The organism is Pseudomonas sp. FP1762 (assembly GCF_030687105.1).
Lineage (GTDB): Bacteria > Pseudomonadota > Gammaproteobacteria > Pseudomonadales > Pseudomonadaceae > Aquipseudomonas > Aquipseudomonas siliginis.
The window spans coordinates 1888545-2003887 of record NZ_CP117458.1 but is presented as its reverse complement, the minus strand read 5'-3'; the positions used below and the strand labels follow the sequence as shown (position 1 = coordinate 2003887).

The following is a 115343-nucleotide window of genomic DNA, read 5'->3' as shown; positions in this document are numbered from 1 at the left end:
TCCACTGGCGCTGGAGCTACCCGATTGCGTTTAGATACCTCTAGCGTGACGTAGTTTTGCAAAATTGAATAATGCGATATATGATTTGAAAGTGCCGTAGCGCTTACGCTATTAAAATAACTCATGAAGGCGACTATTATCACTCCAACAGTTGTAATTCCGACAAGTAGACTCAAAGTTGCCGACAGTATCAGAAACGGCTGATCAAATAGCTCTAAAAATTTTTTACACAACCATTAGTTAAGCAAAAAGCTCGAGATAACTCTCCTGAGATTCCAGTAATCAAAAATATTGACACGCTAACCGCCAGACAGACCACTGCAATAAACAAAAGCCCAGCAGCCAAAACATTTAAATATGGATAATTATTCCATGCGCTCTTAAGCTTATTAAGCATAGTCAGGCTGCAATCCCTTCAAGGACTTTCTAATTTCCTTAGTAGTTGCCGGAAACGATCTTTTCAAAACAATCAGCCTTTCCTGAAGTTTGTAGTATCGCTTGGCATACCAATATGTACTTCGCTTAGTACTGCAATCTTGCATTAAACGCTCAAGCATCGCACTCGCACGCTCAATATCTTTATTTGAGGGTAGCGGAAATATTTTTTTATCCTACCAAGTAATGACTCATATCGGTTATGTCCAACTCTTACCAGTTTATTAACTCGCCCCATACAACGATTGAAGTCATGACGGTAAGCATGTGTCGTTCTGTAGCCACGCTCAGAAGCCAAGTTTTCTATATTCTTTAGTGCTGCCCGAATTCTTGAAACCTCTCCGGATGGTAGGCGAGGTTCGTGAAAGGCTACTCTTAAACCATGAACGGTCAGTGGCTCAGTGGAGACAGAGATCGAGCGAGTCTTGGCTATATTTAAGGGTAACTCTTTACTTGTTAGCATGGCTCGAACAATATCTAATGAATAGGAAAAGTCATAGTTCGATATCTTCGAAGACACTATAATGTCATCCACAAGGCGTGTGTAAACAAGCCCTTTCCTCATAAGCCGCTCAACAACAGCGCCTTCCACATCATAAAGACACAAACTGGCAAGATAGCTAGAGGTTAAAGCTCCTCGTATCACATAGGACTGAAAACAGCATATTTCCGCAAGCAGCGCCGAAGTCTCACGATCAAACTTCATGAAATTTTCAAAAATATTGAAAACGATATCTTTGTGGATATTATCAAAAAAATTTTTCACATCAACTTTCAACAAGCTCTTTGCACCACAGTGCTTGGCGGCACACGAGACATAATCTTTGTTGATCATCCTTTGGTTTTTTGGATCTCGCTGATTAGGTACTGAACCAAAGAGATGATCAGGCCACTGAATAATACTTAAGCGAGAGAATATCCGCTTATTGATTCGCCTTTGAATTTTACGAAGCAAATAATGTGGATTGTAGACTAACCTGACACTACCGTCGCCCTTAGGTGTTTGAGAAACAGTGTATTCTTCCTCATCAGAGAGAGAGAGAGAGAGAGAGAGAGAGCCCCATAAATTTCCTGAAGAGAAACTGAAAAGGCGCTGCAGAGATTTTCAATGCTAGAAATTGAACCTTTAAAAACCTTTTTCGGATTCAGTTGGACCATTTTCAAATCCTTTTAAAAATAGACTTGGCCAACCCATACTCAAGGGTGCAGTGAAGGATGATGCGTTCATCGATCAGATCGCTGGCAGCTGCCATCCTTCACATGGCCAAACCTACCGTACCTGTCTCCTCCAGGTTCTTGGGAGGTGATCGGAGGTGCGAGTCTCCGGACAAGCCAAAAGTGAAAACTTAAGGCGCTCGTAAGAGCAAAATCCAGGATCTAAAAACAATCGACTGCGGCACATAAGCGGTACGCTCACGCACACTAATGTACATACACTAAAAAACAATAGCAATGTATCGCTGTAAGCGATTGATTTTGAGGAAATTCATTTTAGACCGGCATTCAAGATTATTAGCGAAAGCTGCCCCCCACCTAAACGTCACCTTTTGTTGATGTAACGCGCTGCGCTCCCGGGGCTTGGTAGAAACGCAATAAACTAGGGGCACCCTTATGCAATTACCACTTGCATCTGAGGGCGATCTTGGTCGTTAAGCGGTCGTTCGCGAACGTCCGCTTATGGCCGAAAGCTGACGGCCAGTGCTGCCCGCTTCTGACGGGAGTGACTGCTTACACACGTACGCTCCTGGCCGGTTGCCGCCCGTCAAAAAAAATGCAATCGGCCAACGGGAGACCACAAATTGCGGATTGACATTTCAGAAAGAGCAACCAAAATAATTGTACAAAGGTTTGTTTTTGTATAGATATTCCGGTGTCTCAATGTCAATCTCCGAATTGCTCGTCTCGTGGAATGAAAAATGGGCTTTAAATAAGGGAATGGTCGTCTGCAAGGCATGCAGAGCTGTCCAACCAGAGGCAGATGCGGCTGCCAATTTTGCACATATGCCCGAATGCCCCAGCGCACATAGAGGAGTTAAGCCTTGGAATGATCTACGTGCTGCTATAGGTAGCCGCTCCGAGGAAAGCCAACTCCCTATCCGTACGTCAGAATTCTGAAAGCCTTCTACGGCCGCAAGCAGTTTTTAGGCTTACCACGAATGGCAATGAAGCGGGGCATAAATGGCAGCTAATGGCCGGCAGCGGCAGCGGCCGCTTCCCGATGTCCGCTTATGACCGAAAGCAGCCGCTTACGGACGTCCGCCCTTGGCCGACAGCGGACTGCGTAGGCAATTTAGGAGTGCCGTATCCGCATAATCGCATCTGTGATCGCTTTCGCATTTGCGCCTAGGGTCTTCACTGCCATCTGCAACAACCTCGACGTCATTGGCTGAAAGTCAAACGGTGACCGCCTCAATGGCCGAGGTCAATGCGTACTAACTGTGCAAAAGCAATGTCAGAACGTCAGCAGTGTATGCATCCGGCGAAATCACCTCCGAATCCCAACATAGGGGCGATCGTATCCGCGTATTTTTAAGCGGTCGCGATCAACCTTATTGCCAGGATTTCCATGCGCCAACGAAGCTCTTATCCGAAGCCTTACAAAGCCCAAGTTGTTCAGGAATGCCTGCACCTGGCGCGACGGTGGCCGAAATCTTTACTCCACTCAACGTGTGGTGTCATGTCGAAATTGGCCTCTGCTATCTTGCTGCTCCCGCCGAGAGTCACTTGAACTATTTGGGAGATAAACCACGAGGAGGTCTGGAGCGGAGCTCAAAGTCATCCCATTGCTCTGGTAGTCGCTGTTCTCCGCAAAAAACGTAAACATAAACATCGCTAAACAACCCTAGGTAATACCCCTTCCTGATATATGGATGGGTGCACCTTTTCATCTTTTTTTTCGGATCAGTTGCGAGCTTCATCAGCGCACCACCTTCTTTCCAACATATCTATAAGGATGAGCGACTCGTGCGGATGGGTTAAAAAAGCCCGTACTGTGTACGGGCAACAGGAGGAGTTACCTGAGCAGCCTGCGATGCCGTGGCAGGCCTATATGTAGGAAGGCGTCGAGTGGAGGACGTTTCATTTATTTCGACCTTACGGTTGTGCGTCAGACAGACGGTTTCTGTGGAACTCAGAGGGTTGTGAGCTTTGGGGGTGACGTGATGCACTGGTTTGGTCTACCGTTCGCTATCTCCACGTGACGACCTTACAGAAGCCCTCGCCCCGCTCTCTTCGCAGCGACTGGTGAACTTAGAGCGGGAGCAGACGGGTGAGAACTTGCGCGGCGATCATTTGAATCGGCCACTGAGAAAATCGCATGAGCTCTCAGTTACTATGCTTTGGACAGATCGGCAAACTTGGACGCCAAACGAGCCACGGCGCTACCTTACTTGTCGTATCGAACCGCTGACGAATTGGAGCTGAGGCGTCGCTCCGTCCTGATAATTGGAAATTTCTGAACTGTTCTGCCATCAAAGCCGTCCACTTCATTACACCCATGATGGAGGTAACGAACATGGCTACGCGACAAGAAAATCTACTCGACTGGCTGCGCGACGCGCACGCGATGGAGCAACAGGCTGAACACATGCTCAAGGCTCAGTCTAAGCGGTTGGAGCACTACCCTGAACTAAAAGCTCGGATCGACCAGCACATCGAAGAAACCCTTGGCCAACAGAAATTGATCGACGAGTGCCTCTCACGTCTTGGTGGTAACTCTTCAACTATCAAAGACATGACGGGCAAGATCATGGCATTTGGACAAGCAGCCGGCGGCTCGTTGATGAGCGATGAAGTGGTTAAGGGGGCAATGGCTGGCTACGTCTTTGAAAACGTAGAAATAGCGACTTACACGGTACTGATAGCAGCTGCACAAGCGGCGGGTGACGTTGAAACTCAAGCTGCATGCGAGCAGATCCTTCCCCAAGAGGTTGCGATGGCCGAATGGTTACTTGAACATTTACCACAAATCACGGAAGCATTTCTGGTTCGCTCAGAGGATCCTAACCTGGAAGCAAAAAAATAAACTGACTGCGCAGTCACCAGAACTGCGCACTCGGTTCAATTTTTATTGAACTCTCGAGCTTATACCGTTGGTCTTGAATAGCAGCACCAAAAAGTAATTTCTACGTTCGCTACACCTCACAACTTATGCACGCGCTATCGCCCGCAGTGGCGAGCGCGCCTAAAGCCGAGTCTGAGGAAATTCAAAATGTTCTTACATAACAAGCGACTTCAGTACACTGTTCGTGTGGCAGAGCCTAATCCGGGCCTGGCCAACTTGCTTCTTGAGCAATTCGGCGGCGCTAACGGCGAACTTGCTGCGGCGGCGCGATATTTCACCCAAGCGTTGGCGGAAGAAGATCCGGGTCGTAAAGACCTTTTGATGGATATTGCGACAGAAGAATTAAGCCACCTCGAAATTGTGGGCTCGATCATTGTCATGCTCAATCGAGGCGCCAAAGGTCAGCTTGCGGAGGGCGTGCAAGAGGAAGGTGAGCTGTATCGTGCCATCAACGGTAACGGCAACGACTCGCACATCACCAGTCTGCTGTACGGCGCTGGTGCTCCCCTTGTGAACTCTGCGGGTGTGCCGTGGACGGCGGCGTACGTCGATTCAATCACAGAGCCTACCGCCGATTTCCGTTCTAACATTGCGGCGGAAGCGCGCGCAAAAATCTTATACGAGCGCCTGATTAACGTCACCGACGATCCGGGCGTTAAAGAAGCACTAGGCTTTCTTATGACGCGAGAAATCGCCCATCAACAATCGTTCGAGAAAGCGCTGCATTCGATCCAGCCGAACTTTCCGCAAGGCAAACTTCCGGGCATGCCCGAATTCACCAACAAGTATTTCAACATGTCGGGCGAGCCGAACGTACGCGGCCCATGGAACGAGGGCGGTGCTTGGGAATACGTGGAAAATCCTGAGCCGGCGGTCGACGGAGGCGATGGGCTGGCGACGGTCAGTCTGCCTGCCGAGGATGTAGAAGTCTTGGAAGCGATGAAGGCCCGCACGGTCTCTGATCCGCTCAGTGAACCCGTCACGGGCGCCGACCTTGGGTCGGGGTATGTTCAAGGCAAAGACGCCTAACTCAGTACAGCGGCCCCACATCGGGGCCGCCACAACCTCAGATGACCAAACTGAAAAACGTTAAAGTAACTTCGCTTACCACTGACCTTTTTAAAAATTTGATGGAAGCAGCCTCCGCTGGCTTTGAACACGATTGCCGACAGGCCTGTAGAGGTTTAAGGGTGAGCATGGCAGTTAATGCGTTCGGGATGGGAAAGCTGATTCCTAATAACCTAGCGAGCGAGAGCGGCCCTGAAACCAGTTCACGATTATAATTACCGAGACCGTACTTGCAATGACAGCAACTGTTACCCGTCTAACGGCGGTGAGGACAACCTATTGGGTGGGACTGACTATCCACAGCGAGGAGAGGTGAAAAATGCGGTTTACAAGGAATGCGGGATTTCACGCCGGAATCATAAATGCTCATAGATTTACATTCCTGTTCGGTAGCGCAATTTTCTGTGTCGGCACGCTCATCATCTTTTCCAAGTTCGTAAGCAGATTGTTTTAAATCAACGACCCGGCGTGCCACCCGAGTACGCCAAGAAGTCTTGCTGTACAGAGGTGGAACTGGATCTCACAGTAAACATTCTAACTTTCTACTCGATTGCGTCCTTTTGACTTCGCGGCGTAAAGTAAACGGTCAGCCTTGAGCAGAAAATCCTTGTAATTCTCCTCCCCTGTTTTGCAAGTCGAGACCACACCTGAGCTTATTGTGACAACGCCTAATGGGCTCACTGAATGTTGAACTTTTGCGTTAAAAAGCGAAATTCTAATATTTTCTGCAACCATGACCGCACCTGCAAGTTCAGTGTCCGGAAGTAGAATTACAAATTCTTCCCCACCGTAGCGAGCTGCGATATCACTTGGCCTATTGACGCTGGCTGCAAGAACGTTCGATACGCGCACAAGGCAATCATCGCCGCCTTGATGGCCATAATGGTCATTATATTGTTTAAACAGATCTATATCCAGAAGAATCAAGGATATGCATGTCTGATTCCTCGTGGCACGCTTCCATTCTTTATCCAATGCCAAATCAAAACTTCTTCTATTGGCTAGGGAAGTGAGACCATCTGTATGGGCTATTACCTCTAGCTCTTTTCGGATTACTTTGAGCTCGCGCTCTGCGATTATCAGCTGTTGGATCTGCCGATATAGCAAGCTACCTAAAAACGCTAATGCCAATATGATGGAGCCTACCAGTGCAACCGATTGGTAAACATATGACCACCATGGCGCAAATACATGCTCATACGAAACTCCGGCTGCTGCGACGATAGGCAGCCCAGCCAAGCGACGATAGGCGTAGATGCGTTCAATATCATCTACAATGGACTTGATTATTGCAGTACCGCTATCGCTCTGAGGTAGGTACCGGCTAAAAATTTCACCTTTTGAAAGATTGGTCGTCATCAATGCTGCGACGGTCGGGCGTCGTGCGAGGAGCTCGCCGTTATCGAGTGCTAGGAAAATAACCCCTTCGTCGTCAACGGCCATACGTTTGAAAAAGCTTTGAAAATATGAAACCGGAACCGTGGCTAACGCAACCCCTGCAAAGGCTCCATCGGCTGTTTCGATACGCCGGCTTATAGGGATCACCATATCCCCTGTCGTTCGACTTTCCACTATCGAGCCAACGTGGATGGACTGGTCATCGTGCTCACGGTGATATCGAAAGTAAGCTCTGTCGCCGTTGTTTTTGTTTTGCAAACCTTCGGAAAACGAATTGGCCATCCAATTGCCTTGCGCATCGAAGATGAACAGCCCCTGAACACCTTCAATGTTGTTCACCTGTCGGGCCATCAGCTTTGCCAACCGCTCCTGTTGATCAGGGCCGCTTCCATCGTGCGCTACACGCTCTGCCAGATCTCGCAAGGTATTATCAGCCTGCAGCATCGTGTCACGGGCCTGCTGTTCAGCGGCAAGTACAATGTTCGAAACAGTTATTTTGGCCGCGTCTACTCGCTCACCGGACGACTGCACAATCTGCCAAGCAGTAGCAAGGATTAACGATAAACAAACAAGAAGAATGAAACCTATCAGCGAAAGGGACAGCGCTTTAGGTGTCAGCCTTGCATGGATCGGTAAGGAGAGCGTCATATATACGTCTTCAAATTGGCGGTGGGCTTAAGCGAGCAATTTTTATACCGGCATCGAAATAAAAGTGCTTCACCCGCAGCTCTGGAATCCCCGAAATCTGCGCGAATAGGCGTTGCTCTTCGCATATCCCACCGCAGTTTGACACCTACACGACTGGATGCTGCACAGACTCATGAATGAAGACCGCGAAGGCAACGACTCCCACTTTCTTCATCGTAGAAGGATTCCCGTCCTGGTTACCGTAGACCCACGAATGGGCATGATGGCAGGAATCGTTCCGGGCTTCAGCGCGGTTCACTGCCACCCTATCCTAGAAATGATCTCGCGCCGGTAAGGCGTATCGATCTGCGACGGCACTTGTTTGATGTAGTCGCGCGCGCTCTCAAGTGTTTCTCCGCTTAAGCCGGCGAGATAGGCAATAGCGTCCTCGGTTGCGGGGACGAGCCCCTCAACGCCTCCGAATCTTGGTGGCAGTCCTGTCCAAACTACCGCATCCAATCGGCGGGCAATCGCCCATTCAGCGATGATTCCCGCTGCGTTCGTACCGACCACGAAACTACCGATGCCTTCCTCCCGGTCTTGAGGAGCTCCCTCCCGAATTCTAAGAGCCTCGCGTGCCTCATCAAGGTTGTCCAAATCCAATACCGCCCAAAGCACCTTGCACCCAGGTGCGTTTGCGCAGATGGCTGTCGTAAGATCTCCGTTATCACTGCCCCGCGCGAACTCGATGGGCAACACTGGGCCGTCCATAAACCACTCGCTCGCAAGCGGTAAGGTGCCTGGTTTCCAGATCAACGATCCCCATCCTAGACATGCAATTACCATGGTCAGCACCTGTGTTTGAGACGAAGTTCACTCGCAATGCCTCCAGTCCTATAGTCAACCGCGTCCACTGCAGTCCGGTGCAATGGGCACCGCCCCTCCTTGGGCAATTAGGCCGTTCAGCCTTTGGTTTTTCTAGGATCTGCTGACCGAGGAAATGTACGTTCCTCTTGGATCGTGCCATCCTCTTTGTGGATTTTGAGAGAAGCTGTCTTGCCCTGAAGAAATTCGCTCGCTATCTCGGTAATCTCTGCTTTGGTAGATGCGGTCCTGGAGGCGCGTTGCGCGCCCTCTTTGACGAGCTCCCAAAGTGTTTCCGTTTTTTTGATGTGATAGTAATCCATTGGCTCACCTCTGATATGACAATCAATACCTGTCAGGTTGACCATAGGAGAACCGAAGAGTTTGAACGCATTGGCGGCATTCTGGATGCTTACGGAGATCCCCTTAATTTTTCTCGGGACGTGGGGCAAATGCCAGAAGCATGGGGCTGTAGCCGCTATACAGCAGTAAGAGTTTTAGCATGGCAAAGCCTAAACAGTCTTAGCTCGCTGCAAGCGTTGCTTACCAGCGCGGTTAGCGATCTCCGGCGCTGAGCCTTCACCGTTCTGCTGCCGGCAAAGAAATTCCCGTATCAAAACAGCAGTTCGCCTGGCACTGGTCACTACGAAAAAATGCCCCTCGCCCTTGAGCACGCGTAGTTCAGCTTGTGGAATTGAGCGTCGCAGGATATGCGCGTTATAAGGCTGAACCAGGGTGTCACGGTCGCCGATCAGAATAAGCGTGCGCGAGTGCAGACGGATTAACCGTAGTAGACTTGTCCAGCCTACCAAAGCGGCTAGCTGGTGATGATAGGTTCGCAGGCGTACGGTTAGCATTCGCTTTACAACACCGAAACGCAGCAGCGCCTGTGTCGAATTGACTGAACCAACTCGTTTCCGCTGTTTGGCGCCTGCGCTCCCTCTAAAGAACTCCAGGATGTCGGCGGGCTTTACCAGTAGCACCGGGCCCGCAGAGGTCGCCGCCAGGATAAGCCTGCGTACCATCGTGGGATGACGAAGAGCCAGCTCTTGCGCCAAGGCACCGCCCCAACTCACGCCGAATACATCAACATGGTCAAAACCCAGTTGCTTGAGCATTTCGGCGATCAGATCGGCATGACTCGGCAAACGCATAGGCCAGCGGGGCATCTGCGACTTGCCGACACCAGGTACGTCCAACGTGATCGTTGTGTAGTCGCCTAGTTCGTTGCGCAGAGCATCGAAGGTTTTGATCAAACCTCCCAGACCGTTGAGTAGGAGTAGCGGAGGGCCTAGGCCGGTGATTGAGACATTCACCTGCAAGTCTTTAACGGTCATCATTCGGCTCGGCATCGACACCTCCTCCGTCATTGGTGAAGCAGTGTAGACGAGCAGTTATGTGGCGTTCGACCACCGCCTGTCCTCCTAACATCTCGGTATTTTTGTCTATGCCCCAACCATTCTGATAAAGGTTTTCAGTGGCTTGGTGATCACGCAATTCAGGGCCACGATCTTAGGTAGAGGAACCCTCATCCGGGACGGGCGCCTAACAGTTGAACCCCTCAGCTTGAGAAAGACAGAATGCATATGTCCGAGGCAACGCATATCATGGAAGCGCTTTCGACCAATGAAGTAAACGTTAAGCTCGCTGAGGGTTGGTCACTAATATCTATTGTTGTGACAACACATCCTGATGGTCAGCTCCATCCCCTGCTACGTTCTCGGCAAATCGAAACCCCTATCCGACGATGAGAAGCCTCACTGATCAGCCTGGCATCCAAACAGCACTCCGGCTCACGAATGTATTGAGAGGATAATTTGTCTTATTGGGATTGGATTCAGTGGCCAGCGATGGTCGTCACCGTACTGGCCGCGTGGCTCATCGGATCGCAGCGACCAAAAAGGCGAATGACAGGGTTTGTGCGCTTCAGCGTGAGCAACGTGCTGTGGGTCATCTGGGGCGCCTACGCAGGAGCATATGCGTTGATCGTATTGCAGGTTTTCCTTGTTCTGATGAAACTTCGTGGATTAAGGAAAAATTCGAAGGGCAGAGAAGATCAGAGGATTCAATAATGACGGTGCCCGTCGAAGTTTTTTTTAAAACCTCGGGCATTCATTCCCAACAGTGCGCACTCAAGAATAATCAGAGCATACGCCTCAGCATGAAGTCCCCAGGCCACCCAAAGCGTATTGCTTAGGATGAACCCCCAAAAAGCGATCATCCGGCGGTACGCTCGTTGCGAGCCGATGAACCAGGCTGAGATGACTGTTACAGCCATCGCTGGCCACTGAATCAGATCGATGTAATACATGTGCGCTCCGCATTTTGAGGTGCATCTTTGCTTCTAGCATGTTCTGCATTCATCTATCCGAAACGATCCCAAGGCTGATGTTCTCGAAGGGTTGCTACACAAGGTTGTCCAGGCTCGCGCATACCAATGCCCAACGCTGAAATCGACGTGTTCAAGGCTTCATTGACGATCAACCCGAAGCGTTACTCTTGTCCGGCGCACCGTGCTTCCGAGATCTACCTGAACCCGATTTGTCGCAATCGATTTCGAATCGGAATGATTCGAAATGCGCCTACTCGGCACAGGTTGTTTTGATAGATACCTCGGGGTGAAGGTTCAAAAATTGCGTAATGTTTGATCTAGATCAAGGGATTGCTAAGCAGCACCCATAGCCCTAAGCGCACAATTGGTTCTGAACTCGATGCTCTTGCGGGGCGACTAGAAAAGCGAGGCGCCACGCTCCTCAAATACGCTGCGAGGACATCTGCAAGGGACATATCGTGAGTCGAGAATCCCGCGTGCTCCAAGCGCTTTCAAGGCACACGCGATATTTTCGCTTACACTCATGCAAACCGTTCCGCCCGTTCGGTCGGTTTCTCGGATTAGAGGAGGAATGTTTGAACGTAAACTGGGAAGGATTGCTGCCGATTCGCGGTGAGGTCATCGTCATTGAGGACGACCCAACTTTACAGTTGCTCATGACCGATATCATGGATGAGATTGGCGCGAAGACTGTCCCGTTCGCGACGGCGGATGATGCGTTGACCTATCTGCTCGAAGCACATTGTGAATGCGCCTTAGTGATCGCCGATCACGGCGTTCCCGGACAAGTCCAAGGCATTGAATTCATAGAGATGGTTAAAGGCAGGTGGCCTCACATCGCTGCGATACTTACCTCGGGATATCTGATCGAGAGCACCGCAGTGCCAGCTCGTACCATTTACCTGCACAAACCCTGGTCACTCGATGAATTGGTGACAGCAGTTGCGGAGCTTTTGCAGCCCGGTAAACCGATTAGCAAACGCTAAGCTTGGCTTCGAAATGGTAAGACCAGGCAGGCCACGGTTGGTGCTGAGCCTGTAGGCCTGCAACACTACTGCTCATGAAACCAGTCCGGTGCTGAAGTCCCTGATTTTTTGAATTTTTCCGCGCCAGATGACTCCGTTAGATCAGAACAGACGGAGTTAGTTATGGAAAATCATCTATTCGTCATCAACTACAAGCTTCATGGGGTGCCGAAGTTCTTCATCATCCGTAGCAATGCGATGCAAAACGCTGATGCCTGGCACTGGGCTAGTTGCGATGCGGGTGTAGCGCCCATTCCCAGGCCTGGTCGCCCGCCACTGAAAATGGTGTCCAAACCTCAAGCCGAAAAATATGGCATTACCGATGTCACCTGGCGAGCCAGCTCAACGTAGCAGTGCATGGTAGGGCGCGGGCTAATGATGAATGCGCTTCATGTCGTAACCGCCCGCAAAGTCCGATTACCCGCTAAATATTCCGAAATCAGCTTTTGAACCCAACGCTGATTCGATCCGTCGTCCACTTTGAAAATAAATTGAGGTCACGATGTCGCCTTTCGATATCCAGCGGATGCTGATAGACGAATTTCCCTTAGCGTTTTTGCTGGAGGTAGGTTTTAGGGCCACCTTCGCGTTTCTCGCCGTGTTTCTTTTTTTGAAATCCAGCGGTAGGCGAGGGATCAGACAGCTTTCACTTTTTGAGCTGGTGGTGATTTTGACATTGGGCTCCGCCGCAGGAGACGTGTCCTTCTACCACGATGTTCCGCTGCTGCCGGTCGCCGTAGTATTTCTCATGCTTCTGCTTCTCTACCGCCTCACCGTCCTGATAATGACGAAGAGTAAAAAATTTGAAGCTTGGATGGATGGGCTCCCGGTAACCGTGATCCGTGACGGTCTCTATGAGCTCAAGTCTTTGGAAACGCTGAACATCTCATCTAACGAATTGTTGATGGAGTTACGACAGCAAGGGGTTGAACATCTCGGACAAGTAAGGCTCGGGCTGGTTGAGACCGACGGCGACGTCAGCCTTTATTTTTTCGAACAGAAAGATCTGCGCCCTGGGCTGTCCGTCCTGCCATTAGAGCATCGTGCCGAGTTTAAAACTGCGCCTGCCTCGGGTTTGTACTGCTGTGTAAATTGCGGGTTCTCCCAGCATATCGTGGAAGCCCAAAGAGCAGACTGCCCTCGGTGCAACCACGATATTTGGTCAACTGCACTCAGTAGACCACGCTGTCGGTGACGCCCTGCCGCAATATCGTTCGCCCTAACAGCGCGCGCAACGCTGCGACTCCCCGCCCGACGAAAAAAGAGCCCCGTAGGGCTCTTTTATCTCAACGTACAATCATTTGGTCAGCCATGACTCAACGGTTTCAGAACCGTGCTCAGCCTTCCAGTCTTTCAGACCGCGATGGTTGCCGCCCTTGGTTTCGATCACTTCACCAGTGTGCGGATTTTTATAGGTCTTGACTTGCCGTGCCTTACGACGTCCAAGATTCGATTGGACAGCGGGTTCGCGGCGACCAGCTCGTGGGTCAAGCACGTTAATTACGTCTTTCAGGCTATAACCGTATTTCGCAAGGAGATCACGCAGCTTAGTCTCAAACTCAATTTCTTTTTTAAGATCAGCGTCGCCCTTAAGCGCTTCCAGCGCCTTGAGTTGTTCTGCGAGATGTCTTTCTAATTGGCGGTATTCTGCGAGCTTGGACATGGACATTCTCTTTGGACGGTTGATGAAGGTTTGTGTGAAATAATATCTCAGATTTATCTATGGATAATCTAGCTATGACCGTCACTCCGAGCTGAATCGACCTTAATCTGGCCCGATTCACCTCACGTGCGGTATTGCTCACGAAGTTTCCTAAGTTCACTCGACCCCATTTGTTCTAAGCCCAGCGTGGCATTCTGCGCTTCGTGAGGAGCTCGTATAAGCTCATCGATCTTCAAATGTAGGATGTCGTTGTCCCGGTTCTGAGTGTTTTGAATCAGAAACACCATTAGGAAAGTAATGATCGTGGTCGACGTATTAATGATGAGCTGCCATGTGTCGTTGTAGTGGAAGTATGGGCCGGTCGCCGCCCAAGCGATGATCAACAAAATCGCGCTCAAAAACGTCTTCGGGCTGCCAGCCCTATTGGATAGCGCTTGGCAGAAAAGGGAAAATCTCATAACGCACACTCTGAATGAACACAGTCTGTTGACCGCATAGAAGCCAGAAATACTTTATTGCATTTTAACCGTCTGTCGGGTTCGAGTTGCCCGCACGTCTTCCTTCAGCACTAACAAAATTTGAACGCCTGATTTCAACGACTGGTCACCCTGTTTATCCACGAACTTTCCGACATTTACAGCGCTGAGAAACATATCACTCGCGCCCTCCCCCGCATGGCACGTGCGGCCACCAATCCTCTCTTGGCTGAAGCTTTCAACGCGCACCTGGAGGAAACCCAAGGACAGATTGAGCGGATTGATCAGCTCGTCGAATTGACTGGCTTAAAACTCAAGCGCATGAAGTGCGTAGCGATGGAAGGACTGGTCGAAGAATCGAAAGAGCTTCTGGAGGAAATTGAGAAAGGTGCCGTTCTGGATGCGGGACTTATCGGCGCCGCGCAAAAGGTGGAGCACTACGAGATTGCCAGTTACGGCACCCTGATCGCCATGGCCAAACATTTGAATCTGACGGATGCTGCCAAGCTCCTCAGCGCAACGCTTGCGGAGGAGAAGGCTACGGACGACAAATTGTCGAAGATTGCCGAGCAAGGCGGCAATCAAGCGGCCACGATGGAGTCTAAGTAAGGTCTAAGCTACGACTGGGCGACGCTAATCGGACGACGTCGCCCTTCTTACGATCCGTTTCGAATTCAGGGTTTAGCGCCGCCTCATTTCACGCGCGCATTCTCCTCGACTCATTTGGAGTGCTTGCGTGGCACGGTGAAACGAGCCGTTCCTTCGCTGACGGCTGGAATTACGCCAACGCATATCGCGTCAACTATGAGCTGTCGGGTAGCCTCTACGTCTAGCGTCTTCCCCAAATTCTCTTGCATGAATTGCCTGCTAATAAAATAGCGTCCGCAAGCGGAGCAATCGATGACCTGCCACTCCTCTACTTCGTTTTGAAGCTTTGCATCTTCCCAACAAATTCAGCACATACATTTCATAAATTGCCCTCCGTGACAATGGATTGCTCCAGAAAAAGCCTGGTTCAATTCAGTGCCGTGACTGGAATAACCATCGGTCGGTTTCAAGCGGCAGAATGTACATATGACCGTTCATGACCTGTTACGGCTTTTAGCCACCTGTGAATCCAATCGGCCCGAAGTTTTCAGCCAGAGCGAGGGCTTTTTTTTGCGACGCTGGAAATCACGTATACGGGGGCCGGTTTACCAATCCCATAACGCTTTGGCATCCGGCCAAGCCGTTCTAACGTGATTAGGAAAAAGCTTATGTCTTGCGCCTATGAAGGCTTGGCAACCGTTGGCGTGTTAGCCCTATACCTGGAGCAGTCTCCAAACAAGTGACCACCTACGAATTGAACGTGCGCGTTCTCAACGTCGGCCCGCAGCGTTTTCGCCTTGAATTTGACCGCTACTTGCAAGCCCCATGCAAGCCACTGCCATTCAGGTGATCTTGCCCAGCGGTCTGGTGCTGCAAGGCCCGATTGTCGACGGCAGCAACGAGCCGGCCGGCGGATAGTTACTAAACGATGTTGAGCAGTACGAACTGCCGCTTGAGCCACCGGCCAACCTCAACGGCTGGACATGGGAGTGAGCATGAAAGATGCATTGACTGCATCGACCTGCCGCCAGCGATTCGGGTAACGCTTACTCCGATAAGCAGCTCCGTGTTTCGAGTTAGATCCAACGAGCGCATTGGCTCGATTGCCGTCGCCGCGAACAAACCCGCTGATGTCCTATCTGCAGGTAGTCATAGGATGGTCTCGCGCACGCTAAAGTTTTGAGGACTTCCCGCAACTGTCGATTGAGTTATTTCCCAGCGTACGGTATCGGCAGTAATCACCGGCCTATGGTGGTGCCCCAGCCTCTGCCTAACGAGCCACAGCCTTGTCGCCTGGACGGCCACTATCTTTCTTCTTTTTGAGAACGTCGGCGCTTACAACGTAGCCACCGCACTCAAAGCAATCAACCATCACACTTTGGAAGTTGGTTTCCAGCACCCGAGCCGACGCCCCACAAATTGGACAGCTCATACGTCACTCCCTGCAGTTGTTGAACTGTAGCCGAACGCTGGTCACTCTCCACCTGTCACGGAGGGCTCATGACGATTCTTGCCAACAAAAGCTGTTTCGCCTCGGCATCGAGGCACAGATGGAGATTCTGAAGATCTTCGAGCGTTGGATGCTACTTAGCGGTAGAGCTGTTCCCTTCTACCGGACGACCATCAAGGACAGGCAGCGGATCGGTTTGAATTCCCGTCAAGATGGAGGCCCAAGCTGCGTACGCTTGCTTGTGACGAGACACAGCTTCATCCCAGCGGCTCCCTTTCACTTCGTGCGAGACGACAAGCATCATTAGATTATTTGTGGCCGCATCCAGATCAACCAGGAGGTGATGGGCGTTGAACCGGAAATCGTCGGATGAAGGCATGATGGCACGCATATTGTAATTAAGTGGTAAGAGCATCGGCGCTTCCCACATGGCATCATTATGACATTGTTAGCTATTGTTGGTTCGGATGCGTAGACGACCGGTATCTAGAGCGCTTGGCATCCAGATGAGGCTGTTGAAATCGACCTATTGCGATGGCGCGGCGAACTGCGGAGACAGAAAGAACCAGCTAGTCAGCTATCTGAGAACGTCCGCTTTCAAGGGACACTTGGCAACCGACTTACAGCCGTTATCGGGGCAAATTACACCATGTGGACTAGCCAAACGCTCATGTCGCCAGCGACCTGACCTCCCGGAGCCAAGTTGCTCGCATCGTCATGAATCAGTCATCGACGTCTGATGGGAGAGTAGTGGGCTCAATTAGATGAGGGCCCTGACTACGTACATTGCCCACTTCTTTGCCGACCTTGTACCAATGAAAATCCGTAGCAGGCCTGCAGTGCTCCAGTGCTAGTTCGCGAGCTCTTTCCGGTGAGGTGTCGGGGTCTATCCACTCGCGGGCGTGCTCAGGCGATAAGACCAAGGGCTTGCGATCGTGAATATCGACCATGCCTTCATCACTCGCGGCGGTAATGATGACAAAGCCGTCGCGATCATTCGGCTCCATACCCTCATGCACCTCGGCCAACCCCGCGAAGAACATCGGAATTTGCTCTTTCGTAACGAAATACGGCTGTTTTTTCTTCGGTTCCTCTTCGTCCTTGACCCACTCGAACCAGCCGTTCGCAGGCGCGAGTACGCGTCCGTTTGGCCAGAGCTGATTGAAAAACTTGCCGGTGATGACGGTCTCGACTCTCGCGTTAATCGGGTCAGGACGCTTCCCCTTCGCCCAGAAAGGCGCCCATCCCCATCTGACCTTATCAATGCTCAAGCTCTCTCGACCCGGCCGGATGATTTCTACCCGCGTCGACGGTACGACGTTGTACCGCTCAACGGGCCAGAGGTCATAGCCATTGATCACCAACAGCCTTGGCGCAAGCTCCTTAAAATAGTGATCCATCGATTCGTAGATCGAGTAGCGTCCGCACATGCTGTCACCCGTCGTATCGTCGTGCCTATGAAATTGACCGCAAGCGAACCAAATCGCTAACTGTATGCATGTACAGTTTACCTTCTAAGGCTTGCATCATGAGCATCACCATTCTCGGCTCACTTGCTTCTGACGGTAGGAAGCTGCCCCTCTATTCATCCAGGGTGCCGGCAGGGTTTCCCCTCCCCCGCAGCTGACCATATCGAGAAGCACATTTCCCTGGATGAACTGTTCGATATCCGGGCGCCGCACGTGTACCTGGTGCGGATTGACGGGGACAGCATGCAAGGCGCGGGTATTTACTCCGGGGATATGGTGATAGTCGATCGGAGCATCGAAGCGGTCAGTGGCGATATCGTTATCGCCGCGCTGAATTCGGAGCCCTTCTGCAAGCGTCTGCTTCTGCGCGAGAGCGCGGTGATGCTTTTGTCGGAGAATCCAAAATACCCGGCGAGACATGTCATGGAAGGTGATGAGCTGGTGATCTGGGGTGTCGTGAAATACAGCGTCCGTGATCATGACCATGCGTGAACCGGTCTTCGCACTCATCGATTGCAACCTCGTTTTACGCGAGTTGCGAGCGCGCCTTCAGGCCCGACCTGGCAAAGACACCTAAGCGGTATCGCCCATGAGGCGTTCCGGCTTGATGTCGAATTGCGCTTCAACGCGATCGATCACGGTCTTGGTGCTCTCGACCTCCGCTGTGCGATGAACTGGTGTGGGTTCCACATTCACAATGACGCCGTGCTCGGTATCGATCAGATAATTCGTGGAATAAACGTAGAACGCCGGGCAGCCTGGAGCAGCGGTCCAGTGAGCCTGAGGATCAGTCAGTGACAAACGCTTCGGCAGCGTTTCGGCCAAAGCATCTTCATCAAGTGCCTCAAGGTATTCACGTACAGCGCGGCTGCTCAAAGACGGATCGCTCCAGTTAACCGGTTCGTCACCCGGTAGGCCGCGCTGCCGACTCGCATCCGCCTTGATGATGCTAGCGTCCACCGCAAACCCTTCGCCCTTGACCAAACCTGCGTCCATGCAGCGACGCAGCACCTCATTGAACAACCAGCGAAACAAATCGCTGTCCCGAAAACGGCCGTGTCGATTCTTGGAAAAGGTCGAGTGGTTGGGGACTTCATCTTCAAGGCTCAACCGGCAGAACCAGTGATACGCCAGGTTTAGATGGGCCTCTTCGCACAACCGCCGCTCTGAGCGAATGCCGTAGCAATAGCCCACGATCAGCATGCGAATCATTAGTTCGGAATCAATCGACGGACGCCCAACGGGGTATAGAAATCGGCGAGGTAATGGCGCAGGTCGCTCAGGTCGAGACACTGATCAATGCTGCGCAGAAGGTGATTGGCTGAGATGTAATCTTCAAGGTTGAACGAGTAAAACAGTCGCTCCTGCCCACTCGATAACTGTCCCATCATGCTGCGTGATCCCCCTCCGACCAATGCAGAGATTTTGCCGGAGGTCGGCCAGAGGAGCTACTCTTTCAACAGAATCGGCCGATAGCTGTCTGTGACGGGAGGCGCCATTGTTTTGCTGTGTCTGGTCGTTCAACGGCCAATGTCTGCCTCTGTTTTAGAGTTTTCACCCAGCCGCCCGTCAATGTTCTTCTCATCGTTCGACAGGTACTGATCTTTATCGCTGCGCAACCGCGATCAATGCGGTAGATGGAATGGGCAAGACAGGATTATTGCCTGCCATTTCCCTGACGTGCGCAATCACTGCTGCCTTTTCTGTATCGGTCAGGCTCGTCCAGTCGGGCGACATTCCAAACAGTGTGTCAGGGTTATCGAGCGACTTCACATCCAGCTGATAGGCATGTGTCACGCTCTCGATGACAGGATCCCGGAACCCGGCGGCGATCAGTTCGCGGGCGAAATCCAGTGTGTTGCTCAACGCTTTTAATGCTTCGGGCATCGCCATGCCATCGCGGTCCGGGAAAAGCTTTCGCCTGACATTTCCCAATAAAAGAAACGTCGCCGCACCCATTTCTTGCCACGTTGCGACAATGCCATATCCCCCGATGGCGGTAACGCGTTGCATTTCGGCCAGGCCCTTGCGCCAGTCAGGAAACATGATCACACCGAAGATCGAGAACGTCGCGTCGAAGCTTGCATCTGGCAGATCGAGCGATTGGCCGTCCATGACCCGGGCCTCCACATTGGGAAGTCCTGCGTTCTTCACACAAGCCACCATGCCGGGGGAAAAGTCCGTTGCCAGCACCTGTGCGCCGGTTCGTGCGGCTGCCAATGCGAGGGCTCCGGTGCCAGTGGCGACATCCAGCACGCGGCTTTCCGGCGTTAAGGAGATCCGTGCGAGCGCCGCCTCTGCGAAATGTGCAGTGAAGGGGTGCGCCGTTTTCTGATAGTGCTTTGCTGCAACGTCCCAGTGATCAGGATTCTCAAATTCGCGCATCGTGCTGTCCTCGTAAGTCATGTAACTTTACAAGTATCATGAGTTTGTGCTTTCTGCCAAGTATCAGAAACAAAGGAGCAAACGATGCGTTACGACAGCCGTCTTTCGCGAATGCTACATATCTTGGTGCACATGGCGCGGCACGGTGGGCCAGTAACGTCGGAACGGATAGCCGCAATGCTCGGAACGAACCCAGTCGTTGTTCGTAGAACGATGTCTGGCTTGCGGGATGCAGGCTACGTTCGTTCGGAGAAAGGGCATGGCGGAGGCTGGGTGATCACCTGTGATCTTGAGCAAGTCATGCTACTGGACATCTATAAAGCGGTGGGGCAGCCCTCGCTGTTCGCCATAGGCAATGAGCGTTCCAACCCCGACTGTATGATCGAGCAGGTGGTCAATCTTGCGGTCGACGACGCATTACGGGAAGCGGAGTCGGTCCTGGTGGAGCGGTTTCGCACCATTAGCCTGGGTGAACTTAATCGCTTGTTTGATGCACGTCGTGCTGCTGGCCATGACGATTCCATTTCATAGTGAGGCAGCCTGAAGGGTAGCCGCGCAGGCTGAGTTGTGAGGGACAGACGTACCCGGCCTTGCTGTAATCCCGACGGCTTGTCTCAATCAGTGTGTACCAAGCGAGCCAGCCGATTCTGTCGCTCATCTCAGTGACCGCATTCGGACCGATTCTGTTGAAAAAGTCGGCTTCGGTTTCCACGCCAAGAAAGTTCGCGCCCGAGATTGAAATCTGTGCTTTGGGCAGAAGGTTCACGATTCGTGATTTCACGTAGCAGCACGCAAAAGAGGTGTTTTTACCCATCAATATTTGTGCGTTTTAGGCAAGCCGACTTTTTCAACAGAATCGGTCGAAAACGGCCACTCACGAATGCTGCTTTCGGCCAATTGTTGTCGCTCGCACTCTTCTAATCAGGAACTCGCCAGCCTCTCGTAATCGGAAAAAGGCTTAAGCGCGTGTACTGCACGTGTAGCAGATTCCCTTTGACGTAAGGCAGCGCCTCGATGTAATCACGCGCCTCTTCGAAGGTGGCGGATTCCAGTTCAAACGCGGCACCGGGACCAGCGGCCAGCCTATGAACTGCGCGCACAATACCGCCAGCGAAGCCTTGCCAAACGTGCAATACCTCCGGTTTCGCCAGCCGCTTGAAGTCTTCTGCCGCTCCATCAGCACGGCGAGTCAGAATCACGAAGGTTTTCATGTCACCTCCTCCGTTTTCAGCTGCTTGCGCTGGATTGTTTCACCATACGCAACGTACGCCATTATGCCGCTCTGGCCCAAGGCTACATGCGGTTTAAGCTCATTGCGGGGAGTGTAGTCCCCACCGTTTTGGGGCCGGAAAGGTATTGGCGCATCTGTGAACAAATCCTCGAGTCGGGTGCGCCAAGCCGCTTTGGCTGCGACGGCATCTGCGGCGGTCAAGTTGCCAGTGCCGTATATGCGAACGTCGGCAGCACATCTAACCCAGGAAAGTAGAGCGAGCCGTGCGGGATCGGAAACAGCAATTGCTCGAGTGGTCCGTTGATGCCGCGCGGCGAGTAGTCTTCTGCGGGGCCACCGACAGCCACTGACAACATGGCCCGCTTGCCTTTGAAAGCGCCGTCACCATAGCGGTAGGCGTTGCGAGCGTCCTTGTAGCCGTGGGCGAGTCCGGCTGCCCAGACGCGATCTATCCATCCCTTCATGATGGCCGGCATGCCGTACCAACAAAGCGGAAACTGGAAGATGACAACGTCTGCCGCTAGAACCTTGTCTTGCTCCGCCGCCACGTCAGAGCTTTGATGCCGGCGGCAGAGCTAGCCGGCAAAATTGTCATTGACACCAATGACTATATGATCTGGCGAGACGGCCACTATCCGATGATCGACTCGAACGAAAAAACCGCTCACCATTGCATCAGGAGCAGCTTCCCGCTTCCAAGGTGGTAAAGGCTTTCACGCATATACGGGCTTCGCGCATCACGCTCTGGAACCGCGCAAAGGGCTCACCAGAGCGTCTCGCCCTAGCGCTATCCAGTGACTTTCCAGAAGCTGCGGAACGGGTGGCGCAACTATATGATCAGTTTGGTTTTGACGCCGTCGATCACAGCCCATTGAGCGAGTCGTGGCGTAATGCGCCAGGTCAACCGGCTTGGCGGCAAGAGCGACAAACTCAGGACGAACTGAAAGCCAATCTAGCCAAGGCAGACCCTGCACTTACCTCCAATGGCGGTTGACCCTCATTCCTTGATGTCTCTTAGGCCTTGTACTGCGAACGCGCCGATATTTAGCAAATAAGCATCCGCGCAGGTTGGCTATAAATGTTTGCCACCCAACATCATCTGAGATGCGATTAGCCGGGCCCCTTCACGTTGGATTCGCAATTCAGAACCCGCTTTCGACGCTTCAATCTCTTCAGAGATGACTATCTATTGCTGATAGAAAATTCGGCCAAACGCAAGTTGAGCCTGCCTATGTATCTCGCAAGGTGATTACCACTTTTTCAAGCCGGTGGCTACGTAAAGACCAGCGATTAAGCTGCCCCAACGACGAGCAGCTTTGTCGCACTCCCCACCTCCACTATTGCTGCAAAAGAATACTTTTTCAAATAGCTGCAACTAATCCCGCTGCACTTGCAGTTCAATCACTTCCCCACCCTCCTTCCTGAATCTTTCCAGATACGCACACGCCTCGATTAGCTGATAAGGAAAATAGAGACCCGCCGGAGTGGGCGGCGCGCCGTCAAGCCCTAGCAATCGCTCCAGCAACATCGCCACACTTAGCCCTGTGAGCGCTGCTGCTCCCGATGGGTGCACGAGGGCATGGCGAGTGTGAAGCGGGCGGTTTTCGTGGTCCTCACCAATCATTTCGATAAGTATTTCAGTCGACATCGGAAGGCCAGCGCGACGGGAAGAACTCACCCCGCTACCGAGATTAAACTGCACATTAGGCGCTTCAGTAGCAGCCGCCAAACCAGCAACATCGATTGAGGAAAACCCCGTTGCCTGCATCGGTGTACCATCCAGCGCAAGAAACGTTACTTTTGCATCGTCGCCTTCTCGCCATATAAAATTGTGGTCGCGCCGAGTCAGTGCGAATGGCAACATTTTATTCAAATGTTCGAAATCCTTGGCCACTGTAGGCCCGCCGCCATCCTGTTCGTCGACCAATGCGTCAATACGGATGTGGCTTATTCGGGCAAACGCATTAGCAATATGCAGCGTTCCAACAGTGGTTGCCCCCACAAGCCACTCATAACCCAACACCACGGGCGCAGCGCCAGGGTTATGAATGAACCTCGCGATCTGAGGCGCGATTTCGAAGACGCCGGACGAAATACTGAGGTGTGGCACTCTGCGCCTCTGCGCAAATCGTAGTCCATCGAGGGCATGATCCATATAGAAAATCGCCACCGCGCTGACTTGGCAATCGCCTAATCCCAGGTCATCAGCAGCAAAATCTATAACCACTCCCCGTGCGCCGCCAATCTCTTGCGCAGCTCGCTGAGCTTTTGTCAGATTTCGGCCACCTATCAGTAAAGGAATGTCGGGATAAACTGCACGCAAAGCTTTAGCTGAGCGATGACCAATGGCTCCAGAGCCACCGAGGAACAAAATTGGATGAAGCGACATAGGTATTCCTCCTGAGCTTTTTAGGCTGCGACATAGTATTGGTAAGCGCCTCGTCGCGATGGTTCCGAGTTGTTGCCTAAGCCCTAGAGCGCGGCAGCTATTTTTTTCATAAAGATTTCTCTTGTTATTAGCAAGCGAACCGATCTCAATCGACGGACTGTGAGTTTCACAGGTGTCATATCTGCCTAAGGCTCCTGTCTCTCAACCAAACCGTCCGAGGCTGCGGGTGAGCAGGCACCTCGGAATGAGCACGGTCCAGTCCTTTCCATTCTGAGTTCAACTGCACTCGAATCAGCTCTCAAGCAATTGTGCTCGCAGCATCCACCAAAAGTAGATCGACTAATTTAAGCAAATTCAGTTAAACGACTCATTCGAGACAATCACCTGCCCCCTCAATTCATTTTTATGACGGAGAACACAATTCGGTAATGAAAGCGCTTGCCGGCTTACCAGGCATCAGCGAAGATCCTCGCTCAACAGAAAATTGCGGGGTAAAATACCCATACTATACAAACGCACATCACTCGAATGAAATCAGTCTGTTGGATTACAGAAGCTAATATATTTTGCGACGTAATGGACGCACACTCTTTTTTTATTTAGCAGAAACGTATGCCTGAAATAGATTTAACTATAATTACAATATGCTCATTGACCATTAGTGCTTTGGCAGCAGGCTATATGCTTCTGCTGACTAAATTAGGCATAAGGCACCCCGCACTTTTACACTGGATTGGCTCATGCGTTATTTTTGTTTTTGCAAGCCTGCTTGCGGCATCTCGCCTGTATCAAGTCACTCCCTTAATCAGCGTCTGGCTTGCTCACTGTTTATTAGCATTACCGCCCGTTCTGATCGCGACCGGGCTATTGCGCTTTTTTCATGGCACTGAAAGATCCTTGCCGACACATTTGGTCGGCACCGCTATGGCAGCCTACTCTACGCTGCTTTTTTTTACATATGAGTTATCCCATAGCGCGCCGATTTTAACGGCGGTATTCATAGCATTAGCATGCTTTTGGTGTATTGCACTGCTAGCTTCAAATTCAACTCAGCGCTTAACATGCGGCCTGTTGCAAAGTATCTTGACCATGCATGCGCTAACTATGTGCGCCGAAGTTTTTCTGTACACTTATCAATGGCAAACAATGCCACAAGGGCACGAAAAGGTTTATTTGAAGCTCGCACTAGTCAGCCACCTACTGCTAACGACAATAGCCAGCATGCTGCTACCGCTGCTGTTATTTATGGATCGAGAAAGATACCTCATGTTGCAGGCGGACAGAGATGACCTGACACAGCTACCTAATCGCCGCCATTTTTTACGTGAATCTGCAGCCGGCATTGACAATAACGACGGGATGTTACCGACAACAATTATGATGCTTGATTTAGACAACTTTAAATCCATTAATGATACTTTTGGTCACGCCATTGGTGATGCCGCGCTAAAGAAGGTTGCAAGCATACTTAAAATTGAACTAAGCCAAGCTGATTTTATCGGTCGCTTAGGCGGCGAGGAGTTTGCCATAGTGATGATCGGCCTCGATGAAGCGGGAGCTCGTACAACTGCTGAACGCTTGCGTCAGAAGATTGAACTTCATGCTCGCATCATTGAGGGCAAACAGCTTAATCTTACGATCAGCATCGGTGCAACTTTCTCTTACGCCCGTGACAGCTCAGTTTTCCAAGCTTTGATGAAAACAGCAGATGACGCTTTGTTTGAAGCAAAACGCCGCGGTCGCAATCGCGTAATTTTTGACTCTAGTAAAGCCAACGTACGGATCGGCTGACTTACTATGCACAGCACATTTCTGCTTTCGATACCTCGGTTTTAATGATCCGCGCCAATCCATTACCTATCCAGACCCTGCGGTAAAACATAAATCGATGAAATTCAACACTCAATAATGCGCTGAAATATGGATCAACATCGCACTTGCGTCTAAAACGCCTGTCGCATTGTGAAAAAATTTACAAATCGATTTGAGACTCAATTAAGCAGGCGCAAGGAAAAACCATCAATTAAAATATTGACTGACTACAACTTTTTTCGTGATCACTGTAGGTTTTTAAGAACAGCGTCATGATTTGTTGTATAACTACTCCATAGGATGCGCAACGCATAAAGATCTGCCGACAAATCTCAGACTTAACGTAGCAGCGCGCACTTAAAGTCTTGCGTAGCGTTTTTACGCAGCCTGGTTCGATAGCAGTCACCTGTGAAAAGATTGCATTCGACCAAAAACGATTGCTCGCTGGCTCCATTAAGCTAGCTGAACAAGCCTTTCCAGATACCGGAAAAGCTAACCGCTAATTAGCGAACCGAGTTATGGATTTAGCCTGAATGTTGATAGGTGGCTCTGGGACTGATCGGACACGATTTCACTATTTTACATTGCTTTCCTCTCCTATCTGAAACGGAACATCAGCCTTTACATCGTCGTTCCCAGTCTTAACGTCCACATTGTTATAGCGTTTTCCATCCCAGCAGCAAAAGATTCTCCCCAGCTGAAGGTTGGGCCCAAGGCTACCTATGAGTCTGCTGTCGGCGCCTGCGGTTAACATGCAGTTTTTCCCGACGGTCAGCTTGCAGCGTTCCCCAACCATCAACACGAAATCGTCGCCAGCGGTCAATTTGCCATTGAAAATTAAGAAGTCGCTTTACGCAAAATTTTCAACGCAGTGCTATTGCAAGGGCGAGAACTTGGTACGGTCAAGCAGATGGCATTTCTGACTGAGGCCTAGAAATAGCATAGTATAAAGGGAGGTATGTAAATGCCACGCAGAGGTATCTAACAGCCCATTGCGCCTATGAATGGCAGGGATTCGAATTAGTCGGCCATCAAAATTACCAGCGAGTTGTTCTTTAAGGGTGGTAGGTATGCGGATTGTGCATTGCTATTTTCGCAAGCACACTCGGCTCCACAGAATTTCTAGTTTATGAATTACGGTTTTGCAGCCAGCTCAAAAATCCGCCTTTCTTAATTTGCACCGGCTTCGCCAGCAACGCCAACCGGCCGTTCTGTTGGCGGACCGCTTGCAGCTTGTTCAAAGCTCGACCTACATCCACGCGCTTTTCCATGTATTCACGGGTCAGGGATTTGTCGATTCGGTAGATGATGCAGGAGGTCAACGCGGTAAACGTGGCTTGGGACGGTTCATCGTTGAGAATGCTCTGTTCACCCATCAGTTCGCTCGGGCCCATTCGCCCAACTTCGGTTTGCAATGCGCCATCTAGTACCGTTGCGCTCACCACCCCGGTTGCGATCACCATCAAACTGTCAGGCACTTCCCCCACTTCCAGCACCAACTGGCCCGCAGCATACTGTTGCGCCACCATCGATTGCGCCATTTGATCTCGCTCATCCTCGCTCAGAGAGCGAAACACTTTCACCTCATTCAGAAGCGTACGCGCGCGAGTTGTGGGTTCAATCACACCATCGAGCTGGCGGGAAATACCGGCCGCTTCGAGGTGTCGGTGTGCCAGGTCGAACAGTTGATTGCGCACTTGGCTTTTCTTGCCAAGTTCTGCAACGAAACCGCTGGCCACGTATTCGGACATGGTTTCCCCGGCTTCTTTCAACACCGCTTTCGGCGCAGGGCTTAGCAGCAATTGGCTGCTGCCTTGAAGTGTGCGCTCCAGGGCATCCAACACCCGACGCGGACGAACATAATTGGGTACCTTTAAGCTGATCGACACGCCATGCACATTATTAGGCCGGCTCAGGTTGACGATTTTAGCCTTGGCCGCCACTGAGTTTGGCACCACCGCGGTGCTGCCGGCGCTGGTTAGCAGGTGCGTCGCGCGCCAGTCGATGTCAAGGACCTTGCCCTCGACGCCGTCTATCACGATCCAGTCATCCACTTGATAGGGCTTAGTAGTGTTGAGCACAATCCCAGAAAACACGTCGCTCAAAGTGCTTTGCAACGCCAGGCCTACGACGATGGCCACAACCCCTGAGGTCGCTAGCAGGCCCTTAACGGGTAACTCGAGCACATAACCCGCCGCCGCGACGCTGGCAACCAAAAACACCAGTGCGCCGAAAACGTCCTGGAGCAACCGGCCGCTGTGCCCGATGCGACGCATCAGCAACAGGCCGATGACTTCGGTGAGGACCCGCGCCGCGTAAAGCCACCAGAGAATGCCCAAGGCAGTAGCGCCCAATTGCGCGACTCGATCCTCGGCCAACAGCGGAGCCTGAAGCGGGCTGACGCCGGCGTTGATGATCAGCGTACTAAATACTAAAAACAGCCCCAAACGCACCCCCACCCGCGTCACGCGATGGCTAAAGGGCGCGACGTGCCAGAGCAAGGCGTCGATCAGCAGCAGCAAGGCACTCCATGCCAAAAGGTGGGCGTAGAAGAAGGACATGGGTTACTCCGGGGGGGGGCTGGTTGACGCTATCGACGTCACATAAGCCCAGCGACTGTTTGATAAGTGTATAGACGATAATCCGTTTAGATGAGAACTAACAGCCTGGAAGCTCCCGAAATATGAAGACCGATGTCCTCGCTTTCAGGTTAAGTGGTTGGGCTTGCTCGGCTTCTCACTGCCCGCTGAAATCATCAACCCAGGCCCAAATTACAAACAAGTTAGCTTCATAAGAGGTGCGCCGATTGGCGCGATTCAGCTTGATGTCAGGATTGTATCTTCGATGCGATAAAAACTCTTTATCAGACGGTTTTTATGTCTTGACCCATGTTAACTACCGACGACGCCAGCTCCTGATCATTCTTGGTGTGGGTCAATACCACATCCGTTTGACAGGGTGAACGCGAATGGCTGGAGATAAGTGGTGTTGCATTGAATTGGGATTCCTATTGCAAACGGAGAGTAGTAGCTGAATGATAGCCTCATGGCCTTATCAACGACACGCTCTACAACGTTTTCGGACATTTACTTAGTAACTTTCATTAATCAAAATAGCTAGCACGTACTGATTCTACGGCAACAATGTCATCACGTCCATCTTTAAAGTTTGGGTTTATAAAATAATATCATATATCCGTCACACTAGAACAATAGTGCGGTGAGCCTAAGCAGTCTAGCAACTGACTGGAGATTACCCTTCAAGATTAGTCCACACTTAGGCCGTAGGCAACCATTCCAACCTGACCGTCCATCCGCATCAAACTTAACCAACCTCCCTCGCAATCAGACACAGCACTTAAAGCGCAAAATAAATAATGAAAACTTCACAATCACTCCCTTGCATGTGATGAAACGCAAGCGAAATAAAACATATTTGCTCCAAATAAACACATTCGAAATTTCTGGCCGGTGCGCGAGCGGTTGTGGTGGTAAGGAATTTGGACTTGCTGCCGGGAAATGTGAGGGTGTTTATTGCGATTTTGGTGCCGCGCACCAGTGCGACCTTAGTACGTCCAACTAGAGGCGGATACATAACTCAGAAGTTGAGCAACCAATTTTTAAAATTCGGAAATTGACCTATTTGAATGCCTTTCGCAGGTCATCAATGACTTGAATGACCGGAGGGCCTTGGATAGCGGATGGACCAGAGCCCTCTCCAAACTCGCGCCAGATGAAGAGTGTCAGCTCTGCCCCATCGGTCAGCGTTTGCGCATTTTCCTTCGACCCAAAGGTATTTAAAATCCGGTAACGGGCGTCTTTCCAAAACAGCTCTTCAACCCAGTGATATACCGGAATGAAGTGAAAGTGGATCGGGTAGCTGGGATCGTGACCGAACCGGCTTATGTACAGCCATTTCGGATTCATCTGCAACTGGATGGTGTTCTGAACAGTTGCTAGTAGTCCGCCCAACTCGATTAGCGCGTCGCTGGGTAGGTCGCCCAAGGAATGCACGTACGCTTTAGACCCGAGCACCAAGTAACCGGGAAGAGTGGATGACATGTGGTGATTGACGATCCAGTGGGTCGTTTCATGAATGATAAATTGAGATGGAATTTTCATGCGTTGATGCCTTTCGTTCGACGGACGCGCAGTACGCGGAGATTTGTTCAATTGGGTTAGGGAGACCAAAAGGTTGCGGTCTATCCTACAAAGCTCGCGGCCGCGCAGAAGCCAAGCTAAACAGCCTTGAGGAGAAATTTTAACACCCCCAAAAACGCTCTCGATAGTACATTTGTGCTCTTCATAACGCATAAGTGCACTCTAGAATTGCTTTGAGCGATTGACGCGACGAACATCATCATTAGTTACAAATCATATCTAACTTTTTCCACCTTTAGGTGGGTATTTCTAGCAGTCGCTGGTCACCATTAACGTGATGCGCCTGCGGTGGAGTACCAAAAAATCGGCGATGACGCAGATGCGACGAACGCAACTATGCGAGAACTCCGGGCACAGTTGCGATCACCATTGCTGATCCGCAAGTTGAGAATGGCTTGAGACCAGAAGACGAATTTATCTACGTTCAATCAACCGGGCACGGATGTCAGCGACCGCAGCCTGAATCTCCATAACTTTTTCCACGCTCATGCCCACTGCCGACTGAATGCAATCTGGAACCTTGAGTGCATCAGACTTCAATGCTCTGCCCTTGTCCGTCAGTTTGACCCGCACCTGGCGCTCATCTTTCGGATCGCGGGAACGGTTCATGAACCCTGCACTTTCCAGACGCTTAACCAATGGCGTTAGGGTGCTTGACTCCAAAAATAGCTTGCTACCCAGATCCTTGATGATCTGATCATCCTTTGCCCAAAGCGCAACCATTAGCAAATATTGCGGATACGTTAGGCCTAATGCCTCCAATATCGGACGGTAGAACTGCGTGAAAGCATGTCCTGTTGAGTAGATCGTGAAGCACAAAAACTCATTCAATGGTGCGAAGTCGTCTTCCGAAATTTCCAGTTTATTCACCTGCCTCTCCTAAGCTTCGTGGGATACCAAACTATTACGCGCGCGATTCAATCGCAAGCTATTGACAAAATATTTTACTTGCCTCACGATTAGTACCAGCACGATTATTTTGCGCGCAATATTTATTAGCAGTTTCCACCTCACAGGAAGATATCTACATGAAAAAGATTGCCTCAGGTTTGGCTCTCGCAGGTGCAATCACTGCCGCAAGCTTTGCGCAGGCCGCTGACGTTAAGCCGACCGTGATTCTTGTACACGGTGCTTTCGCTGATTCTTCTAGCTGGAATGGTGTTGTGAAGATTCTGGAAAAGGACGGCTACCCTATTATCGCAGCGGCGAATCCTCTGCGTGGTGTGACAAGTGACGCCCAATCTGTTTCAAGCATCATTAAAGGCATCAAGACGCCCGTGGTGCTGGTGGGTCACTCCTACGGCGGGTCTGTAATCTCTGAAGCAGCACATGGCAACCAAAATGTGAAGGGCTTGGTGTTCGTTGCTGCATTTGCGCCAGAAGCTGGCGAAACGGCAGCCGAATTGTCTGGGCGTTTCCCAGGCGGCACACTTGCATCTGCTCTAGCGGCACCGGTTGATCTTACTGATGGCGGGAAAGATCTCTACATCCAGCAAAATAAATTCCATGAACAATTTGCTGCCGATGTATCTGGAGCCGATGCTCGGCTGATGGCTGCTGGTCAACGTCCTGTGACTGTCGCGGCATTAAATGAAGCAGCTACCCAGCCGGCTTGGAAGACCATCCCCTCGTGGTTTGTTTACGGCGACAAGGATAAGAATATTCCACCTCAGGCATTGGCTTTTATGGCTGAGCGTGCGCATTCCAAGCAAACCATTGTAGTAAAAGGTGGCTCACACGTTGTGATGGTATCTAATCCCAAAGTCGTAGCCGATCTGATTGAGAAGGCGGCAGAATAAGGTTGAAATTCTGCCGCCAGGTACATTGATTAGCAGTGATCTGATATTGGGGAATTTCAGATCCTTTTGACTCACAGAATTTTCGCAACACGCATCCGATTGGGCTGACTTTCGCTCCTTCTGAATCCGTTAGCCCGCGCTCCCATGCGGGCTTTTTGCCTGAACACTCGAGCATGGTATGCCGCGAGGCTATCGCCTGATGTCACTATTGCTTCCGCCATACTCAAATTTTACAAGGCAAGCTATGCGCCCGTTTCTGATAGCCGAACTTCCTCACTAAGCGTTGCGGCCCCCACCATTGCCGCCGTTTTTAACAGGGACCATCTCACCCGCGCGACCACTTCCAACAGCAAAGGATGATGCACCGGCGAGAGCCCCGGTTAGCTAGGTACGATGAGCTTGGCTGTTTGCAAAAATTGGCAACCGGCCTTACCCATTTCAACAAGATCGCCGAAGGTGCGCGCAGCATTCCAGGGACAGACGTTGTGGTAAAGCGGGTTCCTGAAACGATGAGCCCAGAGGCCTTCGCTGCAGCAGGCGGCAAGACCAATCAGAGTGCGCCAGAGGCACAGCCATCGGAACTGGCCAATTTCGATGCAATCATCTTTGGCACTCCGACTCGCTTCGGCAACATGTCCGGACAAATGCGCAACTTCCTCGACCGAACAGGCGGCCTTTGGGCCCAGGGCGCTCTAGCTGGAAAGGTCGCTAGCGTGTTCACCTCAACCGGAACGGGCGGTGGCCAGGAAATGACTATTGCCTCCACCTGGACCACACTTGCTCATCACGGAATGATCATCGTGCCGATCGGCTATACATCCCCAGCAATGTTCGATGTCTCGAAAGGAGGAGGTACGCCTTATGGCGCGTCTACCATCGCTGGTGGCGATGGTTCTCGTCAGCCAGATGACCGTGAGCTGGAAATCGCTCGCTATCAGGGCGAACACGTCGCTCGTATCGCATTGAAGCTTCAAGCCTAAACCCTGCTCATTCCTGCCAAGAGCTTCCTGATCGAAGCTCATCAGCAACGCTTCAACGAGCGCGCGATCCTTATGTGCGCCAACCAAAAGCATTCGACTAAATGGTCAACTCGATACGCGATACGGTCTGGTACACAGAGTTGTGAGGCGAGTTATGCCACCGCTGCTCAAGCACCGGACGCCTGCTGCCAATCGACACGATCCATCAGTGCTAAAACGCCGACGAATCTGAGAGTGGAATGTAGTCAGAAGAGCTCTAAATACCGTCGATCGATTTTCGTATTGACATATCGATAATTCTAGATATGATGGCGCCATGGAACTGATCGAAGTCTTCAAAGCCCTCTCCAATCCTACTCGCCTGAAGATCTTGCAAGGCTTGAAGGATCCGGTAAAGAGTTTCCCTCCGCAGGATGAGGGTGACGTCTTCACCGTAGGAGTCTGCGTCAGCAGCATTCAAGAAGGCATTGGATTGTCGCAGTCGACGGTGTCTGGCTATCTTGCAACGCTGCAACGAGTAGGCTTAGTCGAGGTCAGGCGCATCGGGCAGTGGACCTACTACAAGCGTAGTGAAGCAGCCATCAAAGCGTTGGCTGAGGCAGTGAGAAAAGAGTTGTAATTTTTTAACAACATATATCGAGATATCTCGATATCCAGCTTTTACGATACAAGGATAAAATCATGAAACTCCAATTACTGTTTAGCGTGTCTTTTTCTCTGCTGACCAGCAGTGCTTTCGCCCTGCCAGCCACCGACCAAGCTACCCCACAAGTGAAGGCAAATCACTCAGTGTTCGGCCAGACAGTTGCGGCTGACGGCTCCGACCGTACCCCACAAGGCCAGATCTTGGCCGAAGGTGGTAACGATCGCCTGAAAGAAAAGGGCCTGATCACTCAACATGCCTCGGTTCGCTCCCCACAGCGCCAAACCCTGACTGCTGACGGGTCCGATCGCACTTCACAAGGTCGGAAACTAGCTGAAGGTGGTGGTGACCGCGTGATCAAACGCAATAGCGCTTTGAGCTAGCCCCTTGCTGCATACAAAAGCTCAAGGCAGTCGCATTGGACAGTGAAATCCCTGCAAGTGCTCTGCAGTCGCCATCAGGACATTGGCCTAGGCGACAGAAAAGTTGTTAATTTTTTTAACTTATAATATCGACATATCTCGATATCCGACTTTTACGATACAAGGATAAAATCATGAAACTCCAATTACTGTTTAGCGTGTCTTTTTCTCTGCTGGCCAGCAGTGCTTTCGCTCTGCCAGCCACCGACCAAGCTACCCCACAAGTGAAGGCAAATCACTCAGTGTTCGGCCAGACAGTTGCGGCTGATGGCTCCGACAGTACCCCACAAGGCCAGATCTTGGCCGAAGGTGGTAACGATCGCCTGAAAGAAAAGGGCCTGATCACTCAACATCCCTCGGATCGCTCCCCACAGCGCCAAACCCTGGCTGCTGACGGGTCCGATCGCACTTCACAAGGTCGGAAACTAGCTGAAGGTGGTGGTGACCGCACTCCACAAGGTCGGAAACTAGCGGCTGACGGTTCCGACCGCACCCCACAAGGTCGGAAACTAGCTGAAGGTGGTGGTGACCGCGTGATCAAACGCAACAGCGCTTTGAGCTAGCTCCTTGATGCATACAAAAGCTCAAGGCAGTCGCATTGGACAGTGAAATCCCTGCAAGTGCGCTGTAGTCGCCATCAGGACATTGGCCTAGGCGACAGAAAAGTTGTTAATTTTTTTAACTTATGATATCGACATATCTCGATATCCGACTTTTTACGATACAAGGATAAAATCATGAAACTCCAATTACTGTTTAGCGTGTCTTTTTCTCTGCTGGCCAGCAGTGCTTTCGCTCTGCCAGCCACCGACCAAGCTACCCCACAAGTGAAGGCAAATCACTCAGTGTTCGGCCAGACAGTTGCGGCTGACGGCTCCGACCGAACCCCACAAGGCCAGATCTTGGCCGAAGGTGGTAACGATCGCCTGAAAGAAAAGGGCCTGATCACTCAACACGGCTCGGATCCAGCCCTATCTTGCCAAATTCCTGGCTGCTTACGGGTTTGATCGCACTTCTCTAGGTCGGGAATTGGCTGAAGGTGGTGGCCACAACGTACACAAATGCAACAGTGCTTTGAGCTAGTTGATGGTGCCGTGGAGAAAGCTCAATACACGGATTGAGCTTTTGAAATTATTAGTTCTCACACTTTCTCCCGCGCCATTCCCAAAAATCTCTAAACAACAGCAAAGCCGATTTAATAGAGCGCATCGATGTTCTGTCGAGAATAAGAATCTACAAATAAAAGTTATTTATCAAGCTTTCTCCTGCTGTATTAACAGTAAAGCGTTTCCGACAACCAGCTTTATGGCCTAGTAGCCGGTTGTCTATAATCATAGTCATAAAATAGTCAGAACCAAGCAATGGCAGACATTAAAATCTCCTTTAGCATGAAGATAGAGAAAATCAATTTCCACTCCAATTAGTATTATTACTGCAGCGGGCACTTTTACGGAGAGATCATGAATATATTCACTGAGTCCCGGGCAAATATAAAAGTGGAAAGTTTCCGCTTTCCAAGTTCCTATATGTGGCTATCAATAATGGTTTTGCTTTGGGGAGCTAGTTGGCCTGTCACTAAAAATGCGCTACTGCACACTTCTCCTCTTTGGCTCGCATCGATCCGTTTTTCTAGCGCTGGACTCTGCCTGTTTTGCTACCTAGCGGTTCGGGGTCAATTGAAATTGCCAGTAGCGAAAGATCTTCCAATAATTGCAAGCGTCGGTTTATTGCAAATGATGGCTTTCACCGGTTTAGTCATGGTGGCTATGGTGCATATCGACGCTAGTCGCGCGGTACTTCTGGCCTATACAACCCCTCTGTGGTGCGCTGTGGCCGCCTTTGTAATATTTCGGGAAGCACCTTCTAAAGCGCAGGTTGTTGCATTAATTATCGGTCTCGTAGGCGTGGGGGTTGTCTGTTCCCCTTTTGAACTGGATTGGGCATCTAAAGGAACAGTGGTGGGTGCAATATTTCTTTTATTAGCAGGCATAAGTTGGGCGTTTGTGATTCTTCACGTCAAGAAACATAACTGGGTGTCGTCTCCAGTAGCGCTTGCACCATGGCAGATGTTACACGCCGCCATTCCGCTGTCATTGGCAGCGTACGTCATGGAGGACTCGCCGACCCAGATTCCACTCAACGCGGAGAGGCTGGGGGAGATTTTCTTCATCGGCCCTGCAGCAACGTCTGTTTGTTTCGTAATCTCTGCGGAGTATGGAAGAAGAATTTCAGCGTTTGGGATGTCGAATTTTACAATGGGGGTGCCTTTAATTGGCATCTTATTTTCCTACAGCTGCTTAGATGCACCTGTTTCAAGTGTATTTTTATTGGGCTTTTTCTCATCATGTTTGCGTTCATCCTGCCCGCCCTAGTTGTACGCCGCGGCAAATAGAGCATCGCTTTCACAGTGGTCGCAGCCTGCCGATTAAATATTTTTTGACGGAAATTTTTGAAATTACTACGCCGCTGGCATTGTTAAATTACCGCAGGATTCGTGCCTATTATAAAATAGTTAATGCTCAACCAAATGCGTATTGGAAATATTCACGAGCCTCCCAAAGCACTGAGTCGACAGATCACGTATTTGGCATTCACTCTAGCAACGCGCGACATATCCCGTATAGCACGTCTGGTATTTCATCCGCCCCATCATCAGCATAATCGCCGGTGCGGTGAGCTACCTCTTCTTGAAAGCAGGCTTGTTGGTACTGAGGTCGACCGTGAACGCCGGAGCAAGCAAAATTGGATTTTTCGCGCTGGCATTCATATCCGGTTTCGACGTCGACAAGTTCGTGGGGAAAATCGAGGAAGTCGCGAAGGCGGTGTGAGGCATTGATAAAACACGGAGTGAACGGACTCGCGCTTGTGAGGCGGAGCTTGCCAAACCGTCAACCCCAACCTCCCCTCAAGTCCGAATTAGGTTCTTGTTAGGCAGTTCGATGCGGCAAGCTCACTGCCTACCACTTGATTTGGAGGTGGGTGTTCGTCACTGCCGCCTGTCCTGCGGTTGTGCCGCTCCGAAACTCAGGTAAGTATGGGCACCAGTATTTTCAGTTATAGGAAAATAAACCAGGCGAAGTAGCCGCCGCTGGCGAAGAACACGCTGATGAGATTGAGCCCGCGCAACACCAATTCGCTCTCTTTGCCCACCTTGGGCATTTCCGCCTCGCTCTCATTCATGACACTCAAGTGGACGTTACGCAGAGGCGCATTACGTGCGCACGTTCTAAGCCCCGGCATGAATTTTTGGAATTCATTCGGCTTGAACTCCTGTCGCCAGATCGCTGACGACGTCAGTTGGGCGTACTCATGAAGTGCATATTCGATACGTGCGGATGCGAACTCACCAAAGCCGCCATAGACCGGAATTTCACTATGCCGAGTGATGACAAGCGCAAGCTGGTATTTATAGGGCTTTGGTTCAATTCTGCCCACATCCAGGTCATAAGGTTTAACGCTCCACCAGCGTCGCAACTCATCATCAATAAGCGCGAGCAGCAAGCGCCGCCCCACAATAACAAGGTACTCATTCTCCTCAGCAAGTGTGCGCTTAAGCAGAACCGGGTATTTACAGCCGAACCAGATCACCGCTAACAAGTAAAAGCACCAGCCCATCGGCAACTAGCTCAAGGGTGCCACTGCCGCGCGCCTTTCAACTCGGGAGAGGCCTGAAGGAACGCGGCGACCAAGCCCCCACTGCTGCGAGCTTGATACCGGCGCCTGACTTCATCTGAGACCAGAACTACCAACTCGTCATTTGTCGAAACCGGTGATACGCCATTTCCTGGCGCGCGTTGCGTCGCTCAGCCAAGCCAGGCCTGTAGATTTCTAAACTCGGGAACTCATCGAAAAATCAGGAAATCCAGCTGAACTCAAACCGCATCGCCGAACGCTTGTTACGACGGTGCACTTTTTCCGATTCCGCTGTCCGGCGGCGCATCTCGTGGGTTAAAAAGAACGCCTTTTTAGGCTTTTCGCTTTAGTCGGATTGGTCGTTTTGACTTTCGGACTTTGTTGGTCAGTGTTCCTTTAGAAATGTATTAATGCTTCTTTTTTGCTACCTCGGCTGGCAAAGCAATCGGCTCATAGCATGTATATTAATGCACCAGAGACTTCGGGGTAATCGACAAGGCACTCAACGTTATGAATAGATATTGGATGTCGATCAGCTTCGATTCTTAATAACTTGAAATCCGGCTTTTTTGACAAAACAGCTAATTGCTGCCAATCAAGGCTGACAGGCAAAGGCGCTGCCAACCTTGATGAATTTGTCTGAACAAAGAATTACTACGTTAGGACCATCATACGCTCAAACACATGTATTTGATTTCTAAGTAATCCTCGATTCCGTATTTGGAGCCTTCCCGGCCTAGGCCCGACGCCTTGATACCGCCGAACGGCGCGACTTCGTTGGAGATCAGACCGGTGTTGACGCCGACCATGCCGTACTCCAGAGCTTCTGCCACTCGGAACACACGACCCAGGTCGCGAGCATAGAAGTACGAGGCCAGACCGAACTCAGTGTCGTTGGACATCGCGATTACTTCGGCTTCGTCTTTGAAACGGAACAGTGGCGCCAGCGGCCCGAAGGTCTCTTCCTTGGCCACGGCTGCGTTTTTCGGCACGTTAATCAGAATGGTCGGCTCGAAGAAGTTGCCTTCCATAGATTTACCGCCAGACAGCACGGTCGCTCCTTTGCTGACCGCATCGGCAATGTGCTCCTGAACCTTGGCCACGGCTTTTTCATCGATCAGCGGACCGGTGGTGGTGCCCTCTTCCAGACCATTGCCGATCTTGAGCTTTGACACTGCGCCTTTCAGCTTCTCGGCGAACGTGTCGTAGACCGAATCCTGAATGTAAAAACGGTTAGCGCAGACGCAGGTCTGGCCGTTGTTGCGATACTTAGAGATGATCGCTCCTTCGACGGCCTTATCCAGATCTGCGTCCTCGAACACGATGAACGGCGCGTTGCCGCCCAATTCAAGCGAGACTTTCTTGATGTCCTTGGCGCATTCCGACATTAGTTGACGACCGATTTCGGTCGAGCCGGTGAAGGACAGCTTGCGCACGATCGGGTTGCTGGTCAGCTCGCTGCCAATGTCGCCGGCGCTACCGGACACCACGTTAAACACACCGGCAGGAATGCCGGCACGCTGTGCCAGCTCAGCCAGCGCGAACGCCGAGAATGGCGTTTGCGATGCAGGCTTGAGCACCATGGTGCAACCGGCGGCCAGCGCTGGGCCGGCTTTGCGGGTGATCATTGCTGCCGGGAAGTTCCATGGTGTGATGGCAGCGGTCACGCCGATAGGTTGCTTGATCACGATCAGACGCTTATCCGGCTGGTGGCCAGGGATGACATCACCGTAAATGCGCTTGGCCTCTTCGGCGAACCATTCGATGAAGGCGCCCGCGTGGACGACTTCTCCCTTAGCTTCGGCCAGCGGCTTACCCTGCTCGAGGGTCATCAGGAGGGCGAGGTCGTCTTGGTTCTCAATCAACAGTTCAAACCAGCGACGCAGCTTGCCTGCTCGTTCTTTGGCAGTCAGTGCGCGCCAAGCCGGCAGTGCATTATTAGCGGCTTCAATCGCACGGCGGGTTTCAGCGGCGCCCATCTTCGGCACGGTACCCAGAATTTCCCCCGTTGCCGGGTTGTTGACCTCGATCGTCTGACTGTTGTCCGCATCAACCCATGTGCCATTAATCAAGGCTTGCTGGCGAAACAGTCGAGTGTCTTTGAGTTGCATTAGGAACTCCGATTTCAGTACGAAAAGGCTGGCGGCACCGCAATGCCGCCATTAAGACAACGAGTATCGCGAGATCAGACCAGAGCACTTCTTCTCCTGAGCTCACTATTGAGAATGAAGTCATTTTCCGAATAATCCACGGGACAATCGATCACGTGCACGCCCGGCTCGCTCAAGCAATGCTGCAAAAGTGGCAGGAAGCCGTTGGCGCTTTCCACTCGATGCCCTTTGGCGCCATAGCTTTGCGCATACATAACGAAGTCCGGGTTTCCGTAGTCCAGACCAAAATCGGTGAACCCCATGTTCGACTGCTTCCAGCGAATCATGCCGTAACCGCCGTCGCGCAAGATGATAACCGTCAGATTCATCTTCAGCCGAACCGCCGTCTCTAATTCCTGACTGTTCATCATGAAACCACCGTCACCACACACTGCGACCACCGGCCGATCCGGATAAACCAGATGCGCAGCCATCGCCGACGGCAAACCCGCGCCCATGGTTGCAAGTGCATTGTCCAACAACACCGTGTTAGGTTTGTGAGCCTTGTAGTTGCGCGCAAACCAGATTTTGTAGATGCCGTTGTCCAGCGCGACGATGCCTTCCGACGGCAAGGCACTACGAACATCGGCGACGAAGCGCTGGGGGTAAATCGGAAAGCGATTGTCGTCCGCGCCCTCGATAATCTGTTCTTCATTGGCGTTTCGGATGGCCATCAGTCGACTGAAGTCCCAATGCTCCTGAATTTTCAGTGCTTCGCCGATCTGCCATACGGCATTGGCGATGTCCCCCACCACTTCGATCTGGGGGAAATACACAGGGTCGACTTCTGCCGAGCGGAAATTGATATGGATCACTTCGGTTCCGCCACGGACCATAAAAAACGGGGGCTTTTCGATGACATCGTGGCCGATGTTGACGATGAGATCGGCGGCCTCAACGGCGCGATGAACGTAGTCGCCAGAGGACAGCGCGGTATTGCCGAGAAAGCGCGAATGACGCTCATCAACCACACCTTTGCCCATTTGCGTGGTCACAAACGGGATACCGGTATCGTCTATCAGTTTCTTGAGGACCTTAGCCGTCATCTTGCGATTAGCACCGGCGCCAATCACAAGGATCGGACTTCGCGCGTCCTGGAGTTTTTGCACGGCCGCGTCTATCGCCTTGTGCTCTGCCAAGGGACGACGATGAAGACTTGGTGCGACTGGCAAACTGTCAGTCTGTTCGGCAGCGATGTCTTCAGGTAGCTCCAGATGCACAGCGCCGGGCTTTTCCTCTTCAGCTAGGCGAAAGGCTTCACGGACCCGCCAAGGAATGCTGTCTGCGGACGCCAACTGGTGGGAGTACTTGGTTAGCGGTTGCATCATGCCGACAACATCGAGAATCTGGAACCGACCCTGTTTGGACTTCTTAATCGGTTTCTGACCAGTAATCATCAGCATCGGCATGCCGCCCAGATACGCGTACGCACCCGCAGTTACCAGATTAGTTGCGCCAGGCCCCAAGGTAGCCAGGCTGACGCCGGTTCTGCCGGTCAGTCGGCCATAGGTGGCAGCCATGAAACCTGCAGACTGTTCATGGCGAGTCAACACTAGCTTGATACTGGACCGGCGTAACGACTCCAACAGGTCCAAGTTTTCTTCACCAGGAATACCGAAAACATATTCCACACGCTCATTTTCTAGACATTTCACGACGACATCTGCGGCCTTGGCCATTTCTCCACCTCAATATCGGTAAGCGCTTACGCGCAAAAAAACATAAGCGGCAGCGATCATTCACATCGTTGGCGCTAGGATAGCGTGCGCCTGACTGCTGTAATTTCTACTAAGCGACTATGAACTCTTCAGTTCTGGTACATTCGATTTTGGCAACCTGTAAGGCACGACCGCGTGACGTAGCGAAAACTTGTCGCACAGAGGTAAATTCGCTCGCTATAACTCAATAACAGAATTGTCTTCAGAGAAAAGTGTATGAGGTTATCGAGCGTCCGCAGTCGCATCGAAAGCTCGGTCACCAACTTAAGGTCATCCGCGAATTTGCACATATACGAGTCGCGCTTATTTCAACGCTCGAGTGAAAAATAAGTAATAGACTACGTCATTGCCGACCGCTGTTCAGCGTTAAACAAAAAAATCAACCGTTTCGCAGGTTGAATCGGTGGCGGCAATGTTTCGAAGATCATCACTCAAGTCTTGCTTAACTCGGCCTATATCCCTCACCTCAGTTAAATGTAAAAATCTCGATTACTACAAATTAGCGATATTTATCCCGATTATTGCTGATGACAAACCATCGGTTAAAAGCGAACCCTAGCAGGGCATTACAAAGCTGCGGTCGTGCTCGGAGCTTCATATTCTCCATTAAAAAAATTCGCTCCTTCAATATGATAGACCTGCGGCTCTTCGGAAAAATATTCCTCTAAGCCCATCATGAATTCCTGATGGTCGTCGCTCGCTTCGAAGCCCGGTGTGTGATCCTCGAGCGATTGCCAGCGCACGATCAGGTTGAATTGTTCCGGGGTTTCGATCCCTTGGGCCAGCATATGCCCGCAATAACCTTTTGCGCGGGTGAGCAAAGGCACGACCTTGGCAAATGCTTGTCTGAACGCTTCAGTGCGATCTTTGTGAACGGGTAGCAGAGCGATTTCATAAATCATGGCATTCCTCCAAAAAACTCAGTGGGTTTAAAGTGCACATTCACGGTATGAGCGATGGCTCGACCGCAATCACGATTTTGCCCTGAAGGCCGTTGTTGGGGCTTTCCAGCCGTGCATGGGCGAGCCCAATGTCGGCCAACGAATAGACCGCGCCAACGTGCGGGCGCAGTTGACCGCGCTCTACCAATGCACTTAGCTCATCCAGTTTGCCGCGGTTTTGGCGGGTGAAAACGAAGTGATAACTGGCGTTCTTGCCCCAGGCCTGCACGAGGTTTTGTGGCTTTGCAATGTCCACAATCGAGACCACACGGCCCAATTGGGCGAGCACGTCGGGACTGCGTGTCAGGGTGTCGCCACCGATAGTGTCGAACACCACATCCACGCCGTGGCCGCTGGTTTCCCGCATGATGGCGTCAACGTAATCTTCTTTTTCGTAGTCGATGAGTACATCGGCCCCCATGTCTCGTGCGAACTCAAAGTTTGCTTCGCGCACCGTCGTGAACACCCGGGCGCCAATGGCTTTGGCCACCTGGATCGCCACGTGACCGACGCCGCCAGCGCCACCATGTACAAGAATACTTTCTCCCACTCTGAGGGCCGCACGCACGGTCAACGCTTCCCACACTGTCCCGCCCACCAAGGTCAGACTTGCCGCCTCAAGGTGGCTCAGCGATGGTGGCTTCTTCCCGATAATGCTTTCGTCCGCGACGTGGTATTCGGCGTAACTGCCTGGACCGTCGAAGATTTGCGGGGTGTACCAGACTTCGTCACCGGGGGCGAAGCTCTTCACACCCGATCCGACTTCTTCGACAACGCCCGATACGTCGTGCCCGGTAATGGCCGGCAGTGGCACGTAGTCGACGTAATCGCCGCGTCGGACCTGATAATCCAAAGGATTGATGGAGGTGGCGTGAACCCGCACCAAGACTTGTCCTGCACCCGGTACTGGCTTGGGCACGTCGCTCAACTCGAACGATTCCGGGCCGCCAAATGATTCAAGTACCATCGCTTTCATCGTAGATCCTCCTATCATTTAAAATGAATGTCGAGGTACTGCACAAGACGCTCACCTTCGACAAGTAAGCTAATTACTGATACGCCCGATACTGTCGCAAAACGCCGCCGTTTATAATTGGATGACTGTCTGAGGATGGGATGATCTTGTGATATGCGGGTTTTTGGATGATTACTGGTACTCGTGATAATTATGCATAGGAGCGCCTGTCTGCGACTGCGAAAATATTTGGAATTTCCACCTCCCCCAAATCCCTTGACATGGAGTTCATTAAGCCCACTGAGCTTTGACCAGCCGCGCTATTGTGATAGCCGACACAGTCTTAGCTGTTGTGAATCTCCTATGGCAAGCTTCGCTCTTACGGACTGTTCGCATAATGCGCAATGCCCCTATTCTGCTCGCTCACCGTTGACTTTGAATGTCGATCTCGCATCGGGTAGGAAGCAGCAAGGGTTTGCCAATCTGCTCGATACCCCTTCCGTGATGGAGTGCGTCAAAAGAATCGCCGGATACACCGTTCAGACAACGCTTTATATTCAGCACCATTTGGTCTCTGTACACGAGGTTCGAATGCATTAAAAATCTTCATCCTTGATGCCATAAAGCGGATCTGCGCCTCCCCGAAAACTGGCGCTCAAACCCCAAACACGAGGCATTAACCTACGGAAGAAAAATTCTGCGGTCGCCATCTTGGCACTATAAAATGCGGGTTCATCAGACTCGTGCCTTGCCGCAATAGTCGCCATCTTCGACCACATCCACCCATAGATCACGTAGCCAACCAGGTGCAAAAACTCCACCGAGCATGCACCTACCTCCCGTGGCTCCCGTGTACCGTGCTCAACGACCCACTCCAAGTCAGCCTTGAGCAGCAGCGTCACTTCTCGAAGTGCACCAGCATGCGCAACGCCCGGAACGTCGGCTTCCCGAAGGATTTCGTCGATTAACCCTAATAAAACCTTGCCGCCATCGCCGACAACTTTACGGCCGACGAGGTCTAGAGCTTGAATGCCATTGGTGCCTTCGTATATCTGGGCAATACGTACATCACGCACCAACTGCTCCTGCCCCCATTCCCGCACGTAACCGTGACCGCCAAGCACCTGTTGCCCAAGTACCGTGCTGTCGAAGCCCATGTCGGTGAAAAACGCCTTGGCGATTGGCGTTAACAACGCCACTTTCTGCTCAGCATGAAGCTGCTGCTCCGGCTCGGCGGTATGTTTAGCGATATCCATCTGCTGCCCAATGTAAGTCGCCAGTGCTCGGCCACCTTCCGTCAGTGCACGCATGGAAAGCAGCATCCGGCGCACATCGGGATGGGTAATTATGGAAGCGCTCGTTTGCCTACTATCAGACCGACCTTGCTTACGTTCACGCGCATAAGCGACCGCTGTCTGATAGGAGGTCTCAGCACACCCTAATCCCTGAATGCCGATCGATAGCCGTTCAAAATTCATCATGGTAAACATGGCGCTGAGGCCTTGGTGCAAATTGCCAATCAACCACCCTGTCGCACTATCAAAATTCAGCACGCACGTGGCAGACGCATTGATGCCCATCTTGTGTTCAATGGAGCCGCAGCTCACCGCATTGCGCTCCCCAAGTGTCCCGTCATCTTTGAGCAAAATCTTTGGAACCAAAAAAAGTGACAGCCCTTTAGCTCCATCAGGCGCGTCCGGGGTTTTGGCGAGTACTAGATGGATAATATTCTCGGTTAGGTCATGCTCGCCGCCCGTGATGAATATCTTGCTGCCGCTGAGGGCATAGCTGCCATCAGAATTCGGTAGCGCGCGCGTTCTAATCAAGCCAAGATCACTGCCTGCGTTCGACTCTGTCAGGCACATGGTGCCTGACCATCGCCCGTCATACATTGCCGGCAGATACCGCTGTTTCAATATCTGATCACCATGTGCATCGAGTGCTAGGCAAGCACCGCTGCTAAGCGCCAAATACAATGCAAAACTACAGTTGGCGGCGTACAGCATTTCATCAAGATGGACTGTCAGCATTTTCGGCATCCCTTGCCCGCCGAAATTGGGGTTACCGGCGATACCGACCCAGCCACCTTCGACATAGGTCTTATAGGCCTGCTTGAAACCATTCGGGGTTGTTACCTGCCCATCTCGCCAACTAACACCCTCTTCGTCACCACTGTGATTGAGTGGAGCTACTACTTGCGAACTCAGACGAGCCGCTTCCTCCAACACCGCTGAAGCAATCTCAGCATCCATTGTATCTGCAAAAAATGGCAGTTCCGACCAAGTGCGCGAAGCAGCGAACACGTCATGCAACAGAAAACGAATATCACGTAACGGGGCTCGGTACTGCGTCATAGCATTTTCTCCGACTAAATGAATGCAAGGAGGTGGCTGGAATGCACACTCTGGCAACGGTATGAGCCACGTAGCGATGCCACGACTGACGCCACGGGCATCAGCCAACACACCACGAGGAAGTTGGGTCAGTTTTGCCGCCAAGCAGCCCGGTTTGGGCTACCCATAAAAGCAACCGTGCGGTACTTAAGTCGATGCGTGTGTGCAGTACGGTTAACCTATCTTCGATTTACACTGTTTCATCGCATACGCTGCATTGAAGCAAGGCAACTGGTGAACAGCGTTTATGTAAACAACCGGGGCCGAGGCACCGATGAGTGACCAAAGCTAAAGGTGAATTGTTTCAACGGGTCTCCGGGAGAATTTGGAGCAAGAGGACTACGCAGGCCTATTGAGCGAAGTCTCACTTGGCCCCGATCAAGCACATATCCGCGACCTTCAATCCAGCTCGCTAATCCGGGAAGTGACGCGTATCGGACGATGCCTCATCAACCAACCCTCAACCCCCGACGTACGCATAAGAACTACACACGCCGGTGGCCGAGTGTTGTCACAGTGCTCTGGCCCAGTCTCGCAACAAATATTTCTGAATCTTGCCCGTCGAAGTTTTCGGTAACTCACGGAACACCACGGTTTTAGGTAACTTGTAACTGGCCAATTGCTCTCGACAAAACTCAATGATGTCGGCCTCCAGAGTGACCACACAGCCGTCTTTAAGTGTAATGAACGCACACGGTGTTTCTCCCCACTTCTCATCCGGTCGGGCTACTACCGCAGCTTCCAGGACTGCCGGATGACGGTAGAGAGCATCCTCGACCTCGATGGTGGAAATATTCTCGCCACCGGAAATGATAATGTCTTTCAGTCGGTCCTTAATTTCGATATAGCCATCCGGATGACGCACCGCTAGATCGCCAGTGTGAAACCAACCTCCAGCGAAAGCCTCGCGGGTCGCATCTGGGTTTTTCAGGTATCCCTTCATCACCGTGTTGCCGCGCATGAAGGTTTCGCCAATAGTGATCCCGTCGTTCGGTACCGGTTTCAACGTTTGCGGATCGGCCACCATCAGACCTTCGAGCGTGGCATACCGCACCCCCTGACGCGATTTGAGTCTGGCGCGTACTTCTAATGGTTTTTCATCCCACTCGTCATTCCACGCGCACACTGTCACGGGACCGTACACTTCGGTGAGCCCGTAAACGTGGGTGACCTTGATGCCCATTTCCTCAACCGCACCGATAACCTTCGCCGGCGGCGCTGCTCCGGCCACCATCGCATCAACTGGATGCTCGATGAGCACCTTGTCTGCATCCGGCAGATTGACCAGAGCGTTAAGTACGATGGGCGCACCACATAAATGGGTGACCTTGTGTTCATTGATCAAGCCCAAAATTTTCTGCGGCTCAACGCGACGTAAAAACACATGGGTGCCCGCCAGCGCCGTTACCGTCCAGGGGTAGCACCAGCCATTGCAATGGAACATCGGTAAAGTCCAAAGGTATACCGGGTGATTGCCCATCGCCCAAGTCATCTGATTGCCCAGCGAATTCAGGTAGGCACCGCGATGGTGATAGACAACCCCTTTGGGATTGCCGGTGGTGCCAGAGGTGTAATTAAGCGAAATCGCTTGCCACTCATCTTCAGGCCATTGCCAAGCAAATTGCGGGTCACCTTCGGCGAGGAACGACTCATAATCCAGCGCACTCACAGCGCGACCTTCGCCATACTCCGGGTCGTCTACATCGACCACAAGTGGCGGATCGGTCAGCAAACCCAACGCCTCATTAATAACGGCGTGAAACTCATGGTCGGTGAACAGTACTTTCGCTTCGCCATGCTCCAACATGAAAGCAATGGCTTGAGCATCGAGCCGCACGTTTAAAGTGTTGAGAACCGCGCCAATCATCGGTACTCCAAAATGCACTTCTAGCATCGCCGGAATATTCGGCAGCATCACAGCCACCGTATCGCCCTTGCCGATCCCGCGCCGGCTGAGCGAACTGGCTAGGCGCCGGCAACGTTCGTAGGTGTCTTGCCAATTGCGCCTGATCGATCCGTGAATCACAGCGGGAGACTGCCCATAAACAGAAGCGGTGCGCTCAATGAAACTCAGCGGTGTGAGGGCAATATGGTTGACTGCCGAGGGCGCCAGGCCCGTTTCGAAAATCGACATGACGTTTTCCTGTAAGAAGGCCACCAGCCACATTGCTGCGCTGGAAACCTCCGGTTGCTAATTGTTAGCTCTGACCAAGCTTTGAACGGTGCCGCCATGCACGTTTTGATGATGCATGAGCGGCCCTCCAGTAGTAGTCGTTAATGAGGTGTTTCTTCGGTTTTCTGGATGGCCGCGAACTCTTCCTCGGGAGTACCGGACACCAAGTGGTGCCGGCTGTATAACGCAAAGTAGGCAATGAACAGGCCGTAGATTGCCGCCGTACCCAACATGACTTTCGGATCGACCAGGAAGCCGGCGACTAAAGCAACCGCGGCCAGTACCAAGGCGAATGAGGAAGTGACGATGCCACCTGGTGTGCGATACGGGCGCTGCATGTCCGGGCGACGTATGCGAAGGGAAATATGCGCAGCCATCATGAGCACGTAGGACAACGTCGCGCCGAACACCGCTACCAGGATCAGCAGGTCACCTTGCTCCGTCAGCGACAAACCGAATCCGATGATTCCCGGTACGACCAGCGCGTAGACCGGAGCCTTGTTGCGGTTGGTAACCGACAGTTTGCGCGGCAGGTAGCCCGCTCTTGACAACGCGAAGATTTGCCGAGAATAGGCATAGATCACCGAGAAGAAGCTGGCAATCAGGCCTGCCAGGCCAACTAAATTGACAAGCTGGCTCATCCAGGTCCTCCCCCCATACACCGCCTCCAGCGCTGCCACCAGCGGGTTTCCGGAATCCAGCAGTGCCTTGGCACCCGAGGCCCCTGGACCTACCGTCAGAATGAGCGCGGCAAAGATGAGCAGCACCAGCATTGAGCCAATCAAACCTCGTGGCAGATCGCGTGTGGGATCCTTGGTTTCCTCTGCGGCTAGAGCGACACCCTCTACGGCGAGGAAGAGCCACATCGCATAAGGAATTGCCGCCCAGATCCCGACATACCCAAACGGCAGGAAGCTACTGGCTCCCTTCGCCTCGGTCACCGGGATGTCGAATAGGTTGGCAACTTCAAAGTGAGGAATCATCGCTACAATAAACAGGCCAAGTGCAAGGGCCGCCACCGCTGTAATGACGAACATCAGCTTCAATGCCTCTCCCGCGCCGAGCACATGGATACCGATGAAAACCGTGTAGAACGCCAAATAGATCGGCCAGCCGCCAATGCCGAACAGTGATTCACAGTAAGCACCGATGAAGCAGGCAATTGCTGCTGGAGCGATGGCGTACTCAAGGAGGATCGCCGCCCCGGTGAAGAATCCACCCCAAGGTCCGAAGGCTGTACGGACGAAGCCGTAACCGCCACCTGCGGTCGGAATCATCGAAGACAGCTCCGCCATGGAGAAGCACATGCACGTGTACATGGCAGCCATCAGCAAAGTGGCGAGAAACATCCCACCCCACCCGCCTTGGGCCAAGCCAAAATTCCAACCTGCAAAGTCTCCGGAGATGACATAGGCAACACCGAGGCCGATAAGCAACACCCATCCTGCTGCGCCTTGTTTTAACTGTCGATTCTGAAAGTATTGCGCGTTAACACTCTCAGTCCCGACCCCGTGTGCGAGGCTCACCGTATTGTTTTTTTGAGTGGACATAATCAAGGTCCTCTTCTTGATGGTGACCGCCGTGAACTTCGACGGCGGCGTGCGGCGAATAATGAAGTGGCTATTGCTGTGCTTAGAAAAATCCCAGCGGGTTGATGTCATAGCTGATCAGCAAATTTTTTGTCTGCTGATAGTGATCAAGCATCATCTTGTGAGTCTCGCGACCCACACCGGACTTCTTGTACCCACCAAACGCAGCGTGCGCCGGGTACAGGTGGTAGCAGTTGGTCCAAACACGCCCGGCCTTGATCGCACGACCCATGCGGTAGGCGCGATTGATATCGCGGGTCCACAGGCCTGCGCCGAGGCCGAACTCAGTGTCGTTGGCGATGGCCAATGCTTCTGCCTCGTCCTTGAAAGTAGTGACTCCGACCACCGGGCCGAAAACTTCTTCCTGGAACACGCGCATCTTGTTGTTGCCCTTAAGCAGGGTCGGCTGGATGTAATAACCGTTGGCCAAGTCGCCCTGCAGGCGCTCGACGGAGCCGCCTGTGAGTAGCTCGGCCCCTTCCTGTTGGGCGATCTCCAGGTAGCTGAGAATTTTGTCGTACTGCTGCTCGGAAGCCTGGGCGCCAACCATGGTCTCGGTGTCCAAGGGATCACCGCGCTTGATCTGCTTGATCTTCTTCATCACCTCGACCATGAAGGTGTCGTAGATCGATTCTTGTACCAGCGCACGGGATGGGCAAGAGCACACCTCGCCTTGGTTGAAGAAAGCCAACACCAAACCTTCGGCGGCTTTTTCGATAAAGGCCGGCTCGGCGCTCATGACGTCTTCGAAGAAAATGTTTGGCGACTTGCCGCCCAGTTCGACGGTCGATGGAATGATGTTCTCGGCGGCGCACCTGAGAATGTGCGATCCCACCGGGGTGGAGCCGGTGAACGCAATCTTGGAGATACGTTTGCTGGTGGCCAAGGCCTCACCGGCTTCGCGGCCAAAGCCTTGGACCACGTTGAGCACGCCCGGTGGCAGCAGGTCGCCAATCAACTCCATCAACAGGGTAATCGACAGCGGCGTCTGTTCGGCCGGCTTCAAAATCACGCAGTTACCCGCCGCCAGGGCTGGAGCAAGCTTCCACGCAGCCATCAACAACGGGAAGTTCCACGGGATGATCTGGCCGACCACACCCAGTGGCTCGTGAAAGTGATAGGCGGCGGTGTGTTCATCGATCTCTGCAGCGCTGCCTTCTTGGGCGCGGATGCAGCCGGCATAGTAACGAAAATGGTCTGCTGCCAAGGGGATATCAGCATTCAGGGTTTCGCGTATGGCTTTACCGTTGTCCCAAGTTTCGGCCACAGCCAGTAGTTCGAGGTTGGCTTCGAGGCGGTCGGCAATTTTCAGGAGCACCAAGGCGCGTTTTTGCACAGACGTCTTGCCCCAGGCGTCGGCGGCGGCATGGGCGGCATCCAGTGCCAGTTCGATATCTTCGGCACTTGAGCGGGGGAACTCTCCTATCACCGAAGCATCGACTGGGCTGGTGTTGGAGAAGTACATACCTTTGACCGGCTCAATGAATTTGCCACCGATGTAGTTACCGTACCGTGGCTTCAGTTTAAAAATCGCGTCGGGTGTTCCGGGTTTTGCGTAGATCATGGCTTTCTCCGTGACATTATTCTTGTGATTGTCGAGCGCAGTAGGGCTGCGCCGGTCAGAGTCGTTCGAGCACTCGCTCAAGGCTGTTGAGGAGTATCTCTGCGTGCTCACGCTGGAATACCAACGGTGGCCTGATTTTGAGAGTATTAACATGTGGTCCGGCGGCGCCGATCAGCACTTTTTCCTCTCGTAGGCAGTTGACCACTCTTGCCGCGGTCGCAGCATCCGGGGTGCCGTCCGGGCTCGTGAAGTCGACGCCGGCATACAGCCCCATGCCGCGAACATCTCCGATGACTGTGTGGCGCGCGGCTAGGCTCTTGAGCCCTTCGAGCAAAAACTTGCCGGACTCATGGGCATTCGCGATGAGGTTTTCCTTCTCGATCACCTCTAATACCGCCAGCCCCACCGCGGACGACACTGGGTTGCCGGCGAAGGTGTTGAAATAGCCGGACTCGCTGGCGAAACGCTCAAGGATTTCCGGCTTGACGGTGAGACCAGCCGTTGGATGACCGTTGCCCATCGGCTTGCCCAGGGTGACGATGTCCGGGATCAGGTCATGACATTGGAATCCCCACATGTGGCGACCTGAACGACCAAAGCCGGGCTGAACTTCGTCGGCGATATACAGCCCACCGGCCTCTCGCACAGCCCCAACGGCCTCGCGCAAAAAACCTGCCGGTTCGAAAAAGCCACCGTCACTGGTAAAGAAGGTATCGAGTAGCAGGGCCGCTGGTTTGATACCGTGCCGGCGCATATCGGCCAAGGCCGCACGCACGTCGGCGGCAAATCGACGGCCAACTTCTTCGGGGTTCGTCGGATTATGAATCGGCGCAGCAACCGTGCGTGCATCAGGGCTCGCTGCGATCTGCGGAAACTGCGAGGAAGACAATTCCGCAATGCTGGCGGTCAGCCCGTGATAAGCGTACTTCGTGATGATCACGCCGGTACCGCCGGTGTAGTCACGGGCGATACGTACGGCTAAGTCGTTGGCCTCGCTGCCCGTGCAGGTGAACATCGCCTGACTCAGTTCGCCAGGCATGGTTCCCAGCAGTTTTTCGGCAAAATCCAGCACGTTATCGTGCAGGTAACGAGTGTGCGTGTTGAGTAGGCGAGCCTGGCGACACAGGGCATCGACCACACGTGGATGGCAATGTCCGACTGACGGCACGTTGTTATAGACGTCCAAATAGCGCTGACCGTCGATATCGTAAACCCATACACCTTCACCACGAATCAGGTGCAGCGGGTTTTGATAGAACAGTTGATAACCTGGGCCGAGCAAACGACGACGACGCTCGATCATCTGGCGGGTGCGTGTCGAGAGTGTGTGACTGTTTTCTTGCGAAAAAGCGTTGGTTTTCAACATGGTGGACCGAGCCTCGCTAGACATGCAAAGAGTGCGATACGCGCCATCCGCGTTTCAGAGCTTCCTAGAGAGAGATGGTGCCCATGGTTTCTTCACAGGACTTGACCTTGAGAGATTTGTTATCTGCGCTGAGGTCAATTTTTAGCTCGCGATATTGGTATTTGTCCTCTGTAGTCAAAATCGCTCAACCCAAAGTCAAGCACGTCCAAGACAGTCTCTCCATCCTGACTCTGACTTTTAATCAGAACGCTCTGGAGCTGACGTATGACCACGGCACAACAAGAAGAACTTGGTATTCAGGCCCTGCACGAAGCGGCTACCCGCACGCTCGCCAGTTGCTACCCCCCCCATGTGCAAGGGCAAGTAACTTTATTATGTCGTTCAGAGAATGCCACCTATCGCATCGATACCCCGAGTGGGCAACGTTACGCCTTGCGCGTTCATAAATTGGGTTATCACCAAAAGGCCGATATCGAGAACGAACTGGTTTGGTTGGATGCTTTGCGGTCTTCAGGTATTCAAGTCCCGAACCCCATCGCTGGCTTGGATGGGCACCATGTGCAGAATGCTCAGTTGGGGGACGAAAAAGAACTTAATCTGGTGCTATTCCACTGGGTAACCGGGGTTGAGCCCACAACAGATGTAGACCTGAGTGCCTTTAATAGGTTAGGCGCCATCACCGCAAAGCTACATAAGCATAGTCAGGAATGGCAGCGCCCAGCTGATTTTCGCCGGATCGTCTGGGATCACCGGAGTATGGTCGGGCCCCAGGGACATTGGGGAAACTGGCGAGATGCGGTCAATTTGAACAGCAGCGCTTTGGGTTTGATAGAGGACACATTGCACCGCGTGAGTCGCGAATTGACAAGCTATGGTCAGGACGAAAAGCGTTACGGATTAATCCATGCGGATCTGCGTCTGGCTAATCTGCTGGTCAATCATGAGCAAACACATGTGATTGATTTTGATGACTGTGGTTTCGGTTGGTACATGCATGATCTAGCTGCCGCCCTGAGTTTTTACGAAAATCACGAGCGGCTTGATGAATGGGTTGAACATTGGCTCACCGGCTATACGAGCATTACCCCTTTGAGCGCTCACGACATAGGCATGATTCCGACTTTCATCATTCAGCGGAGAATTCAGCTTTTGGCCTGGATCGGATCCCACGCTGATACCTTGCAAGCGCGTAGCCTGGGAATTAACTGGGCGCAGCAAAGTGTTGAACTATGCCGGAGATATTTAAATAACGAGCTTGCTCAAGTCGCGGCTAGATGAAGCTTTCGCGTGTGAGCCTATCACTCTGAAAACAACAGTAATCAAAGAAAATTCATCCGGAGGTGCGCCGTGAAAACGCTGTCTGAAATGTATTCTTTCGTCGCCGTAGTGGACGCGGGTAGTATTTCCGAAGCTGCTCGTCGTATGGGTACAGCCAGTCGGTGGTTTCCCACAGAATTCAAAACCTGGAAAAGCGGTTGTGCGGCTCTTTGCTAGATCTGGGCAGGCATACAAGACAGACCGAGCCGGGCGAACTATTTTATCGCCCTGCATAGACATACTGGCTGATATTGAGGACTGAAAACGCCGTTCAGATTTCTCAGGCTACCGTCCGGGGGACGCTTGGGTGTGGCAGCGCCCATGGTTTTTGGTGCGTGCTACCTCGACCTCGCTCCGATCTTGTACTTTGTCAGGCATTACCCCGAGTTTCAGTTAGATGTTGAGTACGATGATCGTCGGGTTAACTTGCAGGAGGAGGGGGTCGATGTGGCCGTACGTATTGGTTAGCTGCAAGACTCTTCGCTAGTGGCCAGAGCCATCAGGCACAACCGCCACGTCATCTGCGCCAGCCAAGATTATATGAGTGTCCACGTATACAGTTGACCCCACAAGAATTGACCAAACATTTTGCTATGCATTACGTGAATCGTGAGCCCCATGCCATGTGGTCGTTGCCGGTTAACAACACTTTGACGTCATTTCGCGTTCGATGTCGCAGCGTACCAGTTGTGGTCACCAGCTTATGGATGCAGCTAAGGCTGGCTTGGGGATGGCTATATTGCCCACTTTCCTAGCCGCGCAGCCCATAGTGGAGGGGGAACTCATAGAGGTACTGGGACCTTATACCCCGCGAGGGTGCAATATCTCTGTGGTGTATCGCCAGTCGCAGAAAATCTCATCCAAACAGCTTGCGCTAGGTGGTTTTCTCGGTGAGAAGATCGGTGATCCTCCAATATGGGATCAGATACTGGAGGCCCATTTGCATCTATCGGGTTGATTCGCTCGATAAAAGCGGAACACTGGTTCATTTTGTCCCGACTAATATTCGCTTTAGCCCTGATCCATCCTTTTCCCAACAAAGGTATCACCTGTATCTGAAATGAATAGAAAAGGGCGGATGACAATTTTCGCCAACAGCCTCGTTAGAAAGCCTCAGACCGCAACACCCGTACTCACTCGCCCGACGTACACTCTCATTTGTTTAAAATCAACATAAACCTAACCGTCTTGGGGCTTCACATACGCCCTACCCCATGCCTCGGCATTGCTCGATCTGCGAATGATCAATGCAATAAATCGCCGGCAGCTTACTTAATACCGATAGGGAGAACGTATTTCAGTCGGACTTACGACACTGTTTTGGACTGGCTCCATGCCACCGCCGGAAAGCACGCGAGAAAGCACTGGTCTCCGAATATCCAAGCAAAAGTGCAAGTTCGGAGATTGATAAACGTGTCTGAGTCAAATAATACCGAGCCAGCTCTTGACGCACCTTATCAACTAAGCCAGAAAAATTTAACCCTTTCTCTCCAAGCCGACGTTGCAAGCTCCAACTTGTAATCTTAAGTAGCTCTGCGACTTGATCAAGGCTAGGCTCACCATTAGCGAACTGAAGTCGGATTTGCGCTTGAACATCATTAATGATGTCATGCCCCCCTTGTCTTTCACCCCATTGCCGCGCTAACAGCACCATACTTTCCATGACGATAGATAATAGGCGACTATCGCGGCCGGGCATAATTTTATCCAGTGCACTCCTCCTGAACACTAGTGAATTACAAGGCTGGCCGAAGAAAACAGGAGCATCGAAGGCTTTACAATGTTCGTGCCAAGCCTGTGGCTGAGGATGCTCGAAATGCACCCGCTCAGGTGCCCACTTTTGCCCGATAGAGTGACGAATCAAGTTGGTGAACATCCCCATAGACAATTCAGCATCCTGGCGCTTGCGAAAGATTGCGCCGTACTGAACCTGATAATCAAGCCGACACCATTCGCCCTCCACCTCAAATCGCAGCAGACTACCTTGCTGATGTATTGGAAATACCTTCACCACGTTGCGCAACGCATCTCCTAGGGTTTCCGAGCAAAGGCCGACGTATCCGAGCATGCCTAGGCCGTCTGGTTTGAATTGACTGCCGTAACGCAATCCGAAATTATCATCGTGCGTCTGGCGCGCAGCCTCCTCGAAAACTGCGCAATACTGTTTGAGATCCAGACTCAATGTAGGATGCTGCAGATGCTCCGGATTGAACCCCGCGTGACCGAAAATTCGATCTGCATCTCCCCCCTTCTGCTGGATAAACTCGATCAGACCTGTTGCGGCCGAACTGAGCACGCCGATTGATTGAAGCTCATCGGCGTATCGCCGCGAAGTGTCAAGTTGCATGGCAACCTCTCAAAAAGTTGCTAATAAGGACGCTAAAACGGTTTTAGAATCATAACAACAAGAACAAGGCAAATCCCATGCCGCTCCAATTATGTGCGCGCTGAATACTTTGCGAAACGATCCGCTACCTGATAGCTCTTCTCTATGATTGAACGGCTTGAAAACCTTAATTGTGATGTACAGGAGCTCCAGCGCTGACGCAAGGTTATGAAATACCAGTAGAAGCCGTGATAATCCATGTCGCTCATGCGAGTTTGCCCTCCATCATTAGATTCTCTATAAGCGGGTCCACCTCTACCAAGCTGAAAAGCGATGCTTGTTACTGAAATCCAAAGGCATTTCTCCATACCTGCAACGAACAGCTCGATCAACGACCAATTGACTCTCCGCAGTTGCCGCACATGTTTCCAATTACCCCAATGGATGTTACTGCCGACCACACCTTGAATGGTCACACATCAAGCGCTGAATATCTGGAGGGACGACCAGTATGAGCAGAGCTTTGCAAAGCTACCACCAGCCCTTGGGGTTAACGATAGCGGCGTCTATATCGGGGTTCCGATGACCCCAAAAGTGCCAACTGACGTGGGTCAACGCTTGAAACCCGTAAGCCGGTCTTTGATAGGCGAGCACATAACAAAAATTTTTTGCAATTGATTTGACGCCAGAGGACAAAAAATGTGCTCGACGGTCAAGCCGCGCGCGAAGGTTTAACTCACTATCCAGCCACTCTCAAATGATTGGAGCCGCGCACATGTTCACGTCTTTAAGTGGCAAGAGTGTCTTAGTCACCGGCGGCAGCAGTGGTATAGGCCTAGGGATCGCCAGGCAATTTGGTATTCAAGGCGCGAAAGTATTTATTACCGCCCGCAACGCAGACAAGATTGAAGCGGTCGCTGCCGCTATGCGCGCTGAGGGTTTGCACGTGGAGGGGCTAGCCGCCGATGTGGCTAATGCCGCTTCTGTCGAGGCTCTCATGCACACCGTTGAGGAGATGCATGGCGGCCTGGACGTGCTGTGCTGCAATGCTGGCATTTTCCCAAGTTCAACATTGGAAGGCCTGACTGAGGCAGATTGGGATCGGGTGATGGCCACCAATGCCAAAGGCACATTCCTATGCGTGCAAGCCGCTCTGCCTCTTCTGCGGTTCGCCGAATACGGTCGCGTGATTCTCACCTCATCAATCACCGGCCCAGTCACTGGGTCTCCAGGCTGGGTTCATTACGGCGCGAGTAAGGCGGCGCAGTTGGGATTCATGCGAACTGCGGCAATTGAGTTGGCAAAAGACCGTATCACCGTCAATGCGATACTGCCCGGCAACATCATTACTGAGGGCTTCCTTGATGTGGCCGCCGATTATCAAGCAGGCGTGGCAGCTTCCATCCCTCTCAAGCGGCTGGGCACTTCCGAGGATGTTGCTAGCGCAGCTTTGTTCTTTGCCAGCCGCGAAGCCAGCTACATCACCGGCCAGAGCTTGATCATCGACGGCGGCCAGGTCTTGCCTGAATCACTTCAAGCCCTTGTTTAAAAAACATCCTGAACAAGGAATATGCTCGTGAACACAATTATCAGTGATGCTTCACCGGGGCACTCAGCACCTGCAGATATTCAGCGGTTGCGCAAAAACGCCGTCGGCTTAGTTGGCGTATTATTCATGACGGTCGCGACGGCGGCGCCGATCACCGCAATGCTGGGTAATGTGCCAATTGCCGTGGGTAGCGGTAATGGACAATTTGCCCCCGCCGGTTACCTGGTGGCTACGGTAATCTTGGCTTTGTTCGCGCTGGGGTATTCGCAGATGGCCAAATACATCACCGCGACTGGAGCCTTTTACGGCTTTATCTCCCATGGGCTGGGCCGGGTTGTAGGCATGTCATCGGGCATTACCGTCACCATGACCTACATTGTATTTGAAGCCACGCTGGTGGGAATTTTTGCTTTTTTTTGCCAGGAATTCGTGCACAGCGTACTTGGTTTACATGTCCATTGGCTGCTATTCGCGCTGTTGATGCTCGCGGCAAATGGCATCCTTTGTTATTTCGACCTGAGTCTGGCAGCCAAACTGCTGGGCGGCTGCCTGATCCTCGAGATTCTCATGTTGGGGGTGACTGCGTTCGCAGTGTTGTTACATGGCGGTGATGCGCATGGCTTGCACGTGGAGTCGATCAATCCTCTCAACGCATTCAAACCGGCCGAGGGCGTTGTCGGCGCTAGCGCGGGTCTTGGATTGTTTTTCGCTTTTTGGTCATGGGTCGGATTTGAGTCCACCGCTATGTATGGCGAAGAGTCCCGAGATCCCAAGCGCATCATTCCTCTGGCCACAATGATGGCGGTGATCGGCGTGGGAGTGTTCTATGTCTTTGTCTCTTGGATGGCCATCGCTGGAACAGGCCCGGCCAACGCAATTCAACTGGCCCAGAATCCAGCAACTGCTGCCGAATTGTTTTACGGTCCGGCCCGTACTTATCTAGGAGAGTGGGCAGTAACCTTGTTCAAAGTGTTGGTAATCACCGGGTCCTTTGCCTGCGCCATGGCTTTTCACAATTGCGCGTCGCGCTACCTGTACGCAATCGGACGAGAAAATCTGTTTGAATGCCTAGGCCGTAGTATTGGTCGTACTCACCCGCAACACGGCTCTCCGCACGTGGCGTCTACTGTCCAGACGGTGATCGCCACGCTGATCGTTTTGGCATTCTGGCAGCAGGGCAAAGATCCCTATGCGGACATGTTCACCTTGCTAGCCATCCTTGGCACCATGGGCATCATGATCGTCCAAGCGCTCTGTGCTTTCGCAGTCATCGCCTGGTTCCATTTCGATCCAGAGAATCGCCATAAAGCGAACTGGTTCAAGACCTTTTGGGCACCGCTCATTGGCGGTCTGGGGATGCTGTACGTGGTCTACTTGCTGTGGATCAATATGGGCTTTGCTGCCGGTAATGCCGTCAGCTCGCTGCTCTACCAACTCATTCCCTACATCGTGCTGGCGAGCTTTCTAGTCGGTGCTGGTATCGCCCTATATTTCAAATACTTCGATACCCACAAATATCAGATCATCGGCCGTATTGTCATCGACGAGCAGCGTCACATTTGAGAAAATCGTGGTTGTGAAATACTAATCTGTACGATCATAAATGAAGGTGATGTAGAAGCCAAAAGCTCGGATGGCGCGCTTCGCCAGTGTCTGCCGGAGCATGAGAAAAGCCAATGAGCGGCGTACATGAAAACTTCACATCCTCTCCCTTCAGAAGGCCTGCAATGTGAGAGCGACTGGAATCGGATCAGCTCCAAATACCGTCGATCAATTTCCGTATTGACATATCGATAATTCTAGATATGATGGCGCCATGGAACTGATCGAAGTCTTCAAAGCCCTCTCCAACCCTACTCGCCTGAAGATCTTGCAAGGCTTGAAGGATCCGGTAAAGAGTTTCCCTCCGCAGGATGAGGGTGACGTCTTCACCGTAGGGGTCTGCGTCAGCAGCATTCAAGAAGGCATTGGATTGTCGCAGTCGACGGTGTCTGGCTATCTTGCAACGCTGCAACGAGTAGGGTTAGTCGAGGTCAGGCGCATCGGGCAGTGGACCTACTACAAGCGTAATGAAGCAGCCATCAAAGCGTTGGCTGAGGCAGTAAGAAAAGAGTTGTAATTTTTTAATATATTATATCGATATTTCTCGATATCCCTTTTTATAGATGCGGAGTTCAAACATGCAAGCGATGATACTTAAAGCATTTGGCGGCCCGGAATCGTTCGAGTTGAGCGACGTGCCCAAGCCAGTACCGGGTGCAGGACAAGTCTTGGTGCGGGTTCACGCCACCTCCATCAATCCTTTGGATTATCAGGTCCGACGCGGCGATTACGTCGACTACGTGCCACTGCCGGCCATTACCGGGCACGACGTATCGGGCGTTGTCGAAGAAGTCGGATCGGGTGTGAAGAGCTTCGCCCCCGGTGACGAAGTCTGGTACACCCCGCAAATCTTCGACGGTCCAGGCAGTTACGCCGAATACCACGTCGCGGACGAAAGCATTATCGGGAAGAAGCCACCATCGCTGAGCCACCTTGAGGCGGCAAGTCTGACCTTGGTGGGCGGGACAGTGTGGGAAGCGTTGACCGTGCGTGCGGCCCTCAGAGTGGGAGAAAGTATTCTTGTACATGGTGGCGCTGGCGGCGTCGGTCACGTGGCGATCCAGGTGGCCAAAGCCATTGGCGCCCGGGTGTTCACGACGGTGCGCGAAGCAAACTTTGAGTTCGCACGAGACATGGGGGCCGATGTACTCATCGACTACGAAAAAGAAGATTACGTTGACGCCATCATGCGGGAAACCGGCGGCCACGGCGTGGATGTGGTGTTCGACACTATCGGTGGCGACACCCTGACACGCAGTCCCGACGTGCTCGCCCAATTGGGCCGTGTGGTCTCGATTGTGGACATTGCAAAGCCACAAAACCTCGTGCAGGCCTGGGGCAAGAACGCCAGTTATCACTTCGTTTTCACCCGCCAAAACCGCGGCAAACTGGATGAGCTAAGTGCACTGGTAGAGCGCGGTCAACTGCGCCCGCACGTTGGCGCGGTCTATTCGTTGGCCGACATTGGGCTCGCCCATGCACGGCTGGAAAGCCCCAACAACGGCCTTCAGGGCAAAATCGTGATTGCGGTCGAGCCATCGCTCATCCCGTAAATGTGCACTTTAAACCCACTGAGTTTTTTGGAGGAACGCCATGATTTATGAAATCACTCTGCTCTCTGTACACAAAGATCGCACTGAGGTGTTCAGACAAGCATTTTCCAAGGTCGCGCCTTTGCTCACCCGCGCAAAAGGTTACTGCGGGCATATGCTGTCCCAAGGGATCGAAACACCGGAGCAATTCGACCTGATCGTGCGGTGACAATTGCTCGATGAGCACACGCCAGTCTCTGAAGATATACGATTTTTTAGATAACTTAATTTTTTCAGGGCATTATTTCGATGCGATGCAGCTACATAGGCACAAAGTGAAGATGTAGCAACTAACCAGTACTTAGGTACCCGAGCGTCCCATGTCTTTTGCTCCGCTGCAACTAACACTCAAAGAATGAACTTAAAAAGCCTTAGCAATAATTCGACTTTACGGAGTGAGATATGACCAGCAAGAAACTGAGACAATTAGCAACAGCGATTGCTGCCAGCTTTAGCTTAATTTTATCCTCTAGCGTACTCGCTGAAAGCGACCCAACAACATATGAATATGGAATGAAGCTTGACATTGCGAAGATTATATCTATATCAACAACAAGAAGCCGCACTTGCGAGCCAGTTGACCGCATGTTGAAATATATAGATTCATCTGGAAAAACCGAAACTCTGAAATATCGGGTTCTTTCGGATGCTTGCGACAAAAGGCACTTACATCACAGTAACGGCATCTAACAGGCTCCCTAAATTTATCAGAACCCAAAATTTAAAACGTTCAATTAAGGCTCAACAATATTTTGACTACCCCTGAGGCATACGTATACTCCGTGATCGTCAAAGCATTTTTCCGTATTTAAATTCGCGCATTAAATAGTACTGGACTGTCGCGTCGTTTAGCCCAGCTCATTAACGCGTTTAACATTGATTCAATGCATCCAGCAGTCTTATGAAACAAAGAGCGCATAGCGTCATTTCATCTGTTCGGCACAGTGCGTATTAACTCGTAAAAAGGACAATAAAATGTTGAATAAGCGAATCAGTTTGATCGCTCTGGGGATGATGAGCGCAACGCAGGTCATGGCTAACGACCAGGCCGAGTCCAAGGGCTTTGTTGAAGACAGCAGCCTCAATGTGCTGCTGCGCAACGCTTACATTAGTCGTGACTACAAGGACGGTCGTGAAGATAAAGCTGAGTGGGGCCAGTCGGCAATCGGTACGTTCTCGTCTGGTTTCAGCCAAGGCACAGTCGGCGTGGGCGTGGACGCTTTTGGTCTCTACGCTCTACGTCTGGATGGCGGGAAAGGTCGTACAGGTGCACAAGGTATCGACTTCTTCAAAGAAGGCGACAGCGGCAGCGCGGCTGACGACCTGTCGAAGGGCGGCGCGGCGGTTAAATTCCGGCTCTCTAGTACTACATTGACCTACGGCGACCAGATGCCGGCCCTGCCGGTGTTGAGTTACCACAACGTGCGCCTGCTGCCGGAAAGCTATACCGGCACGCTGATCACCTCGAAAGAGATCAACGGTCTGGAACTGAATGCAGGTCGTTTCACCGCCCAATCGCGCAAAAGTGCGGAGGGCCGTGACAGTGGTGGCTTGAATTCGATCAGCGTCTTGGGTGGTAGCTACCAGTTCACTGAACAATTCAAGGCAGCGGTCTACGCGTCCGATGTTGAAGATGTGTTGAAAAAGCAATATGTCAACGCCAACTACTTATTACCGATCGACAAGGATCAGTCCCTCACCCTGGACTTCAACGGCTATCGCACCAAGCTGGATGATGGCTACGTTCGCCAAAAAGGCGCTAGTGGCGACGACAACAAAATCTGGAGTCTGGCCGCCACATTCAAAAATGGCCCGCACTCGTTCACTATCGCTCATCAGCGCAGTACAGGCGACAGCAATCTTGGCTACGCATTTGGCGGCTACCAGAAAGGCCAAGGTCGAGTCGGCGACGGCGGCAACACCATTTACTTGGCAAACTCCTACTGGTCCGATTTCAACGCTGAAGACGAACGCAGTTGGCAACTGGGGTACGGTCTGGACTTTAGCACCTTCGGCATCCCTGGCCTAAGCTACAATGTAGCCTACGTGCGCGGCGATAACATCACCACGTCTACTAGCGAAGGGGGGACAGAGCGCGAAATTTTCAATCAGTTCAAATTTATCGTACAGAGCGGTCCGGCCAAAGACCTCAGCGTGAAACTACGTAGCTCCGTCTTACGCGTGTCGCAGAAATCTAGTGAGTACAACGTTAGTGGTAATGAGGTGCGTGTGTTTATAGATTATCCGATTAATATCTTTTGATGATGGGCGGCGCTATCGAGGGTGGATTAAAGGCTGTCAAAGGAAGAAGCCCCAACTGGTTCGGGGCTTCTTTGTAATGATCGAAAGTCGCTGTGCAACACATGATTAGCCGCGTAGCAGTCAAACTGACCACCCTGACTTCATAGGCGCCTACCATTGGCGGCGTGTGGCTAAAAAACGCTAGAGGGCAAACGGCCGTTCTAGGCGCACTTCGCTCCGATTCACTGATCCAGCCGCCTGCACTTGACGCACATGAGCGAGCGCACCTGCTTGAGCTAACGCTTGTAGAGTTTCCCGTCACATCCCAGATGATAGATTCGCACTCACGACGGTTGTCCGCGAAGCCAACGGTTGGGGATCTTATTGGTCGATCCGAACGGCTTAATGCGCAGATTCAGTGGACGGGTTTAATTTGGAAATGGAAGTCTTCTCTCTCAGACGGTTGACATGTGAGAAGGACATGGGTCGAGAGGAGTCCAAATGCCGTCGATCAATTTCCGTATTGACATATCGGTAATTCTAGATATGATGGCGCCATGGAACTGATCGAAGTCTTCAAAGCCCTCTCCAACCCTACTCGCCTGAAGATCTTGCAAGGCTTGAAGGATCCGGTAAAGAGTTTCCCTCCGCAGGATGAGGGTGACGTCTTCACCGTAGGGGTCTGCGTCAGCAGCATTCAAGAAGGCATTGGATTGTCGCAGTCGACGGTGTCTGGCTATCTTGCAACGCTGCAACGAGTAGGGTTAGTCGAGGTCAGGCGCATCGGGCAGTGGACCTACTACAAGCGTAATGAAGCAGCCATCAAAGCGTTGGCTGAGGCAGTAAGAAAAGAGTTGTAATTTTTTAATATATTATATCGATATTTCTCGATATCCCTTTTTATAGATGCGGAGCTCAAACATGCAAGCGATGATACTTAAAGCATTTGGCGGCCCGGAATCGTTCGAGTTGAGCGACGTGCCCAAGCCAGTACCGGGTGCAGGACAAGTCTTGGTGCGGGTTCACGCCACCTCCATCAATCCTTTGGATTATCAGGTCCGACGCGGCGATTACGTCGACTACGTGCCACTGCCGGCCATTACCGGGCACGACGTATCGGGCGTTGTCGAAGAAGTCGGATCGGGTGTGAAGAGCTTCGCCCCCGGTGACGAAGTCTGGTACACCCCGCAAATCTTCGACGGTCCAGGCAGTTACGCCGAATACCACGTCGCGGACGAAAGCATTATCGGGAAGAAGCCACCATCGCTGAGCCACCTTGAGGCGGCAAGTCTGACCTTGGTGGGCGGGACAGTGTGGGAAGCGTTGACCGTGCGTGCGGCCCTCAGAGTGGGAGAAAGTATTCTTGTACATGGTGGCGCTGGCGGCGTCGGTCACGTGGCGATCCAGGTGGCCAAAGCCATTGGCGCCGGGTGTTCACGACGGTGCGCGAACAAACTTTGAGTTCGCACGAGACATGGGGGCCATGTACTCATCGACTACGAAAAAGAAGATTACGTTGACGCATCATGCGGGAAACCGGCGGCCACGGCGTGGATGTGGTGTTCGACACTATCGGTGGCGACACCCTGACACGCAGTCCCGACGTGCTCGCCCAATTGGGCCGTGTGGTCTCGATTGTGGACATTGCAAAGCCACAAAACCTCGTGCAGGCCTGGGGCAAGAACGCCAGTTATCACTTCGTTTTCACCCGCCAAAACCGCGGCAAACTGGATGAGCTAAGTGCACTGGTAGAGCGCGGTCAACTGCGCCCGCACGTTGGCGCGGTCTATTCGTTGGCCGACATTGGGCTCGCCCATGCACGGCTGGAAAGCCCCAACAACGGCCTTCAGGGCAAAATCGTGATTGCGGTCGAGCCATCGCTCATCCCGTAAATGTGCACTTTAAACCCACTGAGTTTTTTGGAGGAATGCCATGATTTATGAAATCGCTCTGCTACCCGTTCACAAAGATCGCACTGAAGCGTTCAGACAAGCATTTGCCAAGGTCGCGCCTTTGCTCACCCGCGCAAAAGGTTACTGCGGGCATATGCTGTCCCAAGGGATCGAAACACCGGAGCAATTCAACCTGATCGTGCGGTGGCAATCGCTCGAGGATCACACACCGGGCTTCGAAGCGAGCGACGACCATCAGGAATTCATGATGGGCTTAGAGGAATATTTTTCCGAAGAGCCGCAGGTCTATCACATTGAAGGAGCGAATTTCCCATAGGTAATATCGGTTTCTAGATTCCCACATTGCAGAGAATCATTGGGTCAACGGACATCTGCGCCCTTGGCCCAATAACACTAGGCAAAGGCGTTCTCGCGATATTAATTCGCACTGCTTAACACATGTGTGCTTGTGCCGGGTGGACGCCAATAGTGCAGTTAGTTAACCATTAGGAATTTCTCCCATTTTTACCAATTTCGTAGAAATTGCTCAGGAGTTACAAATGCCTTTTTTCAGAAGCTATGTTTCTGACCTTGACGATGCCTCACGCGAGAAGGAATGCCGGCCCTCCGTTTTTTTTGCATGCGATATTTTAATCAACGAAGATGGCACGCTTTGTCCAAACGAAGACAGTAATCTCTTTGAACTATCACCCTCAGTTCCACAAGGAAAACGACCAGTAGCGTTACTCTGATCGGCAGCAATCACTAGGGAATTATTAAGCGCAGATGAGAAGAAAAGATGTCTATTTAACAGACGAAACTACCGCGCTATTTTTTTCTCTCTACCGCCCTTTTTTACCCCATTGGAACAACGCCAATGTCTTGGCGGAATGCCGAAACTTTTAGAAAAAGTCTTCGTAAAGTGCGATTGATCGGAGAAACCACATTCATGACCTATTTCCGTAAGCGAGAGGTTACTCACCTGAAGTAATATACGAGCCCTTTCGATCCTAGCATTTATCACCCATTGCTGAGGGGACAATCCAGTGGATTTTTTGAAGGCACGAGAAAAATAGCTCCGAGAAAGTGAGCACGCCGCTGCTACGTCAGAGATACTAATTTGACCGTTGATCCTTGAAAGAATGAAGCTTTTTGCAAGACGTTCTTTACGCTGTGAAAGACAACCCTTTGGCGACGATCGCGAATCTACTCTAAAAAGAGCCGGTGCTGAACGAATTAAGCTGATTCCATCTTTTATACTTCCCCTGAAATATAGCGCTGATGCCCCTCCGGTTTGGGCAAGAAATCTAAATATTGGCATCGTGGAGTTCTTTATCATGGATTCGGCACTTATTTCTGTCAACTCCAAATCAGCAACGCCCATTGTAGGCGTGATACTAGTGAGCAGCACCTTCATATTAACTACTAACCGCCTGCAAAAAAATTCAAGTTCAAGTTTATGAATTCGACGCTTCCAAGTTGAAAAATTTCAAATTTGATAATTCTGCAAATTTGAACACTGAGCCCTTCATGGCGCCGAGGAGCTTGCAGCTACAAAATGCAACAACGCGTCGTCCTTAACCAAGCCGATTGAAATCTCTAAAAATTTACTTCAAGCCATTTATTCGGCATTGACAAATTATGAATGTGGAAAACACTATCAGCTCCTTAATCAAACTTTTGCCTACGCCAAACTAGAAAAATCATAAGCATCGAAAGCTGAACCTCTGGCTATTTTGTTGCTTCATGATATGTTCATACCTGCGAGGCGAGTGTAGTAGGGCGTGAATTCTGCTGGGTAATAGCAAGCAATTCGACAAGCATATTGTGCTCCACTGAGTGCTCTGCTCTGTTTCGAACTTGCAAGGCAGAATCGACACTGAAATGATACGACTGCTCTAAAGGTGATCGAAAGCTAATAAAGGGGGTGGTGCCCCCCCCTCAAAAGTGTGGGAGCACAGCGCCCATGGTAATAATCCTGCATCATCTCGCTGGGACTCAGCGACCTAGAGCCGATACGAGCCATTCCCCTTGGGACGTTTGCAAATTCTCGAGGGTGCTACAGCGCAGACGGGCACCAATCATGCGCTTTTCCGTATTGACATATCGCGGATTGTCGTTATGATTAGGGAATGGAATTGATCGAAATATTCAAAGCTCTCTCAAACCCTACACGCCTTGCAATTTTGAAAGGCCTGAAGGATCCCTCAAATAGCTTTCCTCCGCAGGATGAAGGTGACGTTGACACAGTGGGAGTGTGCGTTAGCAGCATTCAAGAAGGCATAGGATTGTCGCAATCAACTGTGTCTGGTTATCTTGCGACTCTCCAACGAGCCGGCTTAATCGAAGTAAGGCGAATCGGACAATGGACCTACTACAAGCGAAACGAAGCAGCCATTAAGGCGCTCGCAGAGGCTGTAGGCAAAGAGCTTTAAACATTTGACCTTAAAAATCGAAAAATCTAAATATCTGTTTTTATCGATACGGCGGTGTTGGTGGCATGACCTTCAACGACATGCAGAATGGAATCGATCAAACTCAGGGACGATTTTTCGCCAGCTTCGAAAGCAGGGTAACGTCCGGATACATCCGAGCAAAATATTTCACTAATTTTTGCATGGCGATCACTCAAAATTTGACCGTATCACTCACTTTACAGAATCGAACGTAATAGCTGCCGATCAAATAATTATCTTCGGAGCCATTCGTAGATTAGTGAGTTAGTAAACCAACGTATATTTTTTGCTTTATCGATGTAGGTCGAAATGTGAGGTTATTTGACTGAAAGAATTCCGTAGGTTTATCCATGGAATCTGCAAGAACGCTCATGTGCCTCATTAGCTTAATTAACCTTGGCTTCAGCCCGGCGTATTTTATCCGGTTCAATTCCGCTGATCACGACGGTCATACCTATCGGTATCTTCTATGCCTCTCACAGAATACGTGCTTTTCACACTAATCGCCGTTTCTCAGATTGGCTTTCCCAAGCCATCAAAGATATTTCTGGTTAATCATGCACTGGTACATAGCCCCAACAGAGACATGTTGATTCTTAGCGGAGATGTATTGGCCACCACGGTAGTCGCGGCCTGCTCATTGCTAGGTATTAATTCATTATTATGGGCACATCCAGACGCTCTAAAAATTATGCAATTTACTGGTGCAGTCTATATTTTGTGGTTAAGCCTTAAGCAACTTCGAAAAAAGAGTAGTAGTCAAAATAACGGCGCGCAGCATGTAATATACGGGCGAACCTCAGTACTTTGGGTGAGATCGTTCATTGCGGGAATTAGCAACCCCAATACAGTGTTATTGTTCTTATCGCTACTACCACAATTCATCGAAAGCGCCCAAGAAATAAACAACGAAGCGTTGTTTCTAATGACTCTAATCTTCGTCTTTTGCAAATTTTTACTATCAAGCACCTACACTCTCACCTCGAAAAAAATGAAAAAATGGCTAGATGAGTCTCATGTACTGTTGTGGAGTAAACGTGCGCTGGGTAGTGTGACGATGTTTTTTGGACTAGTAATGGGATTTCATGCTTTTGATTGAGCCGTGCTTACAGTGAAACTCCAATTACTACTCACGCTTTACTCGAAAATAAATCTGAGTGCTTGGTGAACTCCAGCGCATAAATTTTCAGCTCGCTAAGTCGCGCGCAATAATTCGCTTGAGTTTTTTTTTCAAAAAACGCTCACCCAATAATATATTCTTTCAGGGACGTTAATGGCAGACTTAGTTGGCAGCTGTTCCGAGCAATGAGAAACAGCTGTACCAATAGTTTTTTTTCAACGCCTTGGTTACGCACTTACACTTTAAAATTTCGACTTGACGCCAAAACGGGTCCAAGTTCCAACCATGCATCGCCGTGCAAGGGGTGCGCTTGACTGTTTTCATCACCGCAAACTGATCCCAAGATCACACATTGGTCCAATGCAACGTAGGCCTGCTCGGCAATCATTCGATTACCTACCGGCGGCCGATTAACAACCACAGCTATTAGGACGCTTGGATAAGGACCCCAACATAACAGACAGGTTACCGAAATGAGCAATCCCAAAACTGAACTCCTCACACCGCACAACTGCCAGTTGATCTTCATCGATCACCAACCACAAATGGCGTTTGGCGTGCAGAGCATCGATCGGCAGACGCTGAAAAATAACACAGTGGGCTTGGCTAAGGCCGCCAAAATTTTCGACGTTCCTACCATTATCACTACTGTCGAGACGGAAAGCTTTTCCGGCCATACCTACCCGGAACTGCTCGCCGTATTTCCAGAGGCGCCGCTGCTGGAGCGCACCTCGATGAACTCTTGGGATGATCAGAAAGTACGCGATGCATTGAAGAATAACGGTCGCAACAAGGTGATCGTCTCTGGGTTATGGACCGAAGTGTGCAACCTGTCTTTTGCCCTTTCCGCTATCCATGATGCTGGATACGAAATCTATATGGTGGCCGATGCCTCAGGCGGTACCACTCAGGGGGCTCACGATTACGCGATGCAGCGCATGATCCAGGCGGGGGTGGTACCCGTAACGTGGCAACAGGTGCTGCTGGAGTGGCAGCGAGATTGGAAAAACCGCGATACCTATGAAGCAGTAATGGCTTTAGTGTCGGAACACTCTGGCGCGTATGGCATGGGCGTTGACTACGCCTACACCATGGTGCACAAAGCTCCGGAGCGAGTACAACACGGTCCAACTCTGGCACCGATTGCGGCCCCTATCTGACCCAGTAACGGCGGACAGTTTTATCGAGTCAGCGTCGACCTTGAGTGTGGGGCTGGCTCGACAAAACAAGACTCTGAACAGGACTTAAACATGAGCGAGCCGCAGGAGGAGACTGTGACCTTAGTAGTGCGACATCAGGTTCTTCTGAGGCATGCGCCAGATTACGAAGTTTGGCTAAAACGCATCGTCTCTGTAGCTAGCCGGTGCCTGGGCCACTTGGGCGTGAACGTGGTTCGCAGTCTGCTAACCAGCCTAGCGAAGCTCACCTGTCTACTACACTTCGCTCGATTGGAGCAATCGCAGCAATGGCTAGAGTCGGGAGAGCGCCATCAGTTTGTTACTGAGGTAGCGCCTATGTCGCATGCGAGCGAACGATTCAAAGCTACCAAGAATCATACGTTCTGGTTCAGAACACAATCTGGACGGGCACCGCGCTGGAAAGAGGCAAATGTAGCTTGTCTAGTAGTCATGCCGTTAAGCCTCCTTGTGCCATGGTTGTGGCAACTACTGACACATCAATTTATCTGGCTCGGCGGTTACGTGCTAAGCAACGTAGTGATTACGCTAAGCACTGTGTTGCTTTTGCTGTATCTATCCATGCTCTTGTCGAGGAGATTATTTGCTGGTTGGTTGAGTCTATCTGCGGGCTCCGAGACTAATTGCCCGAATATGAGGGGAATGCCATGTCAGCGTCGATGTTATCGGTCCTCCACGTAGATTTTCAGTCATGAGTATAACTCTCTTCTTACAGCTCGCACCGGCTGCTGAAGCACTTGGGCTTTACCTTGGCCGATTGGGTGGGGCATGTTAAATGACTGGGAATGTCTCTCGTTGCGAATCTACCCTAAGCATTCAAAACCGATGACCTGGACAGCCGAACAATTTTGGCGCTCTGCTGAAGCTCGGGATGCATTTGTAAACAGCAAGTCGTTGCATCAGATACTTTAAGCGATCCATAAAAATTCGATAGCCAGCAAGAGATTCAGCAGCGCCCCCTGCAGCGAATAGTTAGGGAATTCGCACTGATGTTTCGTCAAGTCAGACTAGCGAATTTACTTATCAACTTATGAGGATCGACCATGAGCCAGCCTCCCTCTCACGAACAGCGCCGCCAATTCCTTGCCACAGCCGGCCTGCTCGGCGCCGCTGGCGCCCTATGGCCAATTTTTCCCCTCGCTGCTACGACAGACAACTCAGCCAACTATTCACAAGGAAGCAGCACAAGTGCCGATCTAATTCTGTACAACGGTCGCTTACACACAGTTGACCGCGAACAACCAGAGGCTAGCGCTGTGGCAATCAAAGATGGCCGATTCATTGTAGTTGGCAGCGACGCCGAGGCCATGGCCCTGCGTGGTGATAGCACTCAAGTAATCGACTTGCAGAAACGTACGGTGATACCCGGCATTAACGACTCACATCTGCACCTGATTCGCGGCGGTCTCAACTATAATTTGGAGCTACGATGGGAAGGTGTGCCGTCGTTGGCTGACGCCTTGCGCATGCTAAAAGAGCAAGCCGACCGTACCCCCACACCACAATGGGTGAGGGTGGTCGGCGGTTGGACAGAGTTCCAGTTCGCTGAAAAACGCATGCCCACAATAGAGGAATTGAACAAAGCTGCACCTAGCACTCCCGTATTCGTCCTCCACCTCTATGATCGCGCCCTCCTGAACCAAGCTGCGTTGCGAGCGGTAGGCTACGACCGGAACACGCCCAATCCGCCGGGCGGCGAGATCCAGCGCGACGGCAGCGGAAATCCCACCGGTATGCTTATTGCCCGGCCCAACGCGCTAATTTTGTACGCGACTCTGGCCAAAGGGCCAAAGCTGCCGTTGGAATACCAGATTAACTCCACTCGCCAGTTCATGCGCGAACTAAATCGCCTAGGCGTAACCAGCGCCATCGACGCTGGCGGCGGCTACCAAAGTTATCCAGACGACTATCAGGTCATCCAGGAGCTGGCCGACAAGGGCCATCTGACCGTACGTATTGCCTACAATTTGTTCACCCAGCATCCGAAGGAAGAGTTGACCGACTTCAAGAATTGGACCAGCAGCGTCAAACTGCATCAAGGCAACGACTTCCTGCGTCACAACGGCGCCGGTGAAATGCTCGTGTTCTCTGCCGCCGATTTCGAGGATTTCGTCGAGCCCCGCCCCGACCTGGCACCGAGCATGGAAGACGACCTAGAGCCAGTGGTACGTCACCTAGTAGAGCAGCGCTGGCCGTTCCGGTTGCACGCAACTTATGACGAGTCGATCACCCGCATGCTCAACGTGTTTGAGAAAGTGAACCGTGACATTCCGTTTAATGGCCTGCCTTGGCTGTTCGATCACGCTGAAACTATCAGCCCGCGAAACATCGAACGCGTGCGCGCACTCGGAGGTGGCATCGCCATCCAACATCGCATGGCTTTCCAGGGGGAGTACTTCATCGACCGCTATGGTGCGAAGGCCGCTGAAGCTACACCGCCTATTCAGCGCATGCTGGCCGAAGGCGTGCCAGTGGGTGCCGGCACTGATGCGACCCGCGTTGCCAGCTACAACCCCTGGACCGCAATGTATTGGCTGGTAAGCGGCAAAACCGTCGGCGGCACCACGCTTTACCCGCAAGGTCTGCCGCGATCAACCGCGCTGCAACTGTTCACCCACGGCAGTGCTTGGTTTTCCAGCGAGCAGGGTAAAAAAGGTCAGATCCGTGTCGGTCAGCTCGCCGATCTGGTTGCCCTATCAGGTGATTTTTTCAGTGTCGAAGAAGAACAAATCAAGTGGATTGAGTCGGTACTCACTGTGGTAGGTGGCAAGGTAGTACATGCCGCGTCCGAGTTCGACAAATTTGCCCCGCCGCCTCTACCGGTCATGCCGGACTGGTCGCCAGTTGCGCTCGTCCCCGGTCACTGGAGCCCAAACAGAGCACCTCTAGCCGCCAGCGTCCACCAGTGTATCGGAGCCTGTGCAGTACATGCCCACCAGCATGAGCGTGCGCGCCGCAGCAACGTGCCGGTAAGCGACCATGGAGGTTTCTGGGGTGCTTTCGGGTGCTCATGCTTTGCCTTCTGAACATAAGCGGCCGAACAACGTATTGAGGCGGCCGCTAGACGCTTCCAGAACGTTAACGTGCCGGTGCCCATTGATCATTTCCCGATGCCCGTGGAAAGCGCACCGCAGCAAGTTGAGAAGCAACATGCGGCTACATGATGACCGCATTTGCCGACTGCAACCTATGAAAGGCTAAGTATCGAATGCCTCATCAAGCCCTGTTCATCCATGGCATCTGGGTCACACCTGCGATCTGGGAATCGTTCCAGCGTCGTTTCCGAGCCTGTGGTTATTGCTGCAGTGCGCCGCCTTGGCCTCTTGATCAAAGCAGGCCATACGCAAAGGGTGAGCAGAAAATTCAGCAACTAGGTATCAGCGCCATCCTCGCCCACTATGAAAAACACATCCGCAGTCTCGAACAACCGCCACTGTTGATCGGTCATGACCTAGGGGGGCTGCTGGTGCAAATGCTCCTCGACCGCGGCTTGGGTCAGGCCGGAATTGCCATAGAACCGCTACCACGACGAGCCGACCTGCTGAGTTTATACAGAAGCTGGCCTTGGCTGTTGCAATGGGCCGGCTGGCGCAAAGTTTTACACATGACACCGCAACATTTCGCGCGCAATATGGCGCAGACATTAACGCTGGAACAGCAGAGAGCCGCTTATGCACGACAAATCGTACCAGCGCCCGGACGAGTGGTTTTCGAAGCCGCGCTGGGGATTGGCATTCGCGTAAACTTCGCCAACGATAAACGTGCGCCCTTGTTGTTGATCGCTAGCGACAGCAACCGAATTGTACGAGCCAGCGCGGTAGCCGCCACCTACCGTCGTCATCGGCAATCGGTTGCTGTTACTACGTTCAAACAGTTTGCAGGCTACAGCCACTGGCTAATCGCCGAACCCGGCTGGGAGAAACTTGCCGATTACGGCATTGAATGGGCGCAGTATCAGCTTGAACGCTTCTAGGCACTTGATCCCTTCTTTCCGTCCTTTGTTGGCGGCCTTGGCAGCTTTATACCTGCTCTGTCATAGCGTGTGCGGATGGGCGGAAGCTCGCGTCCTGGATCAACTAGAACATCGTCGCTGGACGCTTGCTGATGACAGTCCAAGCCACATCGGCGCTCTTGCACAAACCCGGACTGGCTACCTGTGGCTCGGCACACACGATTCGCTATACCGCTTCGACGGTTTCACTTTCAGCCGTTATCGAACATCCAGCGGCCAGGATCTGGGCATAATTTCCAGCCTACTGACCAGTCAACATGGCCTGTGGGTAGGTCAACGTAACGGCCATATTTCCTTTATACCGGATGGAGATGCACCGTCTACGAGTTTTAAACTTGGACGAGGGGTAATTTACGCTTTGGCGGAAACGCCAGACGGCTCCTTATGGGCTGCCGCCAACGACGGCCTCATGCGATTCGATGGCGAACAATGGCAGCATGTCGGAGTATCTGAGGGCTTCCTTGGAAAAAATGCCCACAGTCTTATCGTTGATAATAGCGGCAGGTTATGGGTCGCAGATGAACAGCGTCTATATTTCTTAGCACGCGGCGCGCATGTACTTCAGGATAGCGGCGTTCGCAGCATTCGCACCCTTCATATGACGCAGGCCAGCGATGGGAAGCTTTGGCTGATCGAGAGTGGCAGTGAGAATCTGCTTCAGGTGGAACTGAACGAAACGCCTCGGCTGGCTCGGCGTATCAAGGTTGGAGAATCAATCAACCAACTGCTTTTTGATCGAGTAGGCGGGCTTTGGCTGAGCACTACCAGCGGTGGTCTGCTTTATGTGGCTCAGCCGGACAAACTCAAGGATGACAGCTTCGCTAATTTGGAGCGGTTTTCCGCAGTGGACGGACTTAGCTCGAACTTTGCCCGCCCTCTGCTTGAAGACAGCGAAGGTAGCCTCTGGATTGGTACTCAAAGTGGTCTTGACCGCCTGCGCAGCAAACTCCTCCATCCTGCCGGCTTCCCCGCCAGCGCGCACAATCTGGCGCTGGTAGCCGATAGTCACGGGTCGCTTTGGGCAGGTAGCAGCAATCTGCCGATAATGCGCCTCGACAGTGAGGGTATTCATTACCTGCCGGTGCAGACGCCGATCAGTGCGACGGCTCAAGACCCGCAGGGACATGTATGGATGGCCGGACCGCAGGGCGTTTGGCGCAGTTCTGGCGAGCGCCTAGAGAAGGTCACTGAGCTTCCCCCCGGAAGCAGCCTGGACTCCGTGGTGCGCGCAATGTTAGTCGATCAACAGGGTGAGCTATGGTTATCGCTGAACCGTCGGGGCCTGTTCCTACTGCGAGGGGGGGGCTGGCAGGCACTACCTTCTTCGAGCGAAAAACCTTCCCAGCAAATGCCTGTCAGCGCTAGTTTAGCGAGGGATGGAAAGCGTTGGTTTGGTTACCGCGATAATCTGATCGTCACCTACGATAAAAACGGTGAACGTCGCTGGGGAAAAGACGAAGGACTTGACGTTGGCCATGTAACGGCTATGGCGCACGCATCAGACCATAGCTGGGTTGGTGGCCAGAATGGTCTCGCGCGCTTCGATGGCGAGAGATTTCAGACTCTGAAATTGCCTGATAACCGATTATTCGACAACCTCTACGCTATTATCCCTGTACCGGTAGTAGATGGCGAAGACCTCTGGCTGCAGGGACAAGGAGGCATTTTTCAAATACCCGCAAGTGAAGTTCAACAAGCGCTGGTAAACCCCGAGCACCATATCCGTTATCGCAATTACGATCCGCAGGGCGGCCTTGCGAATGATCCCCACCATGTGCTGGTATTGCCTACAGCAGTGCGTACAAGCCAAGGCCACCTATGGTTCGTCACCCGCAAAGGAGTAGTCGGCGTCGACCCCGCTCGCGCGATGCAGACCAGTGCACCACCCAAAGTGCGCATTGAATCACTGGTAGTGGACGGCAAGTCGGTCCCTCTCACGTCATCAACGGAGCTACAGGCGGATAGTCAGCAATTGCTGATCAATTACAGTGCACTGAGCTTATCTGCATCGGATAGCTTGCATTTTCTGTATCGCCTCGATGGATATGATACCGGCTGGCAAACCGCCGGCCTGAGGCGCGAAGCCCTTTATAACGATCTGCCAACCGGCGAATACCGGTTTAGAGTTCGCGCGCTCAATCAGAATGGCGTGCCTAGCGCACAAGACACCGAGTTGAACTTCATTATCGCCCCGGCATTCTATCGTCACCCGATGTTCCTACTAGTTGCGGTAGTCACAACGCTGGGCCTACTGCGACTGATCTACGGCATTAATATGCGGCTTGTGGCCGATAGCCTGCGGACTCGTTTAGAAGAGCGGCATGGAGAACGAGAGCGCATCGCTCGAGAATTACACGACACTCTGCTGCAGGGCGTGCAGGGGTTGATATTGCACGTGCAGGCTGTAGCAAACAGCTTACCCGCAGACCAATTAGCCCGTTGCCAGTTAGAAAAGGCACTGGACCGCGCTGACCAGATGATCCGAGAGGGACGAGATCGAGTGCGCGACCTACGCTTTGTGCAGCATGTTACTGTCGATCTGCCATCGGCGTTGCGGGACCTAGAGCATTTGCTGAGTCATCAGAATATTGCCTACGAGGTGGTGGTCATCGGCGAGCCGAACGGACTCCACCCTGTGGTCTACGACGAAGTCTACCAGTTGGCTCGAGAAGCGATTAACAACGCGTTTCGCCACGCCCAGGCAAGTATGGTAAGGGTTCAGCTGGACTATCACACTCGCCAGTTCGAGCTACAGGTGATCGACAACGGGTGTGGCATTCTCGCTGATCAACAAAAAGCTGAACCCTCTGAGCGCTGGGGGTTGAAAGGCATGTACGAGCGCGCTGCAAAGATTGGCGGTACTCTCAGCGTTCACAGTGCTCCGGAGCGAGGCAGCAACGTTCACCTGACCCTCCCAGGAGCGCTGGCATACTGCCAACGGCAAACTCGTCGACGCCGCTGGTTGGACTGGAAAATACTCGCAAGGAGCTCGCACCGATGACAGCCGAAAACCGTATTCGTGTTCTAGTCGCCGACGACCACCCTTTAATGCGCGAGGGCATCGCTGCGGTCATTGCGACTGAGGACGATATTGAATTGGTGGGCGAAGCTTGCGATGGCCGCGAGGCTTTAGACTGCTTCCGCCGCCTCCGTCCGGATGTAACCTTGATGGATCTACAGATGCCACGCATGAACGGAATCGAGAGCATTCAAGCCATTCGCAGCGAATACCCTGACGCACGCATTGCAATTCTCACTACATACAGTGGCGATGTGCGTGCCCTTCATGCCCTACAGGTAGGAGCGTTGGCTTACCTGCTCAAAAGTAGCCTTCGCAAGGAGCTGGTTGAGACTATCCGCCATCTAGCTGCCGGCAAACGTCATATTCCCGCGGAAATTGCCACCGAGTTAGCCGCGCATATCGGCCAGCAATGCCTAACACCGCGCGAGGTCGAAGTTCTGCATGTTGCAGCGCGCGGCCTATCGAACCGCGAAATTGCGAAGCGACTTTGCATCACTGAAGACACGGTAAAAGGCCACATGCGCCTGATTATGGACAAGCTGGGAGCAAAAAATCGTACGCATGCCGTAGCTATTGGTTTACAGCGCGGCATTCTGGAAGCCTGGACCATACTTTAGTGTTGCATCGATCTTACTCTTTGTGAGCTGTGCGTCGACGCAAAAAAAAACCATGCTCCACATCTATAACAAGATGGGAGACTTCGTATGGGCGCGCGCGGAAATACGAGTGAAGATATGCACGACTGCCAGCATAATGCCGGTTGCAACCTTCAAACACTTCTGAAAATCAGCCTCCTCCTCGGTGAGGCTCAGGCTTCTCTGAACGAAGATACGCAAAGGGCCTACCTGTTCTTGGACAACGCTATGGAGCTACTACGTCAGGAGAATTCGGCGAAGAATCGTAACTTTGATCAGCCGGGCAAGCTCAGCCGCCGGCAGATGAGGAATTTAAACGATTACATCGATCATCATTTAGAGTTACCCATCCGAATCTACAACCTGTCTGCCCTCCTCGGTCTGAGCACCAGTCACTTCTGTCACTTATTCAAGAACACTTTCGGAGTCACCCCCAGAGTCTATGTAGCGCGAATGCGTCTCGCGGCGGCGCGTAGAATGATGCTGGACACCGACCAGCCCCTAACAGATATCGCTCATGCTCACGGCTTCTGTGACCAATCACACTTTTGTCGTACTTTCCGTCGCGAGATAGGTATGAGCCCCCAAGTGTGGAGGCAGCGACGCGCTCACACCGACGCCCATCTCTCGATCAGTTAAATGTGAATATATCATCGATAAGGCCTCGGGATGAGGCTCAGCCTAATTGGATATCCGAGAAATAATTGAAAACCCACCTTATAACTAAACTTAATCAAAAGCTTAACCATTTCATGAAGACGCCTCCCCTAGTCTGGATAGACGATAATTAAGCGTCGCTCATGATAATCAAAGACGAATTAGGTATGCAGGTGCGCCTGCATAGGCGCTTCGCGAGGTCGTAAATTTTCATGCATTCTCCTATGGTTTTTAATTTCCAACTGCGCGCCTTATGGGCCTAATTAGTTATACAAATGACGCCTCGAAGTTACGCCTAGTGGAAAAACACCTATTAGGATAGAGCTCCATGCTTCGTGAGCCAATTTCTGGCGTAGCACAGCTTCTTGCTAGCGAGCACCGGAAAACTCGTCAGCCACGACCAGCATCATAAACTGATCGGTTGTTACATCGAGATCAAGCAAGTGTTGATGAGCTTTAAACCGAAAATCATTGTCGGTGGGGACACGCGTCCGATGTCGGAGATGTCAGGGACTAGGAGCCGTTGTTTCTGCCCCTAGAGCGTGGCACGCAATTGGTGCTTTGAATACTCAGCACAATGCTCAGGGGAGTTGCCTATCTATCCAACGCTCGGCGACTGTCATTGTTTCAGCAAGCACGTCATGATAGTCAGGCCATGGCCCTGGCAGATCGGCAACACTGTCATCGAGACCCGGTGCGACCATCCTCGATCATGTGTGCTGCCACGGGAGAATCATTGCAGGCTTTTCCTAATCAAACTTCACGGCCAGCTTACGCCCGAGGTACTCGAATGCTATTTGCGCATCCCAAACGTGTGACATGACCGGTTCGTAGTCCCTAATAAGAGGTTTAGATTTTCACCCCTTTTGGCAAATGGCTCTATCGAAGCAACCTGCTAGCCTTGGGGTAGGAGCGCTTAGAATTGTCTTGACCGCACTTTCAAAGAAAAGCCTCCTCTGGTTCGGAGCGCACTCATCCGCCCAAAATGAAAAATCACGCCCGCAAGCGTCGTTTGATGAGAACCGGAGTTGCTATGCCCCTTGCAGTTATCTTCGACGCCTTCGGCACCCTCATAAAAATTCACAAAGGCAGTAGCCCTTATCGAAAAATCCTCAAAATCGGGATTGAGCAAGGACGGCGCCCCCAACCGAGCGATGCAGAAATCATCCTATCTTCACCTATGGATCTTCGCCAGGCGGCTGATTTTTTTGGGATAAACGTCGCCCCCTCGGTGATGGCGAGTCTGGAGGAAGGCCTTAATCGTGAGCTCGCTGAAATACAAGCCTACCCAGATGGCCTTCATGCCGTTCGACTTTTGCAAGAAGCGGACATCAAGGTGGTGGTCTGTTCAAACCTTGCGAAACCCTACGCAGCTGCCGTAAAACGCCTCTATCCAACACTGGATGCTTGCTCTTACAGCTTTGAAGTTGGCGACGTTAAGCCATCATTCAAGATATACAGCCATGCGGTTCAAGCTGTTTCATGTTCTCCAGCTGAAGTGTGGATGATCGGGGACTCCAAGGAGTGCGATTGCGACGGTCCAACTGCCTTCGGTATGCGAGGATTCTGGCTAGATCGAAAATTCCAAAGCAACCACTCCTCTCTCGACCAATTTGCTGCTGAGGTACTGGGCTTTCGCTTGTGATCATGCGCTTCGCTAGAAGGAAGCCTTAGCCATACAATCCTTCACTTACGCGAATCAGCATTTCTTCGACGTGATGGAAGCCAACAGTAGTTCGGAGGAATTCCAGCGGGGTTTTTTCTGTAAGATGGAATTGAGGTTTACTGAGCCAGCGAGCCGCTTTTTCGGAGTCATCGAAAACAGCAGTAGCCATCGCAACTATATGGACCGTACGGTACAAGCGATCGCTGGCAGCAACGTCTAAGGGCAAATCATCCTTCAGATAAGCTCGGAAAACTCTGCTTGAAACGATCCATTCGCGGTCTGCAATCCTTAGAACCCCTTCATCACAGAGTGCCTTGAGGATGACGGCTGAAAAACCGGACTCTATTGTCTTATGGATGGCAAGCTCGGAGGCCTCAGTGGGGATACACAAATAGGTCTCAAGCAGCGATCTGTAAGTCCTGTAGAAAGCGTTCCTGGAAGATTCCGGTGTTGGCCGAAGACCTGAGGTGTGGCCTATCGGGCGTAGCACAACCACACCATTCTCTACCTCAACACTTAGCTCGTCGCCAATTCCGAGACCAGCCTGGGTAAGGAGATCAGTAGGAAGATTGACAATCATGTCTCCGCTGCCATCCCCTGCATCAACGCTCCCAACTAACCAGCGATTCTTTTCGTTCATGGTCCGTGCGCTCGCTTCAACGATCGAGTCGTTGGAGTATGCTCGCAATACGTCTAATACACATGCCTAGACCATTGGTATCGCTAGGCAATTGCTTGCCGCTTGGGGAAAAAAATTGCTGACGATCACACGACGAGCAAAGCGTGACCGATGAAAAAGCGTCATTTGCGCAAGGACTCTGCAAAGGGAGAATGCATGGACGTTAGAAAAACTCACACGTGAGCATCTTTTCAAGAAACGACGGATGGAGGCGATATAGCGGCCGTCAGCCTGCTCATCAATTCATCGTCGTTAGTCCACAAGAGAAGCCAAACGTGTCAGATCAAGCGCAACCCAACTTCAAGCAAGCATTAAAGAAAAACCTCAAACGAATCCTAGCTTTCTGGGTCCTGATCGCTGTGCTTTTGGGCGGCCTCGGCACGCTGTTGGGAATCTACACGATATCTAATTACACAACAGCCATTGGACGACCTGATCTGATGGCCGCCGCGCTATCGGCGAAATCGGATCTAGTGACTTGGCTGGTCATCGTCGCGCTCGTGGTAACCGCCTACTTTCTTGTCTTGATGACCACTGGGATTCTGTTTGGCTTGGCCGTGTCATTGTTCAACGAAAGTCCCAGTCTGCAATCCGATATTGTGAAACTGCTACTGTTACCGGTTTTTCTGGGCATCGCGGTCTTGATGGCTTTGGTGTTCAAGGTGCAGCAGTTGGATGATCTAGGTAGGCTTGGCTTTCTCATTTCCTTCGTGGTTATTACGATATGGTCGCTTCATTTGAGCCCGAAGTTCAGACTGGCCGTAGATCTCTGCGCGACAGCGGCAACACCAGGAAAAGCCAATAGCAAAGGATCGAGAATTTTTCTGTTGGTGATGCTGATGTTTGTCTTGGTGAGCGCAGTGTTTGCAGCGGTCCTACCGGTGAGCCTGATTCTGAAAGGTTACACGGGCGAGGACTCACCGGAAGCCATCACCAAGCTCATGTTTATATCCATTTTTTCAGCCGCCCTACCCCTGATGCCGGCTTTGGTCTTTTATGTTAGCCGCGCGGACCTTTTCAAGCGTGTTGCGCAATGCCTCGCATTGGCGTTGCTGATCCTGCCCATCGTGATAGGAATTTCCCCTGGCGGCTCTCAGAGCATCGTCTATTCGTCGGCCTCGCTGATGAAGGTGCGCGACCAATCTGAAGCCAAATTTTTGCTGACTGAAATCTACGCGGCTGACGACTTCTCCTCCGATATCTGGGGGGCGGTGGAAAGCGTGCGCAATCAACCGCTCATTTCAGCGTTTCCCCTTTTCTCCTTTGGCGATGTCTTGCTTCTCTGCCCCATCAAGCTGATCAAAACCAAGCTCAAGGACTGGCCTGCCGAATCAGCGTACTGCGTCACTACGAAGGGTGGCAAAGCCATCCGCATGCCTCGCAAGCCCGAAGCGTCAAAGAACGCCGCTTAGCCTGGAAACAGGAGGCTCCCTTTGAGACGTCACATGGTGCGTGGGCGCACTCTCCCGCCGGCCCAATTAAACCGTGCAAAACTGCGGTATCGTTATATTATTCGTTGTAATTCGCGCAGTAGGAGATGCAGCCGCTCCTCCTACTTGCTTAACCGTATTGCTGTGGTGCGGGCTGTGCAGAAATGATTCAAACCGCTCAAACAGTATGAGTCTGACCAAGTGAAAATCCGATGAGTGGTCATCACATGAGATAACTTTGAATTATCACGCCTCAAAGTTACTCCGAGCAAGCGTTTAACGAGCTGTATTTTTAACCTGTAATTTAATGGAACGTAATACAGTACGAAATTGTAGGAGGTGAGATGGGACGAGGCGGCATCACCAAACAAATGGTCAAAAAAGCAAAAGCGGATTTGATCGCTCAAGGCCTACACCCAAGCATCTATGCGGTCCGGATTGCGCTAGGGGATACAGGCTCGAACTCCACTATCTCTCGTTATCTCAAAGAACTCGAAGAACCACCGAAGACAACTTTCGATCGTTTATCTGCACCATTACTTGTTTTGATTAACGAAATAAGCAAAGAACTCCAGCAAGAGGCAACCGATAAATTGAGAGCTGCGGAAACTAAGTTCGCTCTCGAAAAAAATCAGTTAGCAGAGGAGCTAATAGAGGCCCGAAGCCAAAACGAGCAACTTAAGCGAGAAAACTCGGAACTAAAGTTACTAATACAAAAAAAACAAACAGCAATATAAGATGCAAAATATGAAAATTGATCACTCATGCCATTAAAATAGAGGCGCGCACTACCACATCCAATGCGCTATCAAAGACGCACATTGAAGTAACCTTCAGCCAAGTACAGTACAGAAATTCTTTTCAGTTCAAACTATCCACTACCCGAAGATCCAAATTCGGCAAGGCGCATAGCATCGAGCGTTTTAACTACATACGCTTAGCTATTTTGCAAACCCTCTCCGAAGCTTACATACGTCTTATCGAGCGTTTAAATAGGGTCGGCATAAGTCTTTTTTTCCACGAATGATGGCTTCCATCAGCAAGCCAAGCCCAAGGGTAAGGATCAAACTCATATCTTGAATGAGCTAGAGAGCGTACGAGGTGCACTAGCTTAGGCGTGCCACTACTGCCGAAAAAGTGTCAACACATCAAATCGAGCCATACCCTGCACCGCTGGCGGTTTCGTCAGGCAGGTGTACGTTACGTTCAATATTGGTGAAAAACCTCCTCCTATCGTCTGTTATCTAATTGTATTTATTAGCGATTTACCGATTGTCGCTTGGTAGTGGAAGAAACGTAAGAATGTGTAAGAATAGTCATAGTCCTTGGTAGACGTTCGTGAAATATAAATTCTGCACCCAATATTTATCGAATTTGAAACGGCCCCTTTTTGAACCCAGAAACCCTACCCATGCAGTTACTGATCCACGACTACAAGGCGTTGACGGCAAGCGGGATTCTTATGAGGCACAAAGTACGAACCTATGTTTCCATACTTGATGGAACATCGGATGTCTTAGTGGGGATCTCCTATGATCATCACCTCGAAGCCTATGATTCTCGAAAATAGCCCGGTACGTCAGTCGCTTCCGCGCCGGCGTCAGAATTTTATCGTTAATTTTCCGTCCTTAAAAAACGGTCGCTCGATTGAATGCGAAGCGATTCTAGAGTCATCTTATTGCATTTGGTTAGAATATTATCCGCAAGTGCTCAGGTACTATGCACAGCCACACACATTTACCTGGATCGACGACAACCAGCTTTATCGCTATACACCCGACTTTCTTGTCATCACTAACGATGGGGGTAGTTATTTCACTGAGGTAAAATACGACTTCACTAAACAATGCTTAAACCGAATCATAAAACTTGAAAGCTTTAATAATTTATGCATCCAGGAAGGATGGAGCTTCCAACAGCACGATAAACTGAGCATAACTGGCTCTCCTGAGTTTATGACGTTAAAAGCAGTGTATAGCCGTTGCAGGAACAGCAGCGATCAACAACAAGCACATTTTTGTTACTACATACGGCAACGATCATGGCCGGCCACTCTCGGTGAGCTGATTCAAGATAACGCCGCCCCGCACGCATCTACGATTTTTTATAACATTCTTTTGGGACGACTGGTTGTTGATTTGACTCAAAAATTAACACCAAGCCTTTTAATAGATTGGAGGCCGGAACATGCGTAATGAACCGCCGGCTCCGACCATCGGAAGTCAATATGTGGTTAATGGGCGAGTAATGGCGGTTATACACGTCGACGACGAAATCGTAACTTTAAGGGATTTAGAAAGGCTGCACACAATATCTCTGACCTTTGAAAGAATGGCACATGAAATTTCGCTCCGATCTATCGTCCAGTTTGCAAATTCACCGGGCTTAGGATCTAAAGCGCTAGCTTTCACCAATCCTAGCGACCCAGCGGTAATCTCAGCGAAACGTAAATTTACTTACGTTGAGGCAGCAATCAAACAATTAGGAGGCACGCTTCCAATAAAGGCAACAACTGATCTTATATCCGACCTAGGTCGTAGCATAGGCGATCCAAAACCCCCAAGTTATAGCACTCTTTACGCCTGGACGAAGGAATACAAGAAGCACAACTGCGACCGTTTCTCTTTACTGAAAGATCGAAGCTTCCTGCCGCGCGGCAAACGCTTACAACCAGATGTAGAAACAGTCATTCATGATCTGATCAAAGAGTACTACCTATCGACACGTCGCATAGGATTTAAAACATTGCACAGCTACATCCACGCTCAGATCACAATCATCAATCGCCGAAGAGAAGGATATTCGACAGTTCTACTAAAAGCGCCTTCCCTCTCAACGGTTAGAAGAAAAGCACTTAATCTCTGTAAAATTACCAGCGATGAAATACGCCATGGCCGAGACTATGTAAAAAAAGCTCATCACTCAAGCAAATGCAGCGAGGAACCTGAAGAGCTTTTGGATTCTGCGGAAATAGACAGCCACCTATTAAAGATAGATATAAATGATAAAGATGGTAACTGTCTAGGTAGGATTTTATGGCTCACCGTCATCCTAGAAATCAAAACGCGATGTGTAATTGGGTGGGAGCTATCCGCTACATACCCCTGTGCAGAAAAAACGATTCGAGCTTTAAAGAAAGCACTAATAGCTGTGCCGGGCGAAGAACAGATACGGGGTAAGCCCATCTTTATACATAGTGACAATGGTTCGGAGTTTAACAATTCAACAACCAAATATTTCTTAGATCGCCTAAATATCCTTTTTGATCGTGGCCCTCCATATACACCGAACGCACGTGCCCGCGAAGAACGTTTTTTTGGTACGTTTGAAGCTTGGCTTCACGAGCAAGCAGGGGCGACGAATGCCGACTTATCGTTACGCATGTATTACGCTAATGAACGAGAAGCTACGTTCACAGAAGAAAGCATGCGCCGTCATTTCGAATTCTGGTTAGAGCGCGTATATCACCAAAAAAAACATCGGGCGTTAAATATGCCTCCCGCTGTTGCATGGCAGCGTGCGATAAAAAATCACTTACTCCCTGAGAAATTTACGGAAGAGGATCTCGATGCGCTATGCAGAATCGTAAGAAGGGCGAACATCAGCGCTGCGGGGCGAGTACATTTTTTGTCCATGAGTTGGTATGGCCCCGGCCTTCCAGAAATTCGGTCGAACTTAAGGCGTGGACAAAAAGCAATTTGCTATTTCAGTCCTTTAAATTTAGGCGAAATCTGGGTAGCTCATCCTGACAATCCACGTAATCCCGAACGCGCATACGCTACACAACCAGAGTACCAAAATGGCCTGACTCTCACAGAGCATGAATTGTTGCGCCGTCACTTCTTGGAAGAAGGCCACGAATTCGATGATAGCGATGCTGACCTAGCATTGCTTCTCCTGCGACAAAGCATGGCCGAGGAGTATGAAGACTCTCGATCCGAACGTAGAAAAAGAAAACGTAGAACGACTCCTTTAACCGAACCATCATATGATCCCGAAGCCTCTTTGACATCTGATCTTGCTGATATAGGTAGTGTAGACGTCATACCGGTTTTTAAAGGAGAAACTTTATGACCTCGACAATTGTGAATACCGATGAAATTCTGGAGACACTTGCTGCCTATACTATTCTCTACCCTGACTTCTGCGAAGCGATGCGTCTGATAACAAAGTGCTTTGACACTACCCGCCATCGAAAAGATCCAGCGTCAGCCATGCTAATCGGCTCAACCGGCGTGGGCAAAACTCGTCTATGTCGTATGATAGAAAAACAATTGGGCTACGCGCGAAAAGTCAGAGACGTTAGGTGCGAGCATATTGTTAAGCCTTGTTTATATGTTGAGCTTCCTGAGTCTGCCACGATCAAAAGTTTGTCAATGGTTCTAGCTAGAGAGCTAGGTGCAAACCCCAATGACCATCAAAGCGTTACGACCTTGGAAACGCTAATAATCGAAAGACTTGACATAATGCAAGTCAAATTAGTGATATTAGACGACTTCCACCATATTGCTGAAAAAGGTCAATCAAAAACAAAATACTCACTTTGCAGTTGGATAAGCATACTTCTAAACAAGTCAGGAGTTCCTTTCTTACTATCGGGAACTTCGGCTGGAGAAACCATCGTGAATATGATTCAGGAGCTGAGCGACCGATTCCCATATCGGGCGAAACTGAAAATACTGCCCATCACAGAGGAAACCTCATCTTCCTCTTTCATCGGTATACTTTCTGGTTTGCAAAAAGAATTAATTAGACTAGGAGATTTGCAAAAATTTATCCACCTAACTGACCCGAATCACTATATCGCTGTTTATCTCTCAACCCAAGGAAATTTCCGGAAATTAAGTAACCTACTGCATGATGGTTTTCGGATTTCTTTACTCAGGGGTGATCACACTCTAACTCTTAATGATTTCGCCGAAGCTGCTGATGACCTTGCATTTTGCTGCAGTCCAAACTATTTCCGCATGTCCCCCGCCCAGCTTAAGATCGCACTAAAATCTAAGAATAGCGCCACAGGGAGTAAATCGTGAACACCTTGTGTTATGTAGGTATCCCTCAACAGTGGGAAAGCCCAAAAGGGCTGCTCATGCGCACAGCACTACATAATGGATATAATACACTTTCGTCCTTGTGCTTTGCTCTAAACACACCATGCCCTCACGACACTCTTGAGTTGTTAACAGAACGCTCTCCGCTGTTTGTGCATTTTCTATCAGAGTTTCCGGATATCTCATTCGACAAATTCATTTACTCTACTCACCCCTGCGCCGATTCTTATTGGGGGATAGATGATGTGAGCTTGACTCGGCAACAGTTTACGAGAACATTTAGATATTGCCCAAAGTGCCTGCTTGAAGAATTGATCACGATATTTTCGGACGTAAAAAATATAGAGCATTGCCCCATACACATGATCAAATGCATAACTCAATGTCCTCAATGCCAAAAAAAAGAATCATGGACCAATGCTAACTTATTATATTGTGCGTGCGGATATGAAAGAAGAACTGCCCCTTGCGAAACAGCTATTGTCGTCGACAAAAGCAGAGTACAAGTTTTCGGGACTGGTTCATATATAAAGGAATTATCATCGTTAACCAAAATGGCGATCATATGCGAATCCCTTTGGATAGCGCGCCAACCCGACCACACCCCCCCTACGCACAAATTATTACCAACTATATTTAAACATGCAAAGAGCATGATTAGCTATCAGTCCAGCGAACACCCCAACTTTACTAAACCAATGCATCTTGCGCCCTGGGTTAAAAGCCATGCCGTATTAAGAAGCTATGCAGATAATGCGCTTACGGAGGAGCTATATATAAATCCACGCCGCCAATGCACAAATGACAGCTGCTGCTCACAGGTGGAGTTTTCATTGAAGGAGCTCCATTACCTGATAGGAGGAAATAGCGAGTGGCTATGGAAAAATGATTTTATACAGAGAAATTTTGAGTACGACAAAAACAAATCACCGTACAGTAGGCACTACAAATCATGCACTCCACTATGCCAAATTGTCGATCAGATAACCTCTCGCATATCACAATTCAACAAAAACGCAAAGCTTATTGAACTCAAAAACTACAGCATTCGTGAAGCTTGCACATTGCTTAAATGTACAACCGATGCCGCAGCAAAGTTAATAAAATCTGGCATCTTAGTAGCAATCAAAAGCGAACAAAACCCTGGACCTAAAAACTTAATACTAATTACTAAAAAATCGGTGAATGTCTTTAGAAAACTATACATCTTAACTAGCGAAATCGCATTTTTTCTAGGGTTAAGCACTCATAAAACACGGCGTCTGATTCAGGAACTTGAAATCAATCATGTCAGCGACATTTCTCTGATTGATTTTTATCACCGAGAAGAAATATTCGTCAAATTGGAAAAGTTGCGAAAGGCTCTTTTATATCGGAAACCGCTATTACACGCCTCATCCTCAACAGATGAGCTTTATAACATTACACCAGCTGAAGCCGCGAACAAGCTAGGTATTGCTGTAACGCTTTTTCATCGTCGCTTTCTTCTGTCAAACTTAATCACGCCTAAAATATTCGATGGAAAAAAAATTTCTATCAGCGACCCAAATTCATGAAGCAGAAACTCACTTAATTAATCACTTATCGATTCAACAGATTGGTGACATCATAGGTTACCACCGAGGCAAAGTCAGACTTTTAGTTGAACGACATAAACTTAAACCTTCTTGCACACTGACTCTCTGTAATGGCGATACTCAGCATTTGTATGAGGCCACAACGATTTATGAATTAAGAAACCTTTTGCAAAGCGCCCCATACCGCCCAAAACTCACACCAAAAAGATGCGGAAGTATCACTACACGTAGATCTAGCGACATCTGAAGCCACCAAATTTTTACTGTGCATTCGTTAGCGTCTCCAAAAACCACTCCTACCTGATGGATCCCTTTCCGTCATGCGTCCTACCCTGCTCCTTTCAAAAGCCTATTTTGTTTTATAACGGCATGTTAAAACTAAATTTAAGTTTTGATGAATTTTCACTGTATTTTCTAATGAACACACCTGCATAACCTACTGTTTTCATTAGGGTGGAATTTAAAATCTGATGAATGACGATGCCGGTTGTCGATGCCAGGCCGATACTCGGCACCAACACCAAGGCATTCCGCCTTGAACACTTGGAGATCGAACATGACCACTCAACACCTCAGCGGCAAGGTCGCTCTGATTCAAGGCGGTTCGCGCGGCATCGGCGCGGCCATCGTCAAACGTCTGGCCGCTGAAGGCGCCGCTGTCGCTTTCACCTACGTCAGCTCCGCCGCCAAAGCTGAAGAACTGCAGAACAGCATCACTGGCAACGGCGGCAAAGCCTTGGCGATCAAGGCAGACAGCGCCGATGCCAGCGCGATTCGCCACGCCGTCAACGCCACCGTCGAAGCGTTTGGACGCCTGGACATTCTGGTCAACAACGCCGGCGTACTGGCCATCGCGCCGCTGGAAGACTTCAAACTCGAAGACTTCGATCAGACCTTGGCCATCAACGTGCGCAGCGTGTTCATTGCGTCCCAGGAAGCAGCGAAACACATGGGCGAAGGCTCGCGGATCATCAACATCGGCAGCACCAACGCCGACCGCATGCCCTTCGGCGGTGGCGGTGTCTACGCGATGAGCAAATCGGCACTGGTCGGCCTGACCAAAGGCCTAGCCCGCGACCTCGGCCCTCGCGGCATCACCATCAACAACGTGCAACCTGGCCCGGTCGACACCGACATGAACCCGGCCCATGGCGAATTCGCCGACAGCCTGATCCCGCTGATGGCCGTCGGTCGTTACGGCACCGCCGATGAAATCGCCAGCTTCGTCGCCTACCTGGCCGGGCCTGAAGCCGGTTACATCACCGGTGCCAGCCTGACCATCGACGGTGGTTTCGGCGCCTGACAGACCGGCAAGAAAAAACGCCGCCCTTCTTTACAGGAAGGGCGGCGTTTTCGTGTGAACGGTCAAGCCAGCTCCAGCATCGGTAAGCCAAAGGCGCTGGGCATAAATGCTTTCAGCGAACGAATAATGCCGTCAGCGTGGGCATATTTCTCATCGGCCATCGCTGCGTCGGGGATGGCGATTGCGGTCATGCCTGCCGCTTTCGCGGCGGTGACGCCGAACGGCGAATCCTCGAATACCAGACAATCCCCGGGCGCGATGCCCAGACGCCTGGCAGCGGTGAGGAAAATATCCGGCGCCGGTTTGGCCGCGCCGACTTCCGGATCGTCCGCCGTGACGATGAAATCGAACAGCGCAAACCACTCGCGGTGCAAGGTGGTTTTCTGCCCGAACGACTGGCGCGACGAACTGGTGCCGACTGCGATCGGGATGTTGTGCGCCTTGAGGTGACGCACCAGCGCTTCGGCCCCCGGCATCGCTTGCGCCTTGGGGAAACGCTCGCGCATCAGCGGCTCGCGGATCTGCAGAAATTCTTCCGGAGTGATCGGTAACTCCAACGCCTGCACCACGTAGTTGGCCAGATCATTGGCACCGCGACCAATGATGTTCTGCTTGACGCTCCAGTCGAAGGTTTTCCCGTAGCGCCCGGCAATCAGCGAGGTGACCTCGGTGTAAATGCCCTCGGTGTCGAGCAGCAAACCGTCCATATCGAAAATCACGGCCTTGATCGGGCCGAACGTCTTCAGCGGTGCATTCATCATCGGATCCGTTAACAAAGACATCCCGGGCGACAGGCAACGTGCCGCAACGCGGATCTGATTAATGGGTTCAGCAGCATAGCGAGGCCGATGGACATTGAGCAACGGGCAATGCCATCGACGCCTTTTCGCATTTAGCGAAAACTCCTACAGACACTGCCTACTTCCCCGACTTCTTTCCTTTTTGATCCCCCGCAAAGTCCGCGCTCCCGTTTCTTCATATGCGCGAGCGACTGCGAATGTTTCAACCCGATCAGCTCCTGGCCCTGAACAACAGCATCGGACTGCTGGTGGTGGCCGCCCTGAATCCGAAGCAGCCAGATTTTGAAGCGCTGATCGACGAGTTCCGCCTGTGCCTGAACAACTACGACGCCTGGGCCGAGCAATTCTGGACGGGGACGGCGCTGGACATCGAGCAGGTGTTCAAGGTTGGCAATGACGTACAACTGAGCGCGCCGATCACTTCGCGCGCACCTGTCAGTTCATCGGTGGTCATGTGTTCGGCCAGCGGACCGCTGACCCTGGTGCATCTGTTTGAAGCAGCGCGCTTCGTACCGATCGGCGACACCCCGGTGACCCTCGAACCGCTGCTCAGCGACGTCGACGGCGTGCTGACCTTCGGCGAACCAAAGCGCTACACCATTGGCCCGAGCGGGATCCTCGAGGTGACCGATTGCATGCGCGGCCAGCGCTATCGCGTCACCTTCTTTCCCAACGTTTCCTCCGCCCATGTCCGCGCCCTGTATGCCTCATATGAAGGGGTCATTGCCGGCCTTGAAGGCTGGCTGCGCAGCGAATGGACAGGCTTCCAGCCGCAGTGGACGGAGTTTTCCAGCGCCGGTTTTCTTGATCGTTACGGGCAGTTGCAGCGGGCCGATTGGCGCGGCCTGGAAAAAGCCCTGAATGGCGTCTGGGATGACATTCAGCAGCTGTTTGCCCTCCTCGCCGACCTCCAGGAACACAGCGCAAAGCTCCTCGAATATCTGAGCGAAGTCGAACTCGAGGCGCTGCTTGCTGCTTCAAACGAAGCGATCGCCAACGCCTTGTTGATGCTCAGCGACGAGCCGTTGTTGTTCATTCATCTGGCCGCGTTCACCAGTTGGCTGAAGATGCTGCCGCCGCAATACCTCGCCGAGGTGGTGGCCGAAGTTCGCACCGAGTTGCTGATCAGCTTCCTGTTGATGCGCGTGGCGGGCGGTGCCGGCGTATCGCTGCGTTTGAGCAGCAAGGTCCTGGCGAAAGTCAAGTCGCCACGGGCGCGAGAGTGGCTGGCCGCCTCAGCCTTGCGTCTGGCTGAGCTGACTTCGACACCGGAACTCAAACAGCACGCGAGCACGCTGAAGCCGCTGATGTTTCATGCGCGCGAAGTGGAGCTGAAGCCGACGCCATCGATTCCGCTGAACATTCGTCAGGCCGACGCGGTGGTGCTCCGCGTGCCGAATCCGGCGCCGCTCGCGCGGGAAAAATCCCAGGGCATGGCGCGCCTTGAGCGCCACGAGCCCCACGACGACGTCCCCGATCAAGCGAAAAACCCCAACGGCGACGCCGCCGACTGCGTCCCCAATACCTGCAAAAACGGCTGCCCGGTGTCGATGGTCACCGGCGAGGAACTGCTGACCCTGACCGACGCGGTGCTCGATGGCGTGCTGCCCTTCGAGTTCACCCGCTTGTACCGCAGCAGCGCGGTCGAGATCGACATCGGCCTGGGTTTCGGCTGGAGCCATACGCTCGCGCATCGGCTGGCCTTCGACGGCGATGGCGTGATCTGGATCGACCACGAAAACCGCCGCACTCGGTTTCCCCTGCCCAACGTCGCGCGTCCAGCGATTCACAACAGCCTGTCGCGGGCGGCGATCTTTCTCGGCGAGGAACCGGAAGAACTGATTCTGGCTCTGGCCGGCGACAGCGCGCGGTTCTACCACTTTCGCGCCGGCCGGCTGACGGCGATCAGCGACGTCTACGGCAATCGTCTGACCCTGCAACGCGATCGCTCCGACCGCATTCAGCGTCTGGACAACGGCGCCGGCCGCGCCCTGCTGTTGCGTTATGACCGCGCGCAACTGGTGGCGATCGATTATCAGGTGTTCGTCCAAGGCGAGTGGACCACCGAGCAAACCCTCGCCACCTACAGCTTCGATGCCCGGCAACGCCTGCTGACCGCGACCAACGCGGTCGGCGACAGCGAACGCTACGACTACGACGACCATCACGTCATCCTCCAGCGCCAGCTGACCGGCGGCGCGAGCTTCTTCTGGGAGTGGCAGCGCGAGGGCAAAGCGGCGCGCTGCGTGAGGCACTGGGCGTCGTTCTCGCAGATGAACACCCGTTACGTCTGGAACGATGACGACGCCAGCGTGACCGTGCATTACGTCGACGGCACCGAAGAAGTCTACGTCCACGACGAGCGCGCACGGCTGGTGCGCCAGGTCGCGGCCGATGGCGGCGAGCAGCTCAAGGCTTATGACCAGCAGGGCCGCTTGATCGCCGAGCAGGATGCATTGGGCGCGGTTACCGAATACCGCTATGACGAAATCGGACGGCTGATCGCGCTGATTCCGCCGGACGATGCACCAACATCCTACGAGTACCGCAACGGTTTTCTCTACAAGCGTTGCCGTGGTGATGCGGTGTGGATCTACCGGCGCAACGCTGAAGGCGCCGTTACCGAAGCGGTCGATCCCCACGGCCAGGTCACCCATTACTACTACAACCTGCGCGGGCAATTGCTGTCGCTGCGTTATCCGGACAGCAGCCGCCACCGTTGGGTGTGGAACGAGCTCGGCCAGCTCATCGAAGAAACCCTGCCCGATGGCGGCGTGCGGCGCTTTTCCTACGATGCGCTGGGACGGCGGATTACCACCCATGACGAATTTGGTGTTGTCAGTCGTCAGCAGTGGGACGCGGCCGGCCGACTGATCCTGACGACTTCTCCTACGGGAAGCACGCGCGCCTACAGCTACGGCGCCTACGGCCAGATCACCGCTGAGCGCGACGAGCTCGGGCGCATCACCCGCTACGAATATGACGACGACCTGCATCTGGTCTCGCGGCGGATCAACCCCGACGGCACCCGCGTGCAGTACCGCTATGACCATGCGCGGCTGTTGCTGACCGAAATTGAAAACGAATCGGGCGAAAAATACCGACTGGATTACACGCCGACCGGATTGATCCGACAGGAAACCGGGTTTGATGGGCGGCGCACGGCGTATGCCTACGACCTCAACGGGCACCTGCTGGAGAAGACCGAGTTTGGCGAGCAGGGGTTATCGCTGGTCACCCACTACCAGCGCGATAAGGCCGGGCGCTTGCGGGTCAAAACCCTGCCCGATGGCGCCAAGATCCGCTACGACTACGATCGCCTCGGTCGGTTGATCGGCGTCGATGACGGGCAAAACCATCCGCTGGCCTTCGAGTACGACCGTCAGGACCGGCTGATCACCGAGCATCAGGGCTGGGGCACCTTGCGCTACGCCTATGACGCCTGCGGTCAGCTCAAGCGCCTGCGCCTGCCGGACAACAGCAAGCTCGATTACCACTACGCCAAGGGCGGTGCGCTGTCGGCCATCGACCTTAATGGCACGCCGCTCACGCGCCACGTCTACCAGTCCGGTCGCGAACAGCAACGCCAGCAAGGTTTGCTGCTCAGCGAATACTCCTACGACGATCAGGGCCGCTTGCTCGCCCACGCTGTAGGCCATCGCCACGCCTCGCTGTACCGCCGCGATTATGCCTACAGCGCCAACGGCAATCTCGAGCACATCGCCGACAGCCGCCACGGCCAGCGCACCTACGGCTACGACGCCCTCGACCGGTTGATCCGCGTACGTCATTCGCGCGACGAACTGCCCGAATCCTTCGCCCACGACCCGGCGGGCAACCTGCTGATGCAGGACCGCCCCGGTCCCGCGCAGATCAAGGGCAACCGCCTGCTGATGCAAGGCGACCGCCATTACGACTACGACGCCTTCGGCAACCTGATCCGCGAACGCCGAGGCCACGGCCAGACCCTGGTCACCGAATACCGCTACGACTGCCAGCACCGCCTGATCGGCCTGACCCGCCCCGACGGCCAGACCGCCACTTATCAATACGACGCCTTCGGTCGCCGCATCCGCAAAACAATCGACGGCGCCGTCACCGAATTCTTCTGGCAAGGCGAACACCTCGTCGCCGAAAGCAGCGCCACGCAATACCGCAGCTTCCTCTACGAACCCGGCACCTTCCGCCCACTGGCGATGCTCGATGGCAAAGGCCCGAAAAAAGCCTGCCCGTTCTACTACCAACTCGACCACCTCGGTACTCCGCAGGAACTCACCGACTACAGCGGCGAAATCGTCTGGTCCGCGCAATACGACGCCTACGGCAAAGTCGCCGCCGTCACCCTCGCCGGCGAAGACTACCTGGATCAACCGCTGCGCTTTCAGGGGCAGTATTTCGATGTTGAAAGTGGGCTGCATTACAACCGGCATCGGTATTACGACCCAAGGCTTGGACGGTATTTAACGCCGGACCCGGTGAAGCTGGCGGGTGGGTTGAATCAGTACCAGTACGTGCCGAATCCGACGGGGTGGGTGGATCCGTTGGGGTTGACGTCCAACTGCCCTCCGCCGAATAAGACTAGGTGTGAGGTGCCGGGGGCGAGTGATAGGGTTAAGGTTGATGAGGGGGAGCCTGATGCACCAGCGCCTAAGAAAAAGCAGGAATATCTGTACCGAGGAGATTCAAGAGACCCGTCCGATGTTTTTGTGAACGGATTCAAAAGCAAGGGAGACAGTGAGGACTTATTCCTCCACTCCATTGATAGCGATTTTCCTCCAAGCGGCTTTATCAGCACCTCCCCCTCTCGAGACGTGGGAAAAGAGTTTGCTACCAGCTTTTTTACAAAAACCGGGTTTCTTTATACTTTGAAGAGAGTCAATGGCTATGATTTGAAGCAAGAATTAGGAAACCGATACAAATTTTCCCGAGAACAGGAATTCGCCGCCCCAAAAATCATCAAAAACGAAGATATTCTAGGCGCCACGATAATTATTGATGATGGGCGTGACTTTGGTTACTCCATCCCGAATCCATATAGGAAAATTGACAAATGATTTCGGAATTCAAAATTATCGTAGAAAAAGAATATGCAATCAAAGATGTAGTTCTGATTTGCGACAGCGAGAAAATAAGCATAACTCTAAACCTGGACGGTTTATCGCCAAAAACATACGCCGGCAAAAATTTTTATCATTGTTTCGGTTTGGTCCGAAAGGACAACCCTCTAGTAACTTTCTTTTGCAAAGGCTCAAAGCTAAATGTTCACCCCTCGAGCTTATCATCACAAATGTCTCTTGGATTAAAAGCTTATGAATTGACAAATGGAGCAGAACCATCACTAAAAGACGTAGTGTCGATATTTGACTACGAAAATGAAAACCTAACAAACTCGCCAGAATTACAGAGGGAATTTTTCTTACAGTGGATAGGGACTTAGGGGAAGAAAGACATATCTCGCGACGACAGAATGGACAAATGGCGCCCATGTGAATATTTAGAAAAACGCAGGCCGAGCATTAACCAACACTACATGAAGACGTTTTCTAGAAATAGATCGACAGAGTAAAAGAAACACATGAAATACTGGAATGAGATAAATGGCAGAAAATTCTTCAATATGGTCTTCAGCCGAAATATACCTATCGGAGAGATTAAGCTCTTCATTCTAAACATAGACAATAATCTTTCAACACTGACTCTGGCATTTGACATCAGAGAAATTCCAGACACGCCTCCGAAGAAGTGGGAATCCATAGAATACAATGCTTGCCGCATAGGGATAACGTGCAGTGAAGTTACAAGCTTCGGGAAAAATTTCAATTATCCATTCAAACTATTGAGAGCAGGCACTTAGTTTGCGTTGCATCAGAGAATTTCGAGATAAAATTCATTACATCATCATTGAGATTAAGAGAACCTAGCATCTACTTAACAGAGTCACTTTTCTAAACATCACGCATCAAACACTCCTCGCGCAGCGCCTGCAAGACCAAAAGCAATATCACCAAGGCTGAAAATCACTACCACCCCAAAGAGCACTCAGCAATTTTTAAACAATAAAAATGCAATCCAGCCAGCCAGCCAGCCAGCCAAATCATTGGACTAAATATTTCGCAAAACCGGAGAAAAAAATGAGTGACCAAGATCAAACTTTGGATACCCTGATACATGACTTTATTTCTATGGTAGAGACAAGCACGCTTATATTTGAAAAAAAATTTGGCACTCGGGACATTCGAAGACTTTGGCATACCAAGGCGATAAAGCGTCGCGGGAGAGTCACTCGAGGCGTTAAATATGAACTGCACGGCATTGGCTGCCGCATTAATCTATCGACAGGAACTGTAGATTTTGACTATGGGCCTAATGGTGAAATCAATGGGTTTGATATTTGCCGCTTATACTTCTTTGCTTGTGAAAGACCATCTAAATATAGAAAATACTGCGACAAAAAAATAATCGAAAAAGAATTCGCCGAATACATAGATCTAAAAAAAATCAAGAAAATTTCCTTAATTAGCAACTTGTATATATGGTCCAACTGAAAAAAACGAATAGACCAAAACACATAAAATCAACCTGACTTCCGCACCTGCTTGTGAGACAAACACCAAAATTCACAACGTAAAAATCATTAGAAATATTGGGAAACCATTTTTGAGACAAGAGTGAATGAAACATGTCAGCCTAAAAAGACTCGATATCGATCGACTGGATGACAATAGAAAAACATGAGTAACAATATGATACATCTCGAAGACTTGATCAAAGACTTCCTCAGCAAAGTTGAAGAAGGAACAACGCTATTACAAGAAAAATTTGGCACTCGAAACATCCTAAGACTTTGGGGAGCGGCAAAATAGAAAGTTGCGGAGAAGTCATCGATGGCGTTGAATATGAACTACACGGCATAGGCTGTGCTATTCATTTTCCCACTGAATCAGTGGATTTCGATTACGGTTCGAATAACAGGATCGATGGTTTTGATGAGTGGCGCCTTTAAATGTACGCCACCGACAGACCTGAAGAGTACAAAAAATACACTGACATAAATTTTCTTGAGAGCGAGTTCAAGTCTTATATAGACTCAGGCAGAATCAAAAAAATATCGCCCTCCGATGACCTCTATGAATTAATCGACCCGCCGGAAAACCTCTGAAAACGAGACTTAAGCGCCTGCTGACTCAGGCCATTATGGCAAAGTCCAACTCATAAAAAACTTCACTGATCACCTCAATCCTCTGAAAGAAAACGAGAGCATGGCTCGCAGATGACTAAGAAATACCCGCGCATATTGTAGAGATCGACCCAATCATCGAAGAAATGGTCCTACTCAGCATCAACGGTGTGACTGTGAGATGCTTCGCAGGCCACTGCCCGTCAGTAATCGAAGTAGGTGAGACCTACTCAGCCGAGTTCGAAATGGTGCTGCCGGACGAAATAGACATCTCAAAATGTGATGGCAGCGAAACACGTGTCAAGATGATTGACAATGGTTTCTCATGCGAGATTTACGGGCGCTTAGAAGGCGATACGCTCAAGTCGTTCGTCGAATTTGCGGATCAAGATATCCACTTCGATTTTCCGCACCTCAATGGTCAGTTTGTAAAAATCAGAGCACAAAGAATCGACGTCTCATTCTGAGGAACAGATTTTCTGTAGGGCCTGCGGAGTCAGGCCCTTAAACCATCATTCAAAACCTCAACCCCACCTCACTGCTCATCCCCATCCTCCTCATACTCCATATCCGCCTCATCCGCATCATTCAACGGCACCGTAGCATCGTCCATCAGCGACCCGGGATCTTCATTCCCCGGATCATTGATAAATGGCAATCCACTCGGGCCTTTCTCTTCTTTGCCTTCAGTTTCAGGAGTCATGGCGCACCTCTTGAGCGTGTGGGATGTATCACTTTCGAAAAGCCCTGCCGCCAATCGTTCCTCTGCCTGACGGCCAGACACAAAAAACCCGGCGCCAGGCCGGGTTTTCGTTGATCAATCAGCGATGTTTATTTTTGTGTTTGTTCTTGTGCTTGTGACCGCCGGAATGAGATCCGCCGTCGTCGTCGCCAAGATTGTTACCTACCGCGCCGCCTGCTGCGCCGCCCAGGCCTGCGCCAATGGCGGAGCCGGTGGAGCCGCCGAGGCTGTTGCCGACGACCGAGCCGCCTGCTGCGCCAAGACCGCCGCCAATCGCGGCTTCGGTGCGGTTGCGTTTGTTCGCGCCGACGGCACTGCCGGCCGCGCCGCCAACACCTGCGCCGACCGCTGCGCCCGTACTGCCGCCAAGTTGTCCGCCAACCACATTACCCAGCGCACCGCCGAGACCACCGCCTACGGCAGCGGTGCCGTCTCCGGCCGCCATCGCGCCCTGCGCCACGACCAAGCCAAAAAACAGTGCAGATAATGACAATCGCATATGAACCTCGCAGTTCCCGAATCGGGACAGTCCGCCCAAGCGGGGCGTATGCAGATTGGAGATGATTTCGGACGAAACGTTCAGCCATGAAAAAGCCCGACATCGAGTCGGGCTTTTTCTGACAGGCCATCAGTCTCAGTGGCGCCTGTGACCTTTGCCCAGGTTGCTGCCGACTGCGCCGCCGGCCGCGCCGCCCAGACCTGCACCGATGGTGGCGCCGTTGCGGCCGCCCAGGCTGTTGCCGATCACCGAACCGCCGGCTGCACCGACACCGCCGCCGATCGCCGCTTTGGTGCGGCTGCCCTTGCGTGCGGCGACGGCACTGCCTGCTGCGCCCGCGACGCCAGCGCCAATGGCGGCACCGGTGCTGCCGCCCATTTTCTGACCGACCACGTTACCCAGCGCGCCACCCAGGCCACCGCCCAGCGCAGCGGTGCCATCACCGGCAGCCATCGCACCTTGAGCAACCAGAAGGCCAAGAACCAGAGCAGGCAGTGTTAAACGCATGACGAAAACCTCAAATAAACGGGATGACGAAAAGGAGCGGGATTTAATGCGCTCGGCCCAGGAAAGTCCAGACGCAGGCGACAGCGTCGTTTGGACCGCGATCAGGGAAAAGGTTTTATGCCGGGCAAAAAAAAGCCCGCTGGGGAGACGGGCTGGAGACTTGCTTTCTAACGGATGGCTTCACACTACGTTGGCCAACGTGAAAAGTTTGTGAAAAAAAACCGACATTAATGTCAATGCTTGCCAGAGATTTCAAACCCCTATTCTTGCGCACATAAAAAACCCCGTTCAGTGACGGGGTGCAGGATGAAATCACTTTCTGGTCCTTGCCGTGACCTTGGGTAGGAATTTCGCTTTCGGCCCTTTGGGGGCTGTGGATTTGATTTTGCCGATGCTCACCGGATCCTCGCCAAACCCCGACTGATACTCCGACTGACCGCAGCGCACACAATTGTTGAATGAAAACTCTGCGCCATCATCTTCGATAAATGGACCTGACATAGACTCTCCCCTACGCAACTGGGTCGACACCGACAAAACAGTTTTGCCTGGAAAATATCGCCCCTCAGCGCTTTTGAGACTAGCTGGTCACTACTGGACTTGCCGTTCAGAAAGACTGATCACCGACGAATGGAAAAAAGCGTCGTGAACGATCATTCGCTAAAGATTTCCATCGAACGGCCGCTGCCCTTACTCCTACAAATGAATCTCAAGGAGAGATCATGCAGATCAATGGATTCCCGAACATGCCAGTCGTAAAACTCACGGACGAGCAGATCGCTGCCGGCAAGGCCGGTGCGGAAAAACTCAAGGAAAAGATCGCCTCGGGTGAAATCACCATCAAATACCCAGACAAACCGCTTCTGCAACCGGGCGTCGTCTACCATCCCAGCGAGCCCGCACCATCGGCGCAGCCTGACGGGACGCCGCCCCTCGTTGCCATCGATACACCGCTGACCTATGACTCAAGAGGCGCTGTGTTGCTCAAGCCACAAGGCTGATTGACGCGAAAAAGCCCATTCGTTGTGCGAGTGGACTTTGCCTTGAACACAATGATCAGCGCAGCTTGACCGCAGTTCCGGTGACGAACACCACGACCATGCCGCCCTTGCCTGCCGGCATGCTGATCTCGAAGTCCACGCCAACCACAGCATCAGCCTGCAATGCCCGCGCTCGATCTTTCAGTTCGTCGGTGGCCTGAATGCGTGCTTCTTTAAGAGCCCGCTCCAACGTCTGCGACCGCCCGCCAAAGAAGTCGCGCATGCCGGCGAACATATCGCGGATCACGTTGACGCCCTGCACAGACTCGGCGCTGACGATGTCCAGATAGGCCGTGATCTGCCGCCCCTCGACGGAATGAGTGGTGGAAATGATCATGAAAGTCGTCCTTTTACTGCAAAAGTGAAGGCGGCGATTGTAGCGCGGCACCAGATCTGGCCCGTGCCTCAATTGGATTTAACGACCCACAATTGATCCAGCTTCGTCGTAAAACTCGAACTCATCATCTCCCGCCGCATGCCCCAGGCCGGATCCGCCGGCACACTCCCCGCTCGCAACGTTCCATGCCCCCAGCGCTGATTGATCTGGTCCAGCACCCCCATCACCTTCTCCGCCGTCTGCGGTTGCGACTGGGCAAACAAGTCTTCGGTAAACTCTCCGGGCTGCCGAAGATCCATCAATAACACTTCAGCCTTGCTGTACTTGAAGCCCGGCCGGAACAATCGATCAACCGCCTCGCTCGCCACCTTGCTCAGCAATCGCACATCATTGGTCGGATAAGGCAACTCGATCAGCGCGCCATTGGCGTACTTCGCCTCTTCCGGATTGAACATGCCGGTGCGGATACTCACGCGGATCTTTTTGCACAGCGAACTCTGCGCACGCAGCTTTTCCGCCGCTCGATGCACATAAGTAGCAACGGCTTCCTTGATCGGCTCGATGGTAGTCAAACGGTTGCCGAACATGCGGCTGCTGCAGATTTCCTGCTTCGGCGGTTCTGTTTCCGACAGTTCCAGACAGGATGTGCCACCCAGTTCGCGCGCGGTCTTCTCGATCACCACGCTGAACTTGCGCCGCAGTGTCCACGGATCGGCCTTCGCCAGGTCCATCGCACTTCTGATTTGCATGCTTTCCAGATGAGCTTTCATCCGCCGTCCGACGCCCCACACTTCACCGACATCGGTATTGCGCAGCACCCAGTCGCGTTTGGACGGATCGCAGATGTCGACCACGCCGCCGGTGTGCGCCTGTAGGCGCTTCGCAGTGTGGTTGGCGAGCTTGGCCAGCGTTTTCGTGGGGGCGATGCCGATGCCGACCGGGATGCCGGTGCGCTTATAAACAGCAGAGCGAATGGTTCGGCCAAAACCTGTCAGGTCCCCAGGAATGCCGCTGAGATCGGCGAACGCCTCATCGATGCTGTAAACCTCGACCGCCGGCACCATGGACTCGATGATCGTCATCACCCGTTCGCTCATGTCGCCGTACAACGCGTAATTACTGCTGAACACCTCGATGCCATGACGGCGAAGATCATCGCGAATCTGAAAATACGGCGCGCCCATTTTCACAAAAGGTTTGGCATCGTAGCTGCGCGCGATCACGCAGCCATCGTTATTGCTCAGCACGACAATCGGCGTCTTCGCCAGATCGGGCCGGAACACTCGCTCACAGCTGGCATAGAAGCTGTTGCAATCGATCAGCGCGAAGACCTGCTCACGATTTGCCATGGTCGCGCACGCTGTAAGTCACCACACCCCAGATCACCAGCTCATCCCCTTCCATCACGTAGCGAGGCGGGTATTTGCTGTTGGCCGAAAGAAGAATGATCGTGTTATCGCGCATGTGCAGGCGCTTACAGACAGGTTCGGAGTTGAGACCGGCGATGACGATATCGCCGTGCTCGGCATTCAGGCTGCGATCAACAATCACCAGATCACCGCAAAATATCCCGGCGTCCTGCATGCTCTCGCCTTCGATCTTCGCCAGATAAACGTGCGGCGCACGAATATCAAAAACCTCGTCCAGAGAGATGTGCTTTTCAATGTGATCAGCCGCCGGCGAAGGAAAACCGGCGGGAATCCGAAACGAATACAGCGCAAGCTGTTCGCCCGCGCCTGACAAAGGGCCGAGGATGGTGACGCTCATGATACGAACCTGATAGTGAGTTTACTGTATGCGCATACAGTAAACTCGGGACGGTTCGGGGGGTCAATGAGGCGTGTAGGAGATTTCGACGGGTGACAGGGTTTTGTACAACTGCTGCCGAAATTGGGTTTCGCGGCTACGCGTGGACTTCACGATCGAGCACGTCTGCAACCCATTGATTGATGCTCTTGTGAGCAAGCTGCGCCTTTACAGCGACAGTCGCATGCAGCGCTGGTGCCAAACGCAGGCTCAGATTTCCCGAATAGGGTTTCTGCGGTTCGCGACCGAGCCTGGCGCAGGTTTCGAGATAATCAGTCACGGCCTCCTGAAACGCGTTTCGCAGTTCTGCCACCGACTCTCCATGGAATCCAACGACGTCCTTGATACCGGCGATGTGGCCGACAAAGAGGCCGTCTTCGTCGCTGTATTCAATCCGGGCGGCATAGCCGTTGTAGTTCATTACATTCACGGGATGACTCCTGCTTGCTCAAGGAAAGCCCGAGCGTCACGCACCTGATAGGGCTTCGCTTCTTTGTCTGGGTGGGGCCGGTGAAACGTCACGACCACACCGTTCAATTCAAAACGCACTCTAGAGCCGCTGCCTTCGATGGTCTGGGCGCCTACTGCGCCGAAGAGGGATTCCATACGAACCCACTCCAAGTTATTTGGGACCGGCCTTGAAAAAATAGCTTTAAGCGTGCCGAGCTGTTTGTTGTTCATGGTATTAGATCATGATACCGCGATAATAGGGCAACTGGGTCAAACCGCAATTACGAGGAGAAAGCCTGCTTTCTGCGGAAAACGTATTTCCTGATGGGATCGCTGCAGACTGGTACTGCATCAGGATAACGAGAGACTCAACGCGCGGTTGTAGGCGAATTCTGCGAGTTGTGTGAGGAAGAGCGACTTTTCCGTTTCCAGCAGGCAGTGCTCTTTTCCGAGTACCAGAATTGGGACACCGCTATATCAGCGCGGATATTCTTGGCGAGAAAAGGTGAAGGGCTCAAGGGAGCTGTGCGCTTGGCGCATCCATCCAAGGCACAAACAAACCGACACTGAGTCGGGTTATTTTTGATATTCACTTTTTGGGCTTTCAGAAACGCAAAACCCCTGAAAACTCTAAGTTTTCAGGGGTTTTGTCGTTTCAAATTTGGCGGTGAAGGAGAGATTCGAACTCTCGATACAGTTTCCTGTATACACACTTTCCAGGCGTGCTCCTTAAGCCACTCGGACACTTCACCGTATCTCTGCAGACATGTTCTGTCTGTCGAGGCGCGCTAATGTAGTCGAAAGCTTTTCCGATGGCAAACTTTTTTTCAGAATTTTCATGCGCTTAAGAGAGGCCGCTGCGTTCAGCCAGAGCGGACGATGGCAAACCCGCCAATCTTGGGTAAACCGTGCGCTTCCTTTTATAGCAGGCAACACGCGCGCAGCGCTGGCCGAAGCGCAAAACGGTGACTGGCAGGTCAGTCACGGCGCTTTACCTGGCCTGCGGCGGTGGGTAACGTCTGCCCATCTTTCTAATAAGGAATAGCGTCATGAGCGAGTTGATTGCCTACCACCTCGAAGACGGTATCGCGACCCTGACCCTGAACAATGGCAAGGTCAACGCGATTTCTCCGGACGTGATTGCGGCGTTTAATGCGGCGCTGGATCAGGCGGTGGCGGATCGCGCCGTGGTGATCATTACCGGGCAGCCGGGGATTCTTTCGGGTGGTTATGACCTGAAGGTGATGACGGCCGGCCCGAAAGAGGCCGTTGCGCTGGTGACAGCCGGTTCGACCTTGGCGCGCCGCCTGCTCTCTCACCCGTTCCCGGTGATCGTTGCTTGCCCGGGGCACGCCGTGGCCAAGGGTGCTTTCCTGCTGTTGTCCGCCGATTACCGCATCGGTGTCGACGGCCCGTTCAGCATCGGTCTGAACGAAGTGCAGATCGGCATGACCATGCACCATGCCGGTATCGAGCTGGCACGCGACCGCTTGCGGCGTTCGGCTTTCCATCGCTCGGTAATCAATGGCGAGATGTTCGATCCGCAAAGTGCCGTTGATGCAGGCTTCCTCGACAAAGTCGTCACTGCCGAAGAATTGCAGGGCGCCGCGCTGGCTGCCGCGCGTCAGTTGAAGAAGATCAACATGCTGGCGCACAAGAACACCAAGCTCAAAGTGCGCAAGCAACTGCTGGAAACCCTCGACGACGCGATCCTGCAGGATCAGCAACATCTGGGCTGACTCGTCCAAAATCTGCCGGTAAGAGAATAGCCCGACCTTGGTCGGGCTTTTTCTTACGTTCAGCGTTGAAGATTCGCTGAAAGCTCTAGGACGCGCCTGACAGGCAATGCTGAAACATGCGCTTAAACATCGGCCATCTCCGGACTCTATAGCGGCAATTGCCGAAAACAGTGCACATCCGTACACTGCGCCACCTTTTGTCCCGGTGGGCCTGCAAAAATGCTGTTTGTGTTTCGTATGTTGTTGATGGGCCTGCACTTTATTCTGGCCGGCGTGCTGGGCGTGATCCTTGGATTGTGCCGCCCGTTCAACCCGGACAACAGCCGACTCTGCGCCCGCCTCTACGCTTTGCCGGCGATGTGTATCTTGCGTTTGCGGGTCAGGTCCGAGGTCAACGGCTTGATGAACAAGCCCGACAGTTGCGTAATCATTGCCAACCATCAGTCCAACTACGATCTGTTCGTGTTCGGCAATGTCGTCCCTCGTCGCACCGTTTGTATCGGCAAGAAGAGCCTGAAGTGGGTGCCGTTGTTCGGCCAGTTGTTCTGGCTGGCCGGCAATGTGTTGATCGACCGTGGCAATGCGCACAAGGCGCGGCAGTCGATGCTGACGACGACCCACACCTTGCAGAACGAAGACACCTCGATCTGGGTGTTTCCGGAGGGCACCCGCAACCTCGGTGAAGATCTATTGCCGTTCAAGAAAGGCGCGTTCCAGATGGCGATTGCTGCCGGCGTGCCGATCGTTCCGGTGTGCGTGAGCAGCTATATAAAGCACATGCGCCTGAATCGCTGGCGCAGTGGCAACGTTCTCATACGTTCCTTGCCGGCGATTCCTACAGTCGGATTGACCATGGACGACATGCCCATGCTGATCGAGCGATGCCGCGAGCAGATGCGCGAGTGCATCGAATCGATGGATCGGCAACTGCAAGCCGCGTGAAACCAAACCCGCCCCGTGCGGGTTTTCTTTTGCCGGGTGAACTGTAGAAGTTTCACTGACTCTCAAGCAGCGACACGGCTAAGCTGAAGCCTAGTTTCCCTGCCATCTGCCAAGAAGAAGTGAATCACCACCATGGGTCGAGTTGTTGCTGCTGCGGTGTACAGCGAGGGTAAGAAAGTCTCCAATATTTCGCTGGACGAAGGTGCTGCCTGGGCCGCCAAACCCGGCCACTTCGTCTGGATCGGTCTGGAAGAACCGGACGCACAGGAATTATCCAACCTGCAACGACAGTTCAACCTGCATGAACTGGCCATCGAAGACGCGCTGGAAAAACACAGCCGACCAAAACTGGAAACCTTTGGTGACGCTCTGTTTATCGTCACCTACTCACCGGTTCGCGAAAACGGCGTTTTGCAATTCATCGAAACGCATATCTTCGCCGGCAGGGGCTACATCATTACCGCACGCAACGGCCATTCCGCGTCGTACGCCTATGTGCGTCAACGCTGTGAAGCACGTCCGCTGTTGCTCGAGCACGGAGAGGATTTCGTCCTCTATGCGCTGCTCGATTTCGTCATCGAAAACTATCAGCCGGTGGGCGAAGCGATCCACGCCGAGATCGATGAGCTGGAGCGCAACGTGCTGTGCAGCGCCCTCAACGAGCGCGACATCCAGAAGCTGCACGGTCTGCGCCGCGATGTGGTGCGCTTGCGTCGGTACGCGGCACCGATGGTGGAGATCGGCGAGGAGCTGCAAAAGCTCAGTTTCCCGTTCATCGACAAGAACATGCGCCCGTACTTTCGCGATGTGCAGATTCACGTAACGCGGCAGATGGAAGACCTGACCACGCTGGCGGACATTGCCAGCCAGACCATCGAGATTGGCGTGCTGCTTGAGGCATCACGGCAGAGCGTGGTGCAGCGCAAGTTTGCAGCGTGGGCGGCGATTCTGGCGTTCCCGACTGCGGTAGCAGGGATCTACGGGATGAATTTCCAGAACATGCCCGAGTTGACCTGGCACTACGGTTATTTTGCAGTGCTGGGGTTTATTGCGGTGGGGTGTGTGAGTTTGTGGGCGAGTTTCAAGCGGTCCGGGTGGCTGTAGCCGGGACCGCGTTGCCCCGGAGATTCGCGAGCAGGCTCGCTCCCACAGGGATTGTGGGAGCAGGGACTTTTAGTGTTGAGCAGCTTCTGGCTTGTGCGCCACGAACCGCATCATCCACTCCGCAACCGTAGCGCCATGATGTTCCTGCTCAAGGCTGGCCATGCCTTTGCTGTAAATCTGCGAGCCCAGAGCTTCCTGGCGCAGATCGAGCAGCGCCCGCGAGTAATCGTGAATGAATTCCGGGTGACCCTGGAAGCACAGCACTTGATCGTTGATGTGATACGCCGCGAACGGGCAGAAATCGCTGGAGGCGATGACCGTGGCGTTTTCCGGAAGCTCGGTTACCTGATCCTGATGACTGATCAGCAGTGTCAGCTCTTCGCGCACCGGGCTCATCCACGGCGCCTTAGCTGCCAGCTGATAGCTGTGAGTGCCGACGCCCCAGCCTTGGGACGCACGCTCACTCTTGCCACCAAGCAGTAGCGCCAGCAATTGATGGCCGAAGCACACGCCGAGCAATTTGTCGCCGCGTTCGTAGCGGTTCAAAAGGTAGGTCTTGAGGGTCTGGATCCACGGATCCGTGCCGAACGAATCGGCCTTGCTGCCAGTGACCAGGTACGCATCGAAAGTCTCGTCGTCACTTGGGTAATCCCCTTTCACCACGTTATAGACAGTGAAATCAGCGGCGATCGGTTGCTGCGAGAACAGGCGCTGGAACATCTGCCCATAGCCCTGATATTGGTCAATCAATTCGGGCCGCAGGATGTCGGTTTCGAGAATGCAGATGCGCAGCGACATAAAAAATACCTGACACGTGATGGGAATAATGAACACCCCAGAGCCTGCCTTGAAACACGTGGCCAAGGCAAGCCCCGAAATGCTCGCTGGCCCTAGAACATTTCACCTTTCGCCGCTTTGTCCAGCAGCAGCGCTGGAGGCGTAAAGCGCTCGCCGTATTGCTCGGCCAGATACTGCGCGCGGGCGATGAAGTCCTCCAGGCCATACTGGTTGATGAACTGCAGCGCCCCGCCGGTCCACGCGGCGAAACCGATGCCGAAGATAGAACCGACGTTGGCATCCGCCGTCGAGGTGAGCACGCCCTCCTCCACGCAACGCACGGTTTCGATGGCCTGCACAAACAACAGCCGATCACGCACATCCTTCGCAGAGATCTGTCCGTCGGCCTTCTCGAAGCGCGTTTTCAGCTCCGCCCACAACTGCTTCTGCGAGCCCGCTGGATACTCATAAAAACCGCCTCCGCCAGCTTTGCCCGGTCGCTTGAATTCATTGAGCATCAAGTCAATCACGGCGAAGGCCGGGTGCTCAATCAGCGGTTTGCCTTCAGCCTGTAGGTCCTTGGCCGTCTGCTGACGGATATGGCTCATCAGGCTGAGGGAAACTTCATCGGAGATGGCCAGCGGCCCGACCGGCATCCCGGCCTTGCGCGCTTCGGTCTCGATCATCGGCGCACTGACACCCTCGCCGAGCATGGCGATGCCCTCGTTGGTGAACGTGCCGAAAACCCGCGAGGTGAAGAAGCCGCGACTGTCATTGACCACGATCGGAGTTTTCTTGATTTGCAGAACGAAGTCGAAACCGCGAGCGAGAGTTTCGTCGCTGGTCTGCGCGCCCTTGATGATTTCCACCAGCGGCATTTTTTCCACCGGACTGAAGAAATGCAGGCCGATGAATTTGCTTTGATCGGGCACGGCCGTCGCCAGGCCGGTGATCGGCAGGGTCGATGTGTTGGAGGCGATGACAGCGTCGCCACCCACCACCTGTTGCGCGGCGGCAGATACCTTGGCCTTGAGCTGGCGATCCTCGAACACCGCTTCGATGATCAGATCGCAACCGGCCAGATCGCCATCGCTTTCGCTCGCAACGATGCGCGCCAGCACCGCCTCGCGCTGTTCGACAGTCAGCTGGCCACGGGCAACTTTTTTATCCAGCAGCGCCGCGGAATGCGCCTTACCTTTCTCGGCAGCAGCGAGATTGATGTCCTTCAGGACGACTTCGATACCGGCCGAGGCGCTGACAAACGCGATGCCCGCGCCCATCATTCCGGCGCCGAGCACGCCGACTTTCCGGGTTTTATAGGGCGCAAAACCTTGCGGTCTGGAACCGCCGGCGTTGATTTCGTTCAACTGGAACCAGAACGTGCCGATCAGGTTTTTCGAAATCTGCCCGGTCGTCAGCTCGGTGAAGTAGCGGGTTTCGATCAGGTGCGCGGTGTCGAAATCGACCTGAGCGCCCTCCACCGCCGCGCATAGAATCTTCTCCGGCGCCGGCAGGGTGCCTTGAGTTTTCGCGCGCAGGATCGACGGCGCAATCGCCAGCATCTGCGCCACTTTCGGGCTCGATGGCGTGCCGCCAGGAATCTGGTAGCCCTTCACGTCCCAGCGCTGCACTGCCGTCGGATTGGCGAGAATCCACGCGCGCGCCTTGGCCAGCAGCTCATCGCGATTCGCTGCCAGTTCATCAATCAGCCCGGCCTGCAACGCCTGTTGCGGGCGCACCTTCTTGCCTTCAAGCAAGTACGGCAGGGCTTTTTCGATACCGAGCATGCGCACCATGCGCACCACCCCGCCGCCGCCCGGCAACAGGCCCAGCGTCACCTCCGGCAAACCGAGTTGCACCGAGGCATCATCCACAGCGATGCGATGGTGACAGGCCAGACAGATCTCCCAGCCGCCGCCCAACGCAGCGCCGTTGATCGCCGCGACCACCGGTTTGCCGAGGGTTTCCAGGCTGCGCAATTGCGCCTTGAGGGTCAGCACCATGTCGTAGAAAGCTTTGGCTTCGGGTTTGCCGACCTTGATCAATTCATTGAGGTCGCCGCCGGCAAAAAAGGTTTTCTTCGCGGAGGTGATGATCACTCCGGCAATGCTGTCTTTCTCTCCCAGCAAGCGGGTAACGCAAGCGGCCATGGCCTCGCGGTACACGGCGTTCATTGTGTTGGCGCTCAGGCCCGGCATGTCCATGGTCAGCACGACGATACCGTCCTGGCCTTTTTCGTAACGAATGGCTTCGCTCATAACAGGGTTCCTTGAAGTCGGGGCTCAGAGGCGTTCGATGATGGTGGCAATGCCCATGCCGCCGCCGACACATAGCGTCGCCAGGCCGTAGCGCAGATGCCGCGCTTCCAGTTCATCAAGCAGGGTGCCGAGGATCGCGCAACCGGTGGCGCCCAGCGGGTGACCCATCGCGATCGAGCCGCCGTTGACGTTGACCTTGCCGGGATCGACGGCCATGTCCTTGATGAATTTCAACACCACCGAAGCAAACGCTTCGTTGACCTCGAACAGATCGATGTCCTCCACCCGCAGTCCGGCCTTGGCCAGCGCTTTGCGAGTCGCCGGCGCTGGGCCGGTGAGCATGATGGTCGGATCTGTGCTGGTGACGGCCGTGGCGACGATACGCGCACGAGGCTGCAGCCCCAACGCGCGGCCCTTGGCTTCGGAGCCGATGAGCATCAGCGCCGCACCGTCGACAATTCCGGAACTGTTGCCCGGCGTGTGCACATGGTTGATCCGCTCGACATGGCTGTAGACCCGCAACGCCGTGGCGTCAAAGCCCATTTGCCCGATCATTTCGAAACTCGGCTTGAGCTTGCCCAGGCCCTCGAGGGTAGACTCGGCGCGGATGAACTCATCGTGGTCAAGCAGGATGATGCCGTTCTGATCCTGCACCGGCACCAGCGACTTGTTGAACGAGCCGTCGGCCCGCGCTCGTGCGGCTTTTTGCTGGGAGTGCAGTGCGTAGGCATCGACATCCTGCCGGCTGAAGCCTTCGAGGGTGGCGATCAGATCGGCGCCGACGCCTTGCGGGGTGAAATGGCTGTGCAGGTTGGTCTGCGGGTCCAGTGCCCAGGCGCCGCCATCGCTGCCCATCGGCACCCGCGACATCGACTCGACGCCGCCGACCACCACCAGATCCTCGAATCCTGAGCGCACTTTCATCGCGCCAAGATTCACCGCTTCCAGACCCGAAGCGCAGAAACGGTTGATCTGCACACCGGCGACGCTGACGTCCCAGTCGGCCACTTGCACCGCCGTCTTGGCGATGTCCGAACCTTGATCGCCGATCGGCGTGACGCAGCCGAGGACGACGTCATCGACCTGACTGGTATCCAGCGCGGTGCGCGCCTGCAAAGCGCTCAGCAAACCGGCCACCAGGTTGACCGGCTTCACGCTGTGCAGCGCGCCATCGGCCTTGCCTCTGCCACGCGGAGTGCGTAACGCATCGAAAATCAAAGCTTCAGTCATGACGTCCTCGAACCTGATTTATTGTCACTTCACTTTCGCCCTGCGCCGACTGGCAAGCAATGACCACATTGCTCAAAGCGCTTGACGCACACGCTCAGACGGACGGTCATCGGACCTCAGGTGAACCGGTTCAGGTCGTCGAGTTGTCTAGCCAGCGGGCGGCAAAGAAGCTGGCAATACGCCTCATGCCGTTTTAAAAGCTTTTTTCAAGATCCCCATATGAAATGGATCTAAGCGAAGGGTGACGCGGGCTCTAAGGTGAACATGTACGCCATCGTCGTCGGGTTTTGCCGAGACGGGCGTGCTTCAACAGGAAGTGCACCGCGTGCCGTCAGGGAAATGCAGTCAGGCACGCATCAGGAAATAACAATAAAGGCGGTCAAGCCATGTTCAAACAACCGAAAGTACGTCAAGCAGGACTTATTCTTTTCGCCACGACGCTGTTGTTGATCTTGCCGAATCTGACCAAGGTCATCGGCTGATTCAAACGTCGCGTGCTGTATGTCGCCATTGAAAATGTGACTGGCCCGCTACCCGGGCCAGCGCGGTTGTGCCAACCTTTGCGCACTACCACGACATGGACGGCGATCATTTGAAAACCCTCATTGCGCTCGGTGCCTTGCTACTGAGCTTGCCCTTGGCTGCCGCACAACTGGATCTGCAGTTGGGCGCAAACAGCCGCACCTGGCAGACCGAAGAGCTGCTCAAACACCCTCAGTTGCAAACTCTCACGATCAACAATGATGTTTCCTACAAGAAGGACATGACCTATCAGGCCGTGCCGCTGGCCGCATTGCTGACGGGGGTCAAGCCGGGGGATCACTTGCAGGCGGTGGCGCTGGATGGCTTTGCCGCAGAGCTGGCTGCTGCACCCTTGCTGAACAAGGACGGCGCACGAGCATGGCTGGCAATCGAGGACCCGGCGCGGCCGTGGCCACCGCTGTCAGCCGGCAAGCACAGCGCCGGGCCGTTCTATCTGGTCTGGACCGATCCGCAGGCCGGCAATATCAGCCCCGAACAGTGGCCGTTCGAAGTCGCCAGTATCAAGCTGATGGCGCCAGTGGCCCAACGCTTCCCTGCCCTACTGCCCGATCCTGCCTTGAAGGCCGATGATCCGGTGAACAAGGGTTTTGCCCTGTTTCAGAAAAACTGCCTGGCCTGTCACCGGTTGAATGGTGCCGGAGACGCGCAGTTCGGTCCGGATCTGAATATTCCGTATAGCCCGACCGAGTATTTTGGGGCGGATTTCTTGAAGCGCTACATCCGCGATCCCCAGAGTTTGCGTCAGTGGCCGCAGGCGAAGATGCCGGGGTTTTCCGCGCAGGTGTTGCCGGATGGAGACCTGGAAATGCTGGTGGGCTATCTCAAGCACATGGCCGGCCGCAAAGCCAAACCCTGATGCAGTCCCCTTGTTGGAGCGAGCCTGCTCGCGAAGGCGGAGTGTCAGTCGCTGATGGCTGGCTGATGAACCGCTTTCGCGAGCAGGCTCGCTCCCACAGGGCTTTGCGTGCGTCGAGCTATTGTTGCTGCACGGAAATAACCGGTGTCGGCGAGACGAACACCTTCGCATGCATCTGCTCGAAGCCACCGCCCCGGCGCATGCCACGGACCGGGCAGGCATCGAGATAATCCAGGCCCACCGCCAGCTTCAGGTGTCGCTCCGGGCGCGCCAGTTGGTTGGTCACGTCGAAGCTGTACCACGCGTCATCCAGCCACGCTTCTGCCCAGGCATGACTGGCCAGATGCTCGCAATCTTCGCTGTACAGATAACCCGACACGTAACGCGACGGCACGCCGAGACTGCGCGCGCAGGCTAGAAAGGCGTGGGCATGATCCTGACAGACCCCGGCCCGACCGGCGAAAGCTTCGGCGGCGCTGGTGTCGACTTCGGTGGAGCCCGGCGTGTAGCTCATGTGCTGATTCAGACCGTGCATCAAGTCGATCAGCGCGGTGCGGTCTCGCCGCTGCTTGCAGTTCTTCGCGGCAAACTCGCGCAAGGCTTCGTCGGCTTCGGTCAGGCGCGTGAAGCGCAGGAACGGCAGCGCTGACTGGCTCTCATGTTCGGCCTCGCGCAATTCGTCGATATCGACCTGCCCCCGGGCGCCAATGATGATCGCTTCGTGGGGCTCGTCCATGGTCAGCACATGCAGGATGTTGCCGAACGGATCGAGCTGCGCACGCACCGGACGCGGCAAGTCGAGTTGCCAACTGAGGACATGCTGACGCTCGCTGTCGTGGGGTGTCAGGCGCAGGTACTGGATGCTCGCGCGCACCTGATCTTCGTAGTGATAGGTGGTCTCGTGGCTTATGGAAAGTCTCATGCAGCCTCCAGGTAGGAACTGTGAATGGCGTTGCCCAACTGGCGCACCAGCGGGATGAATTCGGTCAGCCAGGCGTGCAGGCCTTCTTCGAGAATTTCGTTGATGCCGGTGTAACGCAGGCGCGCGTCCATTTCCGCCGCCAGGCGTTGTGCCGGTCGGCCGTTGGCGCCTGGCAGTTGCGCGAGGATCTGGTCGATCTCTTCGGTACAGGCACGCAGCGAACGCGGCACATCGGCGCGTAACAGCAGCAGTTCGGCGACATGCCGGGCGCCGGGCGCGTCGCGGTAGATTTCGGTGTAGGCCTCGAATGAGGACAAGGCGCGCAGCAGCGCACTCCATTGGTAATAGGCGTGCGCCGTGCCGTCGCTGACTGCTTCGGCCTGATCGCCGGCCATTTCGTAACGGGCATCAAGCAGGCGCAGCGTGTTGTCCGCGCGCTCGATAAACGTGCCCAGACGAATAAAGCGAAACGCGTCGTTGCGCATGATCGTGCCGTATGAGGCGCCACGAAACAGGTGCGAACGTTCCTTGATCCATTCGCAAAACCGGCTCATGCCATAACGACTCAGGCCCTGCTCGGCGATGCCACGAATTTCCAGCCAGGTCGCATTGATGTTTTCCCACATGTCGGCAGTGATTCGCCCGCGCACGGCATGGGCACTGGCCCGCGCTGCACCAAGGCAGCTGTAGATACTGGCCGGGTTGGCCGCATCCAGTGCGAAGAAATGCAGCAGGCGCTCTGCGTGCAGGTCGCCGTGGCGTTCAAGGTAATCGTCCAAGGTGCCGGTGATCAGCAACGGCATGGCGAGTTCGTGCAGACCGTCGCCGCGCCCGTCCTGCGGCATCAGCGACAGCGAATAACTGATGTCGAGCATGCGCGCGAGATTCTCCGCACGCTCCAGGTAACGCGACATCCAGTACAGATCCGAGGCAGTTCTACTTAACATGGCAAGCTTCCTTCAATCCTCGACTACCCAGGTGTCCTTGGTCCCGCCGCCCTGGGAGGAGTTCACCACCAGGGAGCCTTCACGCAACGCGACACGGGTCAAACCGCCAGGCACCACACGGGTTTCGCGGCCGGACAGCACGAACGGACGCAAGTCGATATGGCGCGGCGCGATGCCGTTTTCGACAAAGGTCGGACAGGTCGACAGCGACAGCGTCGGCTGCGCAATGTAGGCATGGGGTTTGGCTTTGATGCGCTCGCGAAAGGCATCGATTTCCGCCGTCGTCGCGGCCGGTCCGACCAGCATCCCGTAACCGCCGGAGCCCTGGGTTTCCTTGACGACCAAATCCGCAAGATTGGCCAGTACGTGGGACAGCTCGGACGGGTTGCGGCATTGCCAGGTCGGCACGTTTTTCAGGATCGGCTCTTCGTCGAGGTAAAAACGGATCATGTCGGTGACAAACGGGTAAACCGATTTATCGTCCGCGACCCCGGTGCCGATGGCATTGGCCAGCACCACATTGCCGGAACGATAGGACGACAGCAGCCCCGGCACGCCGAGCATCGAGTCCGGGTTGAACGCCAGCGGATCAAGGAACGCGTCGTCGAGGCGGCGATAGATCACGTCGACCGCTTTCGGGCCATCGGTGGTGCGCATGAATACCTTGTCGTCACGCACGAACAGATCTGCGCCTTCCACCAGTTCAACGCCCATCTCCCGCGCCAGAAACGCATGTTCGAAGAACGCGCTGTTGAAGCGTCCCGGCGTCAACACCACCACGCTCGGGTTGTCGATCGGGCTTGAGCTTTTCAGGGTGTCGAGCAGCAGATTGGGATAGTGATCGATCGGGGCGATGCGCTGGGCGGAGAACAGTTCGGGGAACAGACGCATCATCATCTTGCGGTCTTCGAGCATGTAGCTGACGCCGCTGGGTGTGCGCAGGTTGTCTTCGAGGACGTAATAAGTGCCATCGCCATCGCGTACCAGATCGACGCCGGAGATATGCGAGTAGATGTCGCGGTGCAGATCCAGGCCCTGCATTGCCAACTGGTATTGCTCGTTGGCCAGCACCTGTTCGGCGGGAATAATCCCGGCCTTGATGATGCGCTGCTCGTGGTAGAGGTCGGCGAGAAACATGTTCAACGCCTTGACCCGCTGGATGCAGCCGCGCTCGACAATCCGCCATTCACTGGCGGGGATGCTACGGGGAATGGTATCGAACGGAATCAGGCGCTCGGTGCCCTGCTCGTCGCCATAGAGCGTGAAGGTGATCCCGGCCCGGTGAAACAACAGATCGGCCTCGCGGCGGCGCTGCGCGAGCAGCTCGTCGGGCGTCTCGGCCAGCCAGCGGGCAAATTCCCGGTAATGCGGGCGGACCAGGCCGCCGGCATCGTACATCTCGTCAAAATAGGTGCGGATCATGCCGTACTCCTTGTCACTCCGGACATACAGGCCTTCGCAAGGCCCGTGCCATCGGCATAAACGCTTTGATTTCAATCGGTTGTAGATCCACGCCGAACGCTGCGCACCATTCCTGTGCGGCAAATGCCCCGGCCCGATTGCTCCCGCTTCATTGCGACGCA

Annotated in this window: 100 protein-coding genes, 1 tRNA gene and 5 pseudogenes (1 of these 106 only partly in view); 57 read left to right on the top strand and 49 right to left on the bottom strand. The window is 52.7% G+C overall.

Features of this window, described 5'->3' with window-relative positions; genetic code table 11:
* Nucleotides 1-176, bottom strand: partial view of a retron Ec48 family effector membrane protein gene (locus tag PSH90_RS27485; protein ID WP_370695121.1) — the beginning only. 196 nt of this gene lie to the left of the window's left edge; only the first 176 of its 372 coding nucleotides appear in the window; it begins with the start codon at nt 174-176; its stop codon lies off the left edge, out of view.
* A gap of 365 nt (nt 177-541) precedes the next feature.
* Nucleotides 542-1390: a reverse transcriptase family protein gene (locus PSH90_RS08905; protein ID WP_236249056.1), complete on the bottom strand. Its 849-nt coding sequence runs from the start codon at nt 1388-1390 to the stop codon at nt 542-544.
* A gap of 2559 nt (nt 1391-3949) precedes the next feature.
* On the opposite strand from PSH90_RS08905, the gene PSH90_RS08900 reads away from it, so the two are divergent.
* Both PSH90_RS08900 and PSH90_RS08895 read left to right on the top strand, forming a co-directional pair.
* Entirely contained in the window at nt 3950-4459 is a 510-nt protein-coding gene (locus PSH90_RS08900) for a ferritin-like domain-containing protein (protein WP_160769598.1), read from the top strand.
* A 186-nt stretch (nt 4460-4645) separates the two neighbouring features.
* Complete coding sequence (locus tag PSH90_RS08895) at nt 4646-5527, top strand: manganese catalase family protein (RefSeq protein WP_160769599.1); 882 nt, start codon at nt 4646-4648, stop codon at nt 5525-5527.
* 573 nt (nt 5528-6100) lie between these two features.
* Here PSH90_RS08895 and PSH90_RS08890 read toward each other — a convergent pair.
* The 4 genes from PSH90_RS08890 to PSH90_RS08875 all read right to left on the bottom strand — a co-directional run bounded on the left by PSH90_RS08890 (nt 6101) and on the right by PSH90_RS08875 (nt 9807).
* Nucleotides 6101-7612: a sensor domain-containing diguanylate cyclase gene (locus tag PSH90_RS08890; protein WP_160769600.1), complete on the bottom strand. Its 1512-nt coding sequence runs from the start codon at nt 7610-7612 to the stop codon at nt 6101-6103.
* Between the two features lie 294 nt (nt 7613-7906).
* The gene (locus PSH90_RS08885) at nt 7907-8362 is read right to left on the bottom strand and encodes a hypothetical protein (RefSeq protein ID WP_236249057.1); all 456 of its coding nucleotides are present in this window, start codon (nt 8360-8362) and stop codon (nt 7907-7909) included.
* Between the two features lie 191 nt (nt 8363-8553).
* On the bottom strand, nt 8554-8778 hold the full coding sequence (locus tag PSH90_RS08880) for a DUF2188 domain-containing protein (RefSeq protein WP_160769602.1): 225 nt from the start codon (nt 8776-8778) through the stop codon (nt 8554-8556).
* 189 nt (nt 8779-8967) lie between these two features.
* On the bottom strand, nt 8968-9807 hold the full coding sequence (locus PSH90_RS08875) for an alpha/beta fold hydrolase (RefSeq protein WP_160769603.1): 840 nt from the start codon (nt 9805-9807) through the stop codon (nt 8968-8970).
* A gap of 498 nt (nt 9808-10305) precedes the next feature.
* Here PSH90_RS08875 and PSH90_RS08870 point away from each other — a divergent pair, with 498 nt between their 5' ends.
* Nucleotides 10306-10527 (top strand): hypothetical protein, encoded by a 222-nt coding sequence (locus tag PSH90_RS08870; RefSeq protein ID WP_370695120.1) that lies wholly within the window; start codon nt 10306-10308, stop codon nt 10525-10527.
* On the opposite strand, the gene PSH90_RS08865 is transcribed toward PSH90_RS08870, so the two are convergent.
* Entirely contained in the window at nt 10521-10766 is a 246-nt protein-coding gene (locus PSH90_RS08865; RefSeq protein WP_160769604.1) for a hypothetical protein, read from the bottom strand. The two genes, PSH90_RS08870 and PSH90_RS08865, sit on opposite strands and share 7 nt — an antisense overlap.
* A 596-nt stretch (nt 10767-11362) precedes the next feature.
* Between PSH90_RS08865 and PSH90_RS08860 the strand changes: the two genes are divergently transcribed.
* From PSH90_RS08860 to PSH90_RS08850, 3 genes are all read left to right on the top strand, one after another.
* Nucleotides 11363-11773 carry a response regulator gene (locus PSH90_RS08860; protein ID WP_160769605.1) on the top strand — a complete coding sequence of 137 codons (411 nt, stop codon included), beginning with the start codon at nt 11363-11365 and terminating at the stop codon, nt 11771-11773.
* A gap of 162 nt (nt 11774-11935) precedes the next feature.
* A complete protein-coding gene (locus PSH90_RS08855) occupies nt 11936-12163 on the top strand; it encodes a DUF6555 family protein (protein WP_160769606.1) in 228 nt (75 codons plus the stop codon).
* 151 nt (nt 12164-12314) lie between these two features.
* The gene (locus PSH90_RS08850; protein ID WP_160769607.1) at nt 12315-13007 is read left to right on the top strand and encodes a DUF421 domain-containing protein; all 693 of its coding nucleotides are present in this window, start codon (nt 12315-12317) and stop codon (nt 13005-13007) included.
* 102 nt (nt 13008-13109) lie between these two features.
* Here the strand turns inward: PSH90_RS08850 and PSH90_RS08845 are convergent, their stop codons facing one another.
* Both PSH90_RS08845 and PSH90_RS08840 read right to left on the bottom strand, forming a co-directional pair.
* Nucleotides 13110-13475: a histone-like nucleoid-structuring protein, MvaT/MvaU family gene (locus tag PSH90_RS08845; RefSeq protein ID WP_080923198.1), complete on the bottom strand. Its 366-nt coding sequence runs from the start codon at nt 13473-13475 to the stop codon at nt 13110-13112.
* A gap of 122 nt (nt 13476-13597) precedes the next feature.
* Nucleotides 13598-13933, bottom strand: coding sequence for a low affinity iron permease family protein (locus PSH90_RS08840; RefSeq protein ID WP_160769608.1), 336 nt, complete (start codon nt 13931-13933; stop codon nt 13598-13600).
* Nucleotides 13934-14074: 141 nt separating this feature from the next.
* Between PSH90_RS08840 and PSH90_RS08835 the strand changes: the two genes are divergently transcribed.
* Nucleotides 14075-14560 (top strand): ferritin-like domain-containing protein, encoded by a 486-nt coding sequence (locus PSH90_RS08835; protein ID WP_160769624.1) that lies wholly within the window; start codon nt 14075-14077, stop codon nt 14558-14560.
* 1562 nt (nt 14561-16122) lie between these two features.
* Here PSH90_RS08835 and PSH90_RS08830 read toward each other — a convergent pair.
* Both PSH90_RS08830 and PSH90_RS08825 read right to left on the bottom strand, forming a co-directional pair.
* Nucleotides 16123-16404, bottom strand: a complete 282-nt coding sequence (locus PSH90_RS08830) for a hypothetical protein (RefSeq protein WP_166554788.1) — start codon at nt 16402-16404, stop codon at nt 16123-16125.
* 307 nt (nt 16405-16711) lie between these two features.
* Entirely contained in the window at nt 16712-17419 is a 708-nt protein-coding gene (locus PSH90_RS08825) for an SOS response-associated peptidase (RefSeq protein WP_160769609.1), read from the bottom strand.
* Nucleotides 17420-17517: 98 nt separating this feature from the next.
* Here PSH90_RS08825 and PSH90_RS08820 point away from each other — a divergent pair.
* Nucleotides 17518-17950: pseudogene (locus tag PSH90_RS08820) on the top strand (LexA family protein).
* Nucleotides 17951-18034: 84 nt separating this feature from the next.
* Here the strand turns inward: PSH90_RS08820 and PSH90_RS08815 are convergent.
* Nucleotides 18035-18849: pseudogene (locus PSH90_RS08815) on the bottom strand (transposase); the annotation flags it as partial.
* Nucleotides 18850-19063: 214 nt separating this feature from the next.
* A complete protein-coding gene (locus PSH90_RS08810; RefSeq protein WP_201278873.1) occupies nt 19064-19864 on the bottom strand; it encodes a class I SAM-dependent methyltransferase in 801 nt (266 codons plus the stop codon).
* Nucleotides 19865-19927: 63 nt separating this feature from the next.
* On the opposite strand from PSH90_RS08810, the gene PSH90_RS08805 reads away from it, so the two are divergent.
* Nucleotides 19928-20374 carry an Rrf2 family transcriptional regulator gene (locus tag PSH90_RS08805; RefSeq protein WP_160769610.1) on the top strand — a complete coding sequence of 149 codons (447 nt, stop codon included), beginning with the start codon at nt 19928-19930 and terminating at the stop codon, nt 20372-20374.
* A 386-nt stretch (nt 20375-20760) separates the two neighbouring features.
* On the opposite strand, the gene PSH90_RS08800 is transcribed toward PSH90_RS08805, so the two are convergent.
* The 3 genes from PSH90_RS08800 to PSH90_RS08790 all read right to left on the bottom strand — a co-directional run bounded on the left by PSH90_RS08800 (nt 20761) and on the right by PSH90_RS08790 (nt 23463).
* Nucleotides 20761-21054, bottom strand: coding sequence for a hypothetical protein (locus PSH90_RS08800; protein WP_160769611.1), 294 nt, complete (start codon nt 21052-21054; stop codon nt 20761-20763).
* A 217-nt stretch (nt 21055-21271) separates the two neighbouring features.
* Nucleotides 21272-21622 carry an NAD(P)H-dependent oxidoreductase gene (locus PSH90_RS08795; protein WP_305382530.1) on the bottom strand — a complete coding sequence of 117 codons (351 nt, stop codon included), beginning with the start codon at nt 21620-21622 and terminating at the stop codon, nt 21272-21274.
* Nucleotides 21623-22449: 827 nt separating this feature from the next.
* The gene (locus PSH90_RS08790) at nt 22450-23463 is read right to left on the bottom strand and encodes an NAD(P)-dependent oxidoreductase (protein ID WP_305382528.1); all 1014 of its coding nucleotides are present in this window, start codon (nt 23461-23463) and stop codon (nt 22450-22452) included.
* Between the two features lie 612 nt (nt 23464-24075).
* On the opposite strand from PSH90_RS08790, the gene PSH90_RS08785 reads away from it, so the two are divergent.
* Complete coding sequence (locus tag PSH90_RS08785) at nt 24076-25254, top strand: diguanylate cyclase (RefSeq protein ID WP_305382527.1); 1179 nt, start codon at nt 24076-24078, stop codon at nt 25252-25254.
* 1148 nt (nt 25255-26402) lie between these two features.
* Here the strand turns inward: PSH90_RS08785 and PSH90_RS08780 are convergent.
* The 3 genes from PSH90_RS08780 to PSH90_RS08770 form a co-directional block, all read right to left on the bottom strand.
* A complete protein-coding gene (locus PSH90_RS08780; RefSeq protein ID WP_160769614.1) occupies nt 26403-27836 on the bottom strand; it encodes a mechanosensitive ion channel family protein in 1434 nt (477 codons plus the stop codon).
* A 1077-nt stretch (nt 27837-28913) separates the two neighbouring features.
* The gene (locus tag PSH90_RS08775; protein WP_160769626.1) at nt 28914-29396 is read right to left on the bottom strand and encodes an HIT family protein; all 483 of its coding nucleotides are present in this window, start codon (nt 29394-29396) and stop codon (nt 28914-28916) included.
* Between the two features lie 453 nt (nt 29397-29849).
* Nucleotides 29850-30305: a MarR family winged helix-turn-helix transcriptional regulator gene (locus tag PSH90_RS08770; protein ID WP_160769615.1), complete on the bottom strand. Its 456-nt coding sequence runs from the start codon at nt 30303-30305 to the stop codon at nt 29850-29852.
* Nucleotides 30306-30463: 158 nt separating this feature from the next.
* Here PSH90_RS08770 and PSH90_RS08765 point away from each other — a divergent pair, with 158 nt between their 5' ends.
* The 7 genes and pseudogenes from PSH90_RS08765 to PSH90_RS08735 all read left to right on the top strand — a co-directional run bounded on the left by PSH90_RS08765 (nt 30464) and on the right by PSH90_RS08735 (nt 35651).
* Nucleotides 30464-31234: an alpha/beta fold hydrolase gene (locus PSH90_RS08765; protein ID WP_160769616.1), complete on the top strand. Its 771-nt coding sequence runs from the start codon at nt 30464-30466 to the stop codon at nt 31232-31234.
* A gap of 407 nt (nt 31235-31641) precedes the next feature.
* Complete coding sequence (wrbA, locus tag PSH90_RS08760; protein WP_236249060.1) at nt 31642-32214, top strand: NAD(P)H:quinone oxidoreductase; 573 nt, start codon at nt 31642-31644, stop codon at nt 32212-32214.
* Between the two features lie 316 nt (nt 32215-32530).
* Nucleotides 32531-32833, top strand: a complete 303-nt coding sequence (locus PSH90_RS08755; RefSeq protein WP_122750979.1) for a helix-turn-helix transcriptional regulator — start codon at nt 32531-32533, stop codon at nt 32831-32833.
* Nucleotides 32834-32895: 62 nt separating this feature from the next.
* On the top strand, nt 32896-33240 hold the full coding sequence (locus PSH90_RS08750) for a hypothetical protein (protein ID WP_160769618.1): 345 nt from the start codon (nt 32896-32898) through the stop codon (nt 33238-33240).
* A gap of 173 nt (nt 33241-33413) precedes the next feature.
* Nucleotides 33414-33842 (top strand): hypothetical protein, encoded by a 429-nt coding sequence (locus PSH90_RS08745; protein ID WP_160769619.1) that lies wholly within the window; start codon nt 33414-33416, stop codon nt 33840-33842.
* 174 nt (nt 33843-34016) lie between these two features.
* Nucleotides 34017-34323, top strand: a pseudogene (locus PSH90_RS08740) (hypothetical protein); the annotation flags it as partial.
* 416 nt (nt 34324-34739) lie between these two features.
* Complete coding sequence (locus PSH90_RS08735; RefSeq protein WP_160769620.1) at nt 34740-35651, top strand: DMT family transporter; 912 nt, start codon at nt 34740-34742, stop codon at nt 35649-35651.
* Between the two features lie 682 nt (nt 35652-36333).
* On the opposite strand, the gene PSH90_RS08730 is transcribed toward PSH90_RS08735, so the two are convergent.
* The 10 genes from PSH90_RS08730 to PSH90_RS08685 form a co-directional block, all read right to left on the bottom strand.
* On the bottom strand, nt 36334-36876 hold the full coding sequence (locus tag PSH90_RS08730; protein ID WP_305382525.1) for a hypothetical protein: 543 nt from the start codon (nt 36874-36876) through the stop codon (nt 36334-36336).
* A gap of 704 nt (nt 36877-37580) precedes the next feature.
* Nucleotides 37581-39023, bottom strand: a complete 1443-nt coding sequence (gene gabD / locus PSH90_RS08725) for an NADP-dependent succinate-semialdehyde dehydrogenase (protein ID WP_160769622.1) — start codon at nt 39021-39023, stop codon at nt 37581-37583.
* Between the two features lie 74 nt (nt 39024-39097).
* A complete protein-coding gene (locus PSH90_RS08720) occupies nt 39098-40741 on the bottom strand; it encodes an acetolactate synthase large subunit (protein WP_122612485.1) in 1644 nt (547 codons plus the stop codon).
* Between the two features lie 605 nt (nt 40742-41346).
* Nucleotides 41347-41682, bottom strand: a complete 336-nt coding sequence (locus PSH90_RS08715; RefSeq protein ID WP_305382524.1) for an antibiotic biosynthesis monooxygenase — start codon at nt 41680-41682, stop codon at nt 41347-41349.
* Between the two features lie 40 nt (nt 41683-41722).
* Nucleotides 41723-42697, bottom strand: coding sequence for a zinc-dependent alcohol dehydrogenase family protein (locus PSH90_RS08710; RefSeq protein WP_305382523.1), 975 nt, complete (start codon nt 42695-42697; stop codon nt 41723-41725).
* 575 nt (nt 42698-43272) lie between these two features.
* Nucleotides 43273-45030 carry an acyl-CoA dehydrogenase C-terminal domain-containing protein gene (locus tag PSH90_RS08705; protein WP_160769789.1) on the bottom strand — a complete coding sequence of 586 codons (1758 nt, stop codon included), beginning with the start codon at nt 45028-45030 and terminating at the stop codon, nt 43273-43275.
* Between the two features lie 550 nt (nt 45031-45580).
* On the bottom strand, nt 45581-47203 hold the full coding sequence (locus PSH90_RS08700; RefSeq protein ID WP_160769790.1) for an acyl-CoA synthetase: 1623 nt from the start codon (nt 47201-47203) through the stop codon (nt 45581-45583).
* 140 nt (nt 47204-47343) lie between these two features.
* Nucleotides 47344-48792: an ethanolamine permease gene (gene eat, locus PSH90_RS08695; protein ID WP_160769795.1), complete on the bottom strand. Its 1449-nt coding sequence runs from the start codon at nt 48790-48792 to the stop codon at nt 47344-47346.
* 82 nt (nt 48793-48874) lie between these two features.
* The gene (locus PSH90_RS08690) at nt 48875-50395 is read right to left on the bottom strand and encodes an aldehyde dehydrogenase family protein (protein ID WP_122610599.1); all 1521 of its coding nucleotides are present in this window, start codon (nt 50393-50395) and stop codon (nt 48875-48877) included.
* Between the two features lie 55 nt (nt 50396-50450).
* Nucleotides 50451-51761 (bottom strand): aspartate aminotransferase family protein, encoded by a 1311-nt coding sequence (locus tag PSH90_RS08685; protein WP_160769791.1) that lies wholly within the window; start codon nt 51759-51761, stop codon nt 50451-50453.
* A 264-nt stretch (nt 51762-52025) separates the two neighbouring features.
* Here PSH90_RS08685 and PSH90_RS08680 point away from each other — a divergent pair, with 264 nt between their 5' ends.
* The 3 genes from PSH90_RS08680 to PSH90_RS08670 all read left to right on the top strand — a co-directional run bounded on the left by PSH90_RS08680 (nt 52026) and on the right by PSH90_RS08670 (nt 54036).
* Nucleotides 52026-53039 (top strand): phosphotransferase enzyme family protein, encoded by a 1014-nt coding sequence (locus PSH90_RS08680; RefSeq protein ID WP_160769792.1) that lies wholly within the window; start codon nt 52026-52028, stop codon nt 53037-53039.
* Nucleotides 53040-53200: 161 nt separating this feature from the next.
* Nucleotides 53201-53314 carry a hypothetical protein gene (locus PSH90_RS08675; RefSeq protein ID WP_305382522.1) on the top strand — a complete coding sequence of 38 codons (114 nt, stop codon included), beginning with the start codon at nt 53201-53203 and terminating at the stop codon, nt 53312-53314.
* 434 nt (nt 53315-53748) lie between these two features.
* Nucleotides 53749-54036: a LysR substrate-binding domain-containing protein gene (locus tag PSH90_RS08670; RefSeq protein WP_370695119.1), complete on the top strand. Its 288-nt coding sequence runs from the start codon at nt 53749-53751 to the stop codon at nt 54034-54036.
* 339 nt (nt 54037-54375) lie between these two features.
* Here the strand turns inward: PSH90_RS08670 and PSH90_RS08665 are convergent, their stop codons facing one another.
* Nucleotides 54376-55425, bottom strand: coding sequence for an AraC family transcriptional regulator (locus tag PSH90_RS08665; protein ID WP_122610602.1), 1050 nt, complete (start codon nt 55423-55425; stop codon nt 54376-54378).
* 754 nt (nt 55426-56179) lie between these two features.
* Between PSH90_RS08665 and fabG the strand changes: the two genes are divergently transcribed.
* From fabG to PSH90_RS08615, 10 genes and pseudogenes are all read left to right on the top strand, one after another.
* The gene (gene fabG, locus PSH90_RS08660) at nt 56180-56953 is read left to right on the top strand and encodes a 3-oxoacyl-ACP reductase FabG (protein WP_122610603.1); all 774 of its coding nucleotides are present in this window, start codon (nt 56180-56182) and stop codon (nt 56951-56953) included.
* A gap of 27 nt (nt 56954-56980) precedes the next feature.
* A complete protein-coding gene (locus PSH90_RS08655; protein ID WP_305382521.1) occupies nt 56981-58516 on the top strand; it encodes an APC family permease in 1536 nt (511 codons plus the stop codon).
* 253 nt (nt 58517-58769) lie between these two features.
* Complete coding sequence (locus PSH90_RS08650; RefSeq protein WP_122611912.1) at nt 58770-59072, top strand: helix-turn-helix transcriptional regulator; 303 nt, start codon at nt 58770-58772, stop codon at nt 59070-59072.
* Between the two features lie 61 nt (nt 59073-59133).
* Nucleotides 59134-60108, top strand: a complete 975-nt coding sequence (locus PSH90_RS08645; protein WP_122611915.1) for a zinc-dependent alcohol dehydrogenase family protein — start codon at nt 59134-59136, stop codon at nt 60106-60108.
* 40 nt (nt 60109-60148) lie between these two features.
* A pseudogene (locus tag PSH90_RS08640) lies at nt 60149-60313 on the top strand (antibiotic biosynthesis monooxygenase); the annotation flags it as partial.
* A 236-nt stretch (nt 60314-60549) separates the two neighbouring features.
* Complete coding sequence (locus PSH90_RS08635) at nt 60550-60837, top strand: DUF2790 domain-containing protein (protein WP_160769796.1); 288 nt, start codon at nt 60550-60552, stop codon at nt 60835-60837.
* A 285-nt stretch (nt 60838-61122) separates the two neighbouring features.
* Complete coding sequence (locus PSH90_RS08630) at nt 61123-62409, top strand: OprD family porin (protein ID WP_160769797.1); 1287 nt, start codon at nt 61123-61125, stop codon at nt 62407-62409.
* A 536-nt stretch (nt 62410-62945) separates the two neighbouring features.
* Nucleotides 62946-63248, top strand: a complete 303-nt coding sequence (locus PSH90_RS08625; protein WP_122611912.1) for a helix-turn-helix transcriptional regulator — start codon at nt 62946-62948, stop codon at nt 63246-63248.
* 61 nt (nt 63249-63309) lie between these two features.
* Nucleotides 63310-64280: pseudogene (locus PSH90_RS08620) on the top strand (zinc-dependent alcohol dehydrogenase family protein).
* Nucleotides 64281-64320: 40 nt separating this feature from the next.
* Nucleotides 64321-64617 carry an antibiotic biosynthesis monooxygenase gene (locus tag PSH90_RS08615; RefSeq protein WP_122611430.1) on the top strand — a complete coding sequence of 99 codons (297 nt, stop codon included), beginning with the start codon at nt 64321-64323 and terminating at the stop codon, nt 64615-64617.
* Between the two features lie 483 nt (nt 64618-65100).
* Here the strand turns inward: PSH90_RS08615 and PSH90_RS08610 are convergent, their stop codons facing one another.
* Nucleotides 65101-65394: an AraC family transcriptional regulator gene (locus tag PSH90_RS08610; protein WP_240997389.1), complete on the bottom strand. Its 294-nt coding sequence runs from the start codon at nt 65392-65394 to the stop codon at nt 65101-65103.
* A 28-nt stretch (nt 65395-65422) separates the two neighbouring features.
* Here PSH90_RS08610 and PSH90_RS08605 point away from each other — a divergent pair, with 28 nt between their 5' ends.
* From PSH90_RS08605 to PSH90_RS08560, 10 genes are all read left to right on the top strand, one after another.
* Complete coding sequence (locus PSH90_RS08605; RefSeq protein ID WP_236248998.1) at nt 65423-65743, top strand: hypothetical protein; 321 nt, start codon at nt 65423-65425, stop codon at nt 65741-65743.
* Between the two features lie 669 nt (nt 65744-66412).
* Nucleotides 66413-66715 carry a helix-turn-helix transcriptional regulator gene (locus PSH90_RS08600; RefSeq protein WP_122611429.1) on the top strand — a complete coding sequence of 101 codons (303 nt, stop codon included), beginning with the start codon at nt 66413-66415 and terminating at the stop codon, nt 66713-66715.
* 490 nt (nt 66716-67205) lie between these two features.
* Nucleotides 67206-67835, top strand: coding sequence for a LysE family translocator (locus PSH90_RS08595; RefSeq protein ID WP_122611428.1), 630 nt, complete (start codon nt 67206-67208; stop codon nt 67833-67835).
* Nucleotides 67836-68329: 494 nt separating this feature from the next.
* On the top strand, nt 68330-69016 hold the full coding sequence (locus tag PSH90_RS08590; RefSeq protein WP_122611427.1) for a hydrolase: 687 nt from the start codon (nt 68330-68332) through the stop codon (nt 69014-69016).
* A gap of 1079 nt (nt 69017-70095) precedes the next feature.
* Nucleotides 70096-72078, top strand: coding sequence for an amidohydrolase (locus PSH90_RS08585; protein WP_160768065.1), 1983 nt, complete (start codon nt 70096-70098; stop codon nt 72076-72078).
* Nucleotides 72079-72260: 182 nt separating this feature from the next.
* Nucleotides 72261-73025, top strand: a complete 765-nt coding sequence (locus PSH90_RS08580) for an alpha/beta fold hydrolase (RefSeq protein WP_160768066.1) — start codon at nt 72261-72263, stop codon at nt 73023-73025.
* On the top strand, nt 72976-76065 hold the full coding sequence (locus tag PSH90_RS08575; RefSeq protein WP_236248980.1) for a sensor histidine kinase: 3090 nt from the start codon (nt 72976-72978) through the stop codon (nt 76063-76065). The genes PSH90_RS08580 and PSH90_RS08575 overlap by 50 nt, the downstream gene beginning before the upstream one ends.
* Nucleotides 76062-76703: a response regulator transcription factor gene (locus tag PSH90_RS08570; RefSeq protein ID WP_122611423.1), complete on the top strand. Its 642-nt coding sequence runs from the start codon at nt 76062-76064 to the stop codon at nt 76701-76703. The genes PSH90_RS08575 and PSH90_RS08570 overlap by 4 nt, the downstream gene beginning before the upstream one ends.
* 87 nt (nt 76704-76790) lie before the next feature.
* Nucleotides 76791-77360 carry a helix-turn-helix transcriptional regulator gene (locus tag PSH90_RS08565; protein WP_160768067.1) on the top strand — a complete coding sequence of 190 codons (570 nt, stop codon included), beginning with the start codon at nt 76791-76793 and terminating at the stop codon, nt 77358-77360.
* A gap of 1051 nt (nt 77361-78411) precedes the next feature.
* On the top strand, nt 78412-79023 hold the full coding sequence (locus PSH90_RS08560; protein ID WP_160768068.1) for an HAD family hydrolase: 612 nt from the start codon (nt 78412-78414) through the stop codon (nt 79021-79023).
* 25 nt (nt 79024-79048) lie between these two features.
* Here PSH90_RS08560 and PSH90_RS08555 read toward each other — a convergent pair whose 3' ends face one another.
* The gene (locus tag PSH90_RS08555; protein WP_122882100.1) at nt 79049-79684 is read right to left on the bottom strand and encodes an antitoxin Xre/MbcA/ParS toxin-binding domain-containing protein; all 636 of its coding nucleotides are present in this window, start codon (nt 79682-79684) and stop codon (nt 79049-79051) included.
* Nucleotides 79685-79998: 314 nt separating this feature from the next.
* On the opposite strand from PSH90_RS08555, the gene PSH90_RS08550 reads away from it, so the two are divergent.
* From PSH90_RS08550 to PSH90_RS08520, 7 genes are all read left to right on the top strand, one after another.
* The gene (locus PSH90_RS08550) at nt 79999-81135 is read left to right on the top strand and encodes a hypothetical protein (RefSeq protein ID WP_160768069.1); all 1137 of its coding nucleotides are present in this window, start codon (nt 79999-80001) and stop codon (nt 81133-81135) included.
* Nucleotides 81136-81497: 362 nt separating this feature from the next.
* Nucleotides 81498-81890: a DNA-binding protein gene (locus PSH90_RS08545; RefSeq protein ID WP_160768070.1), complete on the top strand. Its 393-nt coding sequence runs from the start codon at nt 81498-81500 to the stop codon at nt 81888-81890.
* A gap of 795 nt (nt 81891-82685) precedes the next feature.
* Nucleotides 82686-83348: a TnsA endonuclease N-terminal domain-containing protein gene (locus PSH90_RS08540; protein ID WP_160768071.1), complete on the top strand. Its 663-nt coding sequence runs from the start codon at nt 82686-82688 to the stop codon at nt 83346-83348.
* Entirely contained in the window at nt 83341-85227 is a 1887-nt protein-coding gene (locus PSH90_RS08535) for a DDE-type integrase/transposase/recombinase (protein WP_305382519.1), read from the top strand. The genes PSH90_RS08540 and PSH90_RS08535 overlap by 8 nt, the downstream gene beginning before the upstream one ends.
* Nucleotides 85224-86186 carry an ATP-binding protein gene (locus PSH90_RS08530; RefSeq protein WP_160768073.1) on the top strand — a complete coding sequence of 321 codons (963 nt, stop codon included), beginning with the start codon at nt 85224-85226 and terminating at the stop codon, nt 86184-86186. Before PSH90_RS08535 ends, PSH90_RS08530 begins: the two co-directional genes overlap by 4 nt.
* A 671-nt stretch (nt 86187-86857) precedes the next feature.
* Nucleotides 86858-87760, top strand: coding sequence for a hypothetical protein (locus PSH90_RS08525; RefSeq protein WP_305382518.1), 903 nt, complete (start codon nt 86858-86860; stop codon nt 87758-87760).
* A gap of 577 nt (nt 87761-88337) precedes the next feature.
* Nucleotides 88338-89084 (top strand): 3-oxoacyl-ACP reductase family protein, encoded by a 747-nt coding sequence (locus PSH90_RS08520; protein ID WP_150635878.1) that lies wholly within the window; start codon nt 88338-88340, stop codon nt 89082-89084.
* A gap of 62 nt (nt 89085-89146) precedes the next feature.
* On the opposite strand, the gene PSH90_RS08515 is transcribed toward PSH90_RS08520, so the two are convergent.
* Nucleotides 89147-89842: an HAD-IA family hydrolase gene (locus PSH90_RS08515; RefSeq protein ID WP_150635880.1), complete on the bottom strand. Its 696-nt coding sequence runs from the start codon at nt 89840-89842 to the stop codon at nt 89147-89149.
* 239 nt (nt 89843-90081) lie between these two features.
* Here PSH90_RS08515 and PSH90_RS27480 point away from each other — a divergent pair, with 239 nt between their 5' ends.
* From PSH90_RS27480 to PSH90_RS08485, 5 genes are all read left to right on the top strand, one after another.
* Nucleotides 90082-94938: an RHS repeat-associated core domain-containing protein gene (locus PSH90_RS27480; protein WP_370695118.1), complete on the top strand. Its 4857-nt coding sequence runs from the start codon at nt 90082-90084 to the stop codon at nt 94936-94938.
* Entirely contained in the window at nt 94935-95321 is a 387-nt protein-coding gene (locus PSH90_RS08495) for a hypothetical protein (protein WP_081932527.1), read from the top strand. Before PSH90_RS27480 ends, PSH90_RS08495 begins: the two co-directional genes overlap by 4 nt.
* Before the next feature lie 138 nt (nt 95322-95459).
* A complete protein-coding gene (locus PSH90_RS27475; RefSeq protein WP_370695117.1) occupies nt 95460-95738 on the top strand; it encodes an Imm50 family immunity protein in 279 nt (92 codons plus the stop codon).
* A 277-nt stretch (nt 95739-96015) separates the two neighbouring features.
* Nucleotides 96016-96429 carry a hypothetical protein gene (locus PSH90_RS08490; RefSeq protein WP_041479379.1) on the top strand — a complete coding sequence of 138 codons (414 nt, stop codon included), beginning with the start codon at nt 96016-96018 and terminating at the stop codon, nt 96427-96429.
* Nucleotides 96430-97306: 877 nt separating this feature from the next.
* The gene (locus PSH90_RS08485) at nt 97307-97528 is read left to right on the top strand and encodes a hypothetical protein (RefSeq protein ID WP_305382516.1); all 222 of its coding nucleotides are present in this window, start codon (nt 97307-97309) and stop codon (nt 97526-97528) included.
* A gap of 68 nt (nt 97529-97596) precedes the next feature.
* On the opposite strand, the gene PSH90_RS08480 is transcribed toward PSH90_RS08485, so the two are convergent.
* The 4 genes from PSH90_RS08480 to PSH90_RS08465 form a co-directional block, all read right to left on the bottom strand.
* Nucleotides 97597-97764 (bottom strand): hypothetical protein, encoded by a 168-nt coding sequence (locus PSH90_RS08480; RefSeq protein ID WP_016773805.1) that lies wholly within the window; start codon nt 97762-97764, stop codon nt 97597-97599.
* A 118-nt stretch (nt 97765-97882) separates the two neighbouring features.
* Nucleotides 97883-98302 carry a YMGG-like glycine zipper-containing protein gene (locus PSH90_RS08475; RefSeq protein ID WP_024012287.1) on the bottom strand — a complete coding sequence of 140 codons (420 nt, stop codon included), beginning with the start codon at nt 98300-98302 and terminating at the stop codon, nt 97883-97885.
* A 135-nt stretch (nt 98303-98437) separates the two neighbouring features.
* Complete coding sequence (locus tag PSH90_RS08470; protein ID WP_252869068.1) at nt 98438-98809, bottom strand: bacteriocin; 372 nt, start codon at nt 98807-98809, stop codon at nt 98438-98440.
* 312 nt (nt 98810-99121) lie between these two features.
* Nucleotides 99122-99310, bottom strand: a complete 189-nt coding sequence (locus PSH90_RS08465; RefSeq protein WP_024012286.1) for a hypothetical protein — start codon at nt 99308-99310, stop codon at nt 99122-99124.
* Nucleotides 99311-99531: 221 nt separating this feature from the next.
* Between PSH90_RS08465 and PSH90_RS08460 the strand changes: the two genes are divergently transcribed.
* The gene (locus PSH90_RS08460) at nt 99532-99810 is read left to right on the top strand and encodes a hypothetical protein (RefSeq protein WP_056784095.1); all 279 of its coding nucleotides are present in this window, start codon (nt 99532-99534) and stop codon (nt 99808-99810) included.
* Between the two features lie 55 nt (nt 99811-99865).
* Here the strand turns inward: PSH90_RS08460 and PSH90_RS08455 are convergent, their stop codons facing one another.
* The 6 genes from PSH90_RS08455 to PSH90_RS08430 all read right to left on the bottom strand — a co-directional run bounded on the left by PSH90_RS08455 (nt 99866) and on the right by PSH90_RS08430 (nt 103194).
* The gene (locus tag PSH90_RS08455; protein WP_016773801.1) at nt 99866-100186 is read right to left on the bottom strand and encodes a YbjQ family protein; all 321 of its coding nucleotides are present in this window, start codon (nt 100184-100186) and stop codon (nt 99866-99868) included.
* Nucleotides 100187-100254: 68 nt separating this feature from the next.
* Nucleotides 100255-101535: a Y-family DNA polymerase gene (locus PSH90_RS08450; RefSeq protein ID WP_305382514.1), complete on the bottom strand. Its 1281-nt coding sequence runs from the start codon at nt 101533-101535 to the stop codon at nt 100255-100257.
* Entirely contained in the window at nt 101522-101953 is a 432-nt protein-coding gene (locus PSH90_RS08445) for a LexA family transcriptional regulator (RefSeq protein ID WP_041479371.1), read from the bottom strand. Before PSH90_RS08445 ends, PSH90_RS08450 begins: the two co-directional genes overlap by 14 nt.
* A gap of 136 nt (nt 101954-102089) precedes the next feature.
* Entirely contained in the window at nt 102090-102422 is a 333-nt protein-coding gene (locus PSH90_RS08440) for a type II toxin-antitoxin system HicB family antitoxin (protein ID WP_256811932.1), read from the bottom strand.
* Nucleotides 102419-102673 (bottom strand): type II toxin-antitoxin system HicA family toxin, encoded by a 255-nt coding sequence (locus tag PSH90_RS08435; protein ID WP_256811930.1) that lies wholly within the window; start codon nt 102671-102673, stop codon nt 102419-102421. The genes PSH90_RS08440 and PSH90_RS08435 overlap by 4 nt, the downstream gene beginning before the upstream one ends.
* Nucleotides 102674-103104: 431 nt before the next feature.
* A tRNA-Ser gene (locus PSH90_RS08430) sits at nt 103105-103194 on the bottom strand.
* A 297-nt stretch (nt 103195-103491) separates the two neighbouring features.
* On the opposite strand from PSH90_RS08430, the gene PSH90_RS08425 reads away from it, so the two are divergent.
* The 3 genes from PSH90_RS08425 to PSH90_RS08415 all read left to right on the top strand — a co-directional run bounded on the left by PSH90_RS08425 (nt 103492) and on the right by PSH90_RS08415 (nt 106227).
* The gene (locus PSH90_RS08425) at nt 103492-104181 is read left to right on the top strand and encodes a crotonase/enoyl-CoA hydratase family protein (protein ID WP_076566844.1); all 690 of its coding nucleotides are present in this window, start codon (nt 103492-103494) and stop codon (nt 104179-104181) included.
* Between the two features lie 219 nt (nt 104182-104400).
* Nucleotides 104401-105123, top strand: coding sequence for a 1-acylglycerol-3-phosphate O-acyltransferase (locus PSH90_RS08420; protein ID WP_024012238.1), 723 nt, complete (start codon nt 104401-104403; stop codon nt 105121-105123).
* A 132-nt stretch (nt 105124-105255) separates the two neighbouring features.
* On the top strand, nt 105256-106227 hold the full coding sequence (locus PSH90_RS08415; RefSeq protein WP_041479369.1) for a magnesium and cobalt transport protein CorA: 972 nt from the start codon (nt 105256-105258) through the stop codon (nt 106225-106227).
* 69 nt (nt 106228-106296) lie between these two features.
* Here the strand turns inward: PSH90_RS08415 and PSH90_RS08410 are convergent, their stop codons facing one another.
* The 3 genes from PSH90_RS08410 to PSH90_RS08400 form a co-directional block, all read right to left on the bottom strand.
* Nucleotides 106297-107025, bottom strand: a complete 729-nt coding sequence (locus PSH90_RS08410; RefSeq protein WP_305382513.1) for an amidotransferase — start codon at nt 107023-107025, stop codon at nt 106297-106299.
* Between the two features lie 92 nt (nt 107026-107117).
* Nucleotides 107118-109262 (bottom strand): 3-hydroxyacyl-CoA dehydrogenase NAD-binding domain-containing protein, encoded by a 2145-nt coding sequence (locus tag PSH90_RS08405; RefSeq protein WP_305382512.1) that lies wholly within the window; start codon nt 109260-109262, stop codon nt 107118-107120.
* Between the two features lie 24 nt (nt 109263-109286).
* Nucleotides 109287-110492 carry an acetyl-CoA C-acetyltransferase gene (locus tag PSH90_RS08400; protein ID WP_305382509.1) on the bottom strand — a complete coding sequence of 402 codons (1206 nt, stop codon included), beginning with the start codon at nt 110490-110492 and terminating at the stop codon, nt 109287-109289.
* A 577-nt stretch (nt 110493-111069) separates the two neighbouring features.
* Here PSH90_RS08400 and PSH90_RS08395 point away from each other — a divergent pair.
* Nucleotides 111070-111891 (top strand): cytochrome c, encoded by an 822-nt coding sequence (locus PSH90_RS08395; protein ID WP_305383114.1) that lies wholly within the window; start codon nt 111070-111072, stop codon nt 111889-111891.
* Between the two features lie 118 nt (nt 111892-112009).
* Here PSH90_RS08395 and PSH90_RS08390 read toward each other — a convergent pair whose 3' ends face one another.
* Genes PSH90_RS08390 through PSH90_RS08380 form a run of 3 tightly spaced genes read right to left on the bottom strand, consistent with a single transcriptional unit; the run spans nt 112010 to nt 115182 of the window.
* Complete coding sequence (locus PSH90_RS08390; protein ID WP_305382508.1) at nt 112010-112813, bottom strand: transglutaminase family protein; 804 nt, start codon at nt 112811-112813, stop codon at nt 112010-112012.
* Nucleotides 112810-113760, bottom strand: coding sequence for an alpha-E domain-containing protein (locus tag PSH90_RS08385; protein WP_016773788.1), 951 nt, complete (start codon nt 113758-113760; stop codon nt 112810-112812). The genes PSH90_RS08390 and PSH90_RS08385 overlap by 4 nt, the downstream gene beginning before the upstream one ends.
* 12 nt (nt 113761-113772) lie before the next feature.
* A complete protein-coding gene (locus PSH90_RS08380) occupies nt 113773-115182 on the bottom strand; it encodes a circularly permuted type 2 ATP-grasp protein (RefSeq protein ID WP_056784066.1) in 1410 nt (469 codons plus the stop codon).
* Between the last annotated feature and the right edge of the window lie 161 nt (nt 115183-115343).

What these genes read in the sequence shown, in the direction of transcription:
- PSH90_RS08900 (WP_160769598.1), top strand. Translation starts at nt 3,950, where the DNA reads ATGGCTACGCGACAAGAAAATCTACTCGACTGGCTGCGCGACGCGCAC.
- PSH90_RS08895 (WP_160769599.1), top strand. Translation starts at nt 4,646, where the DNA reads ATGTTCTTACATAACAAGCGACTTCAGTACACTGTTCGTGTGGCAGAG.
- PSH90_RS08890 (WP_160769600.1), bottom strand. Translation starts at nt 7,612, where the DNA reads ATGACGCTCTCCTTACCGATCCATGCAAGGCTGACACCTAAAGCGCTG.
- PSH90_RS08885 (WP_236249057.1), bottom strand. Translation starts at nt 8,362, where the DNA reads ATGGACGGCCCAGTGTTGCCCATCGAGTTCGCGCGGGGCAGTGATAAC.
- PSH90_RS08880 (WP_160769602.1), bottom strand. Translation starts at nt 8,778, where the DNA reads ATGGATTACTATCACATCAAAAAAACGGAAACACTTTGGGAGCTCGTC.
- PSH90_RS08875 (WP_160769603.1), bottom strand. Translation starts at nt 9,807, where the DNA reads ATGCCGAGCCGAATGATGACCGTTAAAGACTTGCAGGTGAATGTCTCA.
- PSH90_RS08870 (WP_370695120.1), top strand. Translation starts at nt 10,306, where the DNA reads ATGGTCGTCACCGTACTGGCCGCGTGGCTCATCGGATCGCAGCGACCA.
- PSH90_RS08865 (WP_160769604.1), bottom strand. Translation starts at nt 10,766, where the DNA reads ATGTATTACATCGATCTGATTCAGTGGCCAGCGATGGCTGTAACAGTC.
- PSH90_RS08855 (WP_160769606.1), top strand. Translation starts at nt 11,936, where the DNA reads ATGGAAAATCATCTATTCGTCATCAACTACAAGCTTCATGGGGTGCCG.
- PSH90_RS08850 (WP_160769607.1), top strand. Translation starts at nt 12,315, where the DNA reads ATGTCGCCTTTCGATATCCAGCGGATGCTGATAGACGAATTTCCCTTA.
- PSH90_RS08845 (WP_080923198.1), bottom strand. Translation starts at nt 13,475, where the DNA reads ATGTCCAAGCTCGCAGAATACCGCCAATTAGAAAGACATCTCGCAGAA.
- PSH90_RS08840 (WP_160769608.1), bottom strand. Translation starts at nt 13,933, where the DNA reads ATGAGATTTTCCCTTTTCTGCCAAGCGCTATCCAATAGGGCTGGCAGC.
- PSH90_RS08830 (WP_166554788.1), bottom strand. Translation starts at nt 16,404, where the DNA reads ATGCTCTTACCACTTAATTACAATATGCGTGCCATCATGCCTTCATCC.
- PSH90_RS08825 (WP_160769609.1), bottom strand. Translation starts at nt 17,419, where the DNA reads ATGTGCGGACGCTACTCGATCTACGAATCGATGGATCACTATTTTAAG.
- PSH90_RS08810 (WP_201278873.1), bottom strand. Translation starts at nt 19,864, where the DNA reads ATGACTTACGAGGACAGCACGATGCGCGAATTTGAGAATCCTGATCAC.
- PSH90_RS08805 (WP_160769610.1), top strand. Translation starts at nt 19,928, where the DNA reads ATGCGTTACGACAGCCGTCTTTCGCGAATGCTACATATCTTGGTGCAC.
- PSH90_RS08800 (WP_160769611.1), bottom strand. Translation starts at nt 21,054, where the DNA reads ATGAAAACCTTCGTGATTCTGACTCGCCGTGCTGATGGAGCGGCAGAA.
- PSH90_RS08790 (WP_305382528.1), bottom strand. Translation starts at nt 23,463, where the DNA reads ATGTCGCTTCATCCAATTTTGTTCCTCGGTGGCTCTGGAGCCATTGGT.
- PSH90_RS08785 (WP_305382527.1), top strand. Translation starts at nt 24,076, where the DNA reads ATGCCTGAAATAGATTTAACTATAATTACAATATGCTCATTGACCATT.
- PSH90_RS08780 (WP_160769614.1), bottom strand. Translation starts at nt 27,836, where the DNA reads ATGTCCTTCTTCTACGCCCACCTTTTGGCATGGAGTGCCTTGCTGCTG.
- PSH90_RS08775 (WP_160769626.1), bottom strand. Translation starts at nt 29,396, where the DNA reads ATGAAAATTCCATCTCAATTTATCATTCATGAAACGACCCACTGGATC.
- PSH90_RS08765 (WP_160769616.1), top strand. Translation starts at nt 30,464, where the DNA reads ATGAAAAAGATTGCCTCAGGTTTGGCTCTCGCAGGTGCAATCACTGCC.
- PSH90_RS08755 (WP_122750979.1), top strand. Translation starts at nt 32,531, where the DNA reads ATGGAACTGATCGAAGTCTTCAAAGCCCTCTCCAATCCTACTCGCCTG.
- PSH90_RS08750 (WP_160769618.1), top strand. Translation starts at nt 32,896, where the DNA reads ATGAAACTCCAATTACTGTTTAGCGTGTCTTTTTCTCTGCTGACCAGC.
- PSH90_RS08745 (WP_160769619.1), top strand. Translation starts at nt 33,414, where the DNA reads ATGAAACTCCAATTACTGTTTAGCGTGTCTTTTTCTCTGCTGGCCAGC.
- PSH90_RS08735 (WP_160769620.1), top strand. Translation starts at nt 34,740, where the DNA reads ATGAATATATTCACTGAGTCCCGGGCAAATATAAAAGTGGAAAGTTTC.
- gabD (WP_160769622.1), bottom strand. Translation starts at nt 39,023, where the DNA reads ATGCAACTCAAAGACACTCGACTGTTTCGCCAGCAAGCCTTGATTAAT.
- PSH90_RS08720 (WP_122612485.1), bottom strand. Translation starts at nt 40,741, where the DNA reads ATGGCCAAGGCCGCAGATGTCGTCGTGAAATGTCTAGAAAATGAGCGT.
- PSH90_RS08715 (WP_305382524.1), bottom strand. Translation starts at nt 41,682, where the DNA reads ATGATTTATGAAATCGCTCTGCTACCCGTTCACAAAGATCGCACTGAA.
- PSH90_RS08710 (WP_305382523.1), bottom strand. Translation starts at nt 42,697, where the DNA reads ATGAAAGCGATGGTACTTGAATCATTTGGCGGCCCGGAATCGTTCGAG.
- PSH90_RS08705 (WP_160769789.1), bottom strand. Translation starts at nt 45,030, where the DNA reads ATGACGCAGTACCGAGCCCCGTTACGTGATATTCGTTTTCTGTTGCAT.
- PSH90_RS08700 (WP_160769790.1), bottom strand. Translation starts at nt 47,203, where the DNA reads ATGTCGATTTTCGAAACGGGCCTGGCGCCCTCGGCAGTCAACCATATT.
- eat (WP_160769795.1), bottom strand. Translation starts at nt 48,792, where the DNA reads ATGTCCACTCAAAAAAACAATACGGTGAGCCTCGCACACGGGGTCGGG.
- PSH90_RS08690 (WP_122610599.1), bottom strand. Translation starts at nt 50,395, where the DNA reads ATGATCTACGCAAAACCCGGAACACCCGACGCGATTTTTAAACTGAAG.
- PSH90_RS08685 (WP_160769791.1), bottom strand. Translation starts at nt 51,761, where the DNA reads ATGTTGAAAACCAACGCTTTTTCGCAAGAAAACAGTCACACACTCTCG.
- PSH90_RS08680 (WP_160769792.1), top strand. Translation starts at nt 52,026, where the DNA reads ATGACCACGGCACAACAAGAAGAACTTGGTATTCAGGCCCTGCACGAA.
- PSH90_RS08670 (WP_370695119.1), top strand. Translation starts at nt 53,749, where the DNA reads ATGTCGCAGCGTACCAGTTGTGGTCACCAGCTTATGGATGCAGCTAAG.
- PSH90_RS08665 (WP_122610602.1), bottom strand. Translation starts at nt 55,425, where the DNA reads ATGCAACTTGACACTTCGCGGCGATACGCCGATGAGCTTCAATCAATC.
- fabG (WP_122610603.1), top strand. Translation starts at nt 56,180, where the DNA reads ATGTTCACGTCTTTAAGTGGCAAGAGTGTCTTAGTCACCGGCGGCAGC.
- PSH90_RS08650 (WP_122611912.1), top strand. Translation starts at nt 58,770, where the DNA reads ATGGAACTGATCGAAGTCTTCAAAGCCCTCTCCAACCCTACTCGCCTG.
- PSH90_RS08645 (WP_122611915.1), top strand. Translation starts at nt 59,134, where the DNA reads ATGCAAGCGATGATACTTAAAGCATTTGGCGGCCCGGAATCGTTCGAG.
- PSH90_RS08635 (WP_160769796.1), top strand. Translation starts at nt 60,550, where the DNA reads ATGACCAGCAAGAAACTGAGACAATTAGCAACAGCGATTGCTGCCAGC.
- PSH90_RS08630 (WP_160769797.1), top strand. Translation starts at nt 61,123, where the DNA reads ATGTTGAATAAGCGAATCAGTTTGATCGCTCTGGGGATGATGAGCGCA.
- PSH90_RS08625 (WP_122611912.1), top strand. Translation starts at nt 62,946, where the DNA reads ATGGAACTGATCGAAGTCTTCAAAGCCCTCTCCAACCCTACTCGCCTG.
- PSH90_RS08615 (WP_122611430.1), top strand. Translation starts at nt 64,321, where the DNA reads ATGATTTATGAAATCGCTCTGCTACCCGTTCACAAAGATCGCACTGAA.
- PSH90_RS08605 (WP_236248998.1), top strand. Translation starts at nt 65,423, where the DNA reads ATGAAGCTTTTTGCAAGACGTTCTTTACGCTGTGAAAGACAACCCTTT.
- PSH90_RS08600 (WP_122611429.1), top strand. Translation starts at nt 66,413, where the DNA reads ATGGAATTGATCGAAATATTCAAAGCTCTCTCAAACCCTACACGCCTT.
- PSH90_RS08595 (WP_122611428.1), top strand. Translation starts at nt 67,206, where the DNA reads ATGCCTCTCACAGAATACGTGCTTTTCACACTAATCGCCGTTTCTCAG.
- PSH90_RS08590 (WP_122611427.1), top strand. Translation starts at nt 68,330, where the DNA reads ATGAGCAATCCCAAAACTGAACTCCTCACACCGCACAACTGCCAGTTG.
- PSH90_RS08585 (WP_160768065.1), top strand. Translation starts at nt 70,096, where the DNA reads ATGAGCCAGCCTCCCTCTCACGAACAGCGCCGCCAATTCCTTGCCACA.
- PSH90_RS08580 (WP_160768066.1), top strand. Translation starts at nt 72,261, where the DNA reads ATGCCTCATCAAGCCCTGTTCATCCATGGCATCTGGGTCACACCTGCG.
- PSH90_RS08570 (WP_122611423.1), top strand. Translation starts at nt 76,062, where the DNA reads ATGACAGCCGAAAACCGTATTCGTGTTCTAGTCGCCGACGACCACCCT.
- PSH90_RS08565 (WP_160768067.1), top strand. Translation starts at nt 76,791, where the DNA reads ATGGGCGCGCGCGGAAATACGAGTGAAGATATGCACGACTGCCAGCAT.
- PSH90_RS08560 (WP_160768068.1), top strand. Translation starts at nt 78,412, where the DNA reads ATGCCCCTTGCAGTTATCTTCGACGCCTTCGGCACCCTCATAAAAATT.
- PSH90_RS08555 (WP_122882100.1), bottom strand. Translation starts at nt 79,684, where the DNA reads ATGAACGAAAAGAATCGCTGGTTAGTTGGGAGCGTTGATGCAGGGGAT.
- PSH90_RS08545 (WP_160768070.1), top strand. Translation starts at nt 81,498, where the DNA reads ATGGGACGAGGCGGCATCACCAAACAAATGGTCAAAAAAGCAAAAGCG.
- PSH90_RS08540 (WP_160768071.1), top strand. Translation starts at nt 82,686, where the DNA reads ATGATCATCACCTCGAAGCCTATGATTCTCGAAAATAGCCCGGTACGT.
- PSH90_RS08535 (WP_305382519.1), top strand. Translation starts at nt 83,341, where the DNA reads ATGCGTAATGAACCGCCGGCTCCGACCATCGGAAGTCAATATGTGGTT.
- PSH90_RS08530 (WP_160768073.1), top strand. Translation starts at nt 85,224, where the DNA reads ATGACCTCGACAATTGTGAATACCGATGAAATTCTGGAGACACTTGCT.
- PSH90_RS08525 (WP_305382518.1), top strand. Translation starts at nt 86,858, where the DNA reads ATGATTAGCTATCAGTCCAGCGAACACCCCAACTTTACTAAACCAATG.
- PSH90_RS08520 (WP_150635878.1), top strand. Translation starts at nt 88,338, where the DNA reads ATGACCACTCAACACCTCAGCGGCAAGGTCGCTCTGATTCAAGGCGGT.
- PSH90_RS08515 (WP_150635880.1), bottom strand. Translation starts at nt 89,842, where the DNA reads ATGAATGCACCGCTGAAGACGTTCGGCCCGATCAAGGCCGTGATTTTC.
- PSH90_RS27480 (WP_370695118.1), top strand. Translation starts at nt 90,082, where the DNA reads ATGTTTCAACCCGATCAGCTCCTGGCCCTGAACAACAGCATCGGACTG.
- PSH90_RS08495 (WP_081932527.1), top strand. Translation starts at nt 94,935, where the DNA reads ATGATTTCGGAATTCAAAATTATCGTAGAAAAAGAATATGCAATCAAA.
- PSH90_RS27475 (WP_370695117.1), top strand. Translation starts at nt 95,460, where the DNA reads ATGAAATACTGGAATGAGATAAATGGCAGAAAATTCTTCAATATGGTC.
- PSH90_RS08490 (WP_041479379.1), top strand. Translation starts at nt 96,016, where the DNA reads ATGAGTGACCAAGATCAAACTTTGGATACCCTGATACATGACTTTATT.
- PSH90_RS08485 (WP_305382516.1), top strand. Translation starts at nt 97,307, where the DNA reads ATGGTGCTGCCGGACGAAATAGACATCTCAAAATGTGATGGCAGCGAA.
- PSH90_RS08480 (WP_016773805.1), bottom strand. Translation starts at nt 97,764, where the DNA reads ATGACTCCTGAAACTGAAGGCAAAGAAGAGAAAGGCCCGAGTGGATTG.
- PSH90_RS08475 (WP_024012287.1), bottom strand. Translation starts at nt 98,302, where the DNA reads ATGCGATTGTCATTATCTGCACTGTTTTTTGGCTTGGTCGTGGCGCAG.
- PSH90_RS08470 (WP_252869068.1), bottom strand. Translation starts at nt 98,809, where the DNA reads ATGCGTTTAACACTGCCTGCTCTGGTTCTTGGCCTTCTGGTTGCTCAA.
- PSH90_RS08465 (WP_024012286.1), bottom strand. Translation starts at nt 99,310, where the DNA reads ATGTCAGGTCCATTTATCGAAGATGATGGCGCAGAGTTTTCATTCAAC.
- PSH90_RS08460 (WP_056784095.1), top strand. Translation starts at nt 99,532, where the DNA reads ATGCAGATCAATGGATTCCCGAACATGCCAGTCGTAAAACTCACGGAC.
- PSH90_RS08455 (WP_016773801.1), bottom strand. Translation starts at nt 100,186, where the DNA reads ATGATCATTTCCACCACTCATTCCGTCGAGGGGCGGCAGATCACGGCC.
- PSH90_RS08450 (WP_305382514.1), bottom strand. Translation starts at nt 101,535, where the DNA reads ATGGCAAATCGTGAGCAGGTCTTCGCGCTGATCGATTGCAACAGCTTC.
- PSH90_RS08445 (WP_041479371.1), bottom strand. Translation starts at nt 101,953, where the DNA reads ATGAGCGTCACCATCCTCGGCCCTTTGTCAGGCGCGGGCGAACAGCTT.
- PSH90_RS08435 (WP_256811930.1), bottom strand. Translation starts at nt 102,673, where the DNA reads ATGAACAACAAACAGCTCGGCACGCTTAAAGCTATTTTTTCAAGGCCG.
- PSH90_RS08425 (WP_076566844.1), top strand. Translation starts at nt 103,492, where the DNA reads ATGAGCGAGTTGATTGCCTACCACCTCGAAGACGGTATCGCGACCCTG.
- PSH90_RS08420 (WP_024012238.1), top strand. Translation starts at nt 104,401, where the DNA reads ATGCTGTTTGTGTTTCGTATGTTGTTGATGGGCCTGCACTTTATTCTG.
- PSH90_RS08415 (WP_041479369.1), top strand. Translation starts at nt 105,256, where the DNA reads ATGGGTCGAGTTGTTGCTGCTGCGGTGTACAGCGAGGGTAAGAAAGTC.
- PSH90_RS08410 (WP_305382513.1), bottom strand. Translation starts at nt 107,025, where the DNA reads ATGTCGCTGCGCATCTGCATTCTCGAAACCGACATCCTGCGGCCCGAA.
- PSH90_RS08405 (WP_305382512.1), bottom strand. Translation starts at nt 109,262, where the DNA reads ATGAGCGAAGCCATTCGTTACGAAAAAGGCCAGGACGGTATCGTCGTG.
- PSH90_RS08400 (WP_305382509.1), bottom strand. Translation starts at nt 110,492, where the DNA reads ATGACTGAAGCTTTGATTTTCGATGCGTTACGCACTCCGCGTGGCAGA.
- PSH90_RS08395 (WP_305383114.1), top strand. Translation starts at nt 111,070, where the DNA reads ATGGACGGCGATCATTTGAAAACCCTCATTGCGCTCGGTGCCTTGCTA.
- PSH90_RS08390 (WP_305382508.1), bottom strand. Translation starts at nt 112,813, where the DNA reads ATGAGACTTTCCATAAGCCACGAGACCACCTATCACTACGAAGATCAG.
- PSH90_RS08385 (WP_016773788.1), bottom strand. Translation starts at nt 113,760, where the DNA reads ATGTTAAGTAGAACTGCCTCGGATCTGTACTGGATGTCGCGTTACCTG.
- PSH90_RS08380 (WP_056784066.1), bottom strand. Translation starts at nt 115,182, where the DNA reads ATGATCCGCACCTATTTTGACGAGATGTACGATGCCGGCGGCCTGGTC.